At 71.2% G+C, this 109,376-nt stretch carries 110 protein-coding genes and 3 tRNA genes (2 of these 113 only partly in view); 58 read left to right on the forward strand and 55 right to left on the reverse strand.

The window, feature by feature from the left end:
* Positions 1-1,015, reverse strand: partial view of a hypothetical protein gene (locus CVO96_RS08500; RefSeq protein ID WP_103311863.1) — the 5' portion only. It extends 116 nt beyond the left edge of the window; 1,015 of the gene's 1,131 nt are visible here — the first part of the coding sequence; the start codon lies at positions 1,013-1,015; its stop codon lies off the left edge, out of view.
* Between the two features lie 144 nt (positions 1,016-1,159).
* On the opposite strand from CVO96_RS08500, the gene CVO96_RS08505 reads away from it, so the two are divergent.
* The 8 genes from CVO96_RS08505 to CVO96_RS21595 all read left to right on the forward strand — a co-directional run bounded on the left by CVO96_RS08505 (position 1,160) and on the right by CVO96_RS21595 (position 8,932).
* Positions 1,160-1,876, forward strand: coding sequence for a MotA/TolQ/ExbB proton channel family protein (locus CVO96_RS08505; RefSeq protein ID WP_103311864.1), 717 nt, complete (start codon positions 1,160-1,162; stop codon positions 1,874-1,876).
* On the forward strand, positions 1,873-2,274 hold the full coding sequence (locus CVO96_RS08510) for an ExbD/TolR family protein (protein WP_103311865.1): 402 nt from the start codon (positions 1,873-1,875) through the stop codon (positions 2,272-2,274). The genes CVO96_RS08505 and CVO96_RS08510 overlap by 4 nt, the downstream gene beginning before the upstream one ends.
* A gap of 54 nt (positions 2,275-2,328) precedes the next feature.
* Positions 2,329-4,479: a hypothetical protein gene (locus CVO96_RS21585; RefSeq protein ID WP_207795291.1), complete on the forward strand. Its 2,151-nt coding sequence runs from the start codon at positions 2,329-2,331 to the stop codon at positions 4,477-4,479.
* Between the two features lie 62 nt (positions 4,480-4,541).
* Complete coding sequence (locus tag CVO96_RS08535; protein ID WP_103311868.1) at positions 4,542-5,402, forward strand: hypothetical protein; 861 nt, start codon at positions 4,542-4,544, stop codon at positions 5,400-5,402.
* Positions 5,403-5,574: 172 nt separating this feature from the next.
* Positions 5,575-6,795: a sensor histidine kinase gene (locus CVO96_RS08540; RefSeq protein ID WP_103311869.1), complete on the forward strand. Its 1,221-nt coding sequence runs from the start codon at positions 5,575-5,577 to the stop codon at positions 6,793-6,795.
* 36 nt (positions 6,796-6,831) lie between these two features.
* Entirely contained in the window at positions 6,832-7,608 is a 777-nt protein-coding gene (locus CVO96_RS08545; protein ID WP_103311870.1) for a type III pantothenate kinase, read from the forward strand.
* A gap of 71 nt (positions 7,609-7,679) precedes the next feature.
* The gene (locus CVO96_RS21590; protein ID WP_207795292.1) at positions 7,680-8,762 is read left to right on the forward strand and encodes an acetyl-CoA hydrolase/transferase C-terminal domain-containing protein; all 1,083 of its coding nucleotides are present in this window, start codon (positions 7,680-7,682) and stop codon (positions 8,760-8,762) included.
* Complete coding sequence (locus CVO96_RS21595; RefSeq protein WP_207795293.1) at positions 8,762-8,932, forward strand: acetyl-CoA hydrolase/transferase C-terminal domain-containing protein; 171 nt, start codon at positions 8,762-8,764, stop codon at positions 8,930-8,932. Before CVO96_RS21590 ends, CVO96_RS21595 begins: the two co-directional genes overlap by 1 nt.
* Before the next feature lie 94 nt (positions 8,933-9,026).
* Here the strand turns inward: CVO96_RS21595 and CVO96_RS08555 are convergent, their stop codons facing one another.
* Positions 9,027-12,092, reverse strand: coding sequence for an alpha-amylase family glycosyl hydrolase (locus tag CVO96_RS08555; protein WP_103311871.1), 3,066 nt, complete (start codon positions 12,090-12,092; stop codon positions 9,027-9,029).
* 207 nt (positions 12,093-12,299) lie between these two features.
* On the opposite strand from CVO96_RS08555, the gene CVO96_RS08560 reads away from it, so the two are divergent.
* Positions 12,300-12,584 (forward strand): DUF427 domain-containing protein, encoded by a 285-nt coding sequence (locus CVO96_RS08560; RefSeq protein WP_103311872.1) that lies wholly within the window; start codon positions 12,300-12,302, stop codon positions 12,582-12,584.
* On the opposite strand, the gene CVO96_RS08565 is transcribed toward CVO96_RS08560, so the two are convergent.
* Entirely contained in the window at positions 12,571-13,767 is a 1,197-nt protein-coding gene (locus CVO96_RS08565; protein WP_165795248.1) for a GGDEF domain-containing protein, read from the reverse strand. The genes CVO96_RS08560 and CVO96_RS08565 overlap by 14 nt on opposite strands.
* Positions 13,768-13,906: 139 nt before the next feature.
* Here CVO96_RS08565 and CVO96_RS08570 point away from each other — a divergent pair, with 139 nt between their 5' ends.
* The 5 genes from CVO96_RS08570 (at position 13,907) to CVO96_RS08595 (ending at position 16,198) form a co-directional block, all read left to right on the forward strand.
* On the forward strand, positions 13,907-15,160 hold the full coding sequence (locus tag CVO96_RS08570; protein ID WP_103311874.1) for a nitrilase-related carbon-nitrogen hydrolase: 1,254 nt from the start codon (positions 13,907-13,909) through the stop codon (positions 15,158-15,160).
* Between the two features lie 69 nt (positions 15,161-15,229).
* Positions 15,230-15,317, forward strand: a tRNA-Ser gene (locus tag CVO96_RS08575).
* A gap of 36 nt (positions 15,318-15,353) precedes the next feature.
* Positions 15,354-15,445: transfer RNA gene (locus tag CVO96_RS08580), tRNA-Ser, on the forward strand.
* 35 nt (positions 15,446-15,480) lie between these two features.
* A tRNA-Arg gene (locus tag CVO96_RS08585) sits at positions 15,481-15,557 on the forward strand.
* A 425-nt stretch (positions 15,558-15,982) separates the two neighbouring features.
* Positions 15,983-16,198: a hypothetical protein gene (locus CVO96_RS08595; protein WP_103311876.1), complete on the forward strand. Its 216-nt coding sequence runs from the start codon at positions 15,983-15,985 to the stop codon at positions 16,196-16,198.
* 25 nt (positions 16,199-16,223) lie between these two features.
* Here the strand turns inward: CVO96_RS08595 and CVO96_RS08600 are convergent, their stop codons facing one another.
* From CVO96_RS08600 to CVO96_RS08630, 7 genes are read right to left on the reverse strand one after another with little or no spacing between them, the layout of a single operon-like run.
* A complete protein-coding gene (locus CVO96_RS08600; RefSeq protein ID WP_103311877.1) occupies positions 16,224-16,904 on the reverse strand; it encodes a phosphonate C-P lyase system protein PhnL in 681 nt (226 codons plus the stop codon).
* Positions 16,901-17,671, reverse strand: a complete 771-nt coding sequence (locus CVO96_RS08605) for a metallophosphoesterase family protein (RefSeq protein WP_165795249.1) — start codon at positions 17,669-17,671, stop codon at positions 16,901-16,903. Before CVO96_RS08605 ends, CVO96_RS08600 begins: the two co-directional genes overlap by 4 nt.
* 22 nt (positions 17,672-17,693) lie before the next feature.
* Positions 17,694-18,545, reverse strand: coding sequence for an ATP-binding cassette domain-containing protein (locus tag CVO96_RS08610; protein ID WP_103311879.1), 852 nt, complete (start codon positions 18,543-18,545; stop codon positions 17,694-17,696).
* On the reverse strand, positions 18,523-19,515 hold the full coding sequence (locus CVO96_RS08615; RefSeq protein ID WP_103311880.1) for an alpha-D-ribose 1-methylphosphonate 5-phosphate C-P-lyase PhnJ: 993 nt from the start codon (positions 19,513-19,515) through the stop codon (positions 18,523-18,525). Before CVO96_RS08615 ends, CVO96_RS08610 begins: the two co-directional genes overlap by 23 nt.
* A complete protein-coding gene (locus CVO96_RS08620; RefSeq protein WP_103311881.1) occupies positions 19,512-20,615 on the reverse strand; it encodes a carbon-phosphorus lyase complex subunit PhnI in 1,104 nt (367 codons plus the stop codon). The genes CVO96_RS08615 and CVO96_RS08620 overlap by 4 nt, the downstream gene beginning before the upstream one ends.
* The gene (locus tag CVO96_RS08625; protein ID WP_103311882.1) at positions 20,616-21,296 is read right to left on the reverse strand and encodes a phosphonate C-P lyase system protein PhnH; all 681 of its coding nucleotides are present in this window, start codon (positions 21,294-21,296) and stop codon (positions 20,616-20,618) included. It abuts the gene before it with no gap.
* Positions 21,296-21,754 (reverse strand): phosphonate C-P lyase system protein PhnG, encoded by a 459-nt coding sequence (locus CVO96_RS08630; RefSeq protein ID WP_103311883.1) that lies wholly within the window; start codon positions 21,752-21,754, stop codon positions 21,296-21,298. The genes CVO96_RS08625 and CVO96_RS08630 overlap by 1 nt, the downstream gene beginning before the upstream one ends.
* 379 nt (positions 21,755-22,133) lie before the next feature.
* Here CVO96_RS08630 and phnC point away from each other — a divergent pair, with 379 nt between their 5' ends.
* The 7 genes from phnC (at position 22,134) to CVO96_RS08665 (ending at position 27,751) form a co-directional block, all read left to right on the forward strand.
* Positions 22,134-22,943, forward strand: coding sequence for a phosphonate ABC transporter ATP-binding protein (gene phnC / locus CVO96_RS08635; RefSeq protein WP_103311884.1), 810 nt, complete (start codon positions 22,134-22,136; stop codon positions 22,941-22,943).
* A 131-nt stretch (positions 22,944-23,074) separates the two neighbouring features.
* A complete protein-coding gene (gene phnD / locus CVO96_RS08640) occupies positions 23,075-23,938 on the forward strand; it encodes a phosphonate ABC transporter substrate-binding protein (protein ID WP_103311885.1) in 864 nt (287 codons plus the stop codon).
* A 117-nt stretch (positions 23,939-24,055) separates the two neighbouring features.
* A complete protein-coding gene (gene phnE / locus CVO96_RS08645) occupies positions 24,056-24,883 on the forward strand; it encodes a phosphonate ABC transporter, permease protein PhnE (RefSeq protein WP_103311886.1) in 828 nt (275 codons plus the stop codon).
* The gene (locus tag CVO96_RS08650; protein ID WP_207795294.1) at positions 24,880-26,064 is read left to right on the forward strand and encodes an alpha-D-ribose 1-methylphosphonate 5-triphosphate diphosphatase; all 1,185 of its coding nucleotides are present in this window, start codon (positions 24,880-24,882) and stop codon (positions 26,062-26,064) included. The genes phnE and CVO96_RS08650 overlap by 4 nt, the downstream gene beginning before the upstream one ends.
* Positions 26,065-26,079: 15 nt before the next feature.
* Complete coding sequence (locus tag CVO96_RS08655; RefSeq protein WP_243398226.1) at positions 26,080-26,667, forward strand: phosphoribosyltransferase family protein; 588 nt, start codon at positions 26,080-26,082, stop codon at positions 26,665-26,667.
* Between the two features lie 3 nt (positions 26,668-26,670).
* Positions 26,671-26,940, forward strand: coding sequence for a hypothetical protein (locus tag CVO96_RS08660; protein ID WP_103311887.1), 270 nt, complete (start codon positions 26,671-26,673; stop codon positions 26,938-26,940).
* A 70-nt stretch (positions 26,941-27,010) separates the two neighbouring features.
* A complete protein-coding gene (locus tag CVO96_RS08665; protein ID WP_103311888.1) occupies positions 27,011-27,751 on the forward strand; it encodes a glycerophosphodiester phosphodiesterase in 741 nt (246 codons plus the stop codon).
* Positions 27,752-27,877: 126 nt separating this feature from the next.
* Here the strand turns inward: CVO96_RS08665 and CVO96_RS08670 are convergent, their stop codons facing one another.
* From CVO96_RS08670 to CVO96_RS08700, 7 genes are all read right to left on the reverse strand, one after another.
* Positions 27,878-28,696: a sugar phosphate isomerase/epimerase family protein gene (locus CVO96_RS08670; RefSeq protein ID WP_103311889.1), complete on the reverse strand. Its 819-nt coding sequence runs from the start codon at positions 28,694-28,696 to the stop codon at positions 27,878-27,880.
* 160 nt (positions 28,697-28,856) lie between these two features.
* Entirely contained in the window at positions 28,857-29,792 is a 936-nt protein-coding gene (locus tag CVO96_RS08675; protein WP_103311890.1) for a hypothetical protein, read from the reverse strand.
* Positions 29,789-32,026: an esterase-like activity of phytase family protein gene (locus CVO96_RS08680; RefSeq protein ID WP_165795250.1), complete on the reverse strand. Its 2,238-nt coding sequence runs from the start codon at positions 32,024-32,026 to the stop codon at positions 29,789-29,791. The genes CVO96_RS08675 and CVO96_RS08680 overlap by 4 nt, the downstream gene beginning before the upstream one ends.
* 111 nt (positions 32,027-32,137) lie before the next feature.
* Entirely contained in the window at positions 32,138-33,346 is a 1,209-nt protein-coding gene (locus CVO96_RS08685; protein ID WP_103311892.1) for an ABC transporter permease, read from the reverse strand.
* Positions 33,343-34,119 carry an ABC transporter ATP-binding protein gene (locus CVO96_RS08690; protein ID WP_243398229.1) on the reverse strand — a complete coding sequence of 259 codons (777 nt, stop codon included), beginning with the start codon at positions 34,117-34,119 and terminating at the stop codon, positions 33,343-33,345. The genes CVO96_RS08685 and CVO96_RS08690 overlap by 4 nt, the downstream gene beginning before the upstream one ends.
* A complete protein-coding gene (locus CVO96_RS08695; RefSeq protein ID WP_103311894.1) occupies positions 34,116-34,580 on the reverse strand; it encodes a hypothetical protein in 465 nt (154 codons plus the stop codon). Before CVO96_RS08695 ends, CVO96_RS08690 begins: the two co-directional genes overlap by 4 nt.
* 117 nt (positions 34,581-34,697) lie before the next feature.
* Positions 34,698-36,440, reverse strand: a complete 1,743-nt coding sequence (locus CVO96_RS08700; RefSeq protein ID WP_103311895.1) for an alkaline phosphatase — start codon at positions 36,438-36,440, stop codon at positions 34,698-34,700.
* A 198-nt stretch (positions 36,441-36,638) separates the two neighbouring features.
* Between CVO96_RS08700 and CVO96_RS08705 the strand changes: the two genes are divergently transcribed.
* Together CVO96_RS08705 and CVO96_RS08710 are read left to right on the forward strand one after the other, a co-directional pair.
* On the forward strand, positions 36,639-38,204 hold the full coding sequence (locus CVO96_RS08705) for a choice-of-anchor I family protein (RefSeq protein ID WP_243398230.1): 1,566 nt from the start codon (positions 36,639-36,641) through the stop codon (positions 38,202-38,204).
* A gap of 213 nt (positions 38,205-38,417) precedes the next feature.
* A complete protein-coding gene (locus tag CVO96_RS08710; RefSeq protein ID WP_103311897.1) occupies positions 38,418-38,633 on the forward strand; it encodes a hypothetical protein in 216 nt (71 codons plus the stop codon).
* Between the two features lie 178 nt (positions 38,634-38,811).
* Here CVO96_RS08710 and CVO96_RS08715 read toward each other — a convergent pair whose 3' ends face one another.
* Entirely contained in the window at positions 38,812-39,741 is a 930-nt protein-coding gene (locus CVO96_RS08715; protein WP_103311898.1) for an isoaspartyl peptidase/L-asparaginase family protein, read from the reverse strand.
* Between the two features lie 61 nt (positions 39,742-39,802).
* Between CVO96_RS08715 and CVO96_RS08720 the strand changes: the two genes are divergently transcribed.
* Positions 39,803-40,624, forward strand: a complete 822-nt coding sequence (locus CVO96_RS08720; RefSeq protein WP_103311899.1) for an SDR family NAD(P)-dependent oxidoreductase — start codon at positions 39,803-39,805, stop codon at positions 40,622-40,624.
* A 2-nt stretch (positions 40,625-40,626) separates the two neighbouring features.
* On the opposite strand, the gene CVO96_RS08725 is transcribed toward CVO96_RS08720, so the two are convergent.
* The 13 genes from CVO96_RS08725 to CVO96_RS08785 form a co-directional block, all read right to left on the reverse strand.
* On the reverse strand, positions 40,627-41,385 hold the full coding sequence (locus CVO96_RS08725) for an SDR family NAD(P)-dependent oxidoreductase (protein WP_103311900.1): 759 nt from the start codon (positions 41,383-41,385) through the stop codon (positions 40,627-40,629).
* Positions 41,382-42,902, reverse strand: a complete 1,521-nt coding sequence (locus CVO96_RS08730) for a carboxypeptidase M32 (protein ID WP_103311901.1) — start codon at positions 42,900-42,902, stop codon at positions 41,382-41,384. The genes CVO96_RS08725 and CVO96_RS08730 overlap by 4 nt, the downstream gene beginning before the upstream one ends.
* Positions 42,899-43,489 carry an RraA family protein gene (locus CVO96_RS08735; protein WP_103311902.1) on the reverse strand — a complete coding sequence of 197 codons (591 nt, stop codon included), beginning with the start codon at positions 43,487-43,489 and terminating at the stop codon, positions 42,899-42,901. The genes CVO96_RS08730 and CVO96_RS08735 overlap by 4 nt, the downstream gene beginning before the upstream one ends.
* Positions 43,482-44,927 (reverse strand): dipeptidase, encoded by a 1,446-nt coding sequence (locus CVO96_RS08740; protein ID WP_243398233.1) that lies wholly within the window; start codon positions 44,925-44,927, stop codon positions 43,482-43,484. The genes CVO96_RS08735 and CVO96_RS08740 overlap by 8 nt, the downstream gene beginning before the upstream one ends.
* Positions 44,924-45,691, reverse strand: coding sequence for an SDR family NAD(P)-dependent oxidoreductase (locus CVO96_RS08745; protein ID WP_103311904.1), 768 nt, complete (start codon positions 45,689-45,691; stop codon positions 44,924-44,926). Before CVO96_RS08745 ends, CVO96_RS08740 begins: the two co-directional genes overlap by 4 nt.
* Positions 45,688-46,833: a ketopantoate reductase family protein gene (locus tag CVO96_RS08750; protein WP_243398236.1), complete on the reverse strand. Its 1,146-nt coding sequence runs from the start codon at positions 46,831-46,833 to the stop codon at positions 45,688-45,690. The genes CVO96_RS08745 and CVO96_RS08750 overlap by 4 nt, the downstream gene beginning before the upstream one ends.
* Positions 46,830-47,537, reverse strand: a complete 708-nt coding sequence (locus CVO96_RS08755; RefSeq protein WP_243398239.1) for a creatininase family protein — start codon at positions 47,535-47,537, stop codon at positions 46,830-46,832. The genes CVO96_RS08750 and CVO96_RS08755 overlap by 4 nt, the downstream gene beginning before the upstream one ends.
* Positions 47,524-48,531 carry a GntR family transcriptional regulator gene (locus CVO96_RS08760; RefSeq protein ID WP_243398242.1) on the reverse strand — a complete coding sequence of 336 codons (1,008 nt, stop codon included), beginning with the start codon at positions 48,529-48,531 and terminating at the stop codon, positions 47,524-47,526. The genes CVO96_RS08755 and CVO96_RS08760 overlap by 14 nt, the downstream gene beginning before the upstream one ends.
* A complete protein-coding gene (locus CVO96_RS08765; protein WP_103311905.1) occupies positions 48,528-49,574 on the reverse strand; it encodes an ABC transporter ATP-binding protein in 1,047 nt (348 codons plus the stop codon). Before CVO96_RS08765 ends, CVO96_RS08760 begins: the two co-directional genes overlap by 4 nt.
* Positions 49,571-50,596, reverse strand: coding sequence for an ABC transporter ATP-binding protein (locus tag CVO96_RS08770; RefSeq protein ID WP_103311906.1), 1,026 nt, complete (start codon positions 50,594-50,596; stop codon positions 49,571-49,573). Before CVO96_RS08770 ends, CVO96_RS08765 begins: the two co-directional genes overlap by 4 nt.
* On the reverse strand, positions 50,593-51,441 hold the full coding sequence (locus tag CVO96_RS08775) for an ABC transporter permease (RefSeq protein WP_103311907.1): 849 nt from the start codon (positions 51,439-51,441) through the stop codon (positions 50,593-50,595). The genes CVO96_RS08770 and CVO96_RS08775 overlap by 4 nt, the downstream gene beginning before the upstream one ends.
* A gap of 31 nt (positions 51,442-51,472) precedes the next feature.
* A complete protein-coding gene (locus CVO96_RS08780; RefSeq protein WP_103311908.1) occupies positions 51,473-52,411 on the reverse strand; it encodes an ABC transporter permease in 939 nt (312 codons plus the stop codon).
* Positions 52,412-52,507: 96 nt separating this feature from the next.
* On the reverse strand, positions 52,508-54,082 hold the full coding sequence (locus CVO96_RS08785) for an ABC transporter substrate-binding protein (protein WP_103311909.1): 1,575 nt from the start codon (positions 54,080-54,082) through the stop codon (positions 52,508-52,510).
* Positions 54,083-54,501: 419 nt separating this feature from the next.
* Between CVO96_RS08785 and CVO96_RS08790 the strand changes: the two genes are divergently transcribed.
* Complete coding sequence (locus tag CVO96_RS08790) at positions 54,502-56,067, forward strand: DEAD/DEAH box helicase (protein WP_103311910.1); 1,566 nt, start codon at positions 54,502-54,504, stop codon at positions 56,065-56,067.
* A gap of 61 nt (positions 56,068-56,128) precedes the next feature.
* On the opposite strand, the gene CVO96_RS08795 is transcribed toward CVO96_RS08790, so the two are convergent.
* The 3 genes from CVO96_RS08795 to CVO96_RS08805 all read right to left on the reverse strand — a co-directional run bounded on the left by CVO96_RS08795 (position 56,129) and on the right by CVO96_RS08805 (position 58,597).
* A complete protein-coding gene (locus CVO96_RS08795; RefSeq protein ID WP_103311911.1) occupies positions 56,129-57,088 on the reverse strand; it encodes a type I phosphomannose isomerase catalytic subunit in 960 nt (319 codons plus the stop codon).
* Positions 57,089-57,198: 110 nt separating this feature from the next.
* Positions 57,199-58,089, reverse strand: coding sequence for a DNA repair protein (locus CVO96_RS08800; RefSeq protein WP_103311912.1), 891 nt, complete (start codon positions 58,087-58,089; stop codon positions 57,199-57,201).
* Positions 58,090-58,162: 73 nt separating this feature from the next.
* Positions 58,163-58,597: a response regulator gene (locus CVO96_RS08805; RefSeq protein ID WP_279327000.1), complete on the reverse strand. Its 435-nt coding sequence runs from the start codon at positions 58,595-58,597 to the stop codon at positions 58,163-58,165.
* A 208-nt stretch (positions 58,598-58,805) separates the two neighbouring features.
* Between CVO96_RS08805 and CVO96_RS08810 the strand changes: the two genes are divergently transcribed.
* Positions 58,806-59,462 (forward strand): trimeric intracellular cation channel family protein, encoded by a 657-nt coding sequence (locus CVO96_RS08810; protein ID WP_103311913.1) that lies wholly within the window; start codon positions 58,806-58,808, stop codon positions 59,460-59,462.
* A gap of 46 nt (positions 59,463-59,508) precedes the next feature.
* Here CVO96_RS08810 and CVO96_RS08815 read toward each other — a convergent pair whose 3' ends face one another.
* Positions 59,509-60,207 carry a histidine phosphatase family protein gene (locus CVO96_RS08815; protein WP_207795296.1) on the reverse strand — a complete coding sequence of 233 codons (699 nt, stop codon included), beginning with the start codon at positions 60,205-60,207 and terminating at the stop codon, positions 59,509-59,511.
* Positions 60,208-60,276: 69 nt separating this feature from the next.
* Between CVO96_RS08815 and CVO96_RS08820 the strand changes: the two genes are divergently transcribed.
* The 5 genes from CVO96_RS08820 to CVO96_RS08840 all read left to right on the forward strand — a co-directional run bounded on the left by CVO96_RS08820 (position 60,277) and on the right by CVO96_RS08840 (position 65,072).
* On the forward strand, positions 60,277-61,662 hold the full coding sequence (locus CVO96_RS08820; RefSeq protein WP_243398244.1) for a deoxyribodipyrimidine photo-lyase: 1,386 nt from the start codon (positions 60,277-60,279) through the stop codon (positions 61,660-61,662).
* A 195-nt stretch (positions 61,663-61,857) separates the two neighbouring features.
* On the forward strand, positions 61,858-62,862 hold the full coding sequence (locus CVO96_RS08825; RefSeq protein WP_103311914.1) for an MBL fold metallo-hydrolase: 1,005 nt from the start codon (positions 61,858-61,860) through the stop codon (positions 62,860-62,862).
* Between the two features lie 25 nt (positions 62,863-62,887).
* Positions 62,888-63,427 carry a DinB family protein gene (locus CVO96_RS08830; RefSeq protein WP_103313383.1) on the forward strand — a complete coding sequence of 180 codons (540 nt, stop codon included), beginning with the start codon at positions 62,888-62,890 and terminating at the stop codon, positions 63,425-63,427.
* 47 nt (positions 63,428-63,474) lie between these two features.
* Positions 63,475-64,140, forward strand: a complete 666-nt coding sequence (gene trmH / locus CVO96_RS08835) for a tRNA (guanosine(18)-2'-O)-methyltransferase TrmH (protein WP_103311915.1) — start codon at positions 63,475-63,477, stop codon at positions 64,138-64,140.
* A gap of 113 nt (positions 64,141-64,253) precedes the next feature.
* Positions 64,254-65,072, forward strand: a complete 819-nt coding sequence (locus CVO96_RS08840) for a TerC family protein (RefSeq protein WP_103313384.1) — start codon at positions 64,254-64,256, stop codon at positions 65,070-65,072.
* 52 nt (positions 65,073-65,124) lie between these two features.
* Here the strand turns inward: CVO96_RS08840 and CVO96_RS08845 are convergent, their stop codons facing one another.
* On the reverse strand, positions 65,125-65,757 hold the full coding sequence (locus tag CVO96_RS08845; RefSeq protein WP_165795251.1) for a class I SAM-dependent methyltransferase: 633 nt from the start codon (positions 65,755-65,757) through the stop codon (positions 65,125-65,127).
* Between the two features lie 76 nt (positions 65,758-65,833).
* Between CVO96_RS08845 and CVO96_RS08850 the strand changes: the two genes are divergently transcribed.
* Entirely contained in the window at positions 65,834-67,066 is a 1,233-nt protein-coding gene (locus tag CVO96_RS08850) for a 2,3-bisphosphoglycerate-independent phosphoglycerate mutase (RefSeq protein WP_103311917.1), read from the forward strand.
* A gap of 41 nt (positions 67,067-67,107) precedes the next feature.
* On the opposite strand, the gene CVO96_RS08855 is transcribed toward CVO96_RS08850, so the two are convergent.
* The gene (locus tag CVO96_RS08855) at positions 67,108-68,544 is read right to left on the reverse strand and encodes an aminotransferase-like domain-containing protein (protein ID WP_103311918.1); all 1,437 of its coding nucleotides are present in this window, start codon (positions 68,542-68,544) and stop codon (positions 67,108-67,110) included.
* Positions 68,545-68,650: 106 nt separating this feature from the next.
* Here CVO96_RS08855 and CVO96_RS08860 point away from each other — a divergent pair, with 106 nt between their 5' ends.
* From CVO96_RS08860 to CVO96_RS08875, 4 genes are all read left to right on the forward strand, one after another.
* Positions 68,651-69,847 carry a benzoate/H(+) symporter BenE family transporter gene (locus CVO96_RS08860; protein WP_103311919.1) on the forward strand — a complete coding sequence of 399 codons (1,197 nt, stop codon included), beginning with the start codon at positions 68,651-68,653 and terminating at the stop codon, positions 69,845-69,847.
* A gap of 24 nt (positions 69,848-69,871) precedes the next feature.
* Complete coding sequence (locus CVO96_RS08865) at positions 69,872-70,210, forward strand: DUF7079 family protein (RefSeq protein ID WP_103311920.1); 339 nt, start codon at positions 69,872-69,874, stop codon at positions 70,208-70,210.
* 77 nt (positions 70,211-70,287) lie between these two features.
* Positions 70,288-71,853, forward strand: a complete 1,566-nt coding sequence (locus CVO96_RS08870) for an AMP-binding protein (RefSeq protein WP_103311921.1) — start codon at positions 70,288-70,290, stop codon at positions 71,851-71,853.
* Between the two features lie 355 nt (positions 71,854-72,208).
* Positions 72,209-72,799, forward strand: a complete 591-nt coding sequence (locus CVO96_RS08875) for a nucleoside deaminase (RefSeq protein WP_103311922.1) — start codon at positions 72,209-72,211, stop codon at positions 72,797-72,799.
* Here the strand turns inward: CVO96_RS08875 and CVO96_RS08880 are convergent.
* Positions 72,788-73,315 carry a P-loop nucleotide/nucleoside kinase family protein gene (locus tag CVO96_RS08880; RefSeq protein ID WP_103311923.1) on the reverse strand — a complete coding sequence of 176 codons (528 nt, stop codon included), beginning with the start codon at positions 73,313-73,315 and terminating at the stop codon, positions 72,788-72,790. The genes CVO96_RS08875 and CVO96_RS08880 overlap by 12 nt on opposite strands.
* A 47-nt stretch (positions 73,316-73,362) precedes the next feature.
* On the opposite strand from CVO96_RS08880, the gene CVO96_RS08885 reads away from it, so the two are divergent.
* Positions 73,363-74,754, forward strand: coding sequence for an FAD-binding domain-containing protein (locus CVO96_RS08885; protein WP_103311924.1), 1,392 nt, complete (start codon positions 73,363-73,365; stop codon positions 74,752-74,754).
* A gap of 3 nt (positions 74,755-74,757) precedes the next feature.
* Here CVO96_RS08885 and CVO96_RS08890 read toward each other — a convergent pair whose 3' ends face one another.
* On the reverse strand, positions 74,758-75,270 hold the full coding sequence (locus CVO96_RS08890; RefSeq protein ID WP_103311925.1) for a P-loop nucleotide/nucleoside kinase family protein: 513 nt from the start codon (positions 75,268-75,270) through the stop codon (positions 74,758-74,760).
* 22 nt (positions 75,271-75,292) lie between these two features.
* Positions 75,293-75,589, reverse strand: coding sequence for a type 1 glutamine amidotransferase family protein (locus CVO96_RS08895; RefSeq protein ID WP_103311926.1), 297 nt, complete (start codon positions 75,587-75,589; stop codon positions 75,293-75,295).
* A gap of 72 nt (positions 75,590-75,661) precedes the next feature.
* On the opposite strand from CVO96_RS08895, the gene CVO96_RS08900 reads away from it, so the two are divergent.
* Complete coding sequence (locus CVO96_RS08900; protein WP_103311927.1) at positions 75,662-76,921, forward strand: RelA/SpoT domain-containing protein; 1,260 nt, start codon at positions 75,662-75,664, stop codon at positions 76,919-76,921.
* 57 nt (positions 76,922-76,978) lie between these two features.
* On the opposite strand, the gene groL is transcribed toward CVO96_RS08900, so the two are convergent.
* Together groL and groES are read right to left on the reverse strand one after the other, a co-directional pair.
* The gene (groL, locus tag CVO96_RS08905; protein ID WP_103311928.1) at positions 76,979-78,631 is read right to left on the reverse strand and encodes a chaperonin GroEL; all 1,653 of its coding nucleotides are present in this window, start codon (positions 78,629-78,631) and stop codon (positions 76,979-76,981) included.
* A 159-nt stretch (positions 78,632-78,790) separates the two neighbouring features.
* A complete protein-coding gene (gene groES / locus CVO96_RS08910) occupies positions 78,791-79,078 on the reverse strand; it encodes a co-chaperone GroES (protein WP_103311929.1) in 288 nt (95 codons plus the stop codon).
* 264 nt (positions 79,079-79,342) lie between these two features.
* Between groES and CVO96_RS08915 the strand changes: the two genes are divergently transcribed.
* From CVO96_RS08915 to CVO96_RS08925, 3 genes are read left to right on the forward strand one after another with little or no spacing between them, the layout of a single operon-like run.
* A complete protein-coding gene (locus CVO96_RS08915) occupies positions 79,343-79,951 on the forward strand; it encodes a GGDEF domain-containing protein (protein ID WP_103311930.1) in 609 nt (202 codons plus the stop codon).
* Positions 79,948-80,385 (forward strand): DinB family protein, encoded by a 438-nt coding sequence (locus tag CVO96_RS08920; RefSeq protein ID WP_103311931.1) that lies wholly within the window; start codon positions 79,948-79,950, stop codon positions 80,383-80,385. Before CVO96_RS08915 ends, CVO96_RS08920 begins: the two co-directional genes overlap by 4 nt.
* A gap of 11 nt (positions 80,386-80,396) precedes the next feature.
* A complete protein-coding gene (locus CVO96_RS08925) occupies positions 80,397-81,029 on the forward strand; it encodes a nucleoside deaminase (protein WP_103313385.1) in 633 nt (210 codons plus the stop codon).
* A gap of 80 nt (positions 81,030-81,109) precedes the next feature.
* On the opposite strand, the gene CVO96_RS08930 is transcribed toward CVO96_RS08925, so the two are convergent.
* Entirely contained in the window at positions 81,110-81,442 is a 333-nt protein-coding gene (locus tag CVO96_RS08930; RefSeq protein ID WP_133161769.1) for a hypothetical protein, read from the reverse strand.
* 116 nt (positions 81,443-81,558) lie between these two features.
* Between CVO96_RS08930 and CVO96_RS08935 the strand changes: the two genes are divergently transcribed.
* Entirely contained in the window at positions 81,559-82,524 is a 966-nt protein-coding gene (locus CVO96_RS08935; RefSeq protein ID WP_103311933.1) for an NUDIX domain-containing protein, read from the forward strand.
* Here the strand turns inward: CVO96_RS08935 and CVO96_RS08940 are convergent.
* Together CVO96_RS08940 and CVO96_RS08945 are read right to left on the reverse strand one after the other, a co-directional pair.
* Positions 82,496-83,485 carry an SDR family NAD(P)-dependent oxidoreductase gene (locus CVO96_RS08940; RefSeq protein ID WP_103311934.1) on the reverse strand — a complete coding sequence of 330 codons (990 nt, stop codon included), beginning with the start codon at positions 83,483-83,485 and terminating at the stop codon, positions 82,496-82,498. The genes CVO96_RS08935 and CVO96_RS08940 overlap by 29 nt on opposite strands.
* Complete coding sequence (locus tag CVO96_RS08945) at positions 83,482-83,856, reverse strand: darcynin family protein (RefSeq protein ID WP_103311935.1); 375 nt, start codon at positions 83,854-83,856, stop codon at positions 83,482-83,484. Before CVO96_RS08945 ends, CVO96_RS08940 begins: the two co-directional genes overlap by 4 nt.
* Before the next feature lie 93 nt (positions 83,857-83,949).
* Here CVO96_RS08945 and CVO96_RS08950 point away from each other — a divergent pair, with 93 nt between their 5' ends.
* The 4 genes from CVO96_RS08950 (at position 83,950) to CVO96_RS08965 (ending at position 87,157) form a co-directional block, all read left to right on the forward strand.
* Positions 83,950-84,501, forward strand: a complete 552-nt coding sequence (locus CVO96_RS08950) for a TetR/AcrR family transcriptional regulator (protein ID WP_103311936.1) — start codon at positions 83,950-83,952, stop codon at positions 84,499-84,501.
* A complete protein-coding gene (locus tag CVO96_RS08955) occupies positions 84,498-85,109 on the forward strand; it encodes a histidine phosphatase family protein (RefSeq protein WP_103311937.1) in 612 nt (203 codons plus the stop codon). The genes CVO96_RS08950 and CVO96_RS08955 overlap by 4 nt, the downstream gene beginning before the upstream one ends.
* 205 nt (positions 85,110-85,314) lie before the next feature.
* Positions 85,315-86,445, forward strand: coding sequence for an aldose epimerase family protein (locus tag CVO96_RS08960; RefSeq protein WP_103311938.1), 1,131 nt, complete (start codon positions 85,315-85,317; stop codon positions 86,443-86,445).
* A 145-nt stretch (positions 86,446-86,590) separates the two neighbouring features.
* On the forward strand, positions 86,591-87,157 hold the full coding sequence (locus CVO96_RS08965) for a GNAT family N-acetyltransferase (protein WP_103311939.1): 567 nt from the start codon (positions 86,591-86,593) through the stop codon (positions 87,155-87,157).
* On the opposite strand, the gene CVO96_RS08970 is transcribed toward CVO96_RS08965, so the two are convergent.
* The gene (locus tag CVO96_RS08970) at positions 87,126-87,641 is read right to left on the reverse strand and encodes a M23 family metallopeptidase (protein WP_103311940.1); all 516 of its coding nucleotides are present in this window, start codon (positions 87,639-87,641) and stop codon (positions 87,126-87,128) included. The genes CVO96_RS08965 and CVO96_RS08970 overlap by 32 nt on opposite strands.
* A gap of 114 nt (positions 87,642-87,755) precedes the next feature.
* A complete protein-coding gene (locus CVO96_RS08975) occupies positions 87,756-88,940 on the reverse strand; it encodes a sugar ABC transporter substrate-binding protein (RefSeq protein ID WP_103311941.1) in 1,185 nt (394 codons plus the stop codon).
* Between the two features lie 798 nt (positions 88,941-89,738).
* Here CVO96_RS08975 and CVO96_RS08980 point away from each other — a divergent pair.
* Entirely contained in the window at positions 89,739-90,953 is a 1,215-nt protein-coding gene (locus CVO96_RS08980) for a M16 family metallopeptidase (RefSeq protein ID WP_103313386.1), read from the forward strand.
* A complete protein-coding gene (locus CVO96_RS08985; protein WP_103311942.1) occupies positions 90,946-92,202 on the forward strand; it encodes a M16 family metallopeptidase in 1,257 nt (418 codons plus the stop codon). The genes CVO96_RS08980 and CVO96_RS08985 overlap by 8 nt, the downstream gene beginning before the upstream one ends.
* Before the next feature lie 4 nt (positions 92,203-92,206).
* Here CVO96_RS08985 and CVO96_RS08990 read toward each other — a convergent pair whose 3' ends face one another.
* From CVO96_RS08990 to mqnE, 3 genes are all read right to left on the reverse strand, one after another.
* The gene (locus tag CVO96_RS08990) at positions 92,207-93,070 is read right to left on the reverse strand and encodes a menaquinone biosynthetic enzyme MqnA/MqnD family protein (protein WP_103311943.1); all 864 of its coding nucleotides are present in this window, start codon (positions 93,068-93,070) and stop codon (positions 92,207-92,209) included.
* A gap of 124 nt (positions 93,071-93,194) precedes the next feature.
* The gene (locus tag CVO96_RS08995) at positions 93,195-93,572 is read right to left on the reverse strand and encodes a nuclear transport factor 2 family protein (RefSeq protein WP_243398246.1); all 378 of its coding nucleotides are present in this window, start codon (positions 93,570-93,572) and stop codon (positions 93,195-93,197) included.
* Between the two features lie 2 nt (positions 93,573-93,574).
* Positions 93,575-94,720, reverse strand: a complete 1,146-nt coding sequence (mqnE, locus tag CVO96_RS09000) for an aminofutalosine synthase MqnE (RefSeq protein ID WP_103311944.1) — start codon at positions 94,718-94,720, stop codon at positions 93,575-93,577.
* A 134-nt stretch (positions 94,721-94,854) separates the two neighbouring features.
* Between mqnE and CVO96_RS09005 the strand changes: the two genes are divergently transcribed.
* The 4 genes from CVO96_RS09005 to CVO96_RS09020 all read left to right on the forward strand — a co-directional run bounded on the left by CVO96_RS09005 (position 94,855) and on the right by CVO96_RS09020 (position 98,212).
* Positions 94,855-95,484: a DUF1684 domain-containing protein gene (locus tag CVO96_RS09005; protein WP_103311945.1), complete on the forward strand. Its 630-nt coding sequence runs from the start codon at positions 94,855-94,857 to the stop codon at positions 95,482-95,484.
* Between the two features lie 75 nt (positions 95,485-95,559).
* Entirely contained in the window at positions 95,560-96,678 is a 1,119-nt protein-coding gene (locus CVO96_RS09010) for a GGDEF domain-containing protein (RefSeq protein WP_165795252.1), read from the forward strand.
* Between the two features lie 68 nt (positions 96,679-96,746).
* Positions 96,747-97,154 carry a DUF3006 domain-containing protein gene (locus CVO96_RS09015; RefSeq protein ID WP_103311947.1) on the forward strand — a complete coding sequence of 136 codons (408 nt, stop codon included), beginning with the start codon at positions 96,747-96,749 and terminating at the stop codon, positions 97,152-97,154.
* Positions 97,151-98,212: a ComEC/Rec2 family competence protein gene (locus CVO96_RS09020; protein ID WP_103311948.1), complete on the forward strand. Its 1,062-nt coding sequence runs from the start codon at positions 97,151-97,153 to the stop codon at positions 98,210-98,212. The genes CVO96_RS09015 and CVO96_RS09020 overlap by 4 nt, the downstream gene beginning before the upstream one ends.
* A gap of 16 nt (positions 98,213-98,228) precedes the next feature.
* On the opposite strand, the gene CVO96_RS09025 is transcribed toward CVO96_RS09020, so the two are convergent.
* Both CVO96_RS09025 and CVO96_RS09030 read right to left on the reverse strand, forming a co-directional pair.
* Positions 98,229-100,502 carry an HD domain-containing phosphohydrolase gene (locus CVO96_RS09025; RefSeq protein ID WP_133161770.1) on the reverse strand — a complete coding sequence of 758 codons (2,274 nt, stop codon included), beginning with the start codon at positions 100,500-100,502 and terminating at the stop codon, positions 98,229-98,231.
* A gap of 195 nt (positions 100,503-100,697) precedes the next feature.
* Positions 100,698-101,630: an RluA family pseudouridine synthase gene (locus tag CVO96_RS09030; RefSeq protein ID WP_103311950.1), complete on the reverse strand. Its 933-nt coding sequence runs from the start codon at positions 101,628-101,630 to the stop codon at positions 100,698-100,700.
* A 67-nt stretch (positions 101,631-101,697) separates the two neighbouring features.
* Between CVO96_RS09030 and CVO96_RS09035 the strand changes: the two genes are divergently transcribed.
* From CVO96_RS09035 to CVO96_RS09045, 3 genes are all read left to right on the forward strand, one after another.
* Positions 101,698-102,441, forward strand: coding sequence for an FAD-dependent oxidoreductase (locus CVO96_RS09035; RefSeq protein ID WP_103311951.1), 744 nt, complete (start codon positions 101,698-101,700; stop codon positions 102,439-102,441).
* A complete protein-coding gene (gene trmB, locus CVO96_RS09040) occupies positions 102,438-103,448 on the forward strand; it encodes a tRNA (guanine(46)-N(7))-methyltransferase TrmB (protein ID WP_103311952.1) in 1,011 nt (336 codons plus the stop codon). Before CVO96_RS09035 ends, trmB begins: the two co-directional genes overlap by 4 nt.
* A 392-nt stretch (positions 103,449-103,840) precedes the next feature.
* On the forward strand, positions 103,841-104,758 hold the full coding sequence (locus CVO96_RS09045) for a manganese catalase family protein (RefSeq protein ID WP_103311953.1): 918 nt from the start codon (positions 103,841-103,843) through the stop codon (positions 104,756-104,758).
* A 219-nt stretch (positions 104,759-104,977) separates the two neighbouring features.
* Here the strand turns inward: CVO96_RS09045 and CVO96_RS09050 are convergent, their stop codons facing one another.
* The gene (locus tag CVO96_RS09050; RefSeq protein ID WP_103311954.1) at positions 104,978-105,379 is read right to left on the reverse strand and encodes a hypothetical protein; all 402 of its coding nucleotides are present in this window, start codon (positions 105,377-105,379) and stop codon (positions 104,978-104,980) included.
* A 176-nt stretch (positions 105,380-105,555) separates the two neighbouring features.
* On the opposite strand from CVO96_RS09050, the gene CVO96_RS09055 reads away from it, so the two are divergent.
* The 3 genes from CVO96_RS09055 (at position 105,556) to CVO96_RS09065 (ending at position 107,466) form a co-directional block, all read left to right on the forward strand.
* Complete coding sequence (locus CVO96_RS09055) at positions 105,556-105,852, forward strand: hypothetical protein (protein ID WP_103311955.1); 297 nt, start codon at positions 105,556-105,558, stop codon at positions 105,850-105,852.
* Between the two features lie 55 nt (positions 105,853-105,907).
* On the forward strand, positions 105,908-106,831 hold the full coding sequence (locus CVO96_RS09060; protein WP_103311956.1) for a class I SAM-dependent methyltransferase: 924 nt from the start codon (positions 105,908-105,910) through the stop codon (positions 106,829-106,831).
* A gap of 146 nt (positions 106,832-106,977) precedes the next feature.
* Entirely contained in the window at positions 106,978-107,466 is a 489-nt protein-coding gene (locus CVO96_RS09065) for a hypothetical protein (RefSeq protein ID WP_133161771.1), read from the forward strand.
* 28 nt (positions 107,467-107,494) lie between these two features.
* Here the strand turns inward: CVO96_RS09065 and CVO96_RS09070 are convergent, their stop codons facing one another.
* Entirely contained in the window at positions 107,495-108,835 is a 1,341-nt protein-coding gene (locus CVO96_RS09070) for a GH1 family beta-glucosidase (protein ID WP_103311958.1), read from the reverse strand.
* A gap of 132 nt (positions 108,836-108,967) precedes the next feature.
* Positions 108,968-109,376: the 3' portion of a phosphate signaling complex protein PhoU gene (phoU, locus tag CVO96_RS09075; RefSeq protein ID WP_103311959.1), read on the reverse strand. Its footprint extends 236 nt past the window's final position; 409 of the gene's 645 nt are visible here — the last part of the coding sequence; the start codon falls outside the window, past its right edge — the gene reads right to left on this strand; its stop codon occupies positions 108,968-108,970.

Consider the following 109,376-nt stretch of genomic DNA (forward strand, 5'->3'; position numbering starts at 1 on the left):
GCGCTTCAGGCGCATTGCCCTCGGCGAGCAGCACGGCCGCCCGGGCCCGGTGGCGGGTCACGCTGGGCAGGAAAGCGCTGCGCGGCAGGGCGTCGAGGGTCTGCCGCGCTGCCGCCACGTGGCCAAGCCGGGCCTCCAGATACGCCTGCTCGGCCAGGAATCCGGCCTGAACCATCGGGGGCAGGGGCGCCACCAGGGCCTGCACCTCGCGGGTCAGGCGTTCGGCCTGTGCGGGGTCGCCACGGTCGAGGGCGGCGAGGGCCGCGTACTGCCGGGCCGCCGCGTCGTAGCTGGGCGTGCCCTGGGGCTGCTGGGCGGCGTCCAGCAGTTCTGCCGGCCAGTCCCGCGGGCGGCTCTCGCGCGACAGGGGCACCAGCGCCAGCACCGCCGCCTCGCGCAGCGCCGTGGGCGAACCGGGCCACAGCCGGCGCAGCCTCGCGCCGTCGGTGAGCAGCCCGCCCGAGGCCAGCGGCACCAGTGAGAGCAGATTCAGCCCGCCCCCCAGCAGCGCCGTGACGGCCGCGACCGTTTCCGGCCCGCCGGGCGGCAGGATCACGGCCAGCCACCAGCACAGGGCGGTGAACCCCAGCCCCAGCAGCGGGCCGCCCAGCACCATCTGGCGGTAGCGGGTCACCAGTTCGGGCAACGCCATCCCCGGCGGCGCCACCAGATACGCGAAGCCCAGCGCCGGAGAGGGACGCCAGCGCAGGCCCCGGCCCGTCCGACGGCCCTGCTGGTCGCCCGGCTGATAGCCCGGCTGATAACTCAGAGGCCCCACCGCCAGCAGGCTGACCCGCAGGCCGCCCAGAACCCCCAGCAGCACGTGGCCCAGCTCATGCACCAGGATCTGCACGATCAGCCCCAGCAGCAGTCCCGCCGTCAGGGCGCCGCCGCTGGACGGAGCGGGCAGCAAGGTGGCCAGTGTCCAGCCCAGCGCAGCCCCCAGCAGCCCGAACAGCGCGGTCGCGCCCAGACGCTTCAGGCGGGAGGTTCTTCGGGCCGTTCCTGGGGTCATGGGCCGATCCTAGATCAGTCCTGTGCGCGAAGGGTCAGCCGGCAGCGCGCGGGGCGACGGTCATGGGCCGCCCTCCGCGCCCCTGCACGCGCTCCACACCTTCCCTTCACTTGCCGTCAGGAACCCCGTGCTAAATGTGACCGGGTGAATACCTTCGATCTACTCCGCAACGCCGGGCCGCTGCTCTGGGTACTCCTGCTGTTGTCGGTGTATGTCGTCTACCTGATCGCCGTCCGGACGCAGGTGCTCTCCCGGCTGGGCCGCGACTCCAGCACCCTGATCGAGCGGGCGCGGGCCATCACAGCCGAAAGCGGGCCTGCCGCCGCGCTGGCCGAGGTCGACCGGGCCGCCCACCCCGCGCCCGCGATGAACGTCCTGCGGGCCGGGCTGTCGCGCGCCGACCGGGGCCCGGACGCCGCCGCCAGCGCCATGCAGGGCGCCCTGCTGGTCGAGGAAGACCGCCTGTACGCCGGGCTGAGCACGCTGGGCACCGCCGCGCAGGTGGCCCCGCTGCTGGGCCTGCTGGGCACGGTGATCGGCATGGTGCGCTCCTTCCTGGTCTTCAGCCAGACCAGCAGCCCCACGCCCGATCAGCTCGCCACCGGCATCAGCGAGGCGCTGGTCAACACGGCGGGCGGCCTGATCGTGGCGATCATCGCCTACGTGGCGCGCGGCGCCCTGCGGGCCCGCGCCGACCGGCTCGCCACCCAGGCCGAGCGCGTGCGTGAGGAACTGCCCGGCTGGCTGATCCGCCCGGCCGTGGGGGCCGCCGTGCCTGCCATCGCCAGCGCCCCGGCGGCCATGCCCGAGGTCGCCCTGAGCTTCGACGGGGCCGCCCCCGTCGCCGGAGTGCGCCGGTGAGACGCCGCGCCCGGGGCGGCGACGCCGTGACCTTCGACTTCGCGCCCATGGTGGACGTGGTGCTGCTGCTGCTGATCTTCTTCTTCCTGACCAGCAGTCTGGCGCCGCGCGACCGCGCCCTGCCGCTGAGCCTGCCTGGCTCCAGCACGTCGGTGCAGGAGACCTCCTCCCTGCCGGTGGTCAGTCTGGACACCGAGGGGAAGGTGTACCTGAACGGTGAGGCGACCACCCTGGCCCGGCTGGCGGGGCAGCTGCGGCCCCTGCTGGACGCCTCGAACAAGGCGGTCGGCCTGCGCGCCGACGAGCGCGGCCAGTACGGCGCCGTGATGAAGGTGATGGACGAGATCCGCCGGGCCGGCGGCGAGAAGCTGGCCCTGGCCACGCGGGCCACGCCATGACCCGGCCCGCCCGCTCCGAGCCGCCCCTCAGGGAGGAGCGATGAGGGGTAGACCATGACCACCCTGCCCCGGCCCCCGGATCGCTCGCGGTCGCCCGGGCCGTCCCGGCCCAACCCCCGGCCCCCCAGCGGGGAAGACCGCGAGCGGCGGCGCGCGGCCCTGACGACCGTGGCCCTGCACGTGGCGCTGCTGTCGGGGCTGCTGCTGGTGCGGCCCGGTACCGTTCCCCAGGTTCCGGAGGAGACCCCGCTGGAGATCGTGAAGCTGGCGCCCACGCCGCCTTCGCCCGACGCCCGGACTCCAGCCCAGCCCCCCGAGTTCGTGATCCCGCCGCCCAAGGAATTCACCCCGGAGCCCGTCCCGGAGGTGTCCCTGCCCCCGGAGCCCCAGCCGGAGGTCACGCCGCCCGACCCGGAGCCGCCCGCTCCGCCAGAGGCCCCCACTCCTCCGGAGAGCAGAGTCACGCCTGAGGTGAAGGTGCCGACACCGTCCCGGCCGGCGGCCCAGTCGTCCGTAGCTCAGTCGTCCGCAGCCCAGTCGCCCACAGCAGCAGCCCCACAGGCGGCGGCCGGGCCCCGGGCGGCGCGCTCGACCCCGGCTTCCCCGGCGCCCGCGGCGCCGTCTCCCGCTGCGCCCCAGGCCACTGCGCCCTCCACCCGGCCCCAGGCCAGCCGCTCCGGAGCCCGGCCGCTCCAGCCCCCGACTCCGGCCCCGGCGGCCCCGGCCCGCACCCCCCCGGCGCGTGCCGTCCCCACACCTGCTCCGGCTCCGGCTGCCACCGCTCCAGTCCGCACCGCTCCAGTTCGCAGCGCCCCGGCCCCGGCCGCCCGCGCCCCCGTGCCCACGGAGCTGCCGCCGCAGAGCGCGCCGCGTCCCCAGCAGGGTCAGGTCGAGGCGGCCGCGCCGGAGCCCCGGCCGGTCAGCCCGGTTCGCGCGGCGCCCGCCCCCGCTCCGGCGCCCACCCGCCGCCCGGTCACCGACGCCCCGGCCGTGACCGCCGACCCCGCCCCGGCCCGGCCCTCTGCCAGCGCGGCGCGGGCTGAGGCGGCCCCAGCTGAGGCCGCCCAGACGGCAGCCACACAGCCCAGTGAGCCGGTGGCGCCCGCCCCGGCCCGCGCCCCGACCCTGCCGGCCACGGCCGAGGCTCCGGCCCGCCCACGCGTGACGCCCGCGCCGGCGACCCGGCCAGCCCCGGAGCCCACCCCTCAACCGGCTGCCCAACCGGCCGCCCCACCGGCTCCAGAGCCCAGCACGGCGCCCGTCGCTCCGGCGGGCCGTGGGCGGAGCGCTTCCGCGACCCCGGCCCCGCCCGCGCCCACCACCGCGCCCACCACGGGAACGGCCCCGGCGGCCACCTCGCCCGCGGCGCCGGCCCCGGCGAGAACGGCTCCGGCCACGGCCCCGGCCACGGCCCCGGCCGCGCAGGCCCCGCCCGCTGCCGCCCCCGCCGCCCCCGCGCGGGGCACCCCGTCCGGCAGCCCCGCGTCCAGCGGCTCGCCGGCCCCCGCCGAGCCCGCCCCGGCGGCCCCCCGGGCGACCCCCGGAGGCGCGTCCGGTTCCGCTCCTGCCGGCTCCGGGTCGCCCGCGGCGAGCGCGCCCACCAGCGGCGCTGGAGGCGGCTCGGCCGCCGCCGGGCCCGGCGGCTCCGGAACCACCCCTGAAGGCCCGGCTGGAGGCTCGACCGGAACGCCACCGGGAGGTGGCCCCGGCGGGGAGGGCGCGGGCGGCAGCGCCGGCACCGGGGGCGGCAACGCGGGAGCGGGCACGGCTGGCCCCGGCGGTGCGGGGCCGGGCGGCGCGGGCGTCTCGGCCCGGGGGGGCGGCGCCGGCGGAACAGGTGGCGGTTCCGAAGACCGGCCCCTGAACTGCACGGTGGTCATTGATGTCCGGGGCCTGGGCAATTTCCAGCGCGACATGACCAGCCTCGTCTACGACCAGGGGGGCGCCCAGCTCTGGCCGGACGCCGCGCTGGTGAAGGGGGTCAGCAACGACCTCGTGCAGGCGGGAAACCTGCACACCTACATCACGGGCGAGGGCCAGATCTCCAGCTTCAAGAACGTGACCCGCCTGAAGGCCAGCCGGATCCAGCCCAACCGCCTCGCCCCGAACTCGGGCGTCTTGACCGACGTCACGCTCTCGGCCGCCGCTACCAGCCAGTTCCGCTCGGCGGGGAAGGCCTGCCGCGTGGTGTACCTCAAGGACTAGCCCGGCCGGTCTGATCCACACCTGCTTCCCTCTCCTCCCTACTCCTTCTCCCGAGGTTCGACATGCGTACACCTGCCCTGCTGTTCCTGACCCTGCTGTGCTCCGGCCCCGCCCTGGCGTGGGTGCCGAGCCTGGAAGAGACCACCGCCCGCAACGTGATCGACGGGGCGTATGGCCGCCGCGATCCGCTGCCGACCTTCCAGACCATCGACCTGAGCGTGAGGGGCGGCGCCTTCGTGGCCGGCAAGGACGCCGTGCGGGCCTTCGACGGGGGCGAGCGCTGCGTGGCCGACTGGCTGGCCGCCCCACAGGACTTCAGCCGGGGAAGCCGGCCGGTCGCCGTGACGGTCAGCGGGCAGGCCGATCAGCTGTACTTCCAGGCGCAGGAGGCCCGCGACACCTTCAGGAGCCTGAGCGTGACCGACGCGCTGGGCGCCGATCTGAAGGGCAAGCGGCTCGCCGACGGCGAACTGCGGGTGGATGTGGCGGTGCGCGGCCTGCCCAGCGAGAAGGCGCGCGGCGCCTACCTCGTGCGGATGAAGGGCGCCGACGGCAAGCTCATCGCGCCGGTTCGCAGCTCCTATGTGAACGACTGGAAGCCGGTGGCCCTGCCGACGGCGGCCCAGGGCGGCGCTTCGGCGCCCGCCAGCACCGCTTCCACGGCCGCTCCCGCCAGCCCGCCCCCGGTCACTCCGGCCGCGACCGGCACCGCCACGACCACACCGGCCAGCCCCCCGTCGGCCAGCACCGCGTCCGGCACGGCGGCCCCCGCGCAGGGCCCGCTGGAGGGGACGCTCGTGTACTACTTCGAGCCGCTCAAGGCGGGCATCGGCGCCAGTGACAAGCCCGAACTGCTGCTGCGAACCGAGGCGGAGACCCCCTGCGCCTACAGCGTGCCGCTCGACCTGAGCAGCTTCCAGTAGAGGTTCACACCGCAGAGCCGCCGACCTGAGACCGGGTCGGCGGCCTTACCGTGGGCCTGTCTGACTCTGGCCTGTCCGGGCGTGCCATTGCTTGAGTTTCGATGAAGGGCAGCGTGATCGACCTCCAGGCCCCCGGTGGTACAACGGACTTCAGTGCCCGGAGGCGCGGTTCATGGCTCACGAGGACGTGCCCCAGGTGGCCACCCAGGGAAGCACCATCAGTCTCCCCATCACGGCGGTGCAGAGTGCACTGGACGCGCTGGGTGACATCCTGGCGGTGGTCGACCCCCAGGGGCAGATCGTGGCGGTCAACCAGGCGTGGCGTAGCTTCACGGCCGAAAACGGCGGCGACGAGCAGACCGGGGGCCTGGGCACCAACTACCTGCGGGCCTGCGAGGGTCTGGGCGACCTCCCGGCCGACGAGGGGCCGACGGTGGCCCTGGGCCTGCGGAGGGTGCTGGCCGGCGCGCAGCCGGATTTCGAGATGGAGTACCCCTGCCACAGCCCCACCCAGGAGCGCTGGTTCAAGGTGCATGTCAACCCCTTTCCGCACGGGGGCGAGCGCTACGCCGTGATCCTGCACGAGGACATCACCGAGCGCCGGCACACCGAGATCCGCCAGTCCGACCTGGATTCGGAGGTCGCCCAGAAGGTGCACAGCCGCACCCTGGAGCTGCGGACGGAACGCGACGAACTCAACGCCTTCATCGGCTCGGTATCGCACGACCTGAGGACGCCGGTGCGGCATGTCCGCAGCTTCCTGGAACTGTTCCAGCGCAACGCCCGAGACCGTCTGAGCGCCGACGATCAGCGCCTGCTGGACGTGATCGGGGGCGCGGCCGGGCGGCTCGACAGCATGATCGAGGAGCTGCTGGGGCTGGCCCGCGTGTCCCAGAGCAGCATGACGTTGCAGCCGGTCAATCTGGCCCAGGTCGTGCTGCGCGCCTGGACACACATGGCGCCCGAGACCCAGGGGCGCGAGATCGAGTGGGTGGCCCACGACCTGCCAGTGGTGCACGGCGATCCCGACCTCCTCCGGCTGGCCTTCGAGAACCTGCTGAATAACGCCATCAAATACACCTCGGGGCGCGAGCAGGCCCGGATCGAGGTCGGGGCGCGCAACGACCCCCATGAGTGGGTGGTCTTCGTGCAGGACGACGGCGTGGGCTTCGACCCGCGCCACACCGGCCGCCTGTTCGGCACTTTCCAGCGCCTGCACAGCGAGCGCGAGTTCGCCGGGGTCGGCATGGGGCTGGCGAATGTCAAACGAATCGTCGAGCGGCACGGCGGGCGCGTCTGGGCCGAGGGCCGGCCGGGCAGCGGGGCCACCTTTTTCCTGGCATTCCCGCGCCCGGCGGCGGAGAGTCGCCCCGCCGACACGGCCCTGTTCTGACCGCCGCCTCCAGATGCCCTCCCCTAGAATGGAACCGTGCCCGCCTTTCCCCTTCTGGCCGTGGATATCGGCAACACCAGCACGGTGCTGGGCCTCGCAGACGAGACGCTGAACCTCACGCACACCTGGCGGGTTCGCACCAACCGCGACGTCCTGCCCGACGACCTGGCGCTGCAGATGCACGGGCTGTTCGCGCTGGCCGGGGCCGCCATGCCGCGTTCGGCGATCCTCAGCTCGGTGGCGCCGCCGGTGGGCGAGAACTACCAGCTCGCGCTGCGCCGCCACTTCAGCATCGAGGCCTTCAGCGTGGCTGCCGGCAACCTGCCCGACGTCTCGGTGGAACTCGACCAGCCCGACGCGGTGGGGGCCGACCGCCTGTGCAACCTGTTCGGCGCCGAGCGCTACATGAGCCACCACGAGTACGCGGTGGTGGTGGATTTCGGTACCTCCACGAACTTCGACGTGATCGGCCGGGGCCGGCGCTTTCTGGGCGGCGTGCTCGCCACGGGCGCCCAGGTCAGCGCCGACGCGCTGTTCTCGCGGGCGGCCAAGCTGCCGCGCATCACGCTCAGCGCGCCGCAGAGTGCCATCGGGAAGAACACCGTGCACGCCCTGCAATCCGGGCTGGTGTACGGCTACGCCGAGATGGTGGACGGCCTGCTGCGCCGCATCAGGGCCGAGCTGCCGGGGCCCGCGGTGTCGGTCGCCACGGGCGGTTTCTCGCGCACCATCGAGGGCATCTGCCGCGAGATCGACCACTACGACGAGACGCTGACCCTGCGCGGGCTGGTGGAGCTGTGGGCGAGCCGCTGAGCGCCGCTGCCTGCGCCCCGTGCTCCCTGGGCCGTCATGCTCCGGCGTCCAACCGGGGTGAAGAATGAAGCATGACCACCATGCGAACGCTGGACGTAACCGGACTCACCTCCCTGCTGACCGGACGGGCCTGGCCGGCTGAGCCGCGCGTGGTGGTCAGCGGCAATCTGGCCGTGCCCTGGACGCTCCTCGCGGCGCTGGACAGCGCCCTGCCCCGCTACCGGCTGCACGCGCTGAACGCGCCCGCCGGCCTGCCCCGCCGCGAGGGCGTGAGCTACGAGACCACCTTCGTGGGCCCCGGCATGCGTCACGAGGCGCGGCTGAGCTACGTGCCCGCGCGACTGTCGCTGGTGCCGCTGCTGCTGGGGGGCGCGCTGGTGCCCGACCTCGTGCTGGTGCAGACCTCGGCGCCGCGCCAGGGCCGGCTCTCGCTGGGGATCGAGGTCAACGTCCTGCCGGCGGCCATCAAGGCCTGCCGGGCGCGGGGCGGGCTGGTGCTCGCCCAGGCCAACGCGCAGATGCCCTACACCTTCGGCGACGGCGAGTACGATGCCGGCGTCTTCGACGGCGTGCTGGAGGTCGACGAGCCGCTGCCCGACGTGGCTGCGCGCCCCGGAGCAGCGTCCGGCGCCGACGCGGCCGCGCAGATCGGCGCGCTGGTGGCCGCCCGCGTGCCCGACGGCGCGACCCTGCAGCTGGGCATCGGCGAGGTGTCCGACGCGACCCTGCCGGGGCTGGCGCAGCGGCGGCGGCTGGCCCTCTGGTCGGAGATGTTCAGCGACGGCGTGCTGCGCCTGGAAGAGGCGGGCGCCCTCGATCCGGCGCGGCCCATCATCTCGTCGTTCGCCTTCGGTTCCCAGGAACTGTACGCCTGGATGAACGCCAATCCGCGGATCGTCATGCGCCGCACCGAGGTCACGAACTCACCCAGCGAGATCTCGCGCCAGCCACTGATGACCTCCATCAACACCGCGCTGCAGGTCGACCTCTTCGCCCAGGCGAACGCCTCGCGGATCGGGGCGCGCATCCATTCGGGCTTCGGCGGCCAGACCGACTTCATCGTGGGCGCCCTGCACGCGCCGGGCGGGCAGGCCCTGATGGCGCTGCGCTCCTGGCACCCCAGGGCACAGGTGAGCACCATCGTCCCAGCCTGATGGAGCCCACCACCTCGTTCCAGCCGACCGCCGTGGTCACCGAACAGGGCGTGGCGGAGCTGCTGGGGGCCGACGAGAAGCGGCAGGCGGCGGCGCTGATCGAGCAGGCGGCCCACCCGGACGCCCGCGAGCCCCTATGGCGGGAGGCTCGCCGCATGGGCCTGACCTGAGGGCGCCGTGGCCGCGACCGCGTCCGGGCAGACCAGCGCGGGAGGTTCGGCTGGCGACCTCCCGCGTCTGGGACTCCGTTGCGCGGCCGGGAGGCTACCTCACGTTCACCGGGGCCGTAAAGGTCGCGCGGCGCGGATCGCTGGTGCCGACGGTGTTGGCTCTGCTGGGCTCGCTGCCCCCGTCGGGAATGATGTCGCCCGCACCGTAGTCGTCACCGCCGAAGATGCCGCCCACGACGTTCACGCCGGCCGCCGGGGGGCCGCTGAGGCCCAGGGCGCCCCAGGGAATCGCCAGTTCCACCGTCTGCTCGGGGAGGGTGCCGCTCGCCGCGTACTTGTAGTCGGCCACCGCGACTTCGGGCGTGGCGGTGTCGCTCGTCACGCGGCGCAGCTGGGCGTCCTGCTTCTCGTAGCGGGCGACGAAGGCGTCCACGCCGCCCATGGCGCCCGTGAAGGTCGCGGCGCGCCGCCAGGCCTCGAAGCTGTCGGCCTGCGCCGCGCCGCCGGGGGCGGTGTCGAGGTACACGATGGCGGAGTTGCCCGCCACGCGGTAGGTGTAGGCCAGGTACAGGAAGTTGGCGTCGCTGTCGGCCAGCAGGCGGGTGAAGTTGTTGTTCTCGCCGAAGCCCCCCGGCTTCGGGCTCTTCACGTCCACCTTGGGCGCCGCCCAGTCGCTGAGGTTGCCGTCGATGGCGTACCTGGTGCTCAGGTCGCGGGCCAGGGCGATGTCCGCGCCCGTCTGCGGCGAGGTGGCGGCGCGCGTGGCCTCCAGGTAGCCGCCTGCCGTTGCCTTCAGCGTCTGCGCGCCGGCCGGGGCGAACAGGGTGTAGCTGCCGTCGCTGAAGCTCAGGGCGTAGTTCAGGTTCAGGTTGGCGGTCGTGGCCTCGACCAGTGCGCCGCCCAGCGGCGAGCCGCCGCCCGTGACCTTGCCCTCGATGAGGCTGGCCGGCGCCGGCGAGTCGATGAAGTCGTAGGTGCCGCTGTAGGCGTCGCCCGCCGTGCCGACCGTGTAGGCGCGGTCGCCCTGGCCGGGGCCCTCGTAGCCCGAGTTCTTCGCGCCCGCGCCGTCGTTGCCGAACTTGAACTTGATCTCCCGGAACAGCGGCAGGTCGAGGTCGGTCTTCCAGAGCCCGCGCGCCGTCTGGGTCATGGGGTACTCGACCTGGCTGCCGGTGTCGAAGCGCCGCAGCTCAATGGGGCCGTTGCCCTGGCTGCGGGCGTCGACCGTGAAGCTGACCTTCGCGGTGATCGACGCGCTGGGCGTGGCGGCCACCGCGGCGCCCCGGCTCTCCGCCCCGTTCACGTCCACCGTGACCACGCGGAAGGTCGTGGACAGGCCGTTGGTCACGCCGCGCGCCAGGTATCTGCCCTGCGTGGCCGGGATGGGCGCGAAGTTCAGCAGGCGTTCGGCGCCGGAACTGGTCTTGGCATAGATGCGGTACCCCGAGACGGCCGCGGTCGTGCTGGGCGTCCAGGTCAGCTCCACGGCGGAGTCGCCGGGGCGCGCGGCCAGGGCCGCCACTTCGGGCAGGGCGGGGTTGACCGCGCCGCTCGCGCCGCCCCCCGCCGGGGCCGTGACCGCCACCACCGTGCGCGCTGGCAGGGTGCCGACCAGCTTGCCGCCGCTGAGGCTCAGGGGATTGGCGCGCCCCGTCACTTCCGTCAGCGCCGCGCCGCTGAAGGTGCCCAGCAGCGGAATGCCGCCGCCCGGCAGGGTGCCCAGGTCGACCGGGCGGTCGCCGCCATTCACCACGAAGACCACCGGCTGCCCGGCCACGCCGCGCACGCCGGGTACCACCCGGCGGTAGGCCAGGACGGGCGCGCCGCCGTTCGGGCGCCACAACTCCTGCTGCGCGCCGCGCGTCAGGGCGCGGTACTGCTGGCGGGCCCCCGCCAGCGCGCCCAGCCGCTCGTCCAGCGTCGAGGAGGCCAGCTTCGAGAAGTCCATGTCCTCGCGGTTGCCCTGGCCGGTGGGGAAGTTATAGGGATCGCCCTCGCCGACCTGCGCGTATTCGCTGCCCTGCCACACGCTCGGCGTGCCGCGCGACAGGTACATGGTTGAGAGCGCCATGTCCAGCCGCTCGGCCGCCTGGGCGGGGGTGCCGCCGCGCGAGGTCACCTCGTTCACGAAGCGCCGGACGTCGTGGTTGTCCACGAAGGTGGTGAGCCGCGTGGCGTCGCGGTACACGCCGTCCTGCGCGAACACGTCGGCCATGCGGTCGAGGTTGCCGCCCGCCGAACTCATCTGATCCTTGAAGGCGAAGTGCAGCGCGAAGTCGAACACGCTCGGGGCGCCCAGCTCGTCCATGAAGCGCGCGAGGTAGGCCGGGCTGCCGTCGAAGACCTCCCCGACCGACCAGAGCTTCTTGGGATCGCCCACGCCGCCAGGGGCGAAGAACTGCTTCCAGTAGCTGTCCGGCACGTGCTTCATGGTGTCGATGCGCAGGCCGTCGATGCCGGTCTCCTTGCGCCAGTACTCGATGAAGTCGTTCAGGTAGGCGGTGACGTCCGGCCGCTCCTGCTTGAAGTCGGGCAGGCCCGCCAGGTCGCAGTCGGTGGTCTTGTTCGTGCTGGCGTCGCAGTCGGCCTTCGTGTGGAACCACTCGGGCTTCGTTTTCGTCAGGGTCGCGTCGTAGCCCGCGTGGTTGACCACCACGTCCTGCAGGATGCGGATGTCGTTCTTGTGGGCCGCCTTGATGAGTTCCTTGTACTCGGCCATCGTCCCGAGGTGGGGATCGACCTTGAAGAAGTCCTCCGCCCAGTAGCCGTGGTAGCCCGCGAACAGCTTGCCGGCGTTCGGCCCGCTGGTCGGCCCCGGAATCGCCGGCACCTGCAGCACGACCGGGCTCACCCAGATGGAGGTGAAGCCCATCCGTCCGAAGTAGCCCTCCTCGATCTTGGCCTTCAGGCCCGCGAAATCGCCGCCGTGCCAGCCCAGTGGATTCGCCCGGTCGGCCACGTCGCCGGCGCCCCGGTTGGGGCCGTTGTCGTTGGCCGGGTTCCCGTTGGCGAAGCGGTCGGTCATGGCGAAGTAGATGGTCTCGTCGCGCCAGTCGCGCGCCTTCAGGGCCTGCAGGGGATCGGGGGACTGGAGCTGCGCGCAGGCCGTCAGGGCCACGGACAGAAGGGACAGGGCGGGCAGAGCATGGAAGCGCTTCATTTCAGGTCACTCCTTCGGGCAGGCACGAGGAAGGGTGCCGGCCGGGTCAATTGTCAGGCGTTGACCAGTATGCCCGATCCAGTTCTTCTGCGACTTTCATGAGGAGAAAACCACGATCCGGTGAACAGGCGGCGGGCAGGGGTCAGGAATTCACGACACTGCGCTCCCCGTGACGGTCTGCCGCGCGCCCTCGGCCTACCCTGGGCCATGAAAGCCATCTGGAACGGTCAGGTCATCGCGCAGTCGGACGACACCGTGGTTGTCGAGGGCAACCATTATTTCCCGGCCGACAGCGTCAGGGCCGAGTACCTGCGCCCTAGCGCCACGCACTCCACCTGTCCCTGGAAGGGCGAGGCCAGCTACCACAGCCTCTCGGTAGACGGCCAGGAGAACCGCGACGCGGCGTGGTACTACCCCGAGCCCAAGGACGCCGCGCGGCAGATCACGGGCCGGATCGCCTTCTGGAAGGGCGTGCAGGTCACGCCGGACTGAGGAGCGGGCTGGGCGCCGGGTCAGGCTCTGGGCTGGGCTCAGCCGGCCCCGTCCACCGGGTCGTCTGCCCGGTTTCCGCCGTCCGGGTCTGGCGCTGCGCGCAGCGGGCCTCCAGCGCCGCCTGGGCCTCGCGCAGCAGGGTCAGCCCGTCCGCCTGACCGCGGTAGAAGGCCAGCCCCACGCTCAGGGACGAGTTCACGCCCTCCAGGGGCCGGGCCGCCACCCGCAGGCGCAGCCGCTCGCAGGCGGCCCGCGCCGCCCGTTCGTCCGGCACGCGCAGCAGCACTAGGAAGTCGGCGCCGCCCACCCGTCCCAGCATGTCCTGGTCGCGCAGGGCCCCCTCCAGCACCCGCCCGACATGGGCGGTCAGGCAGCCCGCGAACAGAGGATCGTACGGGCCGGGGTCGTGGGGGCCGGTGACCGGCGGCTCGACCCGTAAGGCGGCCACCGCCAGCCCGCTCAGGCGCCGCGGGGGCGCCCGCCGCAACCACTCCTGTAGCAGCCGGGCATCCGGCAGCCCGGTGAGGCTGTCGCCCCGGCCGGTCAGGTGCTCGCCCAGCCGGTGGCGCCGCACTTCCTGGGAGACCCGCTGCAGGGCCGAGCGCTGGCCGATCAGCCCCATCAGCCCGGCCAGGAGGGACTGCACCAGCAGGGCGCTGGCGGGCGCCCCGAGCAGGGCCGGCTGGCGCAGGGCCGAGGCCGCCAGCACGCTCAGCAGCGCCCCCAGGGCCAGCCGGCTGGCGCGCCGGCCCGCCCGGTTGCCCAGCATCCAGATATGCGCGACCAGCAGCGCCGGCACCCACAGGGCGGCGCTGCCCAGCGCGCCCAGCTGCGCCGCGTCCGGGGGCCCGGAGAGCACGAACGCGATGCGGCCCAGCAGATACAGCCACACCCCGCCGAGCAGCCCCGTGAGGACACTCTCCAGCCGCCAGCGCGAGAGCCACAGCGCCACGAAGACCCCGGCCAGCAGGCCCGCCAGCGCCGGCACCGCCAGCCGGTCGAACGGGTCGGGCGTGCCGACCAGCCACCCCGGCACGAGCGCCAGCGCCAGCACGGGCAGGGCGAGCAGGTAGACCTCCCGGCGGCTCAGGGCGCGGCCGGGGAGGGGCCGGGAGATCCGGCCGGGCGCTTCGGGCAGGACTTCGGGAATCAGGGCGGCGGGCGGGGCGGGGGGGGGACGCATCTCGGGGGCCATCGAAGCATGGGGCGTCTCACACCGGCCTCACAGACGACCGCTGGGCGCCGCTTCATACTCGGGCCAGGCGCGCCCGGCCCCCGCAGTGGCGCCCAGGCCGCGCCCGAAAGCCGCTACCCTGGTGCCGATGCTCCCCCGCTCCCTTCGCGCCGTCGCCGTGCAGCCCCAGTGGCACGTCACGGACTTCACCAGCGCGGCCGCCTTCCGCGCCTGGATGCGCTCGCAGCTGGAGGCGGCCCGCCCGCACCTGGCCCGGGATCGGCCGAATCTGGTCGTGCTCACCGAACTCAACGGCCTGCCGCTGGTGCTGCGCGGCGGGGCCTGGGCGCTGGGGCTGGGCACCTTCCAGCGGGTGGCGGCCGCGCTGTTCCTGGCCCGCCTGCCCCGCACGCTGCCCCTGATGCTGCGTGAGCGCGTCTCGCCCATGCGCGCCCTGCAGCTCGCGGGCAGCGAGGCGAACACCCGCCTGTACCTGCAGACCTGCCGCGACCTGGCCCGCGAGTACGGCGTGTACCTGTGCTGCGGCAGTGCGCCCACGCCCCGCTACCGGCTGGAGGGCGCTCGGCGGCGCCGGGTGCCGGGCGTGCTGACCAACCAGACGGTGATCCTGGCCCCGGACGGCGCCCTGATCGGCGCCACCGACAAGGTGCACCTCACCCCCGACGAGCAGGGCGGCGGGGTGGACCTCACGCCGGGCGACCTGGGAGAGCTGCGGGTCTTCCCGACCCCGGTGGGTGACCTGGGCGTGGCCATCAGCCTTGACGCCTTCCGCCCGGACGTGATCGGGAGGCTGGAGGCGCAGGGCTGCACGGTGCTGCTGCAGCCCGATGCCAACGGCGCCCCCTGGACGTCCCGGGAAGGGCTGCCTCCCGACCCCCGGCACATGCGGGATCAGCCGGTGGCCTGGCTGGACTCCAGCTGGCGGATCACGGCCGCCGGGACGGGCATCCGCTACGCCGTCAACCCCATGGTGGTCGGGAACCTGCTCGACCTGACCTTCGACGGCCAGAGCGCGATCACCGGCCCGGCCCAGGAGGCGCCGGCGGCGCGCAGCTATGTCATGACCGAGCCGCGCCCTGGGTTCCTGGCGCTGGCCCCCTGGGTCGAGGACGGCCCGCCCGAGCAACTGCGCCGCACCGGTCAGCAGCTCGCGGCCCACAGCGGCCATCCCCGCGAGAACCGGTACCGCCAGGACATCGTCTCCGCCGATCTGGAGCTGCCTGCCCCTTCCCTGTCGCCGCCGCTCCCCACCGCACACGAGGAGGCGCTGCGATCAATTCTGGACGACCATTCCCCGGCCCCGCACCACTTTCCCTGGGCCCTGCCCTGGGCCGGGCTGGCTCTGGCCGCCGCCCTCTACGCCCTCTGGCGCAAGCGTTGACAACTTCGGGGGGGGTGCCTATACTTCCCTTCGCACTTCGCAGACCCCTGCGCTGTGCGCCCACCGTAAGGGGGGTTGGCCGAGTGGTTGAAGGCAACGGTCTTGAAAACCGTAGTAGGGCAACCTACCGGGGGTTCGAATCCCTCACCCCTCGCCAGATGACAGTCCAGACGTGCGTTCGGTGCCTCGGCATGGAGAGATGGGTGAGCGGCTTAAACCAAGCGTTTGCTAAACGCTCGTAGGGGTTATTCTCTACCGCGAGTTCGAATCTCGCTCTCTCCGCCAAGCAGTTCCAGTCCGTCTGAAGTTCCACCCGAGATGTGCCCGTAGCTCAGCTGGATAGAGCGTCTGACTACGGATCAGAAGGCCAGGGGTTCGAATCCCTTCGGGCACACCACAGAAGACCTCGTCTTAGACGGGGTTTTTCTATTTGTGTTGCATGCACTATTGGCGGCGTGTGTAGTGGCGTGTGCAGTAACTCTGGCGATCCTGTCCACACCTCATGACCTCCTGTGATTTTCCCTCCGTCAGCGCCTGCTGCCGAGTCTGGCGCCGCAGCGCCCCGTGCCAGACCATGCCTGGCCTCGATGAGTCCAGCGCATAGATCTCCACCACGGCCCCCAGACTCAGGCCCAGCGCGTTCAGGCCCAGGACGATCCTCATCACCTGGCCCGCGACTGTGATGCGGTGGACAGGGCAGCCGACGCCTGCCAGCGGCTGAAGTGGATCGCGTGGCACCTCAGCCCTGGGGCTCAGCGCCACTGGCCCGACGACCCGCCTGAGCCCTGACACTTCGGGCGATCCCGGGGGGTACGCTCAGGTATGACCACCAAACTGCGGATCATCCAGATCGACCGGGAGGAGATCGTCATCAAGGCCGCGACCGATCAGGTGATCGCAGAGGCCAGGGAGGCCATGACCTCGGCCCAGGGCGTGTTGACCCTCGAGAAGAAGGGCTGGGTCTACCACCTCGCGGGCCGGCACATCATCCGCCTGGAAGTCGAACACGAGGACGAGCAGGACGAGCAGAAGGCCTGAGCGCGGGCGGATCCGTCACCCGTGCTCAGGCCGGGGGCGGCGTGAGGGGCAGGTCGCGGTCGATCAGGCCGGCCATGTCCTCCGGGTGGTGGAAGACCCCCAGCAGGGCGGTGCCGCCGGCCTTGAGCTGGGCCAGCCGCGCCCGCAGCGCCGAGCGGGCGGGCGCGTCGAGGCTGGCGGTGGGCTCGTCGAGCAGCAGCAGGCGGGCGGGGCGGATCAGGGCGCGGGCCAGGTTGACCTTCTGCTGCTCGCCGCCGCTGAAGGTGCTGGGGTAGGCGGCCCACAGGTCGGGTTTCAGCCCGAAGTCCGAGAGCAGCGCCGCCGCCCGGTCGTGGGCGTCGGGTTGGCCCTCGTCGAGCAGCGGCTCGGCCACCAGATCGAGGGCACTGACGCGGGGGCGGGGGCGCAGGAACTGGCTGACCATGCCGATCTCGCGGCGCCGCAGCAGGCTGATGTCCACGTCGGCCGCGGCGGCCAGGTCGATCTCGCCCAGCGCCGAGCGGTACAGCGCCTGGCCGCCGGTGGGCCGACAGGTGCGGTAGAGCGTGCGCAGCAGGGTGCTCTTGCCCACGCCGTTCGGGCCGGAGATCAGCACGAACTCGCCGGCCTGCAGCGCCAGGTTCAGCCGGGCAAAGGCCGGGATGCGCCGCCCGGTGTGGTGCAGGTCGAAGTATTTGCTCAGGTCTCGCACGTCGAGCACGTTCATGGCAACTCCTTGAGGGTGAGCGGGGGCCGGCCCTCCCCGCAGGCGGCCCGGCCCTGGGCGATCAGCACACTGAGTTCGCCGGGCAGGCCGCTGCGCGAGATGGCGTCGGTGGCGCCCGGCAGGTCGTAGTCCAGCCGCACGAAGTCGGCCTGCAGGGTGTCGAGGTCGAGCACGGCGAACGACGCCCGGGGATCGCCGTCCACGGAGCGCCCGACCGGGCCGGGGTTGATGAACAGCGTGCCCGCGCAGCGGTACTCGAAGGGCCGGTGGGTGTGGCCGAGCACCACCACGTCCGAACTCAGGCGCCGCGCCAGGGCCTCCAGCGCCGGGGGATCGTCGGGAGTCAGCCAGTCGTCCAGGGTGTCGATCCCGGCGTGCAGGACGGTTACGCTGCGATCCGAGAGCGGCAGGCGCATCAGGCGGGGCAGGCCGCGCAGGTACGCGCGGTGCTCCGCGTGCAGCTGCCCCTGCGTCCACTCCAGGGCCGCGCGGCGCAGGATCTCGGTGCGCGGCGCGGCGGGCTGGCGGTTGGCGCGGGGCAGTCCCCAGCCGACCGCCTGATCCTGGTTGCCGACCACGCTGGGAATGCCCCCGGCCCGCACGCGCAGCACCACCTCGTTCGGGTGCGCCGCGTAGCCCACCAGGTCGCCGGCACACAGGGTCGCGTCCACCCCGGGGCGGCCCCCGCCCGGGTGGGCCAGGGCGGCGAGCACCGCCTCGAGCGCATGCAGGTTGCCCTGGATGTCGGCGATCAGCCCGATCCTCACGGGCGGCGCCCACAGGCGGCGGTCACAGCTTGGCGTGCACGAGCTGCTGGGTGTAGGGGTGCAGGGGGTCGTCCAGCACCTGATCGACCAGCCCGACCTCCACGACCTGCCCGCCGCGCATGACCATGACCCGGTCGGCCAGCGTGCGGATCACGCCCAGGTCGTGCGACACGATCACCATGGCGACCCCCAGCTCCCGGCGAACCCGCCGCAGGGTGTCGAGCACCAGGGCCTGCACGCTGACGTCCAGGCCGGTGGTGGGCTCGTCGAGCAGCAGCAGCGCGGGCTTCAGGGCGATGGCCTTGGCGAGCTGCACGCGCTGCTGCATGCCCCCCGACAGCTCCCGCGGGGGGTCGTCCAGGCGCTCGAGCGGAAATTCGGAGGCGGCCAGCGACACGCGGCCCGCCTGCCGCAGCGCCGCGAAGGAGCGCTCGCCGGCCAGCACCAGGCGCTCGGCGACGTTGCCGGAGGAGGAGTGCTCCATCCGCAGGCCCAGGTGGGGGTTCTGGTACACGATGCCGATGTGCCGCACGCGCAGCTCGCGGCGCTCGAAGCGGGTCAGGGTCAGCAGGTCGCGGCCCTGGGCGCCGGGCACGTTCAGGTGATAGCTGCCGCCCTGGGGGGTCTCCTCCAGATTCAGCAGCCGCAGCAGGCTGCTCTTGCCGCTGCCGCTCTCGCCGACGATGCCCAGCACCTCGCGCGGGTACAGGGTTACGTCCACGTCCTGCAGGGCCGTGACCCTGCCGTACCGCCGTGAGAGCCCGCAGGCCCGCAGCACCGGGGCGTCCAGCATCAGGCGCGGCGGCTGCAGCTCGGCGAGTTCGCCCCCCGGCCCCCCAGGGGGCGCGCTCTCAGCGGGCGAGGTAACCGTCATGGTAGAAGCCCCCCTCGTCGTCGTAGTAGGTCGCGCCGGGACGAACCTGTCCGTCTTCCCGGCCCCGCAGCAGCGTCTCGCCGTAGCCGGCGTCCGACAGCTCGTGCAGCGAGGAGCCGCCCTCCTGCGGCAGCTCGTTCAGGAATTTGTGCGCCGCCCCGGTGCGGACACACGCCTTGCCGTTCATGTCCTCCACCCGGTAGGGCACGTCGTCGAACTGCAGCGGCCGCACGTCGGTGTAGGGCGGCACCGCGTACAGCCGCTTCTCGCGCCCCGCCGAGAGCAGCGTCAGGTGCGCGGCCTGGTGCAGTTTGGGCACGTCCCAGCGGGGAATCGGGCTGGGGCTGATCACGTAGCGGCCGTGCACCAGCGCCGGATAACTCGCGCCCTGGATGATCCAGCCGTAGCGGATCAGCTGCTCGAAGAGGCCCAGCCACAGCAGGCCGTAGTCGGCGTCGGCGTGCAGCTGCCGCGCGGCCGAGAGGTCGCTCTCCACCGCGCGCAGCGGCTCCGGATCGGGCACCTGCAGCACCAGCACCTGCCCGGCGCCCAGCACCTCCTCCGGAACGCGGTGGCGCGACTGGATCAGGGTGGCCTGGGTGGCGTCGGTGGTGGTCGGCACGCCGGTCATCCGCGCGATGAAGCGCCGGAGGTTCGCGGCGTTCACCGAGTCGTCGGCGCCCTGGTCGATCACCTTGACGGTGTCCTGCGGCCCGACCAGCGCCAGGGTGGCCTGCAGCCCGCCGGTGCCCCAGCCCCGGGCGATGGGCACCTCGCGGCTCGCGTAGGGCACCTGATGTCCCGGCAGGGCGATGGCGCGCAGCACCGTGCGCCGCAGCTCCCGCTTGGCGGACTCGTCGAGGAAGGCGTAGGTGTGGTCCTGGGGCGGGTGGGCGAGTTCCGCCAGGGTCGGCGCGCTCACCGGGCCCGTCACCGGGCCGGTCACAGTGCCAGTCACAGCGCCGGTCATAGGGCCACCTCCGCCGCGCCGGCCTGGCCCACGCCCGCCGGATCATTCCGCACCTGCCGCATGGCCTCCAGCGCGGACTGGAAGGTCACGTAGTGAGGCAGCTTGAAGTGGATGCAGAACCCCGACGCCTCGACCCCCTCGGTGTGGTACAGCACGAACTCCGCCGAGTGGGCCGGGTGCGGCGCCCGGCCGCTCTGGGCCTCCCGGGTCATGTTCATGTCCAGCGTCGCGCCCGCGATGGTCTTGACCTCGTTCCAGCCCAGCGTGGCGCAGAAGCCCAGCGCCAGCTCCGGGCGGGCGTCGTCGCCGCCGAACTCCGTGACGATCTCGGCCTGTGAGACCCGCACCCGGCCCGCGCTGAAGCCCACGCCGGTCGCGGGGTGGCTCAGCCGCACCTCGGCGTAGCCCAGCCGCACCTCGTTGACGGTCGGGTGAATCAGGCCGTAGCCGCGCATGATCGAGTACCCCAGCGCCAGCGTGCCGCCGGTGTCCGAGCGCGCCAGCCCCTGCAGCAGGTGGGCGCGCGGCGCGGGAAACAGCAGCGGTTCGCGGGTCAGGTCGGGCACCAGCTCGGCGGGCGTGTCCGGGGCGCTGACCGGCGGGAGCAGCCCGGCCCGGCGCTGCCAGTCGGCGAGCGCCGGATAGGTCGGCGGGGCCGGCTGCGCGGCCGTGCGGGCCTGCACCTCCCGGGTCTCGCCGCGCTGCAGCACGCCCAGTTCCAGCACGCGGTGGCTGTAGTCCAGCGTCGGCCCGAGCACCTGGCCACCAGGGATGTCCTTGAAGGCGGCCGAGATGCGCCGCACGGTCAGCAGCTCGGCCTGCTCGGTGAGCTGCGCGTAGGCCAGGCGGGGCAGCGTGGTGCGGTGGGCGCGCAGCAGCAGCGCCGCCTCGTACAGCTCGCCGCCGGTCTGGGCCAGGGCGAGCGCGGCGAGTTCCGGGGCGTACAGCGACGCCTCGCCCATCACGCGGTCGAGCAGGTAGGGCAGCGCGCCCTGCACCGCCCGCACCCGCTCCGGCGAGAGCGGGCCGCAGAGGTCATGGAAGAGCCGCTCGGCGTCGAGGATGGCCGCCTCGCCGCCCCGCGCCGCGACGTAGGCCACTCAGCTCACCTCCACGGCCGTGGTGCGCGGCAGCCCGGCCACCTGGGCGCTGGCTAACTGGGCGCTGCGCCCTGCATCACCATCACCGCGCAGCACGAAGGCGTCCCAGCCCAGCGGGTAGGTGGCCCCGCGCCGGAGCTGCCAGAAGGCGTCCGGCAGCCCCAGCGCCGCGCGGCGGGTGCCGGGGATGCCGGGGCCCGAGAGGGTCAGTGCTGCCCCCCCGTGCCCAGCGGCATCGTGCCCGGCCCCGACCAGCCCCGTCCCGACCAGCTCCGTCCCGACCAGTACCGTCGCGGCCCGCTGCGGCTCCAGGGGGTCGCCGCGCCGCGCCCAGCCCAGGGCGCCCAGCGCCGCCGCGTCCAGCTCCGGCAGGAAGAGGTAGTCCGCGTCGTGCGGCGCGGCCGGGTGGGCGCCGGTGTCCAGCAGGCGCCGGCGCAGCTCCGCATGGGGCGTATAGAAGGTGGTTTCCAGGTCGAGCAGGGTTTCCCCGATCAGGACATACGGCGCCAGGGCAGCGGGCTCCGGGGCGTCCAGCTCCGCCCCGGCCGGCAGCGGCAGCCACTCGCCGGGGCTGGACAGGGCGTTCATCAGCACCCGGAAGGCGGCCTGCGTGCGGGCGGCGGCGGGCGTCTGGACGGGCAGGGTCGGCCCTTCGTGCTGAAGCGGCCGCTGGCCGGCCATCAGAAGGTCTCCATCTGCACGCGGGTGGCCTCGACCTGGCGCAGCAGCGTGTGGGTCTCGGCGGCCTGCGCCCCGGCCTGGGCCAGCACGAAGGGCCGCAGCCGGTCGTCGAAATCCCCGCGCTGCGCGGCCAGGTCGAGCAGCGCGACCGCCAGGGCCTGCTCCAGGTCGCCCCCCAGGCACGCGCCGTAGCCGGTGAGCTGGCCCTGCCGGACGTGGCCCTCGGCGACCAGCACCTCCCCCAGGTGAAAGGGCGTGCCGCGCACCGTGTCGCGGTAGGGCAGCATCACCAGGCCGGCGCGGTTGTGCACGACCTCCAGGGCTCCGTGCGCGTGCAGCTCGGGCAGCAGCGCGTCGGCGAGCGCCTTGACGGGCGCGGCGGGCGCGGCCGCGAGGACGCTCAGCCAGGTGCCCTGCGTCCAGGGTGGGGACTCGTGCGAAATCGGGGCGTGACTCATGGATTCTCCTGGGGGGTGCGGGCGGGATCTGAAGATGTGGCCGAGCCTAGGCCGGCCGGGTCAGCGATGGGTCACCTGCCGGTCAGGGGCCCGTCAGGATCGGAGCGGACGTGTCTGCCGGCGCCGTCTGTGGGCTGGCCGAGCCCCCGGCCTGGGCCCTGGGCCGGTCGGGTGCAGGAGGGCTCCAGCCCGGGCCGGCGGGGCTCGCCCGGCAGCGGTGCAGGGCGGCACCAGGGCGAGTCCGGGTGACGACGGACGGACATCCAGGGGGGTCGCGCGCGGCCCTGGATCGGCCCGCCTCCGTCTGACCCCCGGCTGACGGGGGGGTGACCGGCCACTGACGTGCCCCCCCTAGCGTGGAACCGTTCAGGAGGCATCCATGATCGAAACCAGGGCTCTGCACGTGGCCTTCCGGGGCCAGAGCGCGCTGCACGACGTCAACCTGCAGCTCGGCCCGGGCTTTACGGCCATCATCGGCCCCAGTGGCGCGGGCAAGAGCACCCTGATGCGGGCCATCAACGGTCTGGTGCCGGCCACCTCGGGTCAGGTGCTGCTCGGCGGTGAGGGGCTGGGTCGCCCCGGCAGCGGCCTGCTGCGGCGTCAGCAGCGCCAGCTGGGCATGGTGTTCCAGCAGTTCAACCTGGTGCGGCGACTGAGCGCACTGGACAACGTGCTGCTGGGCCGGCTGGGCGCGGTGAACCCGGTGCTGGGGGCGCTGGGGATCGTGCCGCGCGCCGAGCGGGCCTACGCGCTGCACCTGCTGGAGCGGGTCGGGCTGGCCGACCACGCCTGGAAACGGGCCGATCAGCTCTCGGGTGGGCAGCAGCAGCGGGTGGGGGTGGCCCGCGCGCTCGCGCAGCAGCCCCGCGTGATCCTGGCCGACGAGCCGATCAGCTCGCTCGACCCGCGCAGCGCCTCCGAGGTGATGGAGCTGCTGCGCGACATCCAGGAGCGCGACGGGATCGCCATCGTGGCCAACCTGCACTTCCTATACACGGTGCGCGAGTACGCCGCGCGGGTGGTCGCCCTCAAGGCCGGACAGCTCGTGTTCGACGGTCATCCCGGCCAGCTCGACCGGGCGCTCGTGCACGAGCTGTACGACCACGACCCCCCGGCGGCGCCGGAAGGCAGTCCGCCGCAGCCTCCACTGAACTTCGTGCCCGCCGGATCTCGCCGCCCACCTGCCTGAACACCCCGCCTGAACATCCTGCCCGGCTGCGGAGCACCGTCTCCCGCTCCGTCGGCCAGCCGCCGTCCATCTTCCAGCCCCTTCGCCCGCCCCTCCCGCCCACCGAGACCTCACCGAGACAAGGAGTTCCCATGCGTACCCTGCTGCTCACCACGCTGGCCCTGACCGCCGCTTCCCTCGCCTCCGCCCAGGCCCAGGACAGGGCGGGCTGGCCCACCGTGATCAACTTCGGCCTGATTCCCACCGAGGGCAGCGCCGCGTCCGAGGAACGCTTCAGGCCCCTGTTCGACTACCTCGAGAAGTCCCTGGGCGTGCCGGTCAAGGCCTACGTGGGCGCGGACTACGCGGCCGTGATCGTGGCCATGCAGAACAAGAAGCTCGACATCGGCTACTTCGGGCCCAAGAGCTACATCGAGGCGGCCGACCGGGCCGGCGCGGTGGCGCTGGTCAAGGACAACGCCGTCAAGGGCGGCACGGGCTACACCTCGGTGCTGATCAGCAAGGCGGGCGGCAAGATCAGATCGGTCGCGGACGCCAAGGGGGCCGACTTCGCCTTCGTCGATCCCAACTCCACCAGCGGCTACCTCGTGCCGCTCTCGCACTTCCTGCTGGAGATGAAGGTCAAGCCCGAGGACTACTTCAAACGCGTGACCTTCGCCGGTTCGCACGAGAACGTGGTGCTGGGCGTGCTGAACGGCACGATTCCCGTCGGCGCCACCAACAACCTCGACCTCGACCGCGCCGTCGAGAAGGGCGCCGCCAAACGGAGCGACTTCAACGTCCTGTGGACGAGCAAGTCCATCCCCAGCGGCCCCATCGCGGCGAGAAAGGATCTGCCCGTCTCCTTCCAGACCGCGCTGAAGACCGCGCTGCTGAAGTTCAACGACGCCAAGGGGCTGGAGCAGCTGCAGCTCAAAGGGTATGTCGCCGCCTCGGACAGTGACTACAACCCGGTGCGCGACCTGAACAAGGTCACCCAGGCCGCCCAGAAGTAACCCCAGCCAGAGCTGACATATGGGCGTGGCCGGCTGTGCTGGAACCCCGGTTCCCGCCGCCGGCCTGCGCCCGTCCCCTGCCCGTAAGGCCCGCTCCCTGCCCATAAGGATCGCCGAATGCTGCATTCCTCTTCCGTGACCGTCTCTCCTCCGCCCGAGGTGCGCCGCCGCAGCCTGGGCCAGGTCGCTGCCTGGGCCGCCGTGCTGCTCGTGGTCGGCCTGTCCTTTCCCGGCAGTGAGGTCAGCCCGCGAACCCTGCTGGACGGCCTGGGCAACTCCTGGCGCTACCTCTTCGGTGACCCGGCGCGGCCCGGCAGCGGCTTTTTTCCGCCGGACTTCTCCAGGTTCGGGATCTACCTGACGCAGATGGGGCTGACCGTGAAGATGGCGGTGCTGGGTACGGTCGGGGCTGTGGTGCTCTCGCTGCCCCTGGCCTTTCTGGCGGCGCGCAACACCTCGCCCAGCCCGCTCGCCTACCAGCTCACGCGGCGTGTGCTGGACGTGCTGCGTGGGCTGAACGAGTTCGTGCTGGCGCTGATCTTCGTGGCGGCCGTGGGCCTGGGGCCGTTCCCGGGCATCCTGGCGCTGGTCTTCCACACGACCGGGATCCTCGGCAAGCTGTTCGCCGAGGGCATCGAGGACATCGACGAGGGCCAGGTCGAGGCGGTGCGGGCCAGCGGCGCCCACCCGCTGCAGATCCTGGGGCGCGGCGTGTGGCCGCAGATCGTGCCGCACGTGCTCTCCATGACCATGTACCGCTTCGAGTCGAACGTCCGCGCCGCCACCGTGCTGGGGCTGGTCGGGGCCGGCGGGATCGGCTTCTACATCACCGAGGCGATCCGCGGCTTCGACACCCGCGCGGCGAGCGCCATATTGATCATCATCCTGGCGAGCGTCTTCCTGATCGATTTCGTGAGCGCCCGGCTGCGCCAGAGGCTGCAGTGACGGCGCTGAGCACCGGCTGGATCGAGAACGCCCGCCTGATCCTGCCCCACGAGGTCGTGGAGGCCGGCGCCGTGCGGCTCGAAGACGGCGTGATCAGTGACCTGCGCGAGGGCGGCGCGCCTGTGCCCGCACTGGACGCCCGCGGCATGACGCTGCTGCCCGGATTGATCGACCTGCACGGCGACATGATCGAGCGCGAACTGGAGCCGCGCCCCGGCACCCGTTTCGACCACGACCTCGCCCTGATCGAGCTGGACAAACGCCTCGCGGCCAGCGGCGTGACCACCGCCTTCGCCTCGCTGAGCTTCGCCGACGGCCTGGGCCTGCGCAGCGACACCCGCGCCGAGGGTCTGATCCGCGATCTGGTCGGCTACCGGCCCCACCTGCTGGTCGATCACCGCGTCCACGCCCGCTACGAGGTCTCGAACACCGACGCGCTGGTGCCGCTGCTGGCCCTGCTGGACGAGGGACTGGTCGATCTGGTCTCGCTGATGGATCACACCCCCGGCCAGGGCCAGTTCCGGGACATGGAGACCTACGTGGGCTACACCGCGCGCTGGCTGGGCCGCCCGGCCGAGGAGGTGCGGGCCCTGGCGCACGCCCGGCTGGATGCCGGCACGGGCGAGGTCTGGACGGTCGCGCGCACGCTCGGGCAGGCGGCCCAGGCGCGCGGCGTCTCGCTCGCCTCGCACGACGACGACACGCCCCAGAAAGTCGAGTTGCTGTGCAGCCTGGGCGTGAGCATCAGCGAGTTCCCGGTCACGCTGGAGGCCGCCCAGGCGGCGACCGGGCGGGGCCTGAGCGTGTTCATGGGCGCGCCCAACGCCCTGCGCGGCGCGTCGCACAGCGGCAACCTCTCGGCGCTGGACGCCCTGGAGGCGGGCACCCTGCACGGCCTGGCCAGCGACTACTCGCCCATGACGATGCTGCAGGCCGTCTGGCGCGTCGCGCGGGAGGGGCGCGTGGGCTGGCCGGAGGCCGTGGCGCTGGTGAGCGACACGCCCGCAGGCGCCGCCGGGCTGACCGACCGGGGCCGGCTGGAGGTCGGGGGCCGCGCGGATCTGGTGCTCGTCGAGGACGCCCCCGGCGCGCGGCCCCGCGTGCGCCTGACCGTCAGCGGTGGGCGCCCGGTCTACCACGACGGGGCGCTGGCCCCCCAGCGCGTGCTGGTGGGCTTCTGAATGGCGGGGGTCTGAATGGAGGTGCGGGAGCAGGAGTGGGCTGGGGCCCAGGCCTTCGCGGCCCTGCTGGCCGGGAGCGGGGCGCTGCGCCCGGGCCACACCATCCTGCAGGGTGGCCTTCACAGCGGCGGCTGGATCGAAAAGGGGGCCATCATCCGCGACCCGCTGCGGCTCGACGAGGTGGCCCGGGTGCAGGCGGAGCAGATCGGCCGGGTCTGGCCGCAGGCCACCCTGCTCGTGGGCCTGCCGGAATGCGGCGCGGTGCTCTCGGCCTTCGTCGCGCGGCACCTGGGGCTGCCGGTGGCCTTCGTGCATTCGTCGGGGGTGCCCGGCTGGCACCGGATGCACGTTCCGGAGCGGGCCGAGCGCGCCGTGATCGTGGACGACCTGATCGGCACGGGCCGGGGCGTGCGGGTGGCGGCCGACTTCCTGATCCGCGAGGGCCACGCCGTGCTGGGCGTCAGCGCCTGGATCAGCCGCGCCGAACCCGGCGCCCTGAAGGTGCTGACCCTGATGCCGCCCCCCTATCCCACCTGGAAGGCGGAGGGCTGCCCGGACTGTAGCGCCGGATACGCACCCCGCTACACCGGTATCAGAGAGTGATTCATGAAACGTTTATCCGGCGAAGAGGATCAGGAGGGTCATTTCGTTCCCCGCTTTGGGGAGAGGGGCCGCTTCCGCTTCGAGGTGTTTCAGGTGGTCGATATGCAGGCGCTTCCCCAGCGGCAGGTGCGGCTCTCGGTGCTGTTGTCGCCGCACCTGCAGCCGGGAGACGAGGTGGATCTGCGGCCCTACGGGCTGTGGCAGGTCGTGAGCCTGGAGGCCAGCTCCCGCCCGGACGTGACCACCCTGATCGTGCGGCACCAGCCCGATTAGGGTCTCGCTGGCGATCTCGACGTCGCCGCTCTGGAGCCCCGGTGATCCCGCCCGCCGCAGGGGCGCACGCATGAGCGGGGCCGCCTGGCGAAGCGTCGACCCGTTCCTGCTGGCGCGGCGCGGCGCGGGCGTGCTGGCCACCGCCCACGGCGGCGCGGCGTGGGTGGCCGGGCCGAACACCCTGGAGGCCCTGCGCGCCGCGCTGGACGCCGAAGTGGACTATGTGGAGCTGGACGTGCACCTCACCCGCGACGGCCAGCTGCTGCTGTGGCACGACCCCCAGATCGTCACGCCCGACGGGGCCGTGCGGATCGCCGGAGCGCCGCTGGCCGAGCTGCGGCGCCTGCCCACCCCGGACGGCACCCTGATCACCCTCCCCGAGGCCCTCGAGGAAGCGCGCGGGCGAAGCGGGATCATGATCGACCTCAAGGCGCCGGAGCTGGAAGATGCCCTGCACGCCACGCTGAGCCGCCTGGAGAGGCTGGACGCCCTGGTCTGCGGCGGCTACCTGGATACCCTGATGGCCCTCAAGGCGCGCCTGCCGGCCCTGCCCGTCTCGCTGACGCCGGACGAGCCGACGTACCGCTCGTTCGCGGCCACCCTGCGCCGCCTGGAGGCCCTGGACGCCGTGACCGTGGACTGGCGCACCGTGAACCGGACGATGGTCGACGACGCCCACGCGCTGGGCGTGATGGTGCTGGCCTGGACGGTCGATCACCCGCCGGTGGCCGCCCACCTGCTGGCGCTGGGCGTGGACGGCCTGACGGGCAACAACATGGCCCTGCTGCGCGGCCTGCGGCCTGGGCGCTGACATCGGGCTGGTCGCGCGTCAGAGCGTCAGAGTGGCCCCAGGGGAGCGCCCAGGCCGCTCCGGGCCTTCACAGGTACAGGTGTGGAGAGCTGCTGGGCGCGGAGCGACGTTCCTCCGGGCAGAGGGTTACCCGGCGCCCGGCGGGGGCAGCGCGTCGATCCAGCGCACGGCCTGGGCGACCTGGTGGGGCATGACTTCGACCACCAGGTAGGGATCGGTGGTCGTCTGCCGCAGCGAGCGCAGCACGCCGGGCCAGTGCAGGGTGCCCTCGCCGGGTGCCAGGTGCTCGTCGGCCGAGCCGTCGTTGTCCTGGAGATGCACGTGGCCCAGCAGGGCCTGCGTCTGACTCAGCCAGCCCTGCGCGCTCAGGCCGCCCTGCTGCGCCCCCACGTGCGCGTGGCCGGTATCGACGCTCAGGCGCACGTGGGGGGACTCGAAGGCCGCGACCAGCGCCATCAGCGGGGCCGGATCGCGGTCGAGGATGTTCTCGATCACGACCGTGATGCCCAGCTCGGCGGCGCGCGCCAGTACCGGCTCCAGCGTCAGCTGTGCCAGACCGATCTCCTGCGGCAGTGTCCGGCGGTGCTGCGCCACCGGGTGGCCCCAGAAGGAGAACGGCGAATGGATCACCAGCCACTGCCCGCCGACCTCCTGGGCGAAATCCAGCCCCTGCCGGTAGCGCCCCTGCACGACCCGCCGCACCTGGGGATCCAGGGCGTCCAGCTGCATGTTCCAGAAGGGGGCGTGCACCCCCACCCGGCCCCGGTGCGCCGAGAGCAGCGCGGCCTGCCGGCGGGCCACCACCGGCCAGTCACCCTCCAGCAGTTCCACGCTCTCGCACAGATCCTGCAGCTCGATGTCGCGCGATCCCTGCACCAGCCAGTCGAGGTGGCGCTCCAGTTCCGGCTGCCTCACCGCGAGGCCCAGCCGTGTCAGGTCATTCATACGGCTCCCCCGGCGCGGCCCTGATGCTGGCCCACCGGCTGAACAGGGCAGGAAGGCGAAGGCCGGTCAGAGGCCGGGAGCAGTGTCAGCTGGCATCGGTGTCCGGTTCCCTTCAGCCGGTGCCCATCCGGCCACAGGCACTCCGGGCCAGCAGCGCGCCTCACCTCACATAGATCGGGCGGAAGCTGAACACGTCCGGGGCCGCCGGGTCGACCGTGACCTCTACGGCGCCCACGTCGGCGGCGCCCATCACTTCCAGGCGCGTGACGTTCTTCAGCGCCGGGCCGCCCTGTCCGGGCCCGGCGCTGGCTCCGGCCTCCAGCAGCGGCCGGTCGATGATCAGCACGTGCGAGTCGCCGTGGATCAGCAGCACCGGTTTGCCGTAGGCCTTGCTCTCGGCTGCCAGGGTGCTCAGCGTGTCGCGCAGGCCGATCTCGCTGGGCACGAAGGGGGCGCCGAACCACAGGTCGGCCTGGAAGCCGATCACCACGGCCGGGGCGCTGTCCGCTTTCGCCTGGGCGAAGGTCGCCCGGATCCACTCCAGGTTCGCGGCGTTGCGCGCGAAGTATTCGGAGACGCTGGCCGGGGTGCGCTCCATGCCGTTGTTGCTGCCGACCACGTGCAGGGTGGCGAAGACCACGCCTTCTTTCACCCAGCGCGCGTTCTCGATCTGGCCCGGCTGGCTGGTCAGCGGCATCGGCGCGCGGCCCAGGCTGGTATTCGCGGTGAAGAACAGCTGACGCACCTTCGCGAGACGCTCCAGGGGGTCGAATCTTCCGGCGGCCTCGCGGTGGCAGTCTGTCCATTCGTTGTCGCCGGGCGTGTAGACCAGCGGGCCGCTCAGCAGCGCGAACTGATCTCTCACCTTCTGGAAGTTCTCGTCCGAGCAGGGGGTGCTCCCGCTCTTGATGTCGCCCACGTGCAGCGTGAACGCCGGCTGCAGGGCGTTGACCGTGCCGATCAGGGCCTCGAAGCGCGCGTAGTCGGCCGGGATGGAGTAGGGCATGTCGCCCATCGCCACGAACCTGAACGGGGCGGCGTCCACCGAACCGGCGCCCACCGTCAGCGCGGCCAGCAGTCCCAGGCCCCGCCTCATCGGCCCACCCCGGCGGCCAGGGACAGCGGCGCATCGAGCCTGAGCCACAGGAATTCGGTGTTGTCCTTCACGTCGCCGCGCCCGCCGGTCGCCGGGTAGTTGTTGTCGTTGGCCACCAGGATGGTGTTGGCGTCCAGCACGACGACGTTCTCGATGGTCACGAAGGGGAAGGTGAACACCCCCGCCCTGGTGCTGGGGGCCAGCCCCTGGGGATCCTTGACGTCCATCAGGTCGGCGACCAGCGTCTTGGCCAGGGTGCCGTCGGCAGCCCTGCGGGTCAGGCTGACCCTGTAGATGCGCTTGACCTTCGCCGCGGCGCCCTGGGCGGCGTCGCGCTCGATCACCAGCAGCTCCTGTGCGTTCACCGGCGTGATGTCCCCGATGGCCTCGCCACCGGCGTCCAGGGCGTAGTGCCCCACCAGCGTCCAGGCACGGGTGGCGAGGTTCAGGGCGTGCAGGCGCAGGCGCCCGGCGGGGTCGCCCGTCACCGTCTTTTCCAGCAGGGCGTACAGCGTCTGCCCGTCGGGCGAGAGCGTCAGGCCCTCGTAGCCGCCGCTGCCGCCCAGGTTCGCGGCGGCGCTGCTGGCCCCCTGGGCGAAGGCCGGGTGCTGCGGGCTGCGAACCTCGGGGGTGGTGGCGCTGCCCACCACCTTCGCGCCGGTGGCCGGGAAGTCGGTGAACAGGCCGTCCACCCCGGCCCGCAGGGCCTGCCTCATCTCGGCCTCGGGATCACCCCCGTAGCCCGGCAGCAGGTAGGTGGGCTCGTTGCGGAACGTCCAGGCGTGGACGAGCAGGCCCGCCGCGTGCGCCCGCGCGACGAAATCGGTGGTGGCGCCCTGCTCGTCGATGATGAGGCGCTTGGTCGCGCCGACCCCGCCCGCGTAGCTGGCCAACTCCTTCAGGCCGGCGTCGCTGACCAGGTCGCTGTAGGTTCGCTTGTCGCCCGCCGCCACCCAGTCGTAGGGCGCCTCTTTGGGACCGCTGATCAGTTGCGCCAGCGGCAGCTTGACCCCCGCCTTCGGCATGATGCTGGCGCTCAACTCTTTCAGGTTCGCCGTCTCGAAGGACTGGATGAACACCCGCGCGGGGTCGGTGAACTTCTCCTTGACCAGCGTGTCGATCAGCAGCTGCGAGGTGTTGATCCCCACGACCTGGGTCATATAGGTCGGGTGCTTGGTTTCTGGATAGATCCCGACCTTGCGGCCCGTGCGCGCCTCGGTCTCCCGAACCAGCGCGATCACCTCGGCCAGGGTGGGAATCTCGAAGCGGCCGTCGAAGGCCCGGCCGCGCAGGGCCGGCAGGCGCTCCACGGCGCGCAGGGTCTTGAGCTCGGCCAGCGTGAAGTCCTCGACCCAGTACCCGGTCACGTCCTGGCCGTCGATCTTCTTGGTCTTCAGGCGCTCCTTGAACTCGGGCCGGGTGGCCACGTCGGCGGTGGCCTCCAGCACCTTGCCGTCCTTGTCCAGCACGGCGATCACCGGCTCGTGGCGGGCCACCAGCACGCCGTCCTTGGTCACCACCAGGTCAGGCTCGATGAAGTCGGCCCCGGCCTCGATGGCCACCCGGTAGGCCTCCAGGGTGTGTTCGGGGCGGGTGCCGCTGCTGCCCCGGTGGCCGATCACGATGGGGGCGCGGCCGCCCAGGGTGGGCAGGCCCGCGAGGTTCGGTGTGGAGATCGGGGCCTCCAGCAGCCGACCGTCGGCCGAGAAGTGCAGCAGGAAGGGCCCGAACTCGTCGCCCACCCAGAGCGTGCCGTCCGGCGCCGTGACGAAACCCTCGACGTCGAAGTCCCCGCCGGTGAGCAGCCGCTCGGGGCTGGCCTCGTTCACGATCAGCCACGGCACCTTGCGCTCCGGGTCGCGCAGCTGGATGAACGCCCCCACCTGGGCGCTGCCCGCGCCGCCGCCCGCCGTTTTCGGGGTCAGGTTCATGCGGTAGAGCCGCAGCAGGTAGTCCGCCGAGTTGGCCTTGGCGCCGAAGCCGTTGTCGCTCAGGAACAGGTAGCCGCCGGCCTTGTCCAGCTGCACGCCCGAGAAACCCTGCACCGGCTGGCTCTTGAACCGCGCCTCGCCGCGCAGGCCGGCGCCGCTGTAGGCGCCGCTCGCCGGGCCCTCGGCGAAGGTGTCGGCCGGCAGTTCGGCGTAGCCCACCAGGGTCGCGGCGCGGCTCTCACCGAGCGCGCCCAGGCCCAGCGAGACGGAAAGGATCGACAGCGCCGCGTGCAGTGGGTTCATGCGGCTCAGCATGTCTGTGCTCCGTCAGCCCCGCGTGCTCCCGTGGTCAGCCCCGGGTCAGGGCCAGCGCGGGCGGCCTGGAGGCGCAGAGACGTCCAACCCCCCGGCGGCTCAGCCCAGGTGTGCCAGCGGGCTGCGGCGCGCGGCGGCCACCGCCGAGGGCAGGGCGCCCAGCAGCGCCAGGGGCACCAGGGCGAGGGCCCGCGCGGCCAGCGGCCAGTCCAGCTGGGGCGCGGCCAGCGTGAAGCCCAGCCGCTCGCCCAGCAGCGCGCCGCCCACGGCGCTGACCCCCAGGGCCAGCACCAGCCCGAGGCCCACGCCCAGCGCCACGGTGATCAGCGTCTCGCCCAGCACCAGGCCAAAGACCGTGCCCCGCCCGGCGCCCAGCGCCCGCAGCAGGGCCACCGTCTGGCGCCGCTCCACCCCCGAGGCATGGACGCCCAGCAGCACGGTCAGGGCCGCGATCCCCAGCACCAGCAGCGAGAGCCCGGCGTAGGCGGCCTGCCCCTGCAGCAGCACGTCACGGGCCTGCGCGAAGACCTGCCCCGGAAAGACCGCCATCGCCCGGCCACTTGCCCGGATGCTCTGGGCCACCGTGTAGATGCCCGAGAGCTGCTCGGCGCTGTACAGGATGGCCGTCAGCTCGCGCCCGGCTGGATCTGTCTGGTCATGGGCCGCCCACACCGTCTCGATCGGGGTGAGCAGCGCCCGGTCGACCGGCCCCCCGGTGGGCGCCAGGATGCCCACCACCCGGTACTCGCCCTCGTGCTCGTCGTGCCCGGGTTCCTCGCCGCCGGGCGTGTCCTGCAGGCCGTGGGCGCCCCGGAAGGTCGAGCCCAGGGTCAGCCGGGCGTCCCGGGCCGCGCGGGCGCCGGCCACCACCTCCAGGGGCCGGCGGAAGAGCTGCCCGCGCGCCAGCCGGAAGTAGGGGGGGTCGGCGGGCTTTAAGCGCTGCTCGAAGAAGCCCGCGTCGGTGCCCACGATGGGCAGCCCCAGGTAGCGGTCTCCCAGGCCGATGGGCACGGCCCGGCGGGTGCCCGGGCGGGCGCGCAGCTCGGCGAGCAGCGAGGCCGGCAGGTTGCCGGTGGGCACGTCCAGGTAGAACAGGCTGGAGGTCAGGGCCTGGGTGGCGCTGCCGGGCGCCGCGATCAGCAGGTCGAAGACCTGGGCCGCGTCCTGGGCGCCGCGCTCGACCTGCCGGGTCACCAGCGGCACGGTCAGGGCCGTGGCCGTGGCCAGCGCCACCGCCAGCACGGTGATCATGAGCGCCCCCAGCCGCGAACGCAGGCTCCGCAGGGCCGTCCAGGCCGCGACCCTCATGGGCCGGCCCCGGGCGCGGCCTCCAGGGACAGCTGCGCCGGCAACTGACCGGCCACCAGGGGGTCGTGCGTCACCACGATCAGGGTGGAACCCAGCTCCCGGGCGACCTCGATCAGCAGGCTCAGGGCCTCCTGGGCGCGGGCCCGGTCGAGGTGGGCGGTGGGTTCGTCGACCAGCAGCAGGCCGGGCCGGTGCGCGACCGCCCGCGCCACCGCCACCCGCTGGCGCTCCCCGGTCGAGAGTTCCGTGGGACGGTGGCGCAGCCGGTGGCCCAGCCCCAGCGCCCTCAGCGTGCCCAGCGCCCGTGTGCGCGCGTCGCCCACGCCCGCCACCCGCAGCCCCAGCTCCACGTTCTCCAGCGCGCTCAGGCCGGGCAGCAGGTGAAAGTCCTGGAACACGTAGCCCACCCCGGTGCGGCGGTAGGCGTCCAGCACGCGCTGCGGCGCGCGGTCGAGTCGCAGCCCACCGACCTGCACCGCCCCGGCCTGTGGACGCAGCAGGCCCGCCAGCACGTGCAGCAGCGAGGTCTTGCCCGAACCGCTGGGGCCGGTCACGGCGAGCCGGGTGCCCGCCGGCACCTCCAGGTCGGGATAGTGCAGCGTCACTTCCTGGCCGCGCCGGATCTGCACTCCCCGCACGCTCAGGGCCTGGGCCGCTGGCGTGAATCCGGGCTCAGTGGACTTGTGCTCACCGGACTCGTGCTCAGTGGACTCGTGCTCAGTGGACTGGGGCGGGCTGGGCTGCAGGTGAGGTTGAGGCGGTGGAGCGCTCACGCCTGGGTGCTGACCTGCTCGGCATACAGGCGCACCAGACTGACGAAGCCGGTCTCGGCGTCGCGCCTCACCCCGGAGTCCAGGCGGCCGGTCACGCTCAGGCCCCGGACGGTGGGGTCGAGTTCGCGGCCCGGGGGCATGATCACCAGCACGATGTCGGCCGGCCAGTCGGCGGCGGTGGTGCAAAAGGGGCAGGTGCTCATGGGCTCGCGCGTCAGCACGAAGAAGTCCAGCTTCGGTTTCAGGGGCGGCGCCATGAAGCCCGACATCCTGACCTGCTGACCCTGCAGGGCGCGCAGCTTGTCGCTGAACTCGGCGCCGCGCACCGTGACCCGGCCGTACAGCTCGCTGAACTTCAGCGTGGTGGGAGCGGGCGCAGCGGCGGCGCGGCCCAGCAGACCCCACAGCGGCAGCAGCGCGGTTCCCTGGCCAAGCACGGTGAGCAGGCGGCGGCGGTTCATCCCCCGTACTTCACTCCCGCTGCGTCATGGGAGCGTCAGCACGGCCCCGGCGAACTCATAGAGCGCGGGCCGCCGGGGGTGAATGGTTCCCGGCGGCCCGCGCTCTGAGCACCTCGCTCAGCGGTTCTTGGTGGCGTCCACGCCCATGGCGCGGGCGATGCTGAAGAAGAGGTCGGTCTGATCCATGGGGCCGAAGAAGTTCTCGGCGCCGGCCCCGAAGGCGAAGAGTGGCAGGGGGTCGGCGGTGTGCACACCCTGGTTGGCGGTGGGCGGCAGGTTGCCGGTGCGCTGCACGGCGCCCTCCTCGCAGATCTTGGGGTTGGGCAGGAAGGCCGCCTCGGCGCCGGTCTTGCCGTTGCTGACCGTGGGGTCGAGGAACACCGGGCGGCCCAGGTAGGTCTCGCAGTAGTCCGGCACGGCCGCGAAGCCCACCGCGTAGGTGCGGGCCGTTTCGGGCAGCGGGAGGCCGTTGGCGTCGCGCTTGTCGCCGTAGGTCGGGAAGCCGGCCTGCTCGTAGACCCCCACCGCGCTGCGCACGCCCGGCCCCTTGCTGGTGTCGTAGCCGCCGTACACGCTGATGGAGTGGGCATGATCGGCGGTGACCAGCACCAGGGTGTCGGGGTTCTTCTTGGCGTAGTCCTTGGCCCACTCGACGGCCTTGTCGAGTTCCAGCACGTTCCACACGGCGCGCTGCCAGTCCAGCGGGTGCTCGTACTTGTCGACCATGCCGCTCTCGACCATCAGGAAAAAGCCGTCCGGATTCTTCTCCAGGGTCTCGACCGCCTTCTTCGTGCTGTCCCACAGGAAGGGCATGTCCTTGAAATCGCCGAGCATCTCGGGCCGCTGGTACTGCGCGCGGTCGAGGTACGAGGGGATGTTGTCGATGTTGAACAGGCCGAAGAGCTTGCCCGCACTGGCGGCGTTCAGCTCGGTGCGGGTGCTGACGAAGGTGTACCCGAGCTTCTGGCTCTCGGCGATCCAGTCGGTGGCGTCCTTGCGGCGGCTGCCCGGCGAGGTCGAGGGAATGAAGTCGCGGCTGCCGCCGATCAGGAGCACGTCGGGCTTGACCGCGCCCTGGAAATACTGGTTGGCGATGGACTCGTAGTCGCCCCGGCGGCGGGTGTGCGCCGCGAAGGCGGCCGGGGTCGCGTCGGTGCCGAAGGCGTCCGAGACGATGCCCACGCCCGCGCCGGTGGTGCGGCGCAGGATCTCGGTGATGGGCTCGATGCGCGGGTTGTCCAGGGTATCGGGCGTGTTGTCGGGGTAGACGTTCAGCGCGTTGACCAGGATCTTCTGGCCGGTGGCGATCGAGCTGGCGGTGTTGGCGCTGTCGGCCAGCGCGGAGTCGAACGACGAGGTGGTCACGGAGGCCATGGAGGACAGGTCGCTCATCATGGCGAGCTTGCCGGTGGGCATCCCGTTGGCCGGGTTGTAGGGGTGGGCGATGAGCTGCGCGGCGTTGACGGTGTTCCAGCCCAGGCCGTCCCCGATGAACAGGATGACCTTCTTCGCCCGGCCCGTGACCGGCGGCGTGGCGTACCAGCGCACGGTCTGCGCGGCGGCCCCGGCCGCGTCCTGCAGGCTGACCTTCAGCTCGTGGTAGCCGGTCGGCACGCTCATGCCGCGCAGCGTCCACTCCACCGAGGTCTCCTTGGTGGTCGTCCGCACCAGGCCCTCGACCGCCTTGCCGTCGAGGGTGACGGTGGCGTCCTTCAGGGCGCTGACGCCCTCGGCCTCGATCCGCAGGTCGAAGCGTTGGCCGGCCAGCACCTTGGTGCCGTCGTAGGGGTAGACCTTGAGGGTGGCGGCGGAGGCAGCTCCAGTGCACAGGAGCGCGGCGGTCAGCAGGATCTGGCGCATTTGCACCACTGAACGCCGGGAGCGTCAGACCGGTGTCAGGTTCGGTCGGGCGACCCCCTTGCGGGGCCACGCCGGCCGCTCCCAGGCCATGGTCGCCGGGGCCAGCCGGGCACCGGGAGCGCGGCCCCTCCAGCCCTGGCACGCCGGGAAGTCGCGCAGCTGACAGAGGGCTGAAGAGCGTGGGCCATCATGAGAGCCGTGAACAGACTGAGTCTGGCGGCCCTGACCCTGAGCCTGCTCCTGACGGCCTGCCCCCAGACGGTGACGCCGGATCGGCCGCTGGTGACCACGCTGGACTTCCGCGCCTTCGACGCCCAGCAGGGCACGCTGGGGCTGCGGCCGGGCAAGAGCCGGGTGCTCTCGCTGGACGCCGAGCCGGAGTACATCGCCGTGAGCCCCGACAGCCGGCGGGCAGACGTGACCCTGCAGGAGAGCAACGCCGTCGCCACCCTCGATCTGGCACTGGGCCGGGTCACGGCGATCCGCCCGCTGGGCCTCAAGGATCACCGGCTGGCCGGGAATACTCTGGATGCCAGCGACAGGGACGGCAAGATCAACCTGCAGACCTGGCCGGTGCAGGGAGCGTACATGCCCGACGCCATCGCGCACATCAGCGTGGGAGGGCGGAGCTACCTGCTCACGGCCAACGAGGGCGACAGCCGCGACTACGGCGCGGCCTTCAGCGACGAGGTGCGGGTGGGGGCGCTGACCCTCGACCCGGCCGCCTTCCCGGACGCCGCGGCGCTCAAGGCCGCCGCCGCGCTGGGCCGCCTGACGGTCAGCTCGGTGGACGCGGACACCGACGGCGACGGCGACGCCGACCGGCTGGTCGCCTTCGGGGCGCGCAGCCTGAGCGTCTGGGACGCCGACCTGGGGCGGGTGGCCGACACGGGTGACCTGATCGAGCGCAAGATGGCCGAGCTGACGCCCGCGACCTTCAACAGCGACGGCACGGCCAGCACCTTCGACACCCGCAGCGACAACAAGGGCCCGGAGCCCGAGGGCGTGGCCAGCGGCGTGGTGGGGGGCAAGACCCTGGCGTTCGTGGGGCTGGAGCGCACCGGCGGCATCGTCGTGCTGGACGTGAGTGCCCCGGCGAACCCGGTCTTCGTGGACTACGCCCACCAGATCACCCCCGCGGCCGCGCCGGAGAGCGGCCTGGCCGGCGACCTCGCGCCCGAGGGCCTGCTGTTCATCCCCGCCGCCGACAGCCCGAGCGGCAAGGCGCTGCTGGTTGCGAGTCACGAGGTCAGCGGCAGCGTGACGCTGTACGCGGTGGAGGACAGCGGCAAACTCACCCTGGCGGGCCGCTATCAGGCGTCGCCCTACGTCTACAACAAGGGCGTGGCCGAGATCAGCGCCTACGACAAGCTCAGCAGGCGCCTGTTCGTGGTCAACGGCAACACCGGTGGGCTGGACATCCTGAACATCGCCAACGTGGCCCAGCCGACGCTGCTGGCCTCGGTGAGCCTGGCCGCCTACGGCAAGGGCGCCAACTCGGTGGCCGTGAGCGGCGGCGTGGTGGCGCTGGCCGTCGAGGCCGCGGTCAAGACCGATCCCGGTCAGGTCGTCTTCCTGAACGCCGACGGCAGCCTGCGCGCCCCGCCCGTCACGGTGGGCGCCCAGCCCGACATGCTGACCTTCACGCCCGACGGCCGCTCGCTGCTGGTCGCCAACGAGGGTGAGCCCAGCGCCGACTACACGGTCGATCCGGCCGGCAGCGTCAGCATCATCAACGTGGCCCGGGCCCTGGCGGCGAAGTAGCCCAGTGAGGCAGGCCCAGTGAAGGAGGCCCAGCTCCCTGAAGCCCCGCCGCTGGAGAGAAGCGGCACGGGGTACGGGAAGGCCGGGCCTTCTGTGCGTGGAACCCCCAGGGGACAGCAGGTGAGCTGAAGGGTTCCAGAGCCCACTGGCCGTGGTCGGCGGCGCCCAGGTCAACCTGACCTTCCGCTGAATGACCGGATGTACAGTTGTCGGATGATCCTGCTGAGAAAGGCCTACCGCGGTCACTACATCGAGATCAGACCCGTCAGTCCGCAGGCTGCCGACAGAGCGCTGCCGGGCCGGGCGCTCATCTGGATCGACGGCGAGCCTCTGGACGGGGACTTCGCCTGCCCGCGGGCCACGCTGCTGCCAGCCCTGCTGAAGGTCGCGACGGATCGCATCGACGCGGGGTCGCTGCATCAGGCCTGATACCGGTTCCGATCGCCCTCCGTTGCGTGTGCGGAATCAATGCGACTGAAGGGGCTCGAGGAGCTGCGAAGCAGAGAAGGAAAGAGGACGGATTCCGCCGCAAGCGACTCGCAGAGCTCCGCAGGAGAGGAACACCCGGCGCTCTCCTGGGGGTTCCTGCATGGAGCGGCAGGCCGTATCAGTCCTCGTGGATGGCGACGTACACCTCGTCCCCCCGGATCCACCCGCGGTACATGCCCCCGGTGTTGTAGGGCAGCGTCACGTTCCCCGAGCGGTCGACCGCGCACAGGCCCGCCCCGCCCCCCAGCGCCGCGAGTTCGCCGTGGATCAGCCCCCCGGCCGCGTCCTCCAGCGACTGCCCCGCGTACAGCATGCGCGCGTGGATGTCGTGGCCGACCGCCAGGCGGATGAACAGCTCGCCCTTGCCGGTGCCCGACACCGCGCAGGTGCGGTCGTCCGCCCAGGTGCCCGCCCCGATGATGGGCGAGTCGCCCACCCGCCCGGCCGGTTTGGCGGTATAGCCGCCCGTCGAGGTCGCCGCCGCGAGATGCCCGTGCCCGTCGAGCGCCACCGCCCCGACCGTGCCGTGCTTCTCCTGCTCGGTGGCGCCCTGCGCCGTGCCCAGCCGCTCGCGCTCCAGCATCGTGTGCAGCGCGGCCACGCGGGCGGGGGTGGTGAAGTGCGCGTTGTCCACAGTGTCGAAGCCGTGTGACGCGGCCCAGGCGTCGGCGGCCGAACCGATCAGCAGCAGCGGGTCGCCGGCCTCGGCCAGCGCGCGGGCGACCCGCACCGGGTTGCGGATGCGCCGCGCCCCCGCCACGGCGCCCGCCCGGCCGCTCTCGCCGTCCATCAGGGAGGCGTCGAGTTCGTGCACACCGTCGCGGTTCAGCGCCGCGCCGTGGCCCGCGTTGAAGACCGGATCGTCCTCCATGATCTGCACGGCCTCGGCGACGGCGTCGGCGGCGGAGGCCCCGCTGATCAACAGGGCGTAGCCGGCCTGCAGGGCCCGGCGCAGGGCGCTGCGAGCGGCGTGGTTCACTTCAGGGGTGAGGTCGGCGCGCGGGATGGCGCCGCAGCCTCCGTGGATGGCGAGGACGGGACGGGTCATGGGGTCACCTCTGGGGAGCGTGAAGGGAGGGGCGAACGGCGCCCTGTAGGGTGGAGGCACCATGACAGATCAACGCATACCGGCCCTGGCGTCCGCCGTTTCCCTGGAGGGTCAGGTCGCCCTCGTGACCGGCGCGTCGTCCGGGATCGGGCAGGCGACGGCCGCCGTGCTGGCAGGGGCAGGGGCCCGGGTGGTGGTGGCAGACGTGAATGTGGATGGAGGAGAGGCCACCGCCCAGGCCCTGCGTGACCGGGGCGACGAGGCGATCTTCCTGGCCTGCGACGTGGCCGATGGGGCGCAGGTGCAGGCCATGATGGAGGAGGCCGTCGCCCGCTTCGGCGGCCTGGACATCCTGGTGAACAACGCGGGCATCTCCGGCGGGGCCAGCCTGCTGCACGAACTCGACCTCGAGACCTGGGATCAGGTCATGGCCGTGAATCTGCGCGGCCCCTTCCTGTGCGCGAAATACGCCCTGCCGCAGCTGATGGCGCGGGGCGGCGCCATCGTTAATGTCGCCTCGACCTATGGCCTCGTCGGCGCGCCGGGCGCCCCGGCCTACTGCGCCTCGAAGGGCGGCGTCGTGGCGCTGACCCGGCAGCTCGCCGTGGACTACGGCCCGCGCGGGGTGCGCGTGAACGCCGTGTGCCCCGGCTACGTCGACACCGACATGGGCGGGGGCCGCGCACGGCTCGGCCCCGAGGGCCAGGCCGCCGCAATCGCCCGCCGCGAGACCGCCGCCGCCCGCCAGCCGCTGGGCCGGCAGGCACATGTGGACGAGGTCGCCCGCGTGATCGTCTTCCTGGCCACGGGCGCGGCGTCCTTCATGACCGGCTCGATCGTCACGGTGGACGGCGGCTGCACCACGACCTTCAACCACGGCTGAGCTCAGCCCTGGTCGAGCGGGCGGATCAGGATCTCGTTGACGTTCACGCGCGGGGGCTGGGTGGTCGCGTACACCACGGCGGCGGCGATGTCCTCCGGCTCCAGCGGCGTCATCTGGGCAATCCGGCCCTCGTAACTCTCCTTCGTCGCCGAGTGCGTGATGTGCTCCGTGAGTTCGGTGGCGACCACGCCGGGCTCGATCACCGTCACGCGGATGCCGAGCAGGCGCACCTCCTGGCGCAGCCCCTCGCTGAAGCCGCCCACCGCCCACTTGCTGGCCGAGTAGCCCGCGCTGGTCGGGCCCGCGCCGCGCCCGGAGACCGAGGAGATGTTGACGATGTGCCCGCGGCCCTGCCCCCCCATGGCCTGCACCGCCGCCTGGGTGCAGTGCATCAGCGCCAGCACGTTCAGTTCCATCATGCGCTGCCAGTCGCCGGGGTCGGCGTCCGCGACCGGGCCGAGCAGCATCACGCCGGCGTTGTTCACGAGGATGTCCAGGCGGCCGAAGAGACCGATGGCCTGCATGACGGCATCCCGCGCCTGGGCCAGGTCGGCCAGGTCGGCGACCACCACGGCAGCCTGCCCGCCCTCGCGGCGGATCGACTCGGCCAGGGCCTCCAGGCGCTGCTGGCGGCGGGCGACCAGCACGACGGCGGCCCCCTCGGCGTCCAGGGCGCGGGCGGTGGCCTCGCCAATGCCGCTCGACGCCCCGGTGACGAGGGCGACCTGGCCGGACAGACGAAGCGGAGATGGAGTGGTCATGCGGGGGTCTCCTGGGGGGTGAGGCCGTACAGGGCGCTGTATTTGCCCGTGAGGTAGTCGAGGTAGGGCTGCGGGTCGAGGGGGCGGCCGGTCACGCGCACCAGCAGCTCGTCCGGCGTAAACGTCCGGCCGTGCCGGTAGATGTTATCGGTCAGCCACCCGCGCAGGGGGGCGTACTCGCCGCGCTCCAGCTGGGCCTCCAGCTCGGGGAGGGCCGCCCCCGCCGCCTCGTAGAACTGCGAGGCCATCACGTTGCCGATCGTGTAAGTGGGAAACGACCCGAACATCCCGGACGACCAGTGGATGTCCTGCAGCACGCCGCGCGCGTCGTCGGGCACGTCCAGGCCCAGGTCGGCCTTCAGGCGGGCGTTCCAGGCGGCCGGCAGATTGCGCACCTCCAGCTCGCCGCCGATCAGGGCGCGCTCCAGCTCCACCCGCAGCATGATGTGCAGGTCGTAGGTCAGCTCGTCGGCCTCCACGCGGATCAGGCTGGAGCGCACCTCGTTCACCGCGCGGTGGAAGGTCTCGGCGTCCACATCGGACAATTGCTCCGGGAAGGCGGCCTGCAGCTCGGCGAAGTGCCCTTCCCAGTACGCCCGCGAGCGCCCGATGCGGTTCTCCCACAGCCGCGACTGGCTCTCGTGCGTGCCGTAGCTCGCGCCGCCGACCGCGTACAGGCCGACCAGATCGCTGGCGAGCAGCGTGCGGGTCAGCGCGGGATCGACCCCCTGCTCGTACAGCGCGTGCCCGGTCTCGTGCAGGGTGCCGAACAAGGCGCCGCTGAGAAAGCCCTCCTGCACGCGGGTGGTGATCCGCACGTCGTTGCGCGTGAAGCTGATCTCAAAGGGGTGCGCGGACTCGTCGAGCCGCCCGCGGCTCAGGTCGTAGCCGAAGCGCTCGGCGGCGCGCAGCGAGACCGCCTTCTGGGCCGCCGCCGGGTAGCTGCGCCGCAGGAAGTCGGTTCGGGGCGCAGGCCGGGCCTGGATACGTTCCAGCAGGGCGACGTGGTGCTCCCGCAGGCGGGCGAACAGCGGCTGCAGCGTGCGGTTCGTCAGGCCCGGCTCGTAGAGGTTCAGCAGGGCGTCGTAGGGGTGCTCCTCGTAGCCCAGGGCGTCGGCGAGCTGGCGGCTGAGCGCGACCATGCGCGTGAGGGCGGGCGCGAAGGCGGCGAAGTCGCTGGCGGCCTTCGCGCCCACCCAGGCGTCCTGCGCCTCGCTCTTCAGGGTGGCGAGTTCGCGGGTCAGCGCCTCCGGTACGCGGCGCAGGGCCGAGATGGCGCTCAGGGCCTGCCGGGCGGCGGGCGCGTCGGGCGTATCCAGGGCCGCCTGAGCTGCCCGCTCGAAGGCCGGGTCGAGGGTGCGCTCGCGGGCCAGGGCGCTGACCGTCGCGCTCTGCTCCCCGCGCGTGACACTCCCGCCGGGCGGCATCTGCGTGCGGGCGTCCCAGGCGAGCAGGTTCAGCACGCACAGCAGGTCGTTGATCTCGGCCGAGCGCCGGGCGAAGTCGCTTTCAGTCATGAGGCTCCTGTCAAGAGAGGAAGAAGATCGGCCAGTACGGCCCCCACCACGCGCCGGGCCTCGGCGGCGGGCACGACCACCACGCCGTTGTCGTCGCCGACGATCAGGTCGCCGGGCTGCACGGGCACGCCGCCCAGGGCGACCGGGACGTTCACCTCGCCGTGCTCGCCGCGCCGCCCGGCCTGCGGGACAGTGCCGGTGCAGACGACCGGAAAGCCCAGCGCCCGCACGGCCGTTACGTCCCGGCAGGCGCCGTCGATGACAGCCGCGCGCACTCCACGCTCCAGGGCAGCGCGGGTGGTGCGCTCGCCCCAGAAGGCGAAGTGCCGCGTGCCGTGGGTGTCGATCACCAGCACGCTGCCGGGGGGCGCGAGGTCAATGGCCCGGTACACCCCGCCCAGGTCGGGCCCGAGCGTCCGGACGGTCACCGCCGGGCCCGCGAAGGTCGCCCCCGGCCACAGCGGGCGGAAGTCGGCTCCCAGTGCGCCCGCGTGCCCCAGGGCGTCGCTGAGGTCGCAGGTCAGGTCGCGGCCCGGCAGCAGGGGCGTCAGACGATGGGCGAGGGCCAGCACGTCCGGGCTATCCATCCGTCTGCCCGTTCCCCAGCGCCCACCACAGCCGCGTCCAGGCCTCCTGGCCCTCGTACAGCCGCCCGATGCGGAAGAACTCGTCGGGCGCGTGGATGTTCTCGTCGCCCACCGCGAAGGAGAACAGCACGGTGTCCAGCCCCAACACGCCCCCAAAGGTCTCCAGGATGGGAATGGAGCCGCCCATGCCGACCTCCACGGGCGGCGTGCCGTACAGCTCCCGCAGCACCTGACCCGCCGCCCGGCGCAGCGGGTGCCCGGCCGGCAGAGAATAGGGGCCGGCCGCGTGGTCGCCGGGGCGCAGCTCCAGGCGCACGCCGGGTGGGGTCTGATTCTGGAGATGCTCGGCCAGCCGCGCGGCGATGGTGTCCGGGTGCTGGCCCGGCACCAGGCGGCAGGTCAGTTTCACGTGGGCCTCGGCGGGCAGGACGGTCTTGCTGCCCTCTCCGCTGTAGCCACCCCACAGCCCGTTGACCTCGACGGTCGGGCGGTGCCACTGGCGTTCCAGGGTGGAGTACCCCGCCTCGCCGTAGACCCCGGGCGCGCCGGTCTGTTCCAGGTAGGCGGCGTCGGAGAAGGGGAGCCCGGCCAGTCCGGCCCGCTCGTCCGGAGACAACTCCTGTACGCCGTCGTAGAAGCCGGGGATCGCCACGCGCCCGCGCCCGTCGTGCAGGCTGGCGACCAGCGCGGCGGCCGCGTGAAGGGGGTTGTGCAGCGCGCCGCCGTGCCGCCCGGAGTGCAGGTCGCGCGCCGGGCCGTGCACGCTGAACTCCAGCGCCACCAGGCCGCGCCCGCTGACGGTCAGCGAGGGGAAGTCGGCGCTCCACATGCCCCCGTCGGCGCTGATCACGAAGTCGGCCCGCAGCTCGCCAGCCCGCGCCGCGACCAGCCCTGGCAGGTGGGCCGACCCGACCTCCTCCTCGCCCTCGAACAGGAACTTCAGGTTCAGGGGCAGCGTGCCCGTGGCCGAGAGCAGCGCGTCCACCGCCTGCACGGTGAGCAGCAGCGGCCCCTTGTCGTCGCTGACGCCCCGGCCGTACAGGCGCTCGCCGACCAGCGTGGGCGTGAAGGGCGGCGTGCTCCAGCGCTCCAGCGGTTCCGGGGGCTGCACGTCGTAGTGGCCGTACACCAGGGCGGTCGGGGCACCCGGAGCGCCCAGCCACTCGCCGTAGACGGCCGGGTGCCCGGCGGTGGGCCACAGACTCACGTTCTGAAGCCCCGCCCGTTCCAGCCGCGCCCGCAGCCAGTCGGCGGCGCGGGCCATGTCCGGCGCGTGGGCCGACTGCGCGCTGATGGACGGGATACCGGCGAACTCGATCAGCTCGGCGAGCGAGGCGTCCGCGCGGGTTTTTAACAGCGAGATCGCCGCTTCCAACCCGCTCGGCAGGGGCGCCGCGCCGGGCCGCGCTGCGGGCCAGCGCGTCGTTCCCGCCGTCACTTCCCGCCGTCCACGCTCAGCACCTGCCCGCTGATCCAGCCGGCCTGCGCGGAGGCGAAGAACAGCACGGCGTTCGCGATGTCGTCCGGGGTGCCCAGGCGCCTCAGGGCGATGCCCTGGATGAGCTTGCGCTGCCCCTCCTCGCCGTAGCTCTCCCACTGCCGCTCGGTGGTGGGGTTCGAGCGCACGAAGCCCGGCGCGACGTTGTTGACCGTGATGCCCCACTCGCCCAGCTCGTGCGCGAGCTGCCGCGTGAGGCCGATCTGCGCGGCCTTGGCGCTGGCATAGGCCTGGATGCCGGTCAGGCTGATCCCCAGCCCCGCGCCCGAGGAGATGTTGACGATGCGGCCCGAGCCCTGGCGCTTCATGTGCGGCGCCACCGCCTGGGCGAACAGGAACGCGCCGTCCACGTTGACCCGGAAGATCGCGTGCCAGTCGGCCTCGCTGATCTCCTCCAAGGGGCGGCCGACCTGTCCCAGCACCCCGCCGGCGTTGTTGACCAGGACGTCCAGGCGGCCGGTATGGGCCACCACCTCGGCCACGAAGGCCTGCACCGCGGCGCCGTCTCCCACGTCCAGGGTGCGGGTCTGGAGGCTCAGACCGTCGTGGGCGGCCAGCCGTGCGGTCTCGCCCAGCCCGGCCTCCGCCACGTCACAGGCCCAGACCGCCGCGCCGTTCCAGGCGAACGCGTGCGCGATGGCCCGCCCGAAGCCGTGCGCGGCCCCGGTGACGATCACGGTCTGCCCCTGGAAGTCGAGGTTCACGCGCCCACCCCCGGCACTCCGGATATGGCTGGCATCGCCGCGCGCAGGGCGCGCATGTTCGGGCCGTCGGTGCCCGCCGCGTCCAGGGTGCGGCGGCCGTTCTCGATGTCGTGGATCAGCTCGACCAGCAGGGCGTTCAGGGGGGTGGGGACGCCGTGCTGGTCGCCGAAATGAACCACCCAGCCGACCTGGGCGTCGACCTCGGTGCGGCGCTTTCTCACCGCGAGGTCGCGCCAGATGCCGCTGTGGGTCTTGGCGCTGCGGCGGTTGAAGGCCACCAAGTCGTCCAGGCTGGCGTGCGCCTGCGCGTCGCCCGCGCCGGGCAGGAAGGCCGCCGGGTCGAAGCCGTTGAAGGCCTCGGGCGTGACCCCGTGCGCCAGCGCGACCCGCATGACCTCGCGGCCCAGCTCCACGTACATGGCGCGGTTGTCGGGGCGGGCCAGCGCGTCGGCGATGGAGTCGTCAGTCACGGCCGTGGCGAACAGCAGCGAACCGTAGCCCAGCTTGCTCCACAGGTAGCCGAAGATGTTGGGCGTCAGGATCGCGGCGGGCTCAAAACGCTGCAGCAGGGCATGGATGGCGTGGGCGCGAGCCGTCAGGGCGCCGCCCTGCTCGCCCACCACCACCGCGCCCCGCCCGCCATAGGTCACCACGCCCGGTTCCAGGTAGTCGGCGCCGAAGTTCACGAACGCGCCCAGCACGCGCCCGGGGCCCAGGATCTCGTTCAGGATCAGCGGGTTCAGGCCGTTCTGCACCGAGACGACCGCGCCGTCCCCGGTGACGTGGGGCCGCAGCGCCTCGCCCGCTGCGCGGGTGTCCTGCGCCTTGGTGCACAGCAGCGCCAGCGGCCACTGCCCGGCGAGTTCCTCCGGGGTGCAGGCGGAGGCCCGCACGGTGGGGCCGCCGAAGGGCCCGGTGACCTGCAGGCCGCGCTCGCGGATGGCCTGGACGTGCGCTTGCGCCACGTCCACGAAGGTCACGTCCACCCCCGAGCGGATCAGCGCCGCGCCGATGGCCCCGCCGATGGCCCCGGCCCCCCAGATCAGCACCCGTTGCTGGGTGTCCTCGCCCTCGTCCAGGGGACGCCCATCCAGTTCCTGCTCCCGCTGGTCGGGACGACCGAAGGCGTCATCCGGAATCACTCGATCCACCCGCCGTCCAGCAGGGCGCGCGCTTCCTGTACCGCCACGTCCCAGATCGCCTGCATGTCCTCGTCCGGCCGCTGGAAGCGGCCCCCGTAGTTGCCCTCGCCCAGGTAGTTGCGCAGCGCGGTGGGCGAGAGCAGGCGCAGGCGATCCAGGTCGAGCGCGCCCTTCTCGGCGTCGGGCATGGCGACCCCCTCCAGGCGCGTCCAGGGAAAATTCTCCATCCACGACGCGTGGCTGGCGTTGGGGTCGGTGGCCTGCACCTTCTCCCAGACGCGCGGCGCGTTCCACCAGTTGTGGAACTTGACCTGTGTGCCGGGGTGGTCGGCCATCCACTCGGTGGCGAAGCCCTGCGCGGGCGAGTTGCCGCCGTGCCCGTTCACGATCAGGATGCGCCGGAAGCCCTGCTCATGCAGGCTGTCCAGCAGGTCGCGCACCAGAGCCAGGTAGGTCTGCACGCGCAGGGTCACGCTGCCCGGGTAGGCCCGGAAGTACGGCGTGATGCCGTAGGGCAACACGGGAAAGACCGGGATGCCCAGCGGTTCGGCGGCCTCATGTGCCAGCTTAGAGGGCAGGATGTTGTCCACTGCGAGGCTCAGGTAGGCGTGCTGCTCGGTAGAACCCAGCGGCAGGACGCAGCGGTCGTCGTGTTGCAGGTACGCTTCGACCTGCATCCAGTTCATCTGTTCAATCGGGGTCATGGGGCTCCTTGCGGCGGGCCTCCACGGCAGGGAGCACCAGCCCTTCCACATCGCGCGGGTCGATCATGTGGCGGTATTCGAAAGCGGGGGTACCGGGCACGAGGTCACGCACCATGTCCGAGCCGGTGGCGTACACGATCACGTCCGCGCCCTCTAGGGTGGCCTGCAGGCCCGGTGCCTGCAGGTGGGTCGCACTGAGCGCCGAGACGTGTGGAGCAAATCTCCGCACGCCCGCCAGGAAGGTGGGCAGGAAGTCCTCGAAGGTGGCGACCACTGCGACCCGGGCGAGCGGGCTCAGCCCGGCCAGCGCCGCGCGGGTCGCCGGCGAGGGGATAAACCCCACAGGGATGACGTCCACGCCGGGCAGCAGCGCCTGGGTCTCGGTCAGGCGGTGGGCCAGGGCCAGCACCACGTCGGCTGTGTGCGCCTGCTCCAGACCCGCGCCGCGCCGCAGTTCCCCCAGCGTGACCGTCTGCACCCGGTCGCCGGGGCGCAGCGCGAGCTGCAGGTCGGCGGCGTAGGAGCGCGTGGTGTCGGCGAAGAGGCCCACCAGCAGCACGCAGGCACCCTCCTGGGCGCGCTGCCCGGCGCGGGCCAGCAGCACCCCCGTCACCTCGCCGATCTGCCGCAGCGTGAAGCCCTCGCGCTGCGCCTGCCCGATGGTCTCCGAGAGCAGCGCGCGCAGCCGGGCCTGATCCGGGCCGCCCGGCACGCGCGGCGCGTCGGCCACGTAGGTGCCGCGCCCCCGCGCCGTGACGATCAGCCCCAGCCCCAGCAGTTCCTTATAGACCTGCGCCACGGTGACGTGCGCGACCCCCAGTTCCTGCGACAGCTCACGCACGCTGGGCAGCCGGGTGCCTCGGCTGATCTCCCCGCAGGCGATGCCGTATTCCAGCTGTCCGCGCAGCTGCGCGCCCACCGGCACGTCCAGCGTGCGGTCGATGCTCAGCGGCCGCACGAAGGCGGTGGGGGTGTCGGAGGAGGTCGAGGTCATGGGATCACCGTACCCTGAGGCCCCTGAGGGTCGTACAGGTGGCACGCCACCTCGCCGCCCTGCACCGGCAGCAGCGCCGGCCGCTCGACCGCGCAGCGACCAAAAGCCTGCGGGCAGCGCGTGCGGAAGGCGCAGCCGCTGGGCACGTTCAGCGGGCTGGGCAGCTCGCCCGAGATGGCGGGCTCGGCGGAGCGCGTGCCGGGCTCCAGCGTGGGCGCGGCGGCGAGCAGGCCCTGGGTGTAGGGGTGGCGGGGCGCGGTAAACAGGGTCGCCGTGTCCGCCACCTCGACCACCCGGCCCAGGTACATCACAGCCACCCGGTGCGAGAGGTGGCGCACCAGCCTCAGGTCGTGGGCCACGAACAGCACGGTCAGGTGCAATTCCTCCTGCAGCTCCAGCAGCAGGTTCACGACCTGCGCCTGCACCGAGACGTCCAGCGCCGAGACCAGCTCGTCGGCGATCAGGATCTCGGGCTCCAGCGCCAGCGCCCGCGCGATGCCGATGCGCTGGCGCTGCCCGCCACTGAACTCGTGCGGCAACCGCCCCGCCGCCTCGTGCGGCAGCCCGACCAGCGTCAGCAGTTCCCGAATGCGGGCCTCGATCTGCCCTGGGGGCCGCATGCGGTGCACGCCCAGCACCTCGCGCAGCACCTGCCCCACGGTCATGCGCGGGTTCAGGCTGGAGTAGGGATCCTGAAAGATCATCTGCACGGAGCGGTTGTAGGCGCGCAGCGCGGCCCCCTGCAGGGCCGTGACCTCCGCCCCGTCGTAGCGTACGCTGCCCGAGTCGGCGTCGTAGAGGCGCACCAGCGTGCGGGCCAGGGTGGATTTGCCGCAGCCGCTCTCGCCCACGATGCCCAGCGTCTCGCCCCGGCGCACGCTCAGGTGCACGTCGGTCAGGGCCTGCACGACCTTCCTGGGCTGGCCCCGGAGGCGCGCCAGGAGCGATTGACCCGCCGGGAAGGTCTTGGTCAGGCCACTGACCTCCAGCACGGTGTCTGCGGTGGTGCGGTCGGGCGTGCGGGTCTCAGTTCGGGCGCTCATGCCACGCTCCCGGGAGGCGGCAACAGGTCGGCGTGCACGCAGGCGCTGTCGCGGCCAGGGGCCACCGGCACCAGCGGGGGCTCGGCCCCCAGACAGGCGTCGTCCCCGTAGGCGCAGCGCGGATGGAAGGCGCAGCCCCCCGGCGTGACCCGCAGATCGGGCGGGCCGCCGGGGATCGGCACCAGGGGCACGCGCTGGGCGCCCACGCCGGGCAGGCTGCGGAGCAGGCCCAGCGAGTAGGCGTGCAGCGGCTGGCGAAAGAGCTCCGTCACCGGCGCGGTCTCCATCAGGCGGCCGCCGTACATCACCGCCACCCGGTCGCAGGTCTGCGCGACCACGCCCAGGTCGTGGGTCACCAGGATCACTGCCATGCCCAGCTCACTCCGCAGCTTCAGCAGCAGCCGCAGGATCTGATCCTGGATGGTGACGTCCAGCGCGGTGGTGGGCTCGTCGGCCAGCAGCACCCGGGGCTCGGAGGCCAGCGCGATGGCGATCATGGCGCGCTGGCGCATGCCGCCGGAGAACTGGTGCGGGTAGTCCGACAGCCGCGCGCGGGGGCTGGGAATGCCGGTCAGGTCGAGCAGTTCGGCCGCCCGCTCCTGCGCCGCGCGCCCACGCAGGCCCTTGTGCTCGCGCAGGTTCTCGGTGATCTGCTCGCCCACCGTGAGCACGGGGTTCAGGGCACTCATGGGTTCCTGGAAGATCAGGCTGATCTGGCCGCCGCGCACGCCGCGCAGCCCCTGGTCATTCAGAGTCAAAAGGTTCTGACCGCCGTAGTGCACCTCGCCGCTGGTCTGGATGGGCGGGCGATGCAGCCGCAGCAGGGCGCGCAGGGTCACGCTCTTGCCCGACCCGCTCTCGCCCACCACGCCCAGCATCTCGCCGGGCTGCAGGTCGAAGCTCACGCCGCGAACCGCGTGCAGGGTGCCCGATGGGGTCGGAATCCGCACGTTCAGGTCGCGCACGCTCAGCAGCGGCGTGCCTGTCGTCGCTGCGGCGCCGTGTTCCAGAAGCGCCGTCATGCGCGGGGCCTCAGGGCGTCGGCCAGCCCGTCGCCGATCAGCGAGAAGGTCACGCCGGCCAGCGTCAGGGCCAGGCCCGGGAAGGTCGAGATCCACCACGCGGTGGCCATGAAGTTCTTGCCGTCGGCGACCATCACGCCCCACTCCGGGGTCGGCGGCTGCGCGCCCAGGCCCAGGTAGCCCAGCGAGGCGCCCAGCAGGATGCCCAGGCTCATGTCGGTCATCAGGTACACGATGGCCGGCGTGACCGCGTTGGGCAGGATATGCCGCAGCAGGATGCGGCTGGGGCTGTAGCCCAGCACCCGGCCCGCCTGCGCGTACTCGGCCTTCTTCTGACTCATCACCTCGCCGCGCGTCAGGCGCCAGTAGCTGACCCAGCCCACCGCGCTCACCGCGATGTACATATTGGTCAGGCCCGGCCCCAGCACCGCCACAATGGCGATGACGAGTACCAGGAAGGGAAAGACCACCACGAGGTCGGCGATCCGCCCCACCACGGCGTCGGCCCAGCGGCCCCGGAAGCCGGTCAGGGCGCCCAGCAGCGTGCCGAACACGAAGGGGAAGAGGGTGGTGAACAGCGCGATCTGCAGGTCGATGCGCGTGCCGTAGATCACCCGGCTGAGCACGTCGCGGCCGAAGTTGTCGGTGCCGAAAGGGTGCCGGGCGGTGGGCCCTTGCAGGATCGCCTCGTAGTCGAAGTCGGTGGGGCTGTGCGGGGCCAGGGCGGCGGGAAAGAGCGCGGCGACGATCAGCACGGCCAGCAGTGTCAGGCCGATCAGCAGCGTCGGCTTGGGCCAGCGCCGGGCGCGGGCCGGGGCGGCGGGGACGGTCGTGACGGCGGTCATGCCGGGCTCCTGAAAGTGGTCAGCAGGGACATCAGCTCAGCTCCGTGCGGGGGTCGAGGCGGGCGTGCAGGAGGTCGGTCATCAGGAAGACCAGCGAGACCAGCACCGCGAAGGTCAGGGTCAGGCCCTGGATGACCGGGTAATCGCGGCCGAAGATGGCGTCCACCATCAGGCGGCCCACGCCGGGAATGGCGAAGACCGTCTCGGTGATCACCGCGCCCCCGATCAGCGCGCCGATGTTCAGGCCGAGCAGGGTCACGGTCGAGATCAGCGCGTTGCGCAGGACGTGGCGGCTCAGGATCACCCGCGGGCGCATCCCCTTGGCGCGGGCGAACTCCACGTACTCGGCGGTCAGCACCTCGATCACCGCCGATCGCAGCGTTCGCACGAGCACCGCCGCCAGGTTCAGCCCCAGCGTCAGGGCCGGCAGGAACAGGTGGTACAGGTGCCCGCCGAAGCCCTCGCCGTAGCCGCCGATGGGGAACCAGCCCAGCCGCGCACCCAGCAGGGTCAGCAGCTGCAGCGCCACGTAGAACACCGGCAGCGACAGCCCGACCTGGAAGACGCCCCGGATCACGCCGTCGATCCAGGTGTTGCGGCGCACGGCGGCCAGCACGGCCAGCGGCAGCGCCATCAGCACGCCCAGCACGGCGGCGTACACGGTCAGGAACAGCGTCACCGGCAGCCTCTCCAGGATCAGCCGCATGACCGGCACCTTCAGGCTGATGGAGTCGCCCAGGTCGCCCGAGAGCAGGTTCCGGGCGAAGATCAGGAACTGCACCGGCAGCGGCTGGTCGAGTCCCAGCTCGCGGTTGGTGCGCTCGACGATCTCGGTGGTGGCGCGGTCGCCCAGGATGGCGCTCGCCGGGTCGCCCGGCAGCAGGCGCACCAGCAAGAAGACCAGCAGCATCACCGCCAGGAAGGTCGGGATGATCTGCAGCAATCTCTTGAGGACGTACGTGGTGTGCATGACACCTCCAGCTCCCGGCCGCCGCACTGGGAGTCGCGGCGGCCGGAAAGGGTAGGGAAGGGCGCGGACGAGGGCGCCGGCTGGACGGGCCCAGCCTTACTTGTCGAGCCAGGCGCCGGCGAAGATGTTGTTGCCCAGCGGGATCTGCACGAAGCCGTTGACCTTCTTGAGCAGCGCGACCGGGTAGGGGGTCTCGTACAGGTAGACGATGGGCGCGGCCTGCTGGTAGATGGTCTGGATGCGGCGGTACTGCGAGGCGCGCTTCACGCGGCTGAGCTCCTGCTGGCTCTGCTCGAAGAGCTTGTCGATCTCCGCGCTCTTGAAGCCGGTGTGCACGGACTCGATGTTGTCGTAGACCGCGAAGTACGTCGTGATCTGCGAGGGGTCGTTGATGTCGTTCGTCCAGGCCCCGGTGCGCATCTGGAAATCGTTGGCGCGGTAGCGGGCGGTCTTGGTGGCGGCGTCGAGCTGCTCGATCTTGAGCTTCACGCCGATGGCCGCCCACATCTGCTGCATGGCGGTCAGCAGCGCGAGGTCGTCGGCACTCCCGCTGGTCGCCATGACGCTGACCTCGAAGCCGCTCTTGTACTTGGTGGCGCCCAGCAGCGCCTTCGCTTTCGCCAGGTCGTACGGGAAGCCCTTCTGGTTGGTGTCGTACAGCGGCGTGGTGGACGACATGAACGATTTCATGACCTTGCCGGTGCCGAAGGTCACGACCTGGATCAGGGCGTCCTTGTTGGTGGCGTAGTTCAGGGCCTGCCGCACGCGTACGTCGCTCAGCGGGTTCTCGCTGCCGTTTTTCAGGGTGGGGCGGTTGTTCATGAAGATCGAGCTGACCTTGGTCGAGGGGTACAGCATCATGTCGAGCTTCGGGTCACGCTTCAGTTCGGCCACGCGGCTCAGGGGAATGAACTCGGCGCCCTGCAGCTCGCCCGCCTGCAATTTCAGGATGCGGGTGTTGTCGTCCGGGATGATCTCGAAGCGCACGGAATCGAGGTAGGGCAGCGCCTTGCCGTCCTCGCCCTTCTTCCAGTAGTAGGGATTGCGCTTCAGAACCATGTACGAGCCGCGCTTCCACTCTTGAAGCACGAAGGGGCCCGAGCCGATGGGCTTCTCGGCAAAGGCCTTGGCCTTCTCGGCGTCGTTCTTGCCGGGGGCCGCCGTGAACAGCTTCTGGGGCATGATCGCGGCGTTGAAGGTCGCCAGCGCGGCGGGCAGCGTGGGATCGGGGCGCTTCAGCTTCAGGGTCACGGTCTGGCCGCTGGCGGCAATGGAGTCGATGCTCGCCAGCGAGGAGCTCCAGGCGCCGGCCTCGGGCTGCCGGGCGCGGTCGAGCGACCACTTCACGTCGGCGGCGGTGAGCGGGCTGCCGTCGGCAAACTTCAGGCCGGGGCGCAGGGTGAGCGTCATGGTCTTGCCGTCACTCGACGCGGCGTAGCGGCTGGCGAGGCCGGGCTGCACGCCCTTGCCGTCGGAGGTGGGCTGCAGCAGGGTGTCGTAGAGGTTGGTCAGGATCCAGATGTCTAGGTTGGCGTCGTTCAGCACGGGGTCGAGGAACAGCGAGTCGGCGTAGCGGCCGTACACCAGCTGTCCGCCGCGGGTCACGGCGAGCGAGTGGGAAACACTGAGTGCGGCGGCGAGCGCGAGCGTGGCACGTGACAGTCTGTTCATAGCCCTACCTCCAGAACGTCCATAACAAATCTGTAAATGTTATGGCGAACCATAACACCGACGTCCGGACTTGGCAAGCCCACACCCGCCTCTCGGTACCGGCGCGAGACTGGAGTTGTCCAGGCGGGCTGGTAGCCGACCTTCGAGGCCCCCTGGGTGCGCCGCCCGGCGCCAAGAGGCCCCAGGGCAGGAAGGTGCCCGGGGGTGTGACTGGGGCCGTGACGGTCGGCCCGACTGTGCCCGGCACAGGGTGAGCGGCCACTGTTTAGGGCATGATGGGAGAGCGTGGCAGGTCGCCGCAGGGCCCTGCCGGGACGTTCACGCCCGCACATCGAACCGGATGTTGCCGGCCAGCACGACCTTTCTCACACTATGCCGCCACGTGCGGCCCGCCCCTGCGGGCGCCCAACAGGATGTCCATGACCCGAACCAAAGAACAGCAGATTGCCCCGACCCGTCCCGCCTCCACCGACCGGAATGCCCAGCCCGACCGCCCCCCCCGGCGCGTCGGTGAGCGCCGCGAAGGGGCTGACCACAGCGAGGCCCCCGCCGTGCGCGACTGGCGCGCCATGCTGGGCAGCCGCACGCCCACCCCCGTGCAGGAGGGCGCCATTCCGGCCCTGCTGGCCGGCCGCGACGTGATCACCACCGCCCGCACCGGCAGCGGCAAGACGCTGGCCTTCCTGATCCCGGCCGCCGCGCGCGGCATCGGCATGCGGCCGGTGCGCGGCATGCGCCCCGAGGTGCTGGTGGTCACGCCCACCCGCGAGCTCGCCGTGCAGATCCGCGACGTGGCCCGCGAACTGGGCATGCCCGCCGGGCGCATCACCGGCGGCATCACGCCCGGCCAGACCCGCACCGAGGCGACCGGCAAGGGCCTGATCGCCGGCACCCCCGGCCGCCTGAAAGACCTCATCACCCGACAGGAACTCAGCCTGGCGGGCCTGAAATACGTGGTGCTGGACGAGGCCGACGAGCTGCTCTCGCTGGGCTTCCTGCGCGACGTGGGCGACATCCTGCGCGCCGCCCAGACCCAGACCGGCCAGGCCCACCTGCAGCTGGCGATGGCCTCCGCGACCTTCCCGGCTGAGATCCGCTCGGTGGCCGAGCGCTTCATGGACAGGCCCGAGCGCATCGACATCGCCCCGGCCCGCCACGCCGACGCCGCCGGCCACGAGGGCGACGTGATGGGCGGCGCGACCGGCGCGACCCACCTGCTGCTGAACACCACCCGCGACGAGGTGCTGGACGTGGCCGCCACCCACGCGCGTGACGCCCTGCAGGCCCCGGGCGGCTGCGTGGTGATCTTCTGCCGCACCAAGGCGCTGGTCAAGCGCCGCGCCGAGCGGCTGGCGGCCATGCTGCCGGGTGAGATCGTCAGCCCGCTGCAGGGCAACATGGATCAGAAGAAGCGCGAGCACACCATGGGCCTGCTGCGCGAGGGCAAGTCGCGCATCCTGATCGCCACCGACATCGCCGGACGCGGCATCGACCTGCCCGAAGTCCGCATGGTGATCCACATGGACGTCTCCTCGACCTCCGAGGATCACGTGCACCGTTCCGGGCGCACCGCGCGGGCCGGGCGCCCCGGCGTGAACCTCGTGCTGCTGATTCCCGAACAGCGCGGCCTGTGGCAGACCGTGCGCCGGGGCCTGCCCGAGGCGCTGCATCCGCCCCTGAGCCGCGAGGAAAGCCAGATCGACCGCGCCATCCAGGAAAAACAGGGCCAGGGCAGCGGCGGCGGTGGCGGCCAGCGGCAGGGCGGCGGCCGGAGCCCGCAGGGTCAGGGGGGGCACTCGCCGCGCGGCCAGGGCAGTGCTTCGGGCCAGGGCGGTGGGCACACCCGTGGAGCCTCTGGCCAGGGCAGCCGCTCCGGCGACGCGGGAGGCACCCGCTCCGGCGCTTCGTCGCCCGCCGGCACCGGCGCCGGGCGCGTCGGCCCGCAGCCGGCCCGGGGCCGGGGCGGCCGTGGTGGACGCCGCTAAGGCTTGAGGAGAAAGGGGGAGGGCCGGGCGTGAATGCCCGGCCCTCCTTTTTTCTCTCCGTTCAGCCCTCGCCCGGCGTCGCCACCAGGGCGCGGCCCTCGCCCAGCAGGCGGTACGGGCCGGTAGCGGCGGGCACCAGCGCGGTGGCGTACAGCGGCAGCTCCAGCGACTGCAGACCGGCCTCCAGGGTCAGGCTCCCTTCCACGGTGGTGACCAGCTGGACGCGGCCCGCGCTGTCCTGGGATTGGTCGCCGGGCACCCCGCGCAGCACGAAGTACTCGCTGCCCACCAGCTCGCCCAGCCCGCCAGTTTCGCCGACCGGGTGATACTCGCCCTGCTGCTGTGGGTCGGTCACGCGCACGGACTCTTCGGTGTGCAGCTTCCGGCCGGCACTGACGGGGCGGTTCCAGTCGAAGACCCGGTAGGTGGTGTCGCTGGCCTGCTGCACCTCGTAGAGCAGCAGGCCCGGCCCCAGCGCGTGCAGGGTGCCGGCTGGAATGAACACCGTGTCGCCGGCCTCCACCGCCCGGCGCTGGGCCAAGGTCAGGATCTCACCGCCCCGGATGGCGTCGGCCAGCGCCTGGGCCGAGGTGCCGGGGGTCACGCCGGCCAGCAGCTCGGCGCCCTCCTGGGCCCGCAGGATGTGCCAGGCCTCGGTCTTGCCGCGCTCCGCCGGCCCCACCATCTCGCGTGCCTGGGCGTCGTTCGGGTGAACCTGCACGCTCAGCCAGTCGTGGCAGTCGAGCAGCTTGATCAGCAGCGGGAAGCCCTGGGCGGCGTCCAGGCCGCTCCCCAGCAGCTCGCCGGGATGGGCCGTCATCAGGGCGTCCACCGTCTGTCCGGCCAGTGGCCCCCCCTGCACCACGCTCTGCCCGTCTGCGATCCAGGCCTCCCCGACCGGCGTGCCGTCGGCGGCCGGTGGCGCGAGCTGTTCGCCTCCCCACACCCGGGGGTAGTAGCGGGGTTCGAGGCGCAGGAAGGCGGGCAGCGGGGCAGCGGCGGGGGAAGCAGCGTCGGTCATGGGGTCAGGGTAGTGCAGGGGGGCGGCGCGTGGCCTGGGATTTCACCCATGTCCGGACAGCAGAGCCCAGCCGGCAGTCGTCCCGCCGGCCTTCCTCTCCTGGCCTCCCTTTACTGGCTGCGGAGGCCGTGCTTGAGCACCTGCGCGAGCTGCCGCGTGGCGCCGGACTGGTAGTCCTCCAGTTCGGCCAGGGCGTTGCGGATCTGGGCGCGGTAGCCTTCGGCGCTGCGGCCATCGGTTCCCTCCAGGGTCTGCACGGCGGCCTGCACGGTGAAGTGGGCTTCGGGCAGTCGGGCGAGGTTGGCGCCCGCGCCCGCGTGCCGCGCCGCCAGCAGGGCGCCCAGCAGGCCCACTTCCTCGCTGCGGCTCATCAGCTCACGCTGGAAGGTGCGATCCTTGATCCCGGTGATCACGTCCCACGCGGCGTCGGAGAGCGCGGCCTGGGGCGAGGCGGGGCGGGCGACTTCCACGAACAGCGTCTCGCCCGAGCGCCAGACGCGGCTGAAGGTGCCGCCCCGGCCGCTCAGCCAGTGGGTCTCGAAGTCGCGGGCGTCCTCGATCAGCGCTTTCAGGTGCGTGAAGGGCACGTCGGCCGGAACCCGGTGGCCGTCGGGCAGGGCGCCCCACAGGCTCAGGCCGCGTTCGTCCAGGGCCTGCATGGGCGCGTAGGCGGCGGCGATCGCGGCCGAGCCCTCGCTGACATGCGCGGTGAGCTGCCCGTCGGTGAGCAGGGCGATATCGGGCTGCTCGCCGCGCACGGTCAGTTCGGCGGCGTGCCGCAGGTGGTGCAGCCCCAGGCCCCAGCGCCGCTGCGCCTGCACGAAGGCCTCGGTCAGGGCGGCGTTCAGCGTCTGGGTGTCGGCGCCGCTCTCGGCGAGCGCACGGATCTGGCTGTCCACGGCCGCGGTCGCCATCAGGGCGTCGAAGGCGTCCAGGTGGGCGTGGGGCGAAGGGGGGGCGGGCTGGGTGCCCGCGGCGTCTTTCGTTTTTACTCGTGCCATGTCCCTCATATTCTGCCCTGAACAGAGCCGGAAGTGTGTGCCGAAGGTGCCGGATGCGGCGCGCCTCCGCCGCTCAGGCGTCGGTCATGGCGTTGGGCCAGTGGGTCAGGCGGGTCTGGCGCAGGTAGGTGATGAAGGCCTCGATCTGCTGCACGAACTGCTGGAAATCGTGCGCCTTGACGAGGTAGGAGCTGGCGTGCAGGGTGTAGGCCTGCGCCACGTCGCGCGGGTTGCTGGAGGTCGAGAGCATCACGACCGGGATATCCACCAGGGCCGGGTCGCTCTTCATGGCCGCCAGCACCTCGAAGCCCGAGAGACCGGGCATGTTGATGTCCAGCACCACCACGTCCGGGCGGGAATTGCGGCTGTCGCGCAGGAATTCCAGCGCGGCGGGGCCGCTGAGGCTGGTGCTGACTTCCACGACATCGGCGTGCGACTCCAGAATTTCATTGGTCAGCATGAGGTCGGCCATGTTGTCATCGACAAAGTGAACGTGCAGGGGTCGCAAATGGCCTCCGGATGGGCTGGGTGGGATACTCCAGTTTAACAGTCAGATGAGGGCGAACCGTCGCGTGGGGGCCAGGGAGCCGTGGCCGGGTGTCCAGTCCCGTGCATCCGTCCCGGCGCCCCGCCCGTCAGCGCCAGACCGGTCGGCGCCCTGCCCCCCAGCATAGCCAAACCTGGCGGCGTGGGGGCGGGCCGCTACAGTGGGGGCTGTGCATGAACTGGAGTGGGCGCCCATCACGCTGGAGGTGGGGCTGCGCTGGCTCGACCTGACCGGCATCGTGGCCTTCGCGCTCTCGGGGGCGTTGCTGGCGGTTCGGAAACGCTTCGACCTGTTCGGGGTGCTGGTGCTGGGCTGCGTCACGGCGGTGGGCGGCGGGGCCATCCGCGACACCCTGACCGGCCAGACCCCGCCCCTCTTCCTGCGCGACGAGACCTACCTGTGGGCCGCCCTGCTGGGCGCCGCGCTGGCCTTCGCCTTCGGCGAGCGGCTGGCCCGCTTCGAGCGCACCCTGAGCATCTTCGACACGGTGGGGCTCTCGCTGTTCGCGGCCTCGGGGGCGCTGGGGGCCATCAACTTCGGGCTGGGGCCGCTGGGCGTGATCTTCGCGGGGATGCTCAGCGGGGTGGGCGGCGGCATCATCCGCGACCTGATCGCCAACGAGGTGCCGGAGGTGATGTACCGCCGCGACCAGCTGTACGCCACGGCCGCCGCCGCCGGGGCCTTCACGGTCTGGGCGCTGCACCCGCACGTCACGCCCTTCCAGGCGCAGTTCGCGGGCTCGGCGGTGGTCACCCTGCTGCGCTGGCTCTCGCGGCGCGGCTGGGCCCGGCTGCCGGTGCGGCGGTTGCCGAACGGCCAGGGGTGAGGGCAGGGACGAACGGCCGCGAAGCGTCCGGCGTATTCACGTCGGGTCACCGCGTCACGGACTCTGGGGGCAGATGGGCCACACGCCCCAGCCAGTGCAGCACGCGGCGTTCCGTTGGGGCAGGACCGGCGCTCACCTCGATATAGGCGGTGGCGGTGTTGTTCAGGCGGAAGGTCGGCGCCTCGCCGTCCAGCTCTGGCAGGCCCAGCAGGTCAGCGATCAGGTGCTGGGCGAAGTCATGGTGGGTGATCAGTGCGATCACGTCGGCCCCCCCGGTCGCCCGCAGCCGCGCCGTGACGCGGGCCGCCCGCCGGGCAAAGCCGGTGCTGTCCCAGGGTTCGCAGCCGCCGTCCCAGCCCTGGCCCTGAATCTCTGCCGGCCACAGGAGGGTTGGGCAGTCCAGCAGCAGCGAGTCGTGGTCGCGTCCGGCGACCGGCGTGAACCCTCCCGCCGGGCCAGTGCTCAGGCCGCCGCACTCGTAGGCGTCCGTCAGGCCCTGCACGTCCAGCCCGAGCGCGTGGGCCAGCGGCGCGGCCGTCTGCACGGCGCGGGTGGTGAGGCTGGAATACAGGTGCGTGATCCGGCGGCAGAGGTCATCCGTGGGCGACCAGTCCGCCAGTCGCCGCGCCTGCTCACACCCCAGAGCGGTCAGGGGCGGATCGGCCTGCCTTGCCTCCAGAGAGTCCGGTCGCCCTTCCAGGGCATTGTTCACCGACTGGGCGTGGCGGATCAGCAGCACGTTCACCCCGGCACGCTACCACCCTGTTCCCCGTGATCCCGACAGCGGTGAACAGCCAGCCCGCATACCATCCCCATGCCCCCTCTCCGCTACAAAGGGGCCATGATCCACGACACGCGCATCCAGCTCCTGCGCCCCGGCGAGCCCGTCAGGAAGGGCTTCGTCCTGCTGTGGGCGCAGACCAGCGTCCGCACGCGCGACAACCACGCCCTGGAATACGCGGTGCGGGAGGCCAACCGCCTGGGCCTGCCTCTGGTGGCCGTGTTCGGCCTGACCCCCAGCTATCCCGAGGCGAACGCCCGCCACTACCAGTTCCTGCTGGAGGGCCTGCGCGACCTGAAGGCGAACCTCGCGGCGCGCGGGATTCCGCTGCGCGTGGGCCTGGGCTCGCCGCCGGAGGTCGTGCTGAGTACGGCCGGCGAGGGAGCCGCGCTGGTGGTGACCGATGTCGGCTACATGCGGATTCACCGCGAGTGGCGCGAGTGGCTGCGGGCGCGGCTGGAGGTGCCCTTCGTACAGGTCGAGTCCGAGCCCGTGATTCCCGTCCACGTGGTCAGCCGCAAGCAGGAATACGCCGCCCGCACCATCCGCCCCAAGATCCACCGCCTGCTGAGCGACTACCTCGTGCCGCTGGAGGCCCACGACCTGAGGCGGCAGACCCGCGACTGGGAGGGCGGACTGGACGTGAGCGACCCGGCCGGCGTGGCGCGCGGCCTGCCGCTGGATCAGTCCGTGCCGCCGGGCGAGGAGGAGGGAGGCGAGAACGCGGCGCTGGAGATGCTGGAGGACTTCATCACCCGCAAGCTCGACGCCTACGACCGGCGGCGCAACGACCCCAACGTGGACGGCAGCAGCCGCCTGAGCGCCTACCTGCACTACGGGCACCTCTCGCCGCTGAGCGCCGCCCTGGCGGCCCGCGAGCACGCCGGGCCGGGCGTGGACTCCTTTCTGGAGGAGCTGATCGTGCGCCGCGAACTGAGCTTCAACCTCACGACCTTCAACCCCGCCTACGACCGCTACGACGGGATGCCTGCCTGGGCGAAAGCCACCCTGCAGGAGCACGCCGCGGACCGGCGCGAGTCCCTGTACAGCCGTGAGGAGTTCGACGCCGCCCAGACCCACGACCCCTACTGGAACGCCGCCCAGCGCCAGATGACCCGCACCGGCCGGATGCACAACTACATGCGGATGTACTGGGGCAAGAAGATCCTGGAATGGTCGCCGACGCCCGGCGTGGCCTACGACACGATGGTCTGGCTGAACAACCGCTACGAGCAGGACGGCCGCAACCCGAACTCCTACGCCGGCATGGGCTGGGTGTTCGGCCTGCACGACCGCCCCTGGCAGACCCGCCCGATCTTCGGCATGGTGCGCTCCATGACCGCCGGCGGCCTGAGGCGCAAATTCGACGCCGACGCCTACGCCCGCAAATGGGCCGGGGAGGAGCCGGCACCCAGCTGAATCGAAGCCGCGCGGACGGGTACGGCTGCGGCAGAGAGCGAGCGAGAGAAAACGTCGAACCGGAGCGGTGGACAGCCAGTCCGATGGATTCACCGCTGGGGCTTGGAATCGGTTGAGGTCGATATGAGGGGTGGAAGGCGGCAGACTGCGTTCCATGCCCCCGCTGCCCGCTGCCCCCTCCGCCCCAGGGTCGGGATGACCCTCCCGTCGCCCACCCGGCACGTCACCTCCAGCGGAGCGCGGGTCTATACCCTGCCGCTGCTCGCCTTCCCGCACCTGCCGGCCAACGCCTTCCTGATCGTGGTAGGCGACCCGGCGAGGCCGGCCTACACGGCCCTGGTCGATGTCGGCGGCAGCCATGAGGGCAGCACCCAGGGCCTGCTGGCCGCCCTGGACGGGGTGCGAACCGGGTACGGCGAGGCGTGGTCGTGGGACGGCCTCGCGCGCGTCGTGATCACGCACCCGCACACGGATCACGTGGCGGGGCTGCCCTTCGTGCGCGGCCTGAGCGCCGCGCCGGTCGCCGCGCACGCGCGGGCCGTGCCGACCATTGAGCGCCCCGAGGAGCGCCGGGAGGCCGGGCTGGCCGCTATCGAGGCCCACCTGACCTGGGCCGGTATCCATACTGAGTACGCCGAACGGATGCGCCGCCGCGCCGGGAACCTGATGCTGCCCAGCGGAGTCGAGGTCGCCACGCCCGTGCAGGATGGAGACCTGCTGGACGGTCTCTTCACGGTCGTCTACACGCCCGGCCACGAGGGTTCGCAGATCTGCCTGCGCCTGGATGACCTGCTGCTCAGCGCCGACCACCTGCTGCCGCGTAACTCCCCGCCGCTGATGCCGGAGCGGATGCAGCCCGGCGCGGGGCTGGCGAACTACCTGGCCTCGCTGCGGAAGGTCGAGGCCCTGGAGGGCGTGAGCCTCGCCCTGGGCGGCCACGACGGCCCGATGCCGGACTGGCGCGGCCGGGTTCGGCAGCTCCGGGAGCGCTACGAGGGCAAGCTGCGCGGCGTGCTGGACGCAGCAGGCACGCCCATGACCGTCCACGACCTGACCCACGCGGTCAACCCGCGCCTGAAGGCCGTGCAGGCGCTGCTGCTGCTCGACCAGACCGGCGCCCTGGTGGAGGAGCTGGCGGCGCGGGGTGAGCTGCTGGAGACCCGCCGGGCCGATGGCGCGGCGCTGTTCCGGCGGGCCTGAGGGTGGCCTGCCCTACACTGACCCCATGACCCAGCCCTCTCTCAATGCCCAGGAGCAGATGGTGGCTCTCCGGGCCGCCTACCCGACCCCCGAGTTCGTGGCCGAGCGCTTGGGTCAGGAACTCGGCGAGCTGGAGGCCACCATCCGCGCGGCGCAGGCGCACTGGCACACGCCCATGCCCGGCCGCGAGTGGACGCCCGCCCAGGAGGCCGAACACGCGGTGCTGGTCAACGAGGGCAGCGGCAAACTGGCCCGGCTGCTGCTCTCCGACAAGCCCATCCGCCAGCCGCCCGAGGTCTACGGCGTCCTCCGGGACGGCCGGCGGGTCGCGCCCCCCGGTACCGAGCCCGTGGGCGACCAGACGCCCGAGGCCCTGCTCGCGCGCAGCGCCGCCACCCGCGAGCTGCTGACCGTGCACGCGCCCGCGAACCCTGAGCGCACGTATTTCCACCCGTACATGGGCCAGATCGACGCCCTGGACTGGCTGCGGATGGCCGCCTACCACACCCGCCACCACCGCAAGGCCATGGAGCGCGGGCTGGCGGCGCTCTCTGCGTCCTCCTGAGCGGGGCTGACCGGGCCCGGCTGGCCCGTGCGCTACCCTGATTCGTTATGACTCCCGAGCGTTACGCCAAGATCCTGCGCGTGCTGAGCAGGCGGCAGCCGACCCTGACCGTGCTGATGGATCAGGTCAACAAGCCCCACAACCTCTCGGCCATCGTGCGTACCTGCGACGCGGTGGGCGTGCTGGAGGCCTACGCCGTGCCCCCCAAGGGCGGCGTCCTGGCCGAGTTCGAGGGCCACACCTACGAGGCCACCAGCGGCAGCGCGCACAAGTGGGTGGCGGTGCAGCAGCGCCCGGACGCCCTGGAGGCCGTGCGGGAGCTGCAGGGGCGCGGCTTCCAGGTGCTCGCCACGCACCTCTCGCACAGGAGCGTGGACTACCGCGAGGCCGACTATGCGCGCCCGACCTGCGTGCTGCTGGGCGCCGAGAAGTGGGGCGTGGGCGACGAGGCCGCGAGTGCCGCCGACGGCAACATCGTGATCCCGATGTTCGGCATGGTGCAGAGCCTGAACGTCTCGGTGGCCGCCGCGACCATCCTCTTCGAGGCGCAGCGCCAGCGGCTGGCGGCCGGGATGTACGACGCGCCGCAGCTCTCGCCGGGGGAACTGGGGCGGCGCGCCTTCGAGTGGGGCTATCCCGACCTGGCGCCCGCCTACCGCGAGCGCGGCGAGCCCTACCCGGCGCTGGACGAGCAGGGACAGATCGTGGCCTGAAGGGGTGGCTGAGGGCCAGATGTCTAAGGGCCGGCTCTCAGAGGCTCAGGTGAAGGCCAGATGTCGGTCACGTGATGGGTCTGGCCCCGTGCGGCCGCTACACTGGCATGTTTATGTTCGGACTGGAAATGCCCCCCATCAATGCCGAGTTCTGGGCCATCCTCGGCACCCTCATCCTGCTCGAAGGCCTGCTCTCGGCCGACAACGCCCTGGTACTGGCGGTCATGGTGCGCCACCTCAAGGGCGAACTGCAGCGCAAGGCCCTGGCCTACGGCATCGGCGGCGCGGTGGTGCTGCGAATTCTGGGGGTGCTGCTCGCCGGCTACATCCTGGAGTACTGGTGGCTGCGGGCCTTCGGGGCGGCGTACCTGGCCTACTTGGCAATCTCGCACTTCACCAAGCGCAAGGACTCCGAGGACGAGGCGGCCGGCAAGACCCGCGGGCGCGGCTTCTGGGCGACCGTGGTGCTGCTGAACCTGACCGACCTGGCCTTCTCGGTCGATTCCATCCTGGCGGGCGTGGCGCTGATTCCCCGCGGAATGCCGCGCGAGCAGGGCCTGACCATCGTCGTGATCGGCGGCATCATCGGCCTGATCCTGATGCGGATCGCGGCCACGGTGTTCCTGAAGTTGCTCAACAAGTACCCGGCGCTGGACAACGTGGCCTACGCGCTGGTCGGCTGGATCGCCGTGAAACTGGGCGTCGAGACCCTGGAGGCCGCCCACGAGGTCTACCCGGCCGTGCCGACCTTCCACATGCCCCCGGTGCTGTTCTGGGGCGTGATGGGCGCCATCGCCGTGATCGGCACCTACCTGGCGACCCGCCGCGCCGTCATGAGCGACGAGGAGGCCGGGAAGAAGGCCGACAGCGTGGTGCGCGACCTCGACGAGACCGTGCTGGACGCCGCCGACGGCCGAATCGACGGGCGCTGAACCGACCGACCAGCTGAGCCTACCCACGGAGCTTCACAACGGGGCTGTCTCCTCACGGGGCGGCCCCGCCTGCTGCTTCCGGTGCCCGGCCTCTCCGGGCGATTACCGTGATCAGGTGCGAGCGGTGGGTGCCGCCCAGCGCGAGCGCCGTCTCGCCCTCCCACTCCTCCAGCACCTCCAGCCCGAAGCCGGGCAGCAGCCCCGGCACGTCCTCCAGGGCGGCGAAGGACATCTCCGGCTCCGCGGCCCAGCCGTCGCGCTGGCCGAAGAAGGTGGCCGCCAGGAGGCCGCCCAGGGCCACGCGGCTCCGCATGACCCGCCACGTCCGCTGCCACAGCTCTGGCGGGCAGAAGGGCAGGCTCAGGCTGGCGTGGATCAGCGCGTAGCGGCGCCTCGGCAGGCGGTGAAAGGGCGCATGGAGCAGCGTCAGGCGGGCGTCCGGGGCGGCGCGGCTCCGCACGACCTCCAGCGCCTCGGCGTTCGAGTCCAGCGCCGTGACCGTCCAGCCGCGTTCCAGCAGGGCCAGGGTCTCGTTCCCGGCCCCGCTGCCCAGGTCGAGCGCCGTGCGCCGCGCCGCCCGTGGCCCGGCCCCCCTCTGCTCCAGCGCCCGCAGCAGCAGGGGGCGAGGTGTGTGGTCCTTGATGGTCTTGCGGGCGTACTCGCCCCAGTGGTCGGCCGGACTCATGGCCCAGCGTACCGTGCTCCGGTGCCTGCCCATATGCCTGACCAGGGCTGGTTAGTGTCCGGCGTACACTGAGCCCATGAGCGACCTGCTGGAGACCGTGCGTACCCTCGCCAAGAAGACCGACAGCAAGATCCTGATGGTGGTGCTGGACGGCATCGGTGGCCTGCCGCTGACCCTGAACGGGGAGACCGAGCTGGCGACCGCGAAGACGCCGAATCTGGACGCGCTGGCGCGCGACTCGCAGCTCGGGCTGGTGGAACTGGTGGGCGCGGGCATCACGCCGGGCAGCGGCCCCGGCCACCTGAGCCTCTTCGGCTACGATCCGCTGAAGTACGTCGTCGGGCGCGGCGCCCTGTCGGCTGTGGGCATCGGCGTCAAGCTGGGGGCCGGGGACGTGGCGGTGCGCGGCAACTTCGCCACGCTGGGCCAGGGCCGGGTCGTGGACGATCGCCGCGCCGGGCGTCCCAGCGACGAGAAGAACGCCGAGATCGTGGCGCGGCTGCGCGCCGCCATCCCCGAGATCGACGGCACGCCGGTCGAGATCTACACCGAGTCCGAGCACCGCTTCGTGGTCGTGTTCCGCGCGGGCGGCGGCCCGGCGCTGGGCGCCAACATCAGCGACGTCGATCCGCAGGCGACCGGCGTCCAGCCCCTGAGCGCCGAGCCGCACGACGACGCCAGCGCCAGAACCGCCGGGCTGGTCAACGCCTTCGTGCAGCGCGCGGAGGCCGCCCTGCAGGGCGAGGAGCAGGTCAACGGCGTGCTCTTCCGGGGCTACTCCGACGTGCCGCACTTCCCCTCCTTCGACGACGCGTATGGGCTGCGGGCCGCCTGCATCGCCTCCTATCCCATGTACAAGGGGCTGGCCAGCCTGGTCGGCATGGACGTGCTGCCGGTCGAGGGGCACGAGGACGCGCTGGAGGGCAAGGTCGCCGCGCTGCGCGAGCACTGGGAGAACTACGACTTCTTCTACTTCCACGTGAAGAAGACCGACTCCACTGGCGAGGATGGCGATTTCGCCGAGAAGGTGCACAAGATCGAGCTCTTCGACGAGTTGCTGCCGCAGCTGCTGGCGCTGAAGCCCGATGTCCTCGCCATCGTGGGCGACCATTCCACGCCCAGCAAGCTGCTCAGCCACTCCTGGCACCCGGTGCCGCTGCTGATCCGCGCCGAGCACGGCCGCAAGGACATGGCGGCGCGCTACACCGAGGAAGAGGCGCAGAAGGGGAGCTTGGGCCTGCGCCGGGGCACCGACCTGATGCCGCTGCTGATGGCGAACGCCCTGAAGCTGAACAAGTACGGGGCCTGACGAGCTTCTCGGTGGGCGTCGGCGGCGGGCCACCGACCCCGCTACGCCAGCCGTTCCTGTCCGGGCCGCGCCTGGAATTCCGCCCAGGCGGCGTGCAGGCGGGCCACGGCGTCTGGCAGCCGCGCCGGGTCGAGGGTAAAGGGTAATCTCAGGAAGCGGTCGGGCAGAGGCGCCACGCCCATGGACGCGCCGGGAAAGAGCCGAACACCGAAGCGGGCGGCGAGGTGCGTGAAGCGGCTGGCCTCGGCGCTGGGCAGTTCCACCCACAGGAACTGGCCTCCCTCGGGCACGCGGAACTCCCACTCGGGCAGGTGAGTCCGCAGGAGCCCCGCCAGCAGGTCGCGGGCGTGGGTCACGCTCTCGCGGCGCTCCCGGCGCAGGCCCGGCAGCTCCTCCAGCAATTTCAGGGCCACATGCTGCGCGGGCAGGCTGCCGCCGAAGTCGGCCAGGGTCTTGGCCTGCAGCGTCGGCTGGGCCAGGGCCGCCGGCAGCCGCATCCAGCCCACCCGCAGCCCCGCCCAGTACAGCTTGCTCAGCGAGCCCACGTTCACGATGGGTGCCCCTGGCGCGTACGCGGCCAGCCGGGGCGGGAGGGGCGTGCCCGTGAAGCTCAGGTCGATCAGGGTGTCGTCCTCGATGGTGGGCAGCCGGGTCTCGGCGATGAAGGCGGCCAGCCGCTCGCGGGCCCGCGCCGGCAGCACCGTGCCGGTCGGGTTCTGGAAGGTGGGTGTCAGGAAGGCCAGACGCGGGCCGTGGTCGCGGGCCAGCTGCACGAAGGTGTCGGGGTTCATGCCACCCGGGCCCACCGGCACGCCGCGCAGTTCAGCCCCCAGCGCGCGGAACACGTCGATGGCGCCGAAATAGGTGGGCGTTTCCAGCAGGGCCGTATCTCCCCGGCGCAGCAGCGTGCCGGCCAGCAGCGAGATGGCCTGCTGGGCGCCGCTGGTCACGATGACCTGTTCCGGGGTGGTGGGCAGGCCATCGTGCGTGTAGAGACCCGCCAGCAGGGCACGCAGCTCGGGCAGGCCGTGGGGGTGGTAGACCGATTCGCGAAAGGCGTCCACCGCCGCCGCCTGCATCCGGGCGCGCTGGGCATCCCCCAGCAGCGGTACGGCGATGGTGAAGTCCAGCTCGCCCTCCGAACCTTGCGTCGCCAGCGGCGTTCGCAGGGTCAGCACGCTCGCCTGCCGGGGCGCCGTGGCCGCGACGTGCGTGCCGCTGCCCACCCGCCGCGTGACCCAGCCCCCCGCCGCCAGGTCGTCGTAGGCGGCGACCACTGTGGAGCGGCTGATGCCCAGCAGCGCCGCCAGGGGCCGCTCGGCGGGCAGCCGCTCTCCGGGCGCCAGGTGGCCGGAACCGACCGCCTGCTCAAGAGAGTGCGTCAGGCGCGTCTGCAGTGTGCCCTCGCCGTCCCGCCAGCCGCTCAGGAGCGCCGCCCAGCGTGGAGCGTCCGTAGCAGGGGAGCCAGTGGCCGTCATGGCTCCGAGCGTAGCAGGCCAATCCGCCCGTCTGTGTAGACGAGCAGGCCAATGGGCCGTCCAATAGCTCTGGCAGTCAGTCCAATTGCGGCGCACACTGGCGGGCATGACTGTGGCCCTGCCCCGAGCACGCACCTTCTGGCGCGACACTCATCCCAGCGCCGTGCTCAGCGGGCTGATCACCATGATCATCGGCTGGGCGGGGCCGAACGTGCTGATCTACTCGGTCGCGCAGGCAGCCGACCTCAGCACGGGCACGGCGATGTCGTGGCTCTGGGCGCACGCCATCTTCACCGGCGTCACCGGCATTCTCCTGAGCCTGCGTACCCGCACGCCGATCCTGAGCACCTGGAGCACCCCCGGCATCGCCTTCCTGGTCACGGCACTGCCCGGCGTCCCCTTCCCGGAAGCCGTCGGGGCCTTCATCACCTCGGGCCTGCTGGTCATCCTGCTGGGCACCTTCCCGCCGCTGACACGCGCGCTGCAGGCCATTCCCACGCCGCTGGCCGCCGCGCTGAACGCCGCGATCCTGCTGCCCTTCGGCTTCCGGGCGCTGCAGGCCTTTGGCCAGTTGCCTCTACTGGTCGGCGCGATGATCCTGGCCTTCTTCGCGCTGCGGCAGCTCGCGCCGCGCTGGGCGGTCGCGGGCGTCCTCGTGACCGGCGTGGCCGCCAGCGCGGGCCTGGGCCTGCTGAGCGGCGCGCCCGTGCCCCTCGAGCTGACCCGCCCGGAGTTCGTGCTGCCGGCCTTCAGCCTGCACGCCACGCTCAGTCTGGCCCTGCCGCTCACGCTGCTGGCCTTCACGGGCCAGTTCGTGCCGGGCTTCGGGGTGCTGAAGGCCAACGGCTACGAGCCGGCGCCCGCCCCGGTGCTGCGGGCCTGTGGGGCGGCCAGCGTGGGCGCCGCTTTCTTCGGCTGCCACAACCTGACGCTGGGCGCGCTGCTCGCCAACATCGTCAGCGGCCCCGAGGCGCATCCCGATCCGCAGAAGCGGTACACCGCCGCCGTCTGGGCGGGCGTGTTCAACATCATGGTGGGCCTGTTCGCCGGCACCGTGCTGCACCTGATGGGCATCCTGCCCCCGCAGGCGCTGGCGGCGCTGGCCGGGCTGGCGCTGCTTACCGCCACCGGCAGCAGCCTGGCCGCCGCGTTCCAGGGCAGCCGGCCGGGCAGTCTCGCGGCGCCGGTGATCTTTGTGGTCACGCTCAGCGGGGTCACGCCGCTGGGCATCGGGGCGGCGTTCTGGGGAATTCTGGCGGGGCTGGCGGTGTACGGGGTCGAGGAGCGGCGGGTGCGGGGCTGAACGCTGAGATGACAGACTGACCTCATGACCAGTGACCTCGCCCGGCGGCGCGTCGCCTGGGAAGCCCTGTCGGAACTGTTCCTGGATACCGAGCCCGATCTGGAGGCCATTGCCCGGCGGCTGGGCCGGAGCGGGTTCGATGTGGCCGAACTGGATCACATCCTGCGCGGCGAGGTCGCCCCGGTGCTGGGCGGCAACCTGCTGGCGGTGGCGGGCGTCTGGGACGCCTTCGACCTGGAGCCCATCGAGGCGCGCTACCGGGCAGGGCGGCGGCGCCCGGGCCTGCTGGGCCGCCTCGCCTGCCACCTGATCCGGGACGACTGGGCGCGGGTGAGGGCCGGGATGGAGGGAGAGTTGAGATAGATGCAGGGCTGGATTTCAGGCGGGGCTGGAGTAGATTGGGCGCACCTGCACTTCAGCTCTCGTCCCGGAGGCCATCCATGAATACCCCGCTGACCCCGCTCGATCTCGTCAGGCGCGGCCTGAACGTGTATCCGGAACGCACGGCCGTGATCCAGCCCGGCGGCCCGAGCTTCACCTATCGCCAGTGGGGGGAGCGCCTGTACCGGCTCGCGCGGGCGGTGCAGGCGACGGTCGCGCCGGGCGCCCACGTGGCGGTGCTCTCGCCCAACACCCACGCGGGCCTGCTGACCTATAGCGCCGTGCCCTGGGCCGGCCACGTGCTGGTGCCGCTGAACACCCGGCTGATGCCCGAGGAGTATGCCTTCCAGCTCCGCCACGCCGAGGTGAAACTGCTGCTGGTCGATCAGTCCCTGCACGACCGGGTGCGCGAGGTGGCCGCCGAGCAGGGCATCCCGGTCTGGGTCATGGGCGAGGGCCCGGCGGGCGCCGACTTCGAGGCCCGCCTGGCGGGGCAGGACGGCTCGCCCCTGCCCCTGGCGGTGAGCGACGAGGACGCCACCATCACCATCAATTTCACGTCCGGCACGACCTCCAGCCCCAAGGGCGTGATGCTCACGCACCGCAATACGCTGCTGAACGCCATCGAGACGCTGTTCTACTTCAAGGCCGACCAGGACAGCGTGTACCTGCACACCCTGCCCGACTTCCACGCCAACGGCTGGGGCGGGGTCTGGAGCCCCTTCGGGGTGGGCGCCACCCATGTCACGCTGCCGGCCGTGAAGGCCGAGGCCGCCTACGACGCCATCGAGGCCCACGGGGTCACGCACCTGTGCGCCGCGCCCACGGTGCTGTCCATGCTCACCGACCCGGCCTGTGCCCGCACCCTCGGGCGCCCGGTGCGGGTCGCCACCGCCGGCAGCCCGCCGCACGCCCGCACCATCGCCGACATGAACGCGCTGGGCTTCCACGTCACGCAGGTCTACGGCCTGACTGAGACCAGCCCGCTGATCACCGTGGCTGAGCTGAGCGCCGAGCAGGAGGCGCTGCCCACCGCCACCCGCGCGCCCATCATCGCCCGGCAGGGCTTCGAGATGCTGCTGGCCGGCGAGGTCGAGGTGCTGGACACGGCGCGGCGGCCCGTGCCCCACGACGGTCAGACCCTGGGCGAGATCATGGTGCGCGGCAACCTCGTGATGAAGGGCTACTACCGCAATCCGGACGCCACCGCCAGGGCCCTGGACGGCGGCTGGTTCCACACCGGCGACGTGGCCGTGACCCACCCGGACGGCCGCATCGAGATCCGTGACCGCAACAAGGACGTGATCATCTCGGGCGGTGAGAACATCTCCTCCGTGGAGATCGAGGGCGTGCTGTACGCCCACCCCGCCGTGCGCGAAGCCGTGGTGGTCGCCATGCCCGACGAGAAGTGGGGCGAGGTGCCCTGCGCCTTCCTCGCCCTGCACGCCGGGCAGCAGGTCACGCCCCAGGAGCTGGACACCCACGTCCGCGCCCATCTGGCCGGCTTCAAGGCGCCCAAGCGCTACGAGTTCCGCGATGACCTGCCCAAGACCGCCAGCGGCAAGTTCCAGAAGTTCGTCCTGCGTGCCGGCCTGTGGGCAGGCCGGGAGCGGGCGGTGAACTGAGCGGCTGGGCGGGGCTCGGCCGACGGGCTCCCCGGCGCAGGCCGCAGAACCACCGTCAGAGATTTGACAGACCTGGCCTGCCATGCTAATGTCATGGTTCTGGCCTGAAAAGGTCGTGCAGTGCAGTCCACGTTGTACAGTTACGCACTTGAGGGAGGCGCCCACCTCTGGGATTCACAAAAATACGGGCGCGCGAACAGTGGGGCCGGGGACAACCCGCCGCACCGATCCACAAGAGGAGCCTGCGGGCTCCTTTCTTCATGGCTGCTGACCGGCGCTCTCTGGGTGCATCGCAAGGCCGCATAAAGCGGGAAGGCCCACCGACATCCCGGCCCGGCCCCCGGACAATCTCCCCATGCCCACCCAGGAGACCCCGCCCGCCGCCCGCGTTCCGCTCGACCATTCCCATTTTCTGCGCGAGGCCCTGGCGATGGCCCGCGAAGGGAAAGCCGCCGGCAGCGCCCCGGTCGGCGCCGTGATGGTCGGCCCGGACGGTACGGTATTGGCCCGCGGCCGCAACCGCGTGGGCGAGAAGCAGACTCCGGAACACGTCGGCGAGTCGTCGGTGGCGCACGCCGAGATGGATCTGTTCTTCCAGATGGGCAAGCTCAAAGAGCCCGAGACGCTGACCCTCTACACCAGCCTGGAACCCTGCCTGATGTGCGGCGGCGCCAGCGCGCTGCTGCAGGTCGGCCGCGTGGTGTGGGCCACCGCCGACCCCTGGGGCGGCTCCGGCCGCCTGATCGAGTGGTCGAACCACCCCGCCATGCAGGACACCGAGGTCATCGCCTGCCCCGACCCGGCCCTGGAGCGTGAGGGCGCCGCCCTCTTCGCCCCGGAAGCCCTGAAAGCCTTCCCCGACGAGGGCTGGGCGCTGTGGCGCCAGAAGTACCCCGAGGAGACGGCCGCCGCCGAGGGGGCCGCCGACAGCGAATCAGCGAAGTGATCTGACCCAGGTCAGCACGCCGGGCAGCGGGTCGGGGCCTGTCGTGTCCACCCGCAGCAGCGGCGCGTCCAGGGAAAGCGGTGTCCAGCACCAGTGATCAGGCAGGATGCCGTAGTTCAGAGGAAAATCAATGAACGGCCGCGTCCCCGACGCCACCCGCGCGTCGTGCCGGCTCTGAAGCACCTCCAGCGGCGCCTCGCAGAACATCTGGGCCAGCCGGGCACCGTGGGCCTGCGCCAGAGCCCCGATCCTCGGCTCGCTGATGCCCCGGTAGAAATGCGTCTCCAGCACGGTGTCCACGCCCGCCGCCAGGGTCACGCCCGCCACGTGGTACATCAGCTCGAAGCTCAGCGGGCCGCTCTGGGCGTTCGTGATCTCCGGCAGTCGCTCGTGCAGGATGGTCTTGTAGTCGTCCTTGGTCACGTAAGGCCAGCGCAGTTCATGGGCCAGCCTCGAGCCCAGGTGGCTTTTCCCCGCTGCGGGCAGGCCGGAAACCACGAGCAGCACCTGTGACATGCAGCCCAGCCTACCGTCGTGTCGGCGAGCCAGCGACAGACTTTCCTATGACCCCGCCCGGCCTGCCGCCCACCCTCCCCCCCAGCCTGAAGGACACGCCCGTCGCCGAGCTGTTCCCCGACGTGTTCGCCCGCGACCCGCACCACCACGGCTTCACGCGCGGGGGCCGGGCGGCGGCGCTGGCCGCGCTGGACGCCCTCGATCCCCTGGCCTACGGGCGCGACCGCTCGCACCTCGACGGGCATGTCAGCCGCCTCTCGCCCTACCTGCGCCACGGCGTGCTGACGCTGGCCGAGGTGCGCGACGAGGCGCTGCGCCGCGTGCCCACGCCCAGCCGCGCCTGGAAGTACGTGAACGAACTCAGCTGGCACGACTTCTTCACGCGCGTGTACGCCGAGATCGGCGCGGGCGTATGGGAGAACCTGCAGCCCTACAAGACCGGCCTCCCGGACAGCGCCTACAGCCGCGAATTCCCCGCCGACATCGACCAGGGCACGACCGGCGCCGTGTGCATCGACTCGTGGTCGCGGGACCTGCGCGAGACCGGCTACCTGCACAACCACGTGCGGATGTGGCTCGCGTCCTACATCATTCACCACCGCCGCGTGTGGTGGCCGGGCGGGGCGAGCTGGTTCATCACGCACCTGCTGGACGGCGATCCGGCCAACAACAACCTGAACTGGCAGTGGGTGGCGAGCACCTGGCGGGCCTTTCCATACCTGTGGAACCGGGGCAACCTGCTCAAGTACGCCGGAGACCGCTACTGCGCCGAGTGCCCCCTGGCGGACTCGGGCTGTCCGTTCGACGCCACCTACGCGGCGCTCTCCGAGCGGCTGTTTGTCGGCAAGAGCGCTGCGCCCGGCGAGACCGGCTGGCTGGCCCCGGATCGCCTGCGGGCCGTGCCCTGGCAGGGGCCACTCACCCCGCAGAGCGTGCCAGACGCGGTGGTGTGGGTGCATGGCGACCGCCTCTCGCCCACCAACGAGGCGCTGGCCGCCTACGCGGAGCGCCCCGCCGTGTTCGTCTGGGACGACGGACTGCTGAAAGAATGGACGATCAGCGCCAAGCGGCAGACCTTCATCCACGAGTGCGTGCAGGAGCTGCCGGTACATGTCCTGCGCGGCAACGTGACCGCGCAGGTGGCGGCCTTCGCGCGGGCCCACGGCGCTGGCGTCGTGGCGACCACGCCCAGCCCTAGCCCCCGCTTCGCCGTGATCGTCCAGCAGCTTGAGGCCGAGGGGCTGACCGTGCAGCTCTGGCCCGAGCCGGTGTTTGCCGCCAGTCTGGACGCGCTGGATCTGCGCGTTCACGCCGACTACTGGAATCAGGTGCGCGCCAGCGCCTTCGGCCGCGAGCCGGAGCCGCCCAAGCCGAAAACGGCGCGGAAGAAGGCGGCGGAGACGGCGACGAAGAAGCCCCGTGCGAAGGCAACGGAGTAGGGTCTACCGCCGGGGAAGTGCGGCGAGGAGCGCCATGAAGGCTTCCGATTCGGTGCGCCCGGCCGTGTCGACCACGACGCGCTCCCCGCTCCAGGTCTCGAACTCCCACGCCGAGGTCTGAACCGAATCCCAGGTGGGCGGTTTCCACTCGCCGACCCGGTGCGTCTGATCCTCCCGCCGCGTCTCCACCCGTCGCCGATGCTCCGCCGCGTCCGAGCAGACGACCTCAATATTCACCAGCCGCGCCTCCGCCTCCCGCGCCACCCCCGCCCAGGCGTCCCGCGTGATCGCCAGCGGATTGACCACGTCCACCACGACCGCGCTCCCCAGCCGCAGGTTGTCCAGCGCCAGCGCGTAACACACCGGGTAGCCCTCGACGGTCGCCTTCAGGCCGGACGCCAGCAGCGCGGCCTCGACCGTATCCACGCGCAGGTACACGGCGCCCAGGTGCCGCGCGAGCTGGCGGGCCAGGGTGGACTTGCCGGTGCCGGGAAGGCCGGAGGTGACGTAGAGCATGGGCAGAGCCTACCGCCCGCCATCAGGTCAGCAGTTCGTCGCGGTTCCCCTCGCGCACCAGTACGTCGCCGTCGCGCAGACGCCAGTGAGGCACCTCCTGAGTCTCAAGCTGCGCGGCAAGCCGGGTACAGTCGCCGGTTTCTGGATGATCCGGTGAGTCGACATGCGGCATGAACAGCCGGTCGAGCACGCCCAGACCAGTAGTGAACGGCTTATCGACGGTGTCGAGCGGATCAACGGCAGCCAGCGGCAGCAGATCCGGCGACAGCACGCATGGGCCGGCGCTGAAGCCCGCGTACACCACCGCGTCCCGGTTCAAAAATAAAGAGTAGGCCGGTTCGCACGCGAACGTGACTTGGAATGAACGCTTCTGTGGTGCAGACTGTAAAGCGTGGGACTAGCTGAGGAATTTTTGAATCGCTATAATAAGGAATACGACTTCTATGCTCAGTTATCACGAACGGCCGCTGAAATTATAGAGCGTCAAATTTCTATAAGTGGAATTCGCGCGATTGTAACCCATCGGGCAAAGAGCCCTGATAGGCTGTATGAAAAGATAAAATCTAGAATGACAAAAAAGAAGTATCAAAGCATAGATCAAATCTACGATGATATTGTTGATTTATCTGGTTTAAGGATCGCAATTTATTTTCCCAGCGATAGGGAAGAAGTAGAGAAGATAATTAGATCGAATTTTGGCGTTGAAAGTAGTAAAACATTTCCGGAAGAGGGTAAGATTCGCCCAGGTGTAACTAAGAGATTTTCTGGGTATTGGGCTTCACATTATAGAGTCTATCTTAAAATAGACGATAATCTTCCCTCATATAAAAGATTCGGCGACACTAAAATTGAGATACAAGTGGCTTCAGTATTGATGCACGGCTGGTCGGAAGTTGAGCACGACTTAGTTTATAAGCCGCTACAGGGAAGCCTTAGCGAAGATGAATATGCTATTTTGGATGAGCTTAACGGACTTGTTCTTGCCGGCGAGATAGCTCTAGAAAGATTAAAGAGAGCTGCTGAAAGAAGAGTTGAGGCTAACAACGGTGGATTCAACTCTAGATACGACCTAGCGTCATTTATAATCAATCAGCTCAATAAACTAGATGCTGCCGATATAGAAGACTCTGCATTGGGTAGGATAGACTTACTGTTTGAACTGATTAAAAAGTTGAATAAAAATAGTCCAGTTTCTCTATTAGAGTATCTTGACAATCTAAGCTTTGATATTAAGCAAAGGCCTATCGCTGACCAAATAATTGACGTGATTTTGTATGAAGATAAAAAGAATGTGAACATATACTTAAACTTGAAAAATAAATTAAAAAAGTCATCTAATAAAGGTGAATTGAATATGGGAATGGAATATCTTGGGAAATTTATACGCAAGTGGGCTGATTTGGAGGAAGCTTTAAGTAGAAAATATCCAGATTCGGCCAAAGATGGATATAAGAAACCTATAAACTGGCAAATAATGCTGACAAACCTAAGGAAGGATAACAAGATTTCAGAACTAGAAATGATTGACCTTCATCAAATTAGAGGATTTAGAAACAATGTTGTTCATGGTATGCGAGTCTATACTCCTGAGGAGATCGAGGATTATTATAAACTGTTGTTAAAGATTTCAGAAAAGCTAATTGAGAAGTAGATGGGGTTGCGAAATTTCGCAACCCCATCTACCTTCTGAGAACTTATCTAGATTCGCTTAGAAGTCCATCCCGCCCATGTCGCCGCCGCCCATGCCGTTGCCGCCGCCCTGGCCGCCCTGCTGGGGCTTCTCGGGCTTGTCGGAAACGATGGCTTCGGTAGTCAGGATCAGCGCGCCGATGCTCGCGGCGTTCTGCAGGGCGGTGCGGGTCACCTTGGCGGGGTCGACGATGCCGGCGGCGATCATGTCGTCTACGTACTCGCTGGTGGCGGCGTTGAAGCCGTAGCGGGGCTTGTCGGAGTTGATGACGGCGTTCACGATGACGCTGCCCTCCTCACCGGCATTCACGGCGATCTGGCGGGCGGGCTCTTCCAGGGCGCGGATCAGGATGCGCGCGCCGGTCGCTTCGTCGCCGGTCAGGGACTCGGCGGCCTTGCGGACAGCCGGGATGATGCGCAGCAGGGTGGTGCCCCCGCCGGCCACGATGCCCTCTTCCACGGCGGAGCGCGCGGTGCTCAGGGCGTCCTCGTAGCGGTGCTTCTTTTCCTTCAGTTCGGTCTCGGTGGCGGCGCCCACGCGGATCACGGCCACACCGCCGGACAGCTTGGCCAGACGCTCCTGGAGCTTTTCCTTGGCGTAGTCGGAGTCGGTGGTGTCCAGTTCGCCCTTGATGGCGTTGACGCGGGCGTCGATCTCGCTCTGCTCACCCTTGCCGTCCACGATGGTGGTCTCGTCCTTGGTGATGCGGATGCGCGCGGCGCGGCCCAGCATGTCCAGGGTGGTGTTCTCGAGCTTGTGGCCCAGATCCTCGGACACGACCTGACCACCGGTGACGGCGGCGATGTCGCGCAGCATTTCCTTGCGGCGGTCGCCGAAGCCGGGGGCCTTGACGGCAGCGATGTTCAGCGTGCCGCGCAACTTGTTCACGACCAGGGTCGCCAGGGCTTCGCCCTCGACGTCCTCGGCGATGATCAGCAGCGGGCGGCCGGTCTGCGCGGCTTTTTCCAGCACGGGCAGCAGATCCTTGAGGTTGCTGATCTTCTTCTCGTTGATCAGGATGTAGGCGTCTTCCAGCACCGCTTCCATCTTCTCGGGGTTGGTCACGAAGTAGGGGTTGATGAAGCCCTTGTCGAACTGCATCCCCTCGACGACGTCCACTTCGGTGTCGAAGCCCTTGCTCTCTTCGATGGTGATGACGCCTTCCTTGCCCACCTTGTCCATCGCGGAGGCGATTTCCTCGCCGACCTGCTCGTCGTTGGCGGAGATGCCGGCGACCTTCTTGATGGCGTCGGAGTCCTCGACCGGCACGGCCAGCTTCTTGATCTCCTCGATGGCGACCAGCACGGCCTTGTCGATGCCGCGCTTGAGGGCCAGCGGGTTGGCGCCGGCGGCGACGTTGCGCAGGCCTTCTTTCACGATGGCCTGGCCCAGCACGGTGGCGGTGGTGGTGCCGTCGCCCGTGATGTCGTTGGTCTTGGAGGCGACTTCCTTCAGCAGCTGGGCGCCGATGTTCTCCAGCTTGTCTTCCAGCTCGACTTCCTTGGCGACGGTGACGCCGTCCTTGGTGATCGTGGGGCTGCCGAACTTCTTCTCGATGACCACGTTGCGGCCACGCGGCCCGAGGGTCACTTTGACAGCGTTGGCGACGGCGTTGACGCCACGTTCGAGGGCGCGGCGGGCCTGTTCATCAAATACGAGTTGCTTGGCCATGGTGGGGCTCCTTTAAAGAGGGCTGTGGGCTCTGAGCTGTGGGCTCGGAGGGGCCACGGGCCTGAAGTGAGGGTTGACGGTGCGTGCGGGCGGAGAAGGAGGGCGTGCCTGGGCGTGAGCGGTGGTGCTCATAGCTCAGAGCCCACAGCTCACCGCCCCTTACTCGACGATCGCCAGGATGTCGCGTTCGGCCAGGATGGAGTAGTTCTTGCCTTCCAGCGTCACTTCGGTGCCGCCGTACTTGGCGAAGTACACGGTGTCGCCCACGCTGACTTCCAGCGCCACCTTGCTGCCGCTGTCCAGGGTCTTGCCACTGCCGACGGCGATGACCTTACCGCGCTGGCTCTTTTCCTTGGCGGAGTCGGGGACGTACAGGCCGCCGGCGGTCTTCTGCTCGGCTTCTTCGATAATTTCCACGAGAACACGGTCGCCCAAAGGTTTCAGCATGTGGGTTCCTCCTGAGGTGAGATATGGGATGTGGGGCATAGACTCGCCGGACAACCCGGCGGTTTTTGCCGTTCCGCACGCAAGAATAGGCCCCCCTCCGGAAAAATGTCAAGCGCTGGAGTCTGGGAATCTGAGCGTGGGGCGCTCAAGGTGCGCTGGCACGCGCATTCCACGTTCATGCATCCTGTGTCATAGTTCAGACATATATACACGGTGAGTATGTGGGTGTCTGTCCATCCCACGTGATGCCCCAGGAGGAACCCTATGGCTGCCCGACCCGACATCCTGAGCCGCAACGCCTTCGAGGACGCCTTCAGCGACCTGGGAGCCGCGCCCCTGACGCTGGCGGTGCTCGATCTCGACCACTTCAAGGCCCTCAACGACACGCTGGGGCACAGCGAGGGCGACCGCGTGCTGCGCGGTGTGGAACGCCTGCTCTCGGGCAGCCTCCCTACCGGCAGCGTGATCGGGCGCATCGGCGGCGACGAGTACGCGGCCATCCTGCCCGAGACGGCCGCCGAGACCGCCCTGATCCTGTTCGACGAGGTCATCAAGCACTTTCATATCCACCGCGACCCGCACTGGCCCAAGAGCCTGGGCCTCAGCGTGGGGCTGGCGGCCCGGCCTGCCCACGCCAGCGTCTACGCCGAGCTGTACCGCGCCGCCGAGGAAGCCCTGCTGCGGGCCAAGCGCGAGGGGCGGGCGCGGGCGTGCATCTACGTGGAGAGCAAGATGGTCTTGAAGAGCAACTACTACTCCAAGAGCCAGCTCGACCGTCTGGCGAAGCTCTCGGGCGCCCTGGGCCGCACCGAGGCCAGTCTGCTGCGTGAGGCCGTGGACGACCTGATCGAGAAGAACCGGGGGGAACTGTGAAAGACCAGTGGAACCATCTCTTTCACGGTGAGTTTGCCGACCGGCGCAAGCTTCTGAGTGGTCTCACACTGGAGCAGGTCACCGCGAAACCGTCTGTGCAGGCCCATTCCATCTACGACGAGCTGTGGCACGCGGCGCTGTGGCAGGACATCATGGTCAGGCGCGACGAGGAACTGTACGAGCGGACGTGGCAGGCGGGGCAGCGTTACCCGGAGCGTCCGCCTGGCGATCTGGCCGAGTGGGAGACGCTGGTCGAAGCCTTCCACTCGGGTCAGGCGCGGGCACTCGCGTGGGCCGAATCGCCGGAACTGCACCGGGAGGTCAACCCCGGTGAGTCGATGGCCGACATCCTGCGCGCCCTGGCGGTGCATACCGCCTACCACCTGGGCAAAATCGTGGCGTTACGACAGGTGCTGGGCGCGTGGCCGGTGTGAGCGCCGCCCGGATGCCCGCTGAGCTCTCCGCCGGCTGGGTCGCTGCCCTCTCGGAAGCCTGGGACGCCTACCTGCACGGCTCCTACGCCATCGGCGCCGTGGTGGTGGATGCTCAGGGGCACGTGATCGCGCGGGGCCGCAACCGGCTGGGCGAGCCGCGCGGCGCGGAGGGCGGGGTCATCTCCGGCCACGACCTCGCGCACGCGGAGATCAACGCCCTGCTGAACCTGTCGGCTACGCCCCGCCCGGACAGTTACGGCTGGACGGTGCTGACCACGGTGCAGCCCTGCCCACAGTGCGCCGGCGCGATTGCCATGAGCGGCGTCCGCGGGGTCGAGTACGCGGCCCCCGACCCCTGGGCCGGGTGTACGCGCCTGCTGACGGACGACGAATATGTGATGAAAAAGCAGATCCGGGTGGGGCGCGCGCCGGAAACCGTGCAGGTGGTGGCGCTGCGGCTGGCGCTGGTGGGCTTCATGGATGAGGGCCACGACGCGCTGGGGCCATTCCTCCAGACCTTCCATGAGCATGAGGCCGACGTGCAGTACGCATCCAGACTGACCCAGGGCGATACCCTCGCCGCCCTGCGTGACCGCCGCGCCCCGCTGTCCGACGCCCTGGCGGTGCTGGGCGGTTCGGCGTGAATGCAGCGGGAGGTCGTTTCCACCGGCTGGCTTTCAGGCACCGCCCTCTGGACATTCAGACCGGGTGGCAGGCCGGATGGTCAACCGTCACCTTGCGTCAGAGACAGGCAGCGCGAACACACCCAGTCGCTGTCCTGCGCCTGCCGAGACAGGAGGTGACGTCGGCGGACGCGACGGCTGTAGTCCACACTGTTCCACGCGACGTAAAACAGGGTAGTGCAGGCCAGCGCGGCGGCAGCCACGACCGTCGATCGCGCCACGGCATACAGCGCGGCGCCAAGGCCAGAGATCAACGCCAGCGCCGTCAGGCGGATCAGGAGAACTGCCCCATACGACCACAGGCTGTTCGCGCGCTGTTCCGAGGTGTCGAAGACAGACGGCGGCCCCCAGCGCCGTTCTGGTGTCTGGCGCAAGGTGCTCCACCTCAACATCGGGTAGCGGCACCTGGGACACTCCTGCCACGCAGTTCGCAGGGCGCCGGTTCGGCTCATTGCCTCACTGTACGCCGGTTGCTGCTGGGTGGTACGGCATGACCTCGGCCCAGACATCGGCCCAGTGGATCGACCTTTCCCCCTCGCCTGACCGCATCGGCCGGGCCTGCGCGTGGATCGAGCAAGGTGGCCTCGTGCTGATGACCGGCCTGGAGTGGGGCGGGTGGACACTGCCGGGCGGCGGGATCCACCCCGGCGAGACGCCCGCGCAGGCGGCCATCCGTGAGGCCTGGGAGGAATGCGGGGCACGCTGCGAGGTCGCGGGCGAGCCGGTGATCCTCCACAACGACTCGGCCTGTTATCCGCTGCGCCTGCTCGCGCTGGAGCCCTCGCCGGAAGGTCGCCCCGTCGCCTGGGTCAATCCGCGCTCGCTGCCGTGGGCCGACGACGTCCAGCTGAGGCAACTGCTCTCGGCGCGGGGGGAGACGCCCGCCCACCTGGCGCGGCCGCCGCTGGTCGAGCGGGCCCTCGCAGAGGCCGCGCGCCTGGGCTTCGGCCACTCCTGCTCGCTGGAGACGGGGCGGCTGCTGAGAACGCTGGCGGCCTCGAAACCCGGTGGGCGCCTGCTGGAGCTGGGCAGCGGCGTGGGGGTGGGCGCGGCGTGGCTGCTGGCCGGCATGGACGCCTCCTCCCGCCTGCTGACCGTGGAGCACGATCCCCTGCGCGCCGAGGTCGTCTGGGAGGGGCTCAGGGACGACCCACGCGCCGAGGTGCTGCACGGCGACTGGAGGGGCGGTCTGGAGCGCGGCGGGTTCGACCTGATCTTCGCGGACTGTGCTCCGTCCAGACGAGAGGTGATCCATCTGGATTCGCTGGTCGCGGCCCTGAATCCCGGCGGCCTGCTGGTATTCGACAACTTCAGCCCACCCGCGTCTCTGCCCGAACCGCTGTACCAGGGGGACGCCGAGCGGGACGCCCTCTTCGCCTACCCGGAGCTGAGCTGCGTGGAGCTAAGCGTCAGCTTCAGGGAGCGGGTCATCGTGGCGACGAGAACCAGGGGCTAGCATGGACGCCGTCCAGCAGCGCCAGACTGTCCTCCCACAGGGCGCGGGCCCGCGCCTCGTCGCGCGCCAGGGCCGAGGCGTGGCCGGAGCGCGGGCCCGCCCCCCGGCCTCCCTGGACGTAGTACCCGCCGCCCTGAGCCTCAGGCATGTCCAGCAGCGCGGCGAGGTGACGCCCGGAGCGCTCTACAGTGCTCGCGGAACCCGGAGCCAGCCGCGCCAGCAGGGGCAGCGCCCGGTGCCACAGCAGCCGCTGGAGGGGAGCGTACTCGCGGGCCAGGCCGCTGCCGGGCATCAGGCCCGGGTCGAAGGCGCTCACGCGGAGGCGCCGGCCAGCCGCCGTCAGGTCGCGGGCCAGATGGAACGCCGTCTGCGTGTTCGCCAGCTTGGACGCCGCGTAGCGCCGCCGGGCGTCCTCGACCTCCGAGCCGGCCGGCTGGGGAAAGCGCGTGGGGTCGGCCAGTTCGTGGGCCTTCAGGTCATAGGGCGGCGGGAAGGGCAGCAGGTGCCGGGCCTGGCCGTCGTGGGTGCCGCTGCCGACCAGCACGATCTGCCCCGGTTCCCGCAGGGGGCCCGCCAGCAGTCCCCGCAGCAGCTGGACATGGCCCAGGTGGTTGACCCCGAAGGTGCCCTCGAAGCCCTGCGCGGTGCGCTCACGGGCGCTGACGTGCTGGACGCCGGCATTGGCGATCAGCGCGTGGAGGGGCGGCCAGGGCACGTCGGAAGCCCAGAGCTGCGCCAGCAGCGTGTCCACCGACCGCAGCTCGGCCAGATCCAGGGGCAGCGCCCAGACCTGCGCGCCCGGCGCGGCCGCCCGGATCCGCCCCGCCGCCGCCTCGCCGGCTGCGGGCGACCGCGCGGTGAGCAGCACGGCCCAGCCCCGGCGGGCGAGTTCATGCGCGGCGGCGGCCCCCAGGCCCGTGTTGCCGCCGGTGACCAGGACGCTGCGGGCCGGACGCGTCATTCGAGACCGTCCTGGCGTTCATAGTGCCGGAATCCGTTCTCCAGCCCCACGATCAGGTCATTGACGACCAGATAGGGAACCGTGAACAGCGCCGTGTCGCGCAGCGCCTCGTAGAAAAAAGAGAACTGCAGCAGGTCGCTGGCCTCCAGCACGGCGAAATCCGAGCAGCGTGCCGTGAACGCCTCGGCGTCGTACAGGCGCGCACGAACGCCGGGGGCCCAGCGGCTCAGCAGCGGCCGCAACGTCGCCTGTTCGACCTGCCGACGCTCCTCGCGGCTCAGGCTCAGCCAGGCGGGGGTAACGGTGTACAGCAGGAGCACGGTCAGCGCGGGGGCAGGCTCGACGGGTGGAGGGGGCGGGGGACTGGACATGGGTCTCCTCCTCGCAAGATATACGCTGTATACCTTGATGATGTACACCGTATATCATCGGACGCACGGAATCAAGAGTTACCCTGGGAGACGATGCCGCAGCCGCCCAAGATCAGCGCCGAGACGGTGATCCAGCACGCCCTGACGCTGCTGGAGCGCTCGGGCGAGGCGGCCCTGAGCCTGCGGGCGCTGGCGGCCGGCCTGGGGGTCACCCCCAACGCCCTGTACTGGCACTACGCCGACCGGGAAGCGCTCCTGGGCGCGCTCGCCGCCCACGGCGCCGACGAGCTGCGGCGCGCGCTGAGGGCAGCGTTTCCAGAGGGCGCCCAGGAACTGGCCGACCTGACCCCGCTGGCCCACCGCTACCTGCACTTCGCCCGCAGCCGCCCCCACCTGTACGCCCTGCTGACCGCCCCGCAGCGTGACCCGGCAGTCAGCGCCGGCCTGTGGGCCGACGTGACCACGATGCTCGCTCCCTTCGTCGGGGCCGACCGCGCCCCCGAGGTCGGGGTGGCGCTGTGGGCCTACCTGCACGGCGCGGCCGGGCTGGAGGGCATGGGCGCCTTCCACCAGGGCAAGCCGCAGACGGGTCTGGAGGCCGGGCTGCGGGCCTTGCTGGGCGGCTTTTCGGAGCCCCGACCATGACCTCCCTCCACCTCACCTTCCTGCGCCACGGGCGTTCGCGCGCCGACGACGAGAACGTCCACGAGGGCAGCTACGACTCGCCGCTGTCGGCCGAGGGGCGGGCGCAGGCGGCGGCGCTGGCCGCGTACTGGCAGGCCCATCCACCACAGTTCGACCGGGCGTACTGCTCCACGCTGCTGCGGGCGCACGAGACGGCCACCATCGTGACCGGCGCCATCGGCGTTCCCCTGACCCCCACCGACCTCCTCCGGGAATGGGACAACGGCCCGCTGGCGGGCATGAACCGCGAGGAAGCCGAGCGGCGCTATCCCATGCCCGCCTTCCGGCACGACCTCGACGCCTTCACCGCCGAGGGGGGCGAGAGTCAGGCGGCGATCCGGGCGCGGGCGCTGAGCGCGCTGGAGCTGATCTGGCAGGGCGGGGGAGAGCGCGTGCTGGTGGTGTCGCACGGGGGCTTCTCCAATTCCATGTTGCGCGAGCTGCTGCGGACGGATCGCGGCTGGTTCGAATTCGACGATACCTCGTTCACCACCCTGCGCCTGAGCCGCGCCACGCACACGGCGTTCGTGTCCGGCGTCAACCGCTCGCCGCACCTGCCCGGGGGCTGAGGCGCAGAGGCTGAGACCGGTCGCCCCGTGGCCGGCAGGTGGGCCCTGAATCGACCGGGCGGAGCGGGTCAGGGCCTTGGGGTATCAGCGCCAGCGGGCGTCATGAAGGCCGGACGACGCCGGTTCCGGTACAAGGGCCCGTGGCCCCGGCCTGGAGCCGCTCGATCAGGTGGTCGCCGGGCTGCGGTTTGGCGTACGCTGAGGCATGGGCACCCCGACTGGCCGGGCGTCGCGCCGCCACTGGGGCCACGCGCCCACGGGCGAGGCGCTGCATCTGTTCACCCTCACCCTGCCGGACGGCGTGCAGGCCACCCTGACCGACGTGGGCGCCACGCTGGTCAGCCTGCTGGTTCCGGATCGTCACGGCGCGCTGGGCGACGTGGTGCTGGGCCACGACCGGCCCGAGGCCTATCTCGACCGCGCCCGCTCGCCGTACTTCGGGGCCACCATCGGGCGCGTGGCCAACCGGATCGCGGGGGGCCGCTTCACGCTGGACGGCCGGGCCTATCAGGTGCCCACGAACGATGGCCCGAACGCCCTGCACGGCGGCCTGCACGGCTTCGACCGGCGGCTGTGGCATGGCGAGACCGGGCACGGCGAGACAGTGCACAGTGAGGCCGGCACCGATCCGCGCGGCCCCAGCGTGACCTTCTCGCGCCTGAGCCCCGACGGTGAGGAAGGTTTTCCGGGCAGCCTGCGGGTCGAGGTCACCTACACCCTGACCCCGGATCACGCCCTGCACGTCCAGTACCGCGCACAGACGGACGTTCCCACGGTGGTGAACCTGACCAACCACTCGTACTGGAACCTGACCGGCGACCCGGCCCACGGGGTGCTGGGCCATGAGTTGACCGTGCAGGCCGGGAGCTTCCTGCCCGTGCGCCCCGGCGGTCTGCCGACCGGCGAGGTGCGCCCGGTCAACGCCACTCCCTTCGACTTCCGTACCCCCCATACCCTGGGGCTGCGGATCCGCGACGAGCACGAGCAGTTGCGGGTGGTGGGCGGCTACGACCACACCCTCGTCCTGGCGGGCGGCGTGCCCGGTGGTGGCCCGCAGCTGCGCGAGGTCGCCACGCTCTACGATCCCTCTACCGGCAGGGCGCTGACCCTGAGCACCACGGAGCCGGGCCTGCAGCTCTACAGCGGCAACTTTCTGGACGGCAGCGTGACCGGCAAGTACGGGCAGACCTACGCCCGTCACGCCGCCGTCTGCCTGGAGACCCAGCATTTCCCGGATTCGCCCAACCAGCCGTCCTTCCCCTCTCTCCGCCTGGAGCCGGGGCAGGTTCTCCGCTCGCACACCGTCCACGCCTTCAGCGCCCGCCAGAGCGGCTGAGCGACCCGTCACCCGCTGGCCGGACGGCCTGGGGCGGCTCCCTGAGCGCCGCCGGCTCGCGGGGGATCGGTGGAGCCGTCGGCCATACCCTCGATCCTGCGCCCGTTCCACCGCCCCAGGGACTGGCGCCTCGTACACTTTCCCCATGCACCACGACCTCAGCTTCTCGGACGGCGACCTGACACTGAGCCCGCTGACCGAAGCGGACATCGGGCCGCTGATGGCGCTGGCCGGCGCCCACCGGGAGGAGTACGCCCGAATGGGCAGCTTTCCGTACCTGCGGGCTTACTACACGGGCGCGCTGGAGGCCCCGGATCAGATGGCCTTCGTGAAGCGCGTGGGCGGGGAGTACGCCGGGGCGACCCGCTACATGGAGATGCGGCCCGCTCACCGCCGCCTGGAGATTGGCGCGACCTGGCTGGCACCGGCGTTCATGCGCTCGGCCGTGAACCGCGCCGTCAAGCGGCTGCTGCTCGCCCACGCCTTCGAGGTTCAGGGGATGCTGCGCGTGGAAATCAAGACCGACATCCTCAACACCCGCTCCCAGCGCGCCATCGAGGGCCTGGGCGCGGTGCGTGAAGGGGTGATGCGCCAGCACATGCCCCGCCCCGACGGCACCCAGCGCGACACGGTGATGTACTCGGTGATCGCCGCCGAGTGGCCCGCCGTCAGGGCGCGGCTCAGTCCTGCTCCAGCAGCCCGTACGGGTTGATGGCCCCGCCAGCCGCGTAGATGCCGTAGTGCAGGTGCGGCGGCGTGCCGCGTGCGTTGCCGCTGTCGCCCACGTAGCCCACCACGTCGCCGGCCTCCACCCAGTCGCCCCGCCTGAGTGCGGGGTAGCGCTCCAGATGCGCGTAATAGTGCCGCTGCCCGCCCGGCCCCAGGATCATCACCGTGCGGCCCCCCAGCGTGTTCGGCCCGACGTTCAGCACGATGCCGCGCGTGGTGGCGCGGATGGGTGTGTTCCGCTTGGCGAAGATGTCCACGCCCTCGTGCCGGCGGCCCTGGCTGCGGGCGCCGCCCCAGGTGTCCACGAAGCGCGTGCCCGGCAGCGGATTGGGCAGGCTGCGCGCGGTGGGAGTGGGCGCCGCAAGCAGCGCGGCGTAGCGCTGGGCGTTCCTGATCATCGGCCACAGCAGGTACGCCGCGCCGGCCAGGAGTGCCAGCACGAGCAGTGCGCCGAGTCCCCGTCTCATGCCCCCAGGGTGGCGTAAACACCGGCCACGTGAATCGGTGAAAAGTTGCACACCGAAGAAAGGGTGAAGGCGGCGGGGACTCCAGAGCCCCAGCCGCCTTCACGCCCGCCGCCCTTATTTGATGTTGCTGGAGATCTCGCTGACGGCCTTCTTGAGCAGCTGGTCGTAGGGCTGCCCCGCCTTCTGCACGCCCTGCGCGGTGGCGGCGCCCCAGGGGCCCCACACGGCGCCCATCTCGGGAATGTTCGGCATCGGGGTGCCGGCGCTGATCGCCTTGCCGAAGCCCGACACCACCGCGTCGGCCTTCAGGCGGGCGCGTGCCGCGAGGCTGGTGGGAATCCGTCCGCCGGCCTGGTTGAACGCCACCTGGGCGTCGGCGGAGGTCATCTGGCGGGCCAGCTGCACGGCGGCCGCCTTGTTCTTGGAGTAGGCGTTGACCAGCAGGCCCTGCACGCCGACGAACGGGCTCCACTTGCTGCTCGCGCCGGGAGGGGTCGGGAAGGTCGTGATGCCGTACTCGATCCCGGCCTTCTTGATGTCGCCCATGTCCCAGGGGCCGGTGAGCAGCATCGCCAGGCGGCCGTCCACGAACGCGCTCTTGGCGGCGCCGCCGTCCACGCCCTCGGGCACCAGGTTGTACTTGTAGCGCAGGTCGTTCAGGAAGCCCAGCGCCCTGGCGGTGCCGGCGTTGTCCAGGCCGATGTCCTTGGTGTCCAGCGTGCCGGCGTTGTTCTTGAACACGTAGCCGCCGTAGGCGCTGACGAAGCCGTAGGAACGGTAGGGCTCGTCGAGCTGCGAGAGGAAGCCGAACTTGCCGTTGCCGGTGTTCGCCTGGGCGATCTTCAGGAACTGCTCCCAGGTGGTGGGCGCGCTGGGCACGAGCTTCTTGTTGTAGACCAGCGCCACGGACTCGGCGAACAGCGGCACGCCGAACAGTTTGCCGCGGTAGGTGAAGGCGTTCAGGGCCGTTTTGTCCAGGTCGGCCTTGGAGGTGATGTACCGGTCCATGGGCTCGATCACGCCGGCAGCCGCCATCTGGCCCAGGCGGTCGTGGGGCTGGGTGGCGATCAGATCCGGGCCCTGGCCCTTGGGCGCGCTCTGGATGAATTTCTCGGTGATCTGTCCGAAGGGCACGCTCACCACGACCACCTTGTTGCCGGTCGCCTTCTCGAAGGCGGCGGCCTGAGCCTTGACCCAGGCGATCTCGCCGGCCGGCTCGAAGTGCGTCCAGAGGGTCAGGGTGGCGGCGCTGGCCTGGCTGATCAGCAGGGCGGACAGGACGGTCACTGCTCTTTTCATGGGCTTCTCCTGATGCGGACTTCCGCAGGGTGGTGGGCGCAGGGGTCGGGGGGAGCGCGGGTTCCCGGCATGTCCGGGGGCGCTGAGGACTGACAGGGTGGCGCTGGCTATGGGTGCTGAAGTGGAGACACCGAAACACTGCCGTCTGGAACCGCGGAGGATGATGGCCGAATTCACAGAGTCCACCGGGCTCCCTGGAGGCCGCCCCTCACCGACCGGCACCGCATCGACTGGAATCCTGTGGCCTGCGCCGCTGGGGCTGGCCACGGTGGTCTGTTCACCAGCGCCTTAGCAGCCAGGAGCAGGCTGGCCGGGAGAGGGGTGGAGGGCCGAGTCCCTGGCCCCGCTCGGCTGCCGATCCGCGCCTACCCGCAGGGTTTCGGTCGGGAGCGTCATCCGGAGGGCAATCCACCGGCCACCAGAGACGTGCCGGAGGGGTCGGGGAGGTGCGGAAGCAGGTGTGGTAACGCTCCCAATGTAACCCATGCACTTTCGGGGGTCAAGTGCACCTGTGCTCAGTCGGGGGGCCGCCGCGCCTCCTTCCGCCCCGCGCCCCGAGCGGGACGGGGTCACCATCCGGAGACGGGTGTGCCTGGAAGACAGCGGCCAGGAGGGCGGGCAGACGGCGTCCTGGGCCTGCCCCGCGACCCTTTGTCCCGGGGTCGCGCCGCGCTTCCGGGTGGGCGGGAATGGTCGGGGGCGTGTGGGCGGGAGTGGGGGTAGAATTCCCCGGTGTCGGCCCGCCTGATTCCCTCCTCTCCCGCCCCGGCGGCGCAGCTCTGGACGCTGCCCGGCGGGATGAGACTGGCCTTCGAACGCCGCCACACGCCCGGCTTCGCCTTCGATCTGCGCCTGCCGGTGGGCAGTGCCCACGATCCGGTCGGCCAGGAAGGCGCCGGGGGGCTGCTGGAGGAGTGGCTGTTCAAGGGGGCGGGGGGCCGGAGCGCCCGCGAACTGCAGGACGCCTTCGATGATCTGGGCGTGCGGCGGGGCGGTGGCGTGGGCCTGGAGGCCACCCGCCTGAGTGTCAGTGGGCTCGCGGACGACCTGCGCCCGGCCCTGGCGCTGATCGCGGACGTCCTGATCCGCCCGACGCTGCCGGAGGCCGAGCTGCCGGTGCTGCTGGATCTGGCCCGGCAGGATCTGGAAGCGCTGCAGGACAGTCCCACCGATCTGCTGGCGGTGTGTGCCCGCAGCGCGGCCTTTCCGCGCCCGGCCGGCTCCCGCTTCGCCGGCCACGCCCACCCGGCCAGCGGCACGCCGCAGGGGCTGGCCGCGCTGGATGCCGGGGGCCTGCGTGCCCACCTGCAGCGCTACGGTCAGAGCGGCAGTGTGCTGGGGCTGGTGGCAGACATGGAGCCCGAACAGGCACACGACCTGGTTCTGGGCGTGCTCGGGGAGCTGCGGTTCGGCGAGGACGCGCCTGTCCCGGCCCACTTCCAGGCCGGGGCCCGCGCCCACGTGCCCGAGCCGGAGGCCGAGCAGACCCACCTGAGCCTGACCGCGCCGGGGGTGGCGCCCACCCATCCGGACTGGCTGCCCTGGCAGATCGCGCTGGGGGCCCTGTCGGGCGGCAGCGCCAGCCGGCTGTTCCAGGCGGTGCGCGAGGAACGGGGTCTGGCCTACGCGGTCAGCGCCTCGCCGGTCATCCTGGGTGCTCAGGGCTTCCTGACGGTCTATTCCGGCAGCACGCCCGCCCGCGCCCCGGAAACGCTGGAGGTGCTGCTCGCGGAACTCGCGCGGCTGCCCCAGGGCCTGAGCGCGGCCGAGTTCGAGCGTGCCCGCGCGGGCCTGAACGCCAGCGTGACCTTCGGCGCCGAGGGCCTGCGCGGCCGGGCCGGGGGGCTCACGCGCGACGTGGCCCTGTTCGGCCGGGTGCGTCCGTTGTCCGGGCTGCGCGAGTCCCTGGCCCGCCTCACGCTGGACGACGTGAACACCTTTCTGCACGGTTACGATCCCATCCGTGGCCTGAGCGTCGTGACCCTCGGCCCCCAGGAGCTTCCCCATGCCTGACGTGTTTTCCCCGGCTGTGGCCGTGCCCCAGCGCTTTGACCTGCCCGGCGGCCTGACCCTGCTGCTCGACCCCGATCCGGACGCCCAGACGGTCGCCGCCGGCTACTTCGTGCGAACCGGCGCCCGCGACGAGCTGCCCGGCGAGATGGGGGTCAGCCATTTCATCGAGCACCTGCTGTTCAAGGGCTCGGAAGAGCTGTCGGCCGCGCAGCTGGGCGAGCGCCTGGACGACCTGGGCGGGCACTCCAACGCCTTTACCAGTGAGGAGGCCACGGTCTACCACGCGGCCAGCCTGCCCGAGCAGACGGGCGAACTCCTCTCGACCCTGACCGAGCTGATGCGCCCGGCCCTGCGCGAGGCCGATATCGAGCCCGAACGCGGCGTGATCCTGGAGGAAATCGCCATGTACGCCGATCAGCCCGCCGTGCGCGTGGCGGAGGAGCTGCACGCCGACTACTGGGGCGATCACCCGCTGGGCTACCGGATTCTGGGCACCACCCGCACGGTCGGCGCCCTGAGCCCGGGGGCGCTGCGCCGTAACCACCGCGAGCGCTATGGCGCGGGCCGGGTCACCCTGGTGGTCACGGGCGCCTTCGACCCGCAGCGCATCCTGGCCTGGGCCCAGGAGCACCTGGCGGGCTGGCCGGTCTCCCCGCCGCCCCCGCCCGCGCTGCCGGCCATTCCCGCCCACCCCGCCCGCCTGCGCCTGATCCCCGACGAGAGCCTGAGCCGCGTGCAGGTCGCCACGGCCGCGCCGGGACTGCCCATCACCCACCCGCTGCGCGAGGCGGCGGCCGTGCTGGCCGACCTGATCGGCGGCGACAGCGGGGCGCTCTACTGGGCGCTGGTGGACACCGGGCTGGCCGACTCCGCCGACCTGAGCCACCTGGACTACCACGACACCGGCCTTTTCGAGGGCGGCTTCTCCTGCGACCCCGAGCGGGCTCAGACAGTGCTGGACCGCTACCGTCAGGTGCTCCGGGACGCGGCGGGCCTGATTACCGAGGCCAGCGTGCGCCGCGCGGCCCGCAAGCACGCCGTGAACCTGCTGCTGCGCGCCGACACCCCGCAGGATCGGCTGTTCACCCTGGGCATGGAATACCTCGCCAGCGGGCGGGTGATCACGGTGCCCGAACTCGTGGAACGCTTCGCCCGCCTGACCCCGGACGACGTGCGGGACGTGCTGGCCCTGTGCCCGCTGGATAGATTGACCGTGGTGGCGCTGGGGCCGCTCGACAGCCTGAACTGACGGGCTACACCGGTTCTCTTGAAGTCACGGCGTCGCCCGGCCTCGGCCCGAACTTCAGCTCCGCGTGGCCGGGCACCGCCTTCGCCGCGAACTCGCGCAGGCCCAGGCGATCCGGCGCCTCCAGGTGGTAGCGGAAGTTCCACAGGTAGTGCTGCACGACCCGTACGGGCAGCCCCAGCCGGCGCGAGTGCCGCTGGGCCACGTCGGCCAGGTGCCCCAGCCCGTCCCGGCGCGCGGTCCGCATGGCCCCTATCAGCCCTGGCGGCGGCGGGTTGCCCTTGTGGTACGCCCACACGGCGAACACGAAGGGGTGCCCGGTCAGCTCGAACCAGCTCTCGGCCAGATCCGTGACCGTGATGCCCCGGCCCGCGTGCGGCAGAGAGGTCATGGTGGTGTCCGGGGTCAGCGGCCCCACCACCCCGTACCACTCGCGCAGCGCCGAGTCCCCGATCCGCAGCACGCCGTCGTAGCCCTGCGCGAGCAGCGTCTCCGCGTCGCCCTCGGCGCGTTCCAGGGTGGGGGAGAGGCCGCGCTCCCGCAGGATCACCTCCAGCAGCGCCACGCTCATGGCCGACTGGCTGGTCAGCGCGACGCGCCGCAGCCCCTCCAGCGGCCGGGTGTGGAAGAGGTTCACCGAATACACCGGCCCCAGCACCGAGACGCTGAAGTCCGGCAGCGCCTCCAGCGTGCCGGCGTTCCGGATGAACTCGACCGCGCTGATATTGGCGATATCCACCCGCCCCGACAGCAGCGCCTCGTTCATCTCGGTGGGCACGCCGGTCATGGCGCTCACGCCCGGCGGCAGGATCAGCGAATCCAGAATCGGCGCGACGTTGGTGAAGTGGATCCAGCCGGCGCGGTAGGTCATGGGGCGCCTGCGGCGCGCGTTGATGGACGATGGTCGATAGTTGATGGTGGAAGGGCGAAACCGGACACCTGAAGGCTCACTCCTGCCTTTTCCATCACCCATCTCCCATCTCCCATCACCCTCTTCACGGCACCACCTGCACGCTCACGGCCTGCCACGTTCCCCCTCGCCGGGCGAAGACGCGCAGGAAGCTCTGGACGCGCACGCCGCCGGCATACAGCGTGCCGCGCGTAACTGCCGTATCGCCGTACACGCGCGAGGCGTGGCGCTCGAAGACCAGGGTGGCGGGCGGGTTGCGGGTCATGCCGTCGAGCAGGTCGCCCCGGAAGATCACCGTGCCGTCCGGGAAAAAGGCCATCCAGTCGTCGGCCAGCACGCCCGCCATGCGCCCGGGGTCGCGGTGGTGATAGGCGGCGTTCCACATGTCGTCCAGCATCAGCACGGTGTCGAGATCGGTCATGACGTCGTCGGCGGCCGGCGGCCCGGAGGAGGCGCCCGGCACGCTCAGTCGGCCGCCTGGGCGCCGCCCTGGGGGAAGGTCTCCAGCTCGTGGTAGTAGGCGTCGCGCAGCACGGGGGTGCGGCCGGCCTGCTGGATCATCTTCACCATGCCCGCCTGCGAGAGCGCCATCGGGGAGGTCGCGCCCGCCGCGTGGGCGATGTGCTCCTCCTGAATCGTGCCGTCGATGTCCGACACGCCCCAGTCGAGCGAGACCTGGGTCAGCTCGGAGCCGATCATCACCCAGTAGCTCTTGATGTGCGGGAAATTATCGAGGTAGATGCGGGCCACCGCGAGGTTGCGCAGGTCGTCCAGGCCGGTCGTGAAGTCGGTCTTGCCGAGGTTCTGGGCGAGCGAGTTGCCCAGCGGCTGGAAGGCCAGCGGGATGAAGGCGTGGAAGCCGCCGCCGAAGCGCGCCAGAGAGTCGTCCTGCAGCTCCCGCAGGCGGTGCATGTGATCCAGCCGCTCCTCCAGCGTCTCGATGTGCCCGTAGAGCATGGTGGCGTTCGTCCGCATGCCCAGCGAGTGCGCTTCACTATGGATCTGCAGCCACTTGTCGGCCTTGACCTTGTTCTTCGCCACCTGCTTTCGTACCCGGTCGGCGAAGATCTCCGCGCCGCCGCCCGGCATGGCCGCCAGCCCGGCCGCCTGCAGCTCGCGCAGCACCTCCAGTGTGGGCTTCCTGGAGATCTTGCTCAGGTGCTCGATCTCGGCCGCCGTGAAGGCCTTGACCTGCAGATCCGGAAAGGCGGCGCGCAGTTTGTGCACCATCTCGGGATAGAAGGCCCAGGGGTGGTTCGGGTGGTGCCCGGAACTCATGTGCAGCTCGGTGATGCCCGGCAGGTAGCGGCGCTGCACCTGGGCCACGACCTCATCGGGCGAGTAGTCCCAGGCGCGTTCCTCGTTCTTGTGGGCGGCGAAGGCGCAGAAGGTGCAGCCCACGTAGCAGATGTTGGTGAACTCCAGCCGCATGGAGTGCACGAAGTACACCTTGTCGCCGTGCAGCGCCTCCTTGCGCCAGTTCGCCAGGCGCAGCAGGGTGTTCAGGTCGCGGGTGTGGAACAGCGCCATCCCTTCGTCAAAATCCAGCCGCTGGCCGGCTTCGACCTTCTCCACGAGGGGAGCGAGCGCGGAGTCCGAGAGCCACTTCATGAGCTGAGGATACGCCCCTGGGGGAGCGCAAAGTGTCCCATCCGGAACACCCGCTCGGGCAGCTGAGGCGGCGGTGAAGATGGACGCAAGCCGCCCGCCACGTCCTCCCGGCGCCGCCTGCGTAGCATGCCCGCATGGCTTCAGTCCCCAGCCCGTCCGACGCGGCCGCCTGGCCCGAGCTGCTCGACTGGCGGCGGCAGGTCGGCGCCCTGTACGCCCGCGTGCGCCGGGAACGGGAGCAGGATCCGGCCTCGGCGCACGCGCTGTGGCGCTCGGAGCGCACCCGCCTGTTCCGGGAGCATCCGCAGTCGCCTCTGCCGCCGGAGGCCCGCACCGCCTTCCGGGGCCTGCCGTGCTGGCCCTACGACCCCGCGCTGGCCTTCACCGCGCCCATCGAGCCTCTGCCCCAGGAGCGGCTGACCATTCCGTCCTCGACCGGCCAGGACATGCCGCTGGTGCGGTTCGGGTGCGTGCGCCTGCCGGTCGGGAGGCTGGACGTGTACTGGATCGACGTCTACGGCGGCGGCGTGTTCCTGCCCTTCCGGGACGCGGGCAGCGGCACCGACAGTTACGGCGGGGGCCGCTACCTGCTCGATACGGCCAAGAGCGCCGACCTGGGCAGCACGCCCGGCGGGGAACTCGTGCTGGACTTCAATTTCGCCTTCCACCCGTCGTGCTTCTACGATCCACGCTGGAGCTGCCCGCTGGCGCCGCCGCAGAACGTCCTGAAGGAACCTGTACGGGCCGGTGAGCGGGTGTCCTGACCCCTCTGGCCCCCCCTCCCCCTGTACAGGGGTCATCCGGGGGGGGCCTGCCGCCGTGCGACAATGGCCTCCAGAATGACCCAGGTGGCCCACCACGACCTGAACCGGCAGATCGCCCGGTACCGTTCGCTGGTGCAGGTGGCGGCGGCTCTGGCGCGCACGGTGCGAACCGAAGAACTGGTTCACGCCATCCACCGGCAGGCCCGCGAGCTGTTCAGCGCCCCCGTGACCCTGATGGCCCGCCGCGCCCCGGACGGAGGCTGGTTCACGCGCACGCTGGAGGGTGACCAGATCATCGACGAGCGCGTGCAGCCCCGCGCCGACGGCCTGCTGGAACGGGTGCTGGCCGACCGCCTGCGGCTGGAGAACGATCTCGAAGGGTACCTGCGCGGGGAGGGTCTGGAGGTCTTTCGCCTGAACGCCGCGTCGGGGCGGCCGATCACCCGCTCGTGGATGGGCGTGCCCATGCGCCCGGACAGCGCCCCCGAGGCCGTGCTGTCGGTGCAGAGCGACGAACCCGGCGCCTTTACGCACGAGGATCTGGAGTTTCTGGAACTGCTGGGCATCCACCTCAGCATCGCCCTGGAAAACGCGGCGCTGCACGAGCGCGTGGAGCGCGAGGCCCGCACGGATCCGCTGACCGGGCTGCTCAACCGCCGCGCCTTTACCCTGCACGGCGAGGCCCGGCTGCCGGAGGTGCGCGCCGGCCGCTCGGTCACGCTGGCGGTCATGGACGTTCAGGATTTCAAGAGCGTCAACGACCTGTACGGCCATCACATCGGCGACGAGGTGCTGAGCGGCCTGGGCAGCGTGCTGAGCGACGTGGCCGTGCAGCGTGCGTCGGGTGGGCCGGCTGAAGTGGGTGGGCACACTGAAACGGGTAGGCACAGTGAGACGGGTAGGCACAGTGGGGTGGATGAACCGGGCAGGCTCTCCGCCGCGTGCGCCCAGGTCTTCCGGCTGGGGGGCGACGAATTCGCCGCGCTGCTGCCCTGCCCGGCCGGGGCGGCGCGCGTGTGGATCCGCGAGTGCCTGGAGGCGGTCAGTCGGCGCTCCTGGCCCGTTCCGCTGGCCCCCACCGTGAACGTGGGCCTGGCCGCCGCCGAGGCCACCGACACCCTGAGCGACTGGGTGCGCCGCGCGGACCGCAGCATGTACGCCGCCAAACGCCAGCGCGTTCATCTGCTGGACTGAACCCCGGCCGGACTGAGCCCCTGACGGACTGAGCGGGGCCGCCCGGCCGGGTGCGCTAGGCTGCTCGGGTGAACGCTGGAAACGCCCACCCACAGGGAGAGCCCGGGGCTGAAGAGGGCCGGCCGGAAACGGGCCGAGCTGGAACAGGTCAGTCTGGAACGGGTCAGTCCGAAAAGGGCCAGGAGACGCCGCCCGCAGAGCGCTGGATCGTCGACGGCCTGGAATCCACGCCCCGGGGCCAGGTCGCCCGGCTTGAACGCCCGGACGGCACGACCGGCGACCTGCCGCTCGCCTCGCTGCCCGGCGGGGTGCGGGAGGGCGATGTGCTGGCCGTGCAGGACGGCCCGGACGGCGTGACCCTCCATCTGCTGCCCCGCGAGAGCGCCGCCCTGCGGGAGGCGGCCCAGGCCCGGCTGGACGCCCTGAACGGCGCAGACCCGGCTGAGGCCGACGAGCCGGCAGAGATCCGCCTGTGAGCCGGCCACCCGCGCCGCCGAAGCGCAGGGCCCCGGCGTCCGGCCGGCAGGCTCCAGCCCAGCCGGCCGCACAGCAGCGGAAGGCCAGCTCCCGCAGGGCGGCAGGCCAGAGTGGGGCCCGCCCGAAGTCGCCCGGCCGGGCCGGAAGCAGCCGGGGGCCCAGCGGCGCCGATCTGCTGGGCGTGCTGGTGCTGACGGTGACGGTCTCGCTTGCGGCCTGTGCAGGCGGCGGGGGGCGGATCAGCCTCAATCCGCAGCCGGCGCCGGCGGGCCCGCAGGGCGAGGTCACGGTGCGCTTTCTGGACGTGGGCCAGGGCGACGCCGTGCTGATCCGCAGCCCCGAGGGCAAGACCCTGCTGGTGGACGGCGGGCGCAGCAGTGATCGGCTGCAGGCTCACCTGAAGACCTTCGGCGTCCGCAAGATCGACCTGCTGGTCGCCACCCACGCCGACGCCGACCACATCGCCGGACTGGTGGGCACGGCCGAGCAGCGCCCCACGCTGTTCATCAACAACGGGCTGGCCGGCACCACCCAGACCTGGGAACGGCTGGTCAGCGCGTTGCAGGGGGCCGACACCACCTTCCAGAAGGCCAGCGGGCAGCTCATCCGTCTGGGCAGCCTGGACGTGCAGGTGATTGCCCCGCCGCCCGGCGTCCCCGACGATCAGAACAACCATTCGGTGGGCCTCGCCCTGCGCTTCGGCCAGTTCCGGGCGCTGATGACCGGCGACAGCGAGCGGCCCGAGACCACCGCCTGGCTGGAGCAGGGGCGTGCCGAGCTGCAGGGGCCCTTCCAGCTGTACAAGAGCATCCACCACGGCGCCAGCACCGGGGATCATGCCGCCTGGCTGGCGGCGGTGCGGCCGGAGAACGTGGTGATCAGCGTGGGCGATAACAGTTACGGCCACCCCACCCCGGCCACCCTGGCGCTGTATCGCCACAGCGGTATTCGCGTGTACCGCACGGATCAGCAGGGTACGGTGAGCTTCACCGCCCGCAGCGACGGCTCGTACCGGGCCAGCACGGATCGCGCCAGCGCCGACCGCTCTTCGCCCTGAACATGGCCGTGAAGCGTCAGTCGGCGCTGCAGCTCAGCGGCCGGGTCACCAGAAGAGTCCCGGTGTCCTGACGTTGGGCCTCGACCAGCCCGGTGAAGATCTCGACCACCTGCGGGTCGAAATGGGTGCCGCTCTGCTTGCGGATCTCGGCCACGGCGTCCTCGTGGGACCAGGCTCTCTTGTAGGGCCGGGTATGGGTCAGGGCGTCGTAGACGTCGCACACGGCGAAGATCCGGGCCTCGAGCGGAATGGCCTCGCCGGCCAGCCCGTCCGGGTAGCCGCTGCCGTCCCAGCGCTCGTGGTGGCTGCGGATAATGCTCAGCGTGCTGGGCGTTAGGCCCGAGAGGCGGTAGGCGATGTCGTAGCCGCGGGTGGCGTGGTTGCGCATGATCTCCCACTCGCTGGCGTCCAGCGGGCCGGGCTTGAGCAGGATGGCGTCGGGGATGACCAGCTTGCCGATGTCGTGCAGCGACGCGCCCTGACGCAGGGCGTCCAGTTTCGGTTCGCTCATGCCCAGGCGCAGCCCCAGCTCCTCGGAGAGGTTCACCACGCGCTCGGTGTGCCCGGCGGTCTCCAGGTCGCGTTCCTCCAGGGCCACGCCCAGCGCCAGCAGGCCGCCCTGCAGGGCGCTGCGGACATTCTCGACTGCCTCGAGCCGCTCGAAGGCGTGGCCCAGCCGCGACGCCACCGTTTCCATCAGGCGCCGCACCTGGGGCGTGACCACGCGCCACGAGCTGTACTGCAGCAGGCCGATCAGGCCCATCACCTGGGCGCCGTAGCGCACCGGCACGATCACCACCGTTTTCAGGCCGGCCTCCACCCAGCTCTCCAGGGCGTAGGCCTCGCCGGGGTAATCGTTGCTCCAGCGGGTGGCGCTGTGGGCGATCGCCTGCCCGGTGACCCCCTCGCCCTCCCGGTAGACCACGCCCTGCAGCTGGGCGCGCGCCTCGCCACTCAGGTGGCCCCCGAGCTGCTGAACCACGAAGCCGTCGTCCTGCCGTTCCAGATACACCGTGCCCTCGAAGCCCAGCACCTGCGCGGCCAGCGGCAGGCCCTCGCCCAGCACCTGTTGAGGGGTCTCCATGCGCTCCAGCCGCAGGGTGAACTCCTCGATGCTGATTCCCACCCGGGCGGTGGCGCCCTGGCGGGCCAGCTCCTGGCGCTGGACTTCCTTGTGCTCGTACATGTTGGCGTCGGCCTGGGCCAGCACCCGTTCCAGCGAGGTGACCCCCGAGACCCGGGCGACCCCGTAGGCGAAGGGAGGCATCAGGTCGCCGGGCAGTTCCAGCAGATCGCTGGCCCGCTCCGCGACCTGATGCGCCTGCTGCTCCGAGAGCCCCGGCAGCAGCAGCACGAACTCGTCCCCGCCCCAGCGGGCCGCGAGCCGGTAGGGCGCGCTCACCTCCAGCAGCGCCAGGGCCACGCTCCGCAGGCGGTTGTCGCCGGCCGCGTGGCCCCCGCTGTCGTTGATGACCTTCAGGCTGTTGAGATCCAGCACCAGCACGCACAGGCCCGTCTCGGCCGTCCAGCGGGTGAACAGGCCCTGCAGGCCGCGCCGGTTCCACAGGCCGGTCAGCGAGTCGCGGTTCTCGCGTTCGCGTTCCACCTGACGCTCCAGTTCCAGGCGCTGCGTCTGGCGCAGGCTGCGGCGCAGGCGGCGGTCGAGCAGGCTGACCGTGGCCAGCGACGACAGCAGGGTCAGCAGGATCAGCCCGGCCGCCAGATTGGTGGTTCTGCGCGCTTCCCGCTCCCGGTCTTCCCGGAGTTCCCCGATCAGGCTGTTCAGCCGCTCGGCGGCCGGATCAACCCGCGCGCTGTCTATCTTCAGGGCCCCGGCCCGGTCACCGCTCCGCAGCACGGCCAGTTCCTCGGCCGTGGCCTGCAGGTACCCGCCCAGCTCCTGGGCGGCGTTGCCCAGCGAGGGTTCCTGGGCGTACGGCGGGGCCAGCAGGTCGTGCAGCCAGGTGGTCGGTGGCGTGGCTTCCCGCCGGGCGGCCGCCTGCAACTGCGCCCTGAGGTTCTGAAGCCGCTCGCGGCTCTGCGCGACCTGATCCCAGTGGTCGTCCTGCAGCGTGTCGCTCTGGAGGGCCTGCCATTCCAGGGCGCTGTGCGCGTTGGTGGCGGCGGTGGTGTCGGCCAGCAGCAGCAGCGTGTCGCGGAAATGGCTGGCGGCGCTGATCACGGCCGCGCTCAGTCCGGTGGACAGCAGCGTCAGGCCCAGGAGCGCCGCGATCACCCAGCCGCGCCCGGTCAGCCGGCGCCAGAGGCTGGCCGGCGGGCGCGAGGTCATGGCCTGCACCCGGACGGCTGGCACAGTTCCAGACCTGGAGGGAGGAAACCAGACGAATCCACCCTGTCACTGTGCATCGGGTCAACTGTCAGCGATCTGACAAAGGGGAGAGTTCAGGAGGCCGCTTGGCCGCGGCTGCAGCCTGGAACAGACCCCATCCACCCCACACCCGGGGCGGCGCGGCCCCGGGCACCGTCAGACCGGCCCGGGAGGCTCCGGCGGCCCTCCGGGAGGCTGGAGCTGCAGCGGTTCGGGCGGCGGCGCCTCCACCTCCAGGGCGCGCCCGGTGGTGGGATGGACGAAGCTCAGGCGGTGGGCGTGCAGCCAGTAGCCCAGATCGCCCGGCAGGCCCGGCAGCGCGGCCCGGGGCAGACCGCCCGGAGCGTAGAGCGGATCGCCTACCAGCGGGTGCCCGGCGAAGGCCAGGTGGATGCGGATCTGGTGGGGCCGTCCGGTGCGGATCTCCACGTCCAGCAGGGTGCGGCCCGGCCGGCGCTCCAGTACCCGCACGTCGCTGTGGGCGGCCTTTCCCTGCGGCGAGGCGGCGTGAACTGTGCCCAGCAGGCCATGCGCCACCGGCCCGATGGGCGCCTCCACGCTGAACGAGTCGGGCTGCACGGTGCCCGAGGCCAGCGCGCGGTAGGCCTTGTGCACCGCGTGTTCCCGCCAGCTCCGCGACAGGGCCGCGCCGGCCTCGCCGCTCAGCGCGAACAGCACCACCCCGGAGGTGCCGCGCCCCAGCCGGTGCAGCGGCGAGGCGCCCGGCCAGCGCCGGCGCACCCGCGTGAGCAGCGTGTGGTTCAGGAACCCGCCCGCAGGCATGGTCGGCAGGCCGGAGGGCTTGTCCACGGCCAGCAGGGCGCCGTCCTCGTACAGCACGCCGAAATCCAGGGGCACGTCCGGCTCGGCCCAGGGCGGGCGGCGCCATACCACGCTCTGGCCGGGGCGCAGCGCCTCGGGGCCCGCCACGCGCCGGCCGTCCACCTCGACCTCGCCCGCCGCCAGCCGCGCCGCCCAGGCCGCCCCGTCGGAGTGCGTGAAACGCGCCGTCAGGAAGGCCAGCACCGTCTCGCCGCCGCGCTGCACGGTGATCCGGTAGGCATAGCCGTCGTTCAGCGCCGCGCACACGTCCTCAGGGTAGAGCCTGCGGCGGCCGGTCTGGCCTGGATCAGACGCTGGGCTACACTCTGGGGCGATGTTTGGCCCGACCACCCCCCGCAGTCGCCCCCAGCCCGGCCACCTCTACGACGTGGCAGTCGTAGGCGCCGGCCTGGCCGGCAGCGAACTCGCCTGGCGGCTGGCCCGCGCCGGACAGGACGTGCTGCTCGTGTCGCAGGCGCTCGACCACCTGGGCAACCTGTACCAGCCCACCACCCAGGGCGCCGGCTTCCCGGCGGGCAGCGTGTTCGCGCGCGTGCAGGAGGCCCTGGCTCCCGACACCGACGGCTGGACCTTCCACCGCCACCTGAAGGCCGAGATCGAGTCCACCGCCGGCATCCACCTGCTGCAGAGCACGGTCACGGCGCTGGACGAGACCGACACGGAGGTCGTGCTCTCCACCTGGGAGGGCCCCACACTGCAGGCCCGCGTGTGCGTGCTGGCGGTGGGCGCCTTCCTGAAGGGCCGGCTGCTGATCGGCGACACCCTGGAGGAGGCCGGTCGGCTTTCCGAGGTCGCCTACGACTTCCTGGCCGACGATCTGGCCCGTAGCGGCGTGTGGCTGATCGGCGCCGAGCAGACGGCCGGCGCCGCAGAGGGCGCCCCCGCCTACGACGTGCGCTTCCTGACCCCCGCGCCCGGCGAGCTGAGCGGCTTTCAGGTGGCCCGCCTGGAGCGTGTGTATATGCTGGGCCGCTGCACGCCCGGAGAGCACACCTACGCCAGCGTGCTGCAGGACGCGGCCCGGCTGGCGGGGGAGCTGCTGGAGCCCGGCCCGTGATCTTCCGCCTCGCCGACTTCCGGTTTCCCGACGACCCCCAGCGCCTCTACCCGCAGACCCCGCAGCGCCCCTGGGTGCTGGAGATCGGCTTCGGCGACGGCCGCTTCTGGCCGCAGTACGCCCGCACCTTCGGGCAGGCGCCGAATTACCTGGGCGTGGAACTCTCGGGCGTGTCGCTGCTCAAGGCCAATCGCCGCCTTCAGGCGGCCGGGCTGGATAACGCCGTCCTGACCCGTCTGCCCGCCGACGTGCTGGTGCGGGAGGTCATTCCGCACGGCGCCCTCGACCTGATCGTGGTGAACTTTCCCGATCCCTGGCCCAAGGCCGGGCACACCGAGCACCGCCTGCTGCGCGCGCCCTTCTTCCAGCTCGCCGCCAGCCGCCTGAAGCCGGGCGCAGGGCTGCTGCTCACCACGGATCACGACGAGTATTTCGAGTTCGCCTGTGCCGAGGCGGCCGCGAGCGGGGTCATGGCCGTGGAGACCGGCGAGCCGCCCCCCGCCGCGCTAGAGACGAAATACGCGCTGAAGTGGCGTGACCTGGGCCTGGGGGTCAACCACGCGCGCTTCACGCCCACGGCCCATGCGTTCGTGCCCCACGGCAGCACGAGTCCCTATCCCGACGCCGTTCCCGAACAGGAATCCCTCCCCCTGGAGACCACCGTGCCCCACGCTGTCCTGACCCTGCCCACCGATTTCTCGCCCCACGATTTCCAGAAACGCACCGAGCGCAGCCCCGAGGGACGCGGCCCGGACTGGACGGTCATCCTGCTCGACCTGTACCAGAGCCTGCGGCGCGATGGCTGGGTGGCGCTGGCCCACGTGGTCGAGGGCGAACTGACCCAGGAAGTCCTGATCGGGATCACCGGGCGGGCCGACGGCAGCCATCTGGTGCGACTGGCGAAGTTCGGCGGGCCGATCATCACGCCCGGCGTGAAGGCGGCGGTGGGTACCGTGACCGCCTGGCTGGAATCCGAGGGCGCCGTGGTGAAGCACAGGGGGTACTGAGCCACCCAGGAAAGGGGCGACCGGCGATCTCGCGTCAGGGCGTCCGGCGCGCATGTCCTTGAGCCCATTCTTGCGAGTGGAGGGTTCGCCCCAGAGCCGGCCAGGGGAGGCTGAGGCCGTCCAAAGCCTGGACGCCTCGCTGAACGGCCATCACTCCACGCGGTGGTGGCACAGGGCGGGGGCGGGGGCCAGTCGCTGCTGTCCCCTCACGCTTGCCCACCCTCCTTACATGTGCCGCGTGGAAAGCGGGCCGGGCGTTCATGCAGCGTCACCGTCCGTTCCGGCTCCCTTCATACGGTGAGGGCACTCACGCGCGGCTGGGGGGGCCGGACGTCAGATGGAGCGGCCGGCTCTCCCAGTTCCCCGCCCTTTCGTCGCCACCGGAGGCTTCCATGTTCCTACGCATCGATAAACTGCAGTTCGACCTTCCCCTGCCCAAAGAGAAGAATCCCAACGGCGCCGCCACCGTGCAGGAACTCATGGGGGGCCGCTTCGGCGAGATGTCGACCATGATGAATTACATGACCCAGTCGTTCAACTTCCGGGGCAAGACCACTCTGCGGCCCTATTACGAGCTGATCGCCAACATCGCCGCCGAGGAACTGGGCCACATCGAACTGGTCTCGGCAACCATCAATGCGCTGCTGGCAGGGCCGGACACCAAGGATCAGGAAGAGCCCGTCGATCCGGCCACCCACCCCTTTTCCTTCGCCCAGGACGTCCGCAACACCAAGCACTTCATCGCGGCCGGGCCCGGCACCCTGATCGCCGATTCGCACGGCAAGGCGTGGAGCGGCGATTACGTGTACTCCAGCGGCAACCTGATGCTCGACCTGACGCACAACTTCTTCCTGGAAGGCGCCGCCCGCCACAACAAACTGCGCGTCTACGAGATGGTGGACGACCCCACCGCCAAGGCCCTGGTCGGCTACCTGCTCGTGCGCGGCGGCGTCCACCAGATCGCCTACGCCAAGGCCCTGGAATCGCTGACCGGCGTGAACATGGAGAAGATGTTGCCCATGCCCAACATCCCCACCGCCAAGATCCCCGAGGCGAAGACGGTGATGGATCGTGGCCTGCACCAGATCCTCTACCGCTTCAGCGACACCGATTACGGCCAGCTGGGCCAGATCTGGAACGGCACCCACCCGGAGGACGGCTCCGAGGTGCGGGTGGGCGAGTACACCGAGATCGAGGGCGGCAAGCTGATGGACGGCGGGCACGACTCGGCCGCCTTCTCGCCCGACTGGGACATGGGCGAGATCATGGAGATCGCCAAGAAGCTGCACGACAAGGCCCGGCTGCGCTGAGTTCAGGGAAGAAGCGGCGCAGCTTGCGTCGCTGGGGCCAGCGGGCTGTCGAAACGCTGGCCCCGCCTTCTGCAGCCTCCGTGGTAGCCGGACATTGAGGACAGCGCCACGTGGTCGCCCATCCTCCCCAGACCGCCCATCTCCGCCAGACCTTCGTGTCTCCCGCCGACGCTGATCCACGGATCTTCCTCGCCGGGAGGCTCCCGGCGTTCACGTGCGTTATGCCCTCTCACGCTCCTGGCCGTCCGTGGCTTCCCGGTAGGCCGCCTGCACGAGCTTCAGGCCCGGGGCCAGGGTCAGGGCCTTCAGGAGCGGGCCGTCGATCCGCAGGGTGCCGGCGGTCATGGCCGCCACCGGGTTGAGGTCGCCGCGCCAAAAGGCGTGGGCGGCGGGGCCGCTCAGGTGGAAGGTCAGGTCGGCCTCGCCCAGCCGCGCCGCCTCGCCCGTCGTGACCACCGACTCTCCGCTGCGGCCGTCCACCAGCACACAGGCGTCCGGCTGTGTCTGCAGGAAACGCAGGGCCAGCCGGGCGCGGGCGGGGCCGGGATCGGCGGCCTGCAGGAAGACCCGTGTCAGCAGAGCTTCAAGGTCGGGGCCGGTCTGGGCAGGCGGAGTGGGCATTCTGTCAGCCCAGTACACGGCGGCGCCCGACACCGTATGATCGCTCGCAAAATGAGCGCTAGGACGGCTTTTTCCAGTGTTCGGCGGTGCTTCATGAAGCGTGCTTTCCCACACTCTGGGCGGCGGGGGCGTGGTGTCCTGATCGGGCAGGAAAAACCAGTTTCAGGAGGTCAAGCATGAACCAGCAGTTACAGCAGACCATTCAGGCCCTTTCGGGTGGCATCCAGGGCGTCGACCCCAGCACGGCCATCTCCAACGTCACGAGCTGGCACCAGACCCTGGACGGCGTTCCCGGCGCCGAGACGGTCGTCGACCACCTCGCCAGCCTCAAGTCGGCTCTGGAAAGTGGCGACCTGGAAGGCGCCGCCGCCATCCTGCCTGACCTGGGCGCGGCCACCGAAGATCTTTCGGGCGCTGCTCCCGCGGCCGATCAGGACGGCCTGCGTCAGCTCGCCGCCGCGCTGCAGGGCTGAGCCCACCCCGCCGGACTCCGGCTGAGGAACCCCGTCTATGATGACGGGGTTTTTTATGGCCTCCGACGAACGGCACTACACCCACGAACCCCTGTCCGACATCCTGCCGGCGCTGCGCCGGGCGCTGGCGCAGGCGGGCCGGGTGGCGTTCACCGTGCCCGATCCCGACAGGGGCCTGGGGCTGTACGCGGGCGAGCTGACCCCGCAGGGGCGCCACCGGCCCTGGGCGCTGTGGGCCGAGGTGGCCGACCTGCTGGGCGCGCATCTGCTCACGCCGGAGCGGCTGGACGGCGGGCGGGTGCGCCTGAACCTGCGGGCCTTCGCGCCCACGCCCGAGCCCGACGCCGGCGGCTACGGCGCCGGAAGCGACTGGGTGCGGGTGGACAAGCTCGAAGACCCCACCTTCCTGCTGGGCTTCGTGGAAGCGCTGCGGCGGGTCGATCCGCCGCCGGGCGGGCGGGTGCTGGCGCTGGGCGTCAACGCCGGCCGCGAGCTGGACGCGCTGGCCCTGGCCTTCCCGGAGCGTGGGCTGGACGTGCTGGGCGTGGACATCGACGACTCCGCCCTGCAGGCCGCGCGCACCCGGCATCCGGCCTACCGCTTCGAGCGCCTGGACGTGACCACCCTGCCCCGCCCGGAGCTGGGCACCTTCGACCTGGTGGTCGCCCTGAGCCTGCTGCAGAGCCCCGGCGTGACCCAGGACGTGCTGCTGGCGGCCCTCAGGAGGCACCACCTGCGCCCGGCGGGCGGCCTGATCCTGGGCTTCCCCAACGCCCGCTACCGGGGCGGCACCCTCAGCTACGGCGCCCGGATGCGGAACTTCGCGCGGCCGGATCTGAGCCTGCTGATGGCCGACGTGACCCAGGCCCGGCGCGGCCTGCAGAAACACGGCTTCAAGGTGTTCGTCACCGGCCGATACGAGGTGCTGGTCACCGCCATCCCGGCCGGGGTGAGGACGCCAGGGCACCTGGAGCTGTGAGGCGGGCCTCCGGAGCATCGAAGGCGCCCGGACAGGGACAGGCCCGAAACCCTGAGATGAAGAACCGAACACGCTCTGGGGCGTTGTCACCAGGCGTAACGGCAATGATTCTCACGTCGTCCTCAGCCGGGTGTTACAGTGCCGACATGCGCCGACAACCCACCCTGGCTGCCCCCTTGTTCTCCGTCCTGCTCTGTGCGGCGCTGGTGGGCTGCGCGCCCTCGGCCTCGTCGGGCACGGCGAACGCTCAGGCCCTGCAGGGGCCGCTGCCGCTGGGGGAGACCTGGGTGATCGGCGGGCTGGATCAGAACAACAACAAGATCGAGGGGAAGGTCACCCTGACCCGGGCCCCCAGCTACCGCGACAGCGACCAGCGCTGGTTCTACGGAGGCGATACCGGGTACGCGCTGTACTACGAGCAGGCCACCGGCAACGCCACCTTCCGCGTGTGGGACGTGAGCAAGTCCGGGCGGCTGGTGGCGTGCTACGTGTTCCGGCCCTTCAGCGCGGATCAGAAGAGCTACAGCGGCGCCGGACTGGCCGGCACCGAGGAGGAGATCGACGCGGTCTTCGCCAAGCTGAGCGGCTCCGGCACCCGCCTGGTCGGCGGCGAGTGCACCCTGACGCGCAGCTGAGGCTGGTGGGGCCGGCCGGGCGCGCTGACTACGCCTGGCCCTGCAGGAACGTCTGGAACCAGAAATAGCTGTCCTTGGGCGTGCGAACCTGGGTCGCGAAATCCACATGCACCAGGCCGAAGCGCTGGCTGTAACCCTCGGCCCACTCGAAGTTGTCCAGCAGGCTCCAGGCGAAGTAGCCGCGCACCTCGGCGCCCTGGGTCATGGCCGTCCGCATGGCCTCGATGTGCTCCTCGTGGTAGCGGCTGCGGAAGTCGTCGCGCACGCGGCCGTCCTCACCCACCACGTCGTGCTGGGAGCAGCCGCTCTCGGTGATGTACAGGGGCGGGCAGGTCTCGGCGTAGCGGGCCTTCAGGCCGGTCAGGGTCTGGGTCAGGCCCTCGGGCACCACCGGCCAGCCGAAGGCCGTGTAGTCGCGCCCCGGCAGCGTGCCCGTCTCGACCCCCAGGGGCGCGGCCGGGTTGGCGCGCACCCAGTCGGGCTGGTAGTAGTTCACGCCCAGGAAGTCCAGCGGCGCCGCCATGACGCTCAGGTCGCCGGGCAAGATCACGTCCAGCAGCGCCGGGTCGCTCTGCGAGAGCATGTCCAGCGCCAGCGCGGGGTACTCGCCGCGCAGCAGCGGATCGGTGAAGAGGTGGTTGCGCAGGGCGTCCAGCCGGTTGGCCGCCTGATGATCCTCGTCGCGGTCGCTGGCCGGCCAGACCGGGGCGAAGTTGTTGGCGATGCCCACCGAGCGCGCGCCGGCCTCGCGCAGCGAGCGCACCGCCAGCCCGTGCCCGAGCAGCTGGTGGTGCGCGGCCGGGAAGGCGCCCAGCCCCAGCGCGCGCCCCGGCGCGTGGGTGCCCAGCGCGTAGCCCAGCAGGAAGTGGATGTAGGTCTCGTTCAGCGTCATGAAGCCGGCCACGCGGTCGGCCAGCCGTTCGCCCACCAGATAGGCGTAGTCCCCGAAGCGGTGGGCGGTGTCGCGGTTCATCCAGCCGCCCGCGTCCTCCAGGGCCTGCGGCAGATCCCAGTGGAACAGGGTCGCCCAGGGCTGGATGCCGGCCCCGAGCAGTTCATCGACCAGCCGGTCGTAGAAGGCCAGGCCCGCCTCGTTCACGCGCCCCCGCCCGGTCGGCTGGATGCGCGGCCAGGCCACCGAGAAGCGGTAGGCGTTCAGGCCCGCCGCCGCCATCAGGGCCACGTCCTCCCGGAAGCGGTGGTAGTGGTCGCAGGCCACGTCGCCGGTGTCGCCGTTCTTCACGCGCCCCGGCGTGTGCGAGAAGGTGTCCCAGATGCTCGCTCCCCGCCCGCCCTCGTGCACGGCGCCCTCGATCTGGTAGGAAGCCGTCGCCGTGCCCCACACGAACCCTGCTGGAAACTGAGCCATGAGCCTATTGTGCCGCTCAGGCGCCCAGAACGTACGGGCGGTGGAGGAGGCCGGCCAGGGCCGGTGAGGGCCAGGGACGGGACGGGCCCCCCGCCACCTGCGCCGTCACGCCGCCTCTATGCTCCACGGCCTCTACGCCCCACGCTGCCCCGTGACCCAGTAGCGCACGCGCTCGGCCACGTTCTCCATGTGGTCGCCCACGCGCTCCAGCGATCTTCCCACGCGCATCAGCATCAGCGCCTTGGAGATGTTGCGGGGGTCTTCGAGCATGTAGGTCACCAGTTCGCGCTGGATCTGCTCGTAAAGGTCGTCGACCTCGTCGTCCATCTGCACGGTCGCTTCGGCACGGGCCACGTCGCGGTCGGCGATGGCGGCGCGCAGGTTCTGGCTCATCTCGCCCAGGCGCTCGAGCATGCGCGCGAGGTTGACGTAGCGCTTGAGGGCCGGGGCCTGGGCCAGCTCCACGCCGTCCTTGGCGACATGAACCACGTAGTCGCCCATGCGCTCGATGTCGGACAGACTCTTGAGGATCAGCGCGACC

Source organism: Deinococcus koreensis (assembly GCF_002901445.1).
Classification (GTDB): domain Bacteria; phylum Deinococcota; class Deinococci; order Deinococcales; family Deinococcaceae; genus Deinococcus; species Deinococcus koreensis.

Bases quoted from the DNA above. Each gene is read 5' to 3' on its own strand.
- CVO96_RS21585 (WP_207795291.1), top strand. From the start codon at position 2,329: ATGACCACCCTGCCCCGGCCCCCGGATCGCTCGCGGTCGCCCGGGCCG.
- CVO96_RS08535 (WP_103311868.1), top strand. From the start codon at position 4,542: ATGCGTACACCTGCCCTGCTGTTCCTGACCCTGCTGTGCTCCGGCCCC.
- CVO96_RS08540 (WP_103311869.1), top strand. From the start codon at position 5,575: ATGGCTCACGAGGACGTGCCCCAGGTGGCCACCCAGGGAAGCACCATC.
- CVO96_RS21590 (WP_207795292.1), top strand. From the start codon at position 7,680: ATGACCACCATGCGAACGCTGGACGTAACCGGACTCACCTCCCTGCTG.
- CVO96_RS21595 (WP_207795293.1), top strand. From the start codon at position 8,762: ATGGAGCCCACCACCTCGTTCCAGCCGACCGCCGTGGTCACCGAACAG.
- CVO96_RS08555 (WP_103311871.1), bottom strand. From the start codon at position 12,092: ATGAAGCGCTTCCATGCTCTGCCCGCCCTGTCCCTTCTGTCCGTGGCC.
- CVO96_RS08560 (WP_103311872.1), top strand. From the start codon at position 12,300: ATGAAAGCCATCTGGAACGGTCAGGTCATCGCGCAGTCGGACGACACC.
- CVO96_RS08565 (WP_165795248.1), bottom strand. From the start codon at position 13,767: ATGCGTCCCCCCCCCGCCCCGCCCGCCGCCCTGATTCCCGAAGTCCTG.
- CVO96_RS08570 (WP_103311874.1), top strand. From the start codon at position 13,907: ATGCTCCCCCGCTCCCTTCGCGCCGTCGCCGTGCAGCCCCAGTGGCAC.
- CVO96_RS08595 (WP_103311876.1), top strand. From the start codon at position 15,983: ATGACCACCAAACTGCGGATCATCCAGATCGACCGGGAGGAGATCGTC.
- CVO96_RS08600 (WP_103311877.1), bottom strand. From the start codon at position 16,904: ATGAACGTGCTCGACGTGCGAGACCTGAGCAAATACTTCGACCTGCAC.
- CVO96_RS08610 (WP_103311879.1), bottom strand. From the start codon at position 18,545: ATGACGGTTACCTCGCCCGCTGAGAGCGCGCCCCCTGGGGGGCCGGGG.
- CVO96_RS08615 (WP_103311880.1), bottom strand. From the start codon at position 19,515: ATGACCGGCGCTGTGACTGGCACTGTGACCGGCCCGGTGACGGGCCCG.
- CVO96_RS08625 (WP_103311882.1), bottom strand. From the start codon at position 21,296: ATGGCCGGCCAGCGGCCGCTTCAGCACGAAGGGCCGACCCTGCCCGTC.
- CVO96_RS08630 (WP_103311883.1), bottom strand. From the start codon at position 21,754: ATGAGTCACGCCCCGATTTCGCACGAGTCCCCACCCTGGACGCAGGGC.
- phnC (WP_103311884.1), top strand. From the start codon at position 22,134: ATGATCGAAACCAGGGCTCTGCACGTGGCCTTCCGGGGCCAGAGCGCG.
- phnD (WP_103311885.1), top strand. From the start codon at position 23,075: ATGCGTACCCTGCTGCTCACCACGCTGGCCCTGACCGCCGCTTCCCTC.
- phnE (WP_103311886.1), top strand. From the start codon at position 24,056: ATGCTGCATTCCTCTTCCGTGACCGTCTCTCCTCCGCCCGAGGTGCGC.
- CVO96_RS08655 (WP_243398226.1), top strand. From the start codon at position 26,080: ATGGAGGTGCGGGAGCAGGAGTGGGCTGGGGCCCAGGCCTTCGCGGCC.
- CVO96_RS08660 (WP_103311887.1), top strand. From the start codon at position 26,671: ATGAAACGTTTATCCGGCGAAGAGGATCAGGAGGGTCATTTCGTTCCC.
- CVO96_RS08665 (WP_103311888.1), top strand. From the start codon at position 27,011: ATGAGCGGGGCCGCCTGGCGAAGCGTCGACCCGTTCCTGCTGGCGCGG.
- CVO96_RS08670 (WP_103311889.1), bottom strand. From the start codon at position 28,696: ATGAATGACCTGACACGGCTGGGCCTCGCGGTGAGGCAGCCGGAACTG.
- CVO96_RS08675 (WP_103311890.1), bottom strand. From the start codon at position 29,792: ATGAGGCGGGGCCTGGGACTGCTGGCCGCGCTGACGGTGGGCGCCGGT.
- CVO96_RS08680 (WP_165795250.1), bottom strand. From the start codon at position 32,026: ATGAACCCACTGCACGCGGCGCTGTCGATCCTTTCCGTCTCGCTGGGC.
- CVO96_RS08685 (WP_103311892.1), bottom strand. From the start codon at position 33,346: ATGAGGGTCGCGGCCTGGACGGCCCTGCGGAGCCTGCGTTCGCGGCTG.
- CVO96_RS08695 (WP_103311894.1), bottom strand. From the start codon at position 34,580: ATGAACCGCCGCCGCCTGCTCACCGTGCTTGGCCAGGGAACCGCGCTG.
- CVO96_RS08700 (WP_103311895.1), bottom strand. From the start codon at position 36,440: ATGCGCCAGATCCTGCTGACCGCCGCGCTCCTGTGCACTGGAGCTGCC.
- CVO96_RS08710 (WP_103311897.1), top strand. From the start codon at position 38,418: ATGATCCTGCTGAGAAAGGCCTACCGCGGTCACTACATCGAGATCAGA.
- CVO96_RS08715 (WP_103311898.1), bottom strand. From the start codon at position 39,741: ATGACCCGTCCCGTCCTCGCCATCCACGGAGGCTGCGGCGCCATCCCG.
- CVO96_RS08720 (WP_103311899.1), top strand. From the start codon at position 39,803: ATGACAGATCAACGCATACCGGCCCTGGCGTCCGCCGTTTCCCTGGAG.
- CVO96_RS08725 (WP_103311900.1), bottom strand. From the start codon at position 41,385: ATGACCACTCCATCTCCGCTTCGTCTGTCCGGCCAGGTCGCCCTCGTC.
- CVO96_RS08730 (WP_103311901.1), bottom strand. From the start codon at position 42,902: ATGACTGAAAGCGACTTCGCCCGGCGCTCGGCCGAGATCAACGACCTG.
- CVO96_RS08735 (WP_103311902.1), bottom strand. From the start codon at position 43,489: ATGGATAGCCCGGACGTGCTGGCCCTCGCCCATCGTCTGACGCCCCTG.
- CVO96_RS08755 (WP_243398239.1), bottom strand. From the start codon at position 47,537: ATGACCCCGATTGAACAGATGAACTGGATGCAGGTCGAAGCGTACCTG.
- CVO96_RS08760 (WP_243398242.1), bottom strand. From the start codon at position 48,531: ATGACCTCGACCTCCTCCGACACCCCCACCGCCTTCGTGCGGCCGCTG.
- CVO96_RS08765 (WP_103311905.1), bottom strand. From the start codon at position 49,574: ATGAGCGCCCGAACTGAGACCCGCACGCCCGACCGCACCACCGCAGAC.
- CVO96_RS08770 (WP_103311906.1), bottom strand. From the start codon at position 50,596: ATGACGGCGCTTCTGGAACACGGCGCCGCAGCGACGACAGGCACGCCG.
- CVO96_RS08775 (WP_103311907.1), bottom strand. From the start codon at position 51,441: ATGACCGCCGTCACGACCGTCCCCGCCGCCCCGGCCCGCGCCCGGCGC.
- CVO96_RS08780 (WP_103311908.1), bottom strand. From the start codon at position 52,411: ATGCACACCACGTACGTCCTCAAGAGATTGCTGCAGATCATCCCGACC.
- CVO96_RS08785 (WP_103311909.1), bottom strand. From the start codon at position 54,082: ATGAACAGACTGTCACGTGCCACGCTCGCGCTCGCCGCCGCACTCAGT.
- CVO96_RS08790 (WP_103311910.1), top strand. From the start codon at position 54,502: ATGACCCGAACCAAAGAACAGCAGATTGCCCCGACCCGTCCCGCCTCC.
- CVO96_RS08795 (WP_103311911.1), bottom strand. From the start codon at position 57,088: ATGACCGACGCTGCTTCCCCCGCCGCTGCCCCGCTGCCCGCCTTCCTG.
- CVO96_RS08800 (WP_103311912.1), bottom strand. From the start codon at position 58,089: ATGGCACGAGTAAAAACGAAAGACGCCGCGGGCACCCAGCCCGCCCCC.
- CVO96_RS08820 (WP_243398244.1), top strand. From the start codon at position 60,277: ATGCCCCCTCTCCGCTACAAAGGGGCCATGATCCACGACACGCGCATC.
- CVO96_RS08825 (WP_103311914.1), top strand. From the start codon at position 61,858: ATGACCCTCCCGTCGCCCACCCGGCACGTCACCTCCAGCGGAGCGCGG.
- CVO96_RS08830 (WP_103313383.1), top strand. From the start codon at position 62,888: ATGACCCAGCCCTCTCTCAATGCCCAGGAGCAGATGGTGGCTCTCCGG.
- trmH (WP_103311915.1), top strand. From the start codon at position 63,475: ATGACTCCCGAGCGTTACGCCAAGATCCTGCGCGTGCTGAGCAGGCGG.
- CVO96_RS08840 (WP_103313384.1), top strand. From the start codon at position 64,254: ATGTTCGGACTGGAAATGCCCCCCATCAATGCCGAGTTCTGGGCCATC.
- CVO96_RS08845 (WP_165795251.1), bottom strand. From the start codon at position 65,757: ATGAGTCCGGCCGACCACTGGGGCGAGTACGCCCGCAAGACCATCAAG.
- CVO96_RS08850 (WP_103311917.1), top strand. From the start codon at position 65,834: ATGAGCGACCTGCTGGAGACCGTGCGTACCCTCGCCAAGAAGACCGAC.
- CVO96_RS08855 (WP_103311918.1), bottom strand. From the start codon at position 68,544: ATGACGGCCACTGGCTCCCCTGCTACGGACGCTCCACGCTGGGCGGCG.
- CVO96_RS08860 (WP_103311919.1), top strand. From the start codon at position 68,651: ATGACTGTGGCCCTGCCCCGAGCACGCACCTTCTGGCGCGACACTCAT.
- CVO96_RS08865 (WP_103311920.1), top strand. From the start codon at position 69,872: ATGACCAGTGACCTCGCCCGGCGGCGCGTCGCCTGGGAAGCCCTGTCG.
- CVO96_RS08870 (WP_103311921.1), top strand. From the start codon at position 70,288: ATGAATACCCCGCTGACCCCGCTCGATCTCGTCAGGCGCGGCCTGAAC.
- CVO96_RS08875 (WP_103311922.1), top strand. From the start codon at position 72,209: ATGCCCACCCAGGAGACCCCGCCCGCCGCCCGCGTTCCGCTCGACCAT.
- CVO96_RS08880 (WP_103311923.1), bottom strand. From the start codon at position 73,315: ATGTCACAGGTGCTGCTCGTGGTTTCCGGCCTGCCCGCAGCGGGGAAA.
- CVO96_RS08885 (WP_103311924.1), top strand. From the start codon at position 73,363: ATGACCCCGCCCGGCCTGCCGCCCACCCTCCCCCCCAGCCTGAAGGAC.
- CVO96_RS08890 (WP_103311925.1), bottom strand. From the start codon at position 75,270: ATGCTCTACGTCACCTCCGGCCTTCCCGGCACCGGCAAGTCCACCCTG.
- groL (WP_103311928.1), bottom strand. From the start codon at position 78,631: ATGGCCAAGCAACTCGTATTTGATGAACAGGCCCGCCGCGCCCTCGAA.
- groES (WP_103311929.1), bottom strand. From the start codon at position 79,078: ATGCTGAAACCTTTGGGCGACCGTGTTCTCGTGGAAATTATCGAAGAA.
- CVO96_RS08915 (WP_103311930.1), top strand. From the start codon at position 79,343: ATGGCTGCCCGACCCGACATCCTGAGCCGCAACGCCTTCGAGGACGCC.
- CVO96_RS08925 (WP_103313385.1), top strand. From the start codon at position 80,397: ATGCCCGCTGAGCTCTCCGCCGGCTGGGTCGCTGCCCTCTCGGAAGCC.
- CVO96_RS08935 (WP_103311933.1), top strand. From the start codon at position 81,559: ATGACCTCGGCCCAGACATCGGCCCAGTGGATCGACCTTTCCCCCTCG.
- CVO96_RS08940 (WP_103311934.1), bottom strand. From the start codon at position 83,485: ATGACGCGTCCGGCCCGCAGCGTCCTGGTCACCGGCGGCAACACGGGC.
- CVO96_RS08945 (WP_103311935.1), bottom strand. From the start codon at position 83,856: ATGTCCAGTCCCCCGCCCCCTCCACCCGTCGAGCCTGCCCCCGCGCTG.
- CVO96_RS08950 (WP_103311936.1), top strand. From the start codon at position 83,950: ATGCCGCAGCCGCCCAAGATCAGCGCCGAGACGGTGATCCAGCACGCC.
- CVO96_RS08955 (WP_103311937.1), top strand. From the start codon at position 84,498: ATGACCTCCCTCCACCTCACCTTCCTGCGCCACGGGCGTTCGCGCGCC.
- CVO96_RS08960 (WP_103311938.1), top strand. From the start codon at position 85,315: ATGGGCACCCCGACTGGCCGGGCGTCGCGCCGCCACTGGGGCCACGCG.
- CVO96_RS08965 (WP_103311939.1), top strand. From the start codon at position 86,591: ATGCACCACGACCTCAGCTTCTCGGACGGCGACCTGACACTGAGCCCG.
- CVO96_RS08970 (WP_103311940.1), bottom strand. From the start codon at position 87,641: ATGAGACGGGGACTCGGCGCACTGCTCGTGCTGGCACTCCTGGCCGGC.
- CVO96_RS08975 (WP_103311941.1), bottom strand. From the start codon at position 88,940: ATGAAAAGAGCAGTGACCGTCCTGTCCGCCCTGCTGATCAGCCAGGCC.
- CVO96_RS08980 (WP_103313386.1), top strand. From the start codon at position 89,739: ATGAGACTGGCCTTCGAACGCCGCCACACGCCCGGCTTCGCCTTCGAT.
- CVO96_RS08985 (WP_103311942.1), top strand. From the start codon at position 90,946: ATGCCTGACGTGTTTTCCCCGGCTGTGGCCGTGCCCCAGCGCTTTGAC.
- CVO96_RS08990 (WP_103311943.1), bottom strand. From the start codon at position 93,070: ATGACCTACCGCGCCGGCTGGATCCACTTCACCAACGTCGCGCCGATT.
- mqnE (WP_103311944.1), bottom strand. From the start codon at position 94,720: ATGAAGTGGCTCTCGGACTCCGCGCTCGCTCCCCTCGTGGAGAAGGTC.
- CVO96_RS09005 (WP_103311945.1), top strand. From the start codon at position 94,855: ATGGCTTCAGTCCCCAGCCCGTCCGACGCGGCCGCCTGGCCCGAGCTG.
- CVO96_RS09010 (WP_165795252.1), top strand. From the start codon at position 95,560: ATGACCCAGGTGGCCCACCACGACCTGAACCGGCAGATCGCCCGGTAC.
- CVO96_RS09025 (WP_133161770.1), bottom strand. From the start codon at position 100,502: ATGACCTCGCGCCCGCCGGCCAGCCTCTGGCGCCGGCTGACCGGGCGC.
- CVO96_RS09035 (WP_103311951.1), top strand. From the start codon at position 101,698: ATGTTTGGCCCGACCACCCCCCGCAGTCGCCCCCAGCCCGGCCACCTC.
- CVO96_RS09045 (WP_103311953.1), top strand. From the start codon at position 103,841: ATGTTCCTACGCATCGATAAACTGCAGTTCGACCTTCCCCTGCCCAAA.
- CVO96_RS09050 (WP_103311954.1), bottom strand. From the start codon at position 105,379: ATGCCCACTCCGCCTGCCCAGACCGGCCCCGACCTTGAAGCTCTGCTG.
- CVO96_RS09055 (WP_103311955.1), top strand. From the start codon at position 105,556: ATGAACCAGCAGTTACAGCAGACCATTCAGGCCCTTTCGGGTGGCATC.
- CVO96_RS09060 (WP_103311956.1), top strand. From the start codon at position 105,908: ATGGCCTCCGACGAACGGCACTACACCCACGAACCCCTGTCCGACATC.
- CVO96_RS09065 (WP_133161771.1), top strand. From the start codon at position 106,978: ATGCGCCGACAACCCACCCTGGCTGCCCCCTTGTTCTCCGTCCTGCTC.
- CVO96_RS09070 (WP_103311958.1), bottom strand. From the start codon at position 108,835: ATGGCTCAGTTTCCAGCAGGGTTCGTGTGGGGCACGGCGACGGCTTCC.